This is a genomic window from Microbacterium sp., assembly GCF_031178445.1.
Classification (GTDB): domain Bacteria; phylum Actinomycetota; class Actinomycetes; order Actinomycetales; family Microbacteriaceae; genus Microbacterium.
In genome coordinates, this window is record NZ_JAPSIY010000005.1 from 167,927 (window position 1) to 282,128 (window position 114,202).

The following is a 114,202-nucleotide window of genomic DNA, read 5'->3' on the forward strand; positions in this document are numbered from 1 at the left end:
CGGGGAAGCTGAACGCCGTGACATACACGCCCTGCGCCTGCATCTCCTCGGCGATGCGCGCGGTCAGTGCCGCATCGCCGAACATGACGGGGACGATAGGATGCTCCCCCGGCAGCAGGTCGAAGCCCTCCGCCGTCATCCGCTCGCGGAACAGTGCGGCGTTCTCGCGCAGTCGGGCACGCAGATCCGCGGACCCTTCGACGAGGTCGAGGGCGGTCAGCGTCCCTGCGACGATCGCGGGCGCCAGGGTGTTCGAGAAGAGGTACGGGCGCGACCGCTGGCGCAGCAGAGCCACGATCTCCCGGTGCGAGGCAACGTATCCGCCGGATGCCCCGCCGAGGGCCTTGCCGAACGTGCCGGTGTAGATGTCGACGCGGTCGGCGACCCCGCACAGCTCAGGTGTGCCGCGGCCGTTCTCGCCGACGAATCCGACAGCGTGGGAATCGTCGACGAAGACGAGGGCGTCATAGCGCTCTGCGAGGTCGCAGATCGCCTCGAGCGGCGCGATGTAGCCGTCCATCGAGAAGACGCCGTCGGTCACGATGACGCGGAATCGCGCCTGGGATGCTGCCTGCAGCTGCTCCTCGAGGTCGGCCATGTCACGGTTGCGGTAGCGCAGCCGGCGAGCCTTGGACAGCCGGATCCCGTCGATGATCGAGGCGTGGTTCAGCTCGTCGGAGATGATCGCGTCCTCGGCCGAGAACAGCGTCTCGAAGACGCCGCCGTTCGCGTCGAAGCACGACGAGTACAGGATCGCGTCGTCGGTGCCGAGGAAGTCGGACAGCCGTCGCTCGAGTTCGAGGTGCTGCTCCTGGGTGCCGCAGATGAAGCGCACGCTCGCGAGCCCGTAGCCCCATTCGTCCAGGGCGCTGCGGGCCGCGTCCAGGATGCGGGGATCGTCGGCGAGACCGAGGTAGTTGTTCGCGCAGAAGTTCAGCACCTCGGCACCGTCGGCGATGATCTCGGCGCTCTGCGGGCCGCGGATGCCACGCTCGTGCTTGGTGAGTCCTGCCTCCTCGATCCCGGCGAGTTCAGCGGCCACGTGCGTTTTGAAGTCTCTGTACATCACAGCTCCGTCCAGTCGAGGATGATCTTGCCCGTGCCTGCCGACTCCGCGGCAGCGAAGCCCTGCTCCCACTCGCGCGCGGGGATGCAGTCGGCGATGACGCGGCTGATCGACTCACGAAGCGTGGCGCTGGTCTGCAGCATCGCGCCCATCGCGTTCCAGGTCTCGAACATCTCGCGTCCGTAGATGCCCTTGATCGTCAGCATGTGCGTGACCAGCTTGCCCCAGTCGATGTCGAAGCCGCTGCTGGGCAGCCCGAGCATCGCGATGCGGCCGCCGTGGTTCATGTTGTCGATCATCGAAGGAAGCGCCGACGGCGCACCACTCATCTCGAAGCCGATGTCGAACCCTTCGCGCATGCCGAGCGCGACCTGTGCGTCATGGATGTCCTGCTGCGACACGTCCACCACGCGGTCGGCACCCATGGCCCGCGCCATCTCCAGGCGGGGCGCGCTGATGTCGGTGGCCGTGATGAAGCGCGCCCCGGCGTGGCGGGCCACGGCGATCGCCATCAGCCCGATCGGTCCGCATCCGGTGACCAGCACGTCCTCACCGACGAGCCGGTAGGTGAGGGCGGTGTGCACGGCGTTGCCGAGTGGATCGAAGATGGCCCCGAGTTCGGGAGTGACGTCCGCGTGGTGCACCCACACGTTCGTCGCGGGGAGCGACAGGTACTCGGCGAACGCGCCGTCGCGCTGCAGCCCGAGCCCGATGGTGCGGATGCACATCTGCCTGCGTCCTGCACGGCAGTTGCGGCAGGTGCCGCAGACGATGTGCCCTTCGCCCGAGACGCGATCGCCGACGGCGATGTCGCGCACGAGATCGCCGACCTCGACGACCTCGCCGTAGAACTCGTGGCCGGGGATCAGCGGTGCCGCAACGGCTGACGCCGCCCAGTCGTCCCAGCGACGGATGTGCAGGTCCGTTCCGCAGATGCCGGTGCGCAGCACGCGTATGAGCACCTCATCGGCGCCGGCCTCAGGATCGGGCCTGTCGACCAGCTCGAGACCCGCTCCGGGTGCGGGTTTGAATAGCGCCTTCATGCTTCGATCTGATCGCATTCGACGGTGTAGAGCAACCACATGTTCCTGCAACATCCGTTAAGGACGCCTAATAAGATCGTCTGGTGGAACTTCATCAGCTGCAGATCCTCCGCGAGCTGGGTGCGTTGGGGAGCGTCACCGCGGTCGCGGAGACACTGCGTGTCACTCCTTCCGCTGTCTCGCAGCAGCTCGCCGCACTGCAAAGAGGATTCCGCACTCCTCTGACGCAGAAGCAGGGACGCGCACTCACCCTCACCGCCGCCGGCAGGGTGCTCGCGGCCGCCGGAGCCGAGGCGATCGATGCGATGGCCGCGGCGCGCAGCGCTCTCGATGAGTTCGAGCACGACGTCACCGGCGTCGTCACCGTGAGCGGCTTCCACAGCGCAGGGCAGGCGCTGTTCGGTCCGCTGCTGCGTGAGCTGAGAGCGGCTGGAACGGCCCCGAGCGTCCGGCTGACCGATGAGGACGTCGCGCAGACCGAGTTCCCTGCGCTCACCGCGCGTTACGACCTCGTGCTCGCGCACCGCATGGAGCATTCGGCCCCCTGGCCGACGCAGGGCGTGCGCAGCCTGACATTGGTCCAGGAGCCGCTGGACGTCGCTGTCGCGGCCTCGCATCCGCTCGCCGCCCGCCGGTCGCTCACGCCCGCGGATGTTGCGAGCGAGCGCTGGGTCACGAGTCGGATCGGCTACTCCCCCGACGACGTGCTCAGGGCTGTGGCGGCGATCGCGAACCGCTCCGTGCAGGTTCAGCATCGCATCAACGACTACGGGGCGGTGGCGGCCGTCGTCGCCGCCGGAGACGCGATCGGGATGCTGCCGCGGTACACCTCGCGCAGCGTGGACTACGACCGCGACATCGTGCGACTGCCACTCGAAGGCGTGAACACCCTGCGTTCGATCGATCTGCTCGGCAGGCCTGAGAATCTGCGCCGAAGCTCGGTCCGAATGGTCGTCGAGGCGCTGCAGCGGGTGATGGCGCGCCTGAGCGGATGACCGATCCGTCGGGTCATAGGCTCGAGGGATGACCGAGGCCTCGAATCCGCTGCTCCAGCCGTCCACGCTCCCCTATGGGCTGCCCGACTTCAACGCGATACGGCCCGAGCACTACCTGCCGGCGTTCCGCCAGGCCTTCGACGAGCACCGCCGGGAGGTGTCCGCGATCACTGCCGTGCGTTCACTGCCCACCTTCGAGAACACGATCGAGGCGCTGGAGCGCAGCGGTGAACTGCTCGACCGTGTCGCGCACGCCTTCTACACCGTGAGCTCGGCTGATGCGACGCCTGAGATCCAGGCCATCGACGAGGAGCTCGCACCGCTCATGGCGGCGCACCAGGACGCGATCCGCCTCGACGCACAGCTGTACTGGAGGGTCTCCCAGGTGCACGGGCAGCTGGACGACCTCGATCTCGACGACGAGCAGCGCTATCTCGTCGAGCGCCACTTGCGCGAGATGAGCCATGCAGGCGCGGGCCTGGATGACGACGCGAAGGCTCGCCTCACCGGTCTCAACCAGCGTCTGTCGTCGCTGAGTACGACCTTCGAGAAGAACCTGCTGAACGACACGAACGAGCTCGCCGTGCTCTTCGACGATGTCGCCGAACTGGACGGGCTGAGTGCGGGAGAGCTCAGCGCGGCTTCCCGAGCCGCGGCTGATCGCGGCGAGGAGGGCAAGCATCTGGTCACGCTGCCGTTGTTCAGCGGGCACCCGTATCTCTCGGCCCTGACCGTGCGGGAGAGCCGCCGGCGGATCATGGCAGCTTCCCTCACTCGCGCATCACGCGGAAACGGGAACGACAATCGCGCGGTGCTCACCGAGATCGTGCGTCTGCGCGCAGAGCGCGCAGCGCTGCTGGGCTACGCCTCGCACGCCGCCTACATCACGGCCGACGAGACGGCCGGCTCCCCCGAGGCTGTCGAACGGATGCTCCGTCGCCTCGCGGTGCCGGCCGCGCGGAACGCGGAGCGGGAGCGGGTCGCTCTGCAGGAGATCATCGACCAGAGCGCGCCCGAGCCGTTCGAGCTGGAGGCGCACGACTGGGCGTTCTACACCGAGAAGGTCCGCCAGGCCCGCTACGACATCGATACCGCGGCGCTGCGCCCGTGGTTCGAGGCCGAGCGCGTCCTGCGCGACGGTGTCTTCTTCGCGGCGACGAAGCTGTACGGCGTGAGCTTCACCGAGCGGGAGGATCTGGACGCGTATCACCCCGGCGCCCGGGTCTTCGAGGTGCACGACACCGACGGCGCCGCGGTCGGACTGTATGTGCTCGATCTTTACACGCGCGACTCCAAGCGCGGAGGCGCCTGGATGAATCCGATTGTGAGCCAGTCGGCCCTGCGCGGAACTCTGCCGGTGGTGGCGAACAACCTCAACGTCTCGCAGCCCGGCGAGGGTCAGCCGACCCTGCTCACCCTCGACGAGGTGACGACCCTGTTCCATGAGTTCGGGCACGCCCTGCACGGTCTGTTCGCACGCGTGACGTATCCGCACTTCTCCGGCACCAACGTGTTCCGCGATTTCGTCGAGTTCCCCAGCCAGGTGAATGAGATGTGGATCCTCTGGAGCGAAGTGCTCGACAACTACGCCCGCCACTACGAGACCGGTGAGGCTCTGGATCCGGGCATCGTCGAGCGCCTGCGCGCGACGGAGACGTTCGACCAGGGTCACGCGACCAGCGAGTACCTCGCCGCGGCCTGGCTGGATCAGGCTTGGCACCGGGTGCAGGACGGGCCGGAGATCGGCGATGTCGCGGCGTTCGAAGCGGCCGCGCTCGAGGACGTCGGGTTGCGCAACGCGGTGGTTCCGACCCGCTATTCCTCCACGTACTTCGCTCACGTCTTCTCGGGCGGCTACAGCGCCGGGTACTACTCCTACATCTGGAGCGAGGTGCTCGATGCCGACACCGTCGAGTGGTTCCGCGAGAACGGCGGACTGACGCGGGAGAACGGCGACCGGTTCCGGCAGCGGCTGCTCGGCGTGGGCGGTTCGAAGGACCCGCTGGAGGCGTACCGCGACTTCCGGGGCCGGGATGCCGAGATCGGTCCGCTGCTGACGCGCCGCGGGCTGGCGGACTGACGCCTGATCATGCCGATGCGCGGCTGAGCCACTCCCGCGCCTTGTACCAGGTCAGCTGATGGTAGCTCTGCTCGAGCTCTGAGCCGAGGGTGTCGAACGGCCGCTTCCGTACGGCGATCGCCTCCCCCTCGTCGAGTTCCTGCTCGGCGAGGTGCACGCAGTGCAGCGCGAGGAAATGGTGCACGCGGTTGGTGTGGTTGCCGAAGTTCGCCCAGGTCGCACCGAGGTCGACGATCTCCGCGGCTGCGTGGCCGGTCTCCTCCAGAAGCTCGCGACGAGCGGCGTCCAGAGGCTGCTCGCTCGCCTCCACCGCACCGCCGACCGTACCCAGGGCTACGGCGCCGGCGCCGTGCCGGTACTCCTCGACCACGACGGCCTCCCCGTCGGGAGTGAGCGCGAGCAGCGAGATCCACTCCGCTGGTTCGAGTACGTAGTACGGCGCGATCACGCGCCCTGCGGCATCCTCGCACTCGTCGGCGCGCAGACGTATCCAGCGGTCGGCGACGATCGTCTCGCTGCTCCGCACCCGCCATGGCAGGGGTGCGGCTGTCATGACTCGGGACCCCTGGCCGGAGTCAGGTGCTCCTGTGCTTGCCTGCGAGCACGGCGGTGGATGGTGCTCCAGCGTCGACGGTGGCCGTCGTGACGGTGATCCTGGTGACGCACCGACCTCACCCTTCCTGTCAGCCGAGCACCCGTACCGGGAGCTCCGTCTCCACGCCCGCACCGCCGTTGCGAGACACGGCGGCAACAGATCTGTCTCCGCGCTCGCTGACCGCTTCCACGATCTCGCCGTCGCGCCAGACGATCGCGGTGTAGTCGTCGGCTGCGTGGCCCTCGGGGACCGCCCCGGAGCCGACCCAGTCCAGGTACAGCTCCCGGCGACCGGGTTCGCCGAGGTAGTGGGGGCAAGCGCTCCCCGGCAGGAAGCCGAGCCCGTCAGACAGCGGGGCGAGGGGGCCGAAGGAGTCCGTCGACGAAGCTTCGAACCAGCAGTTCATCCCCGCGCTGAGACCTGCCAGGATCGTTCCGGCCGCAGCGGCCTCTCGCAACACCTCGGGAACGCCGTGCAAGCGCCAGATCGCAAGCAAGTTCGCCGTGGAACCACCGCCGACGTATATCAGGTCCTGCTCCAGCAGCACCTCCGGGTCGCTGTAGTCGTATGCCGAGTTGCCGAACAGCGACAGCACCGAGGCCTGCGCCCGCCCTGCGAACGCGGCCTCGAATCGTCTGCCGTAGTCGACGGAATCGCCGCTCGCCGTCGGCACGAAGCACACTCTCGGCCGCCCACGCCCCGTGAGTTCGAGCAACAGGTCATCGATCGCCGAACCGCCGTCGTCGGACATCGAGAAGCCGCCGCCACCGAGCGTGACGATCGTGCCAGGAACCGCCACGGCTCACGCGCTCTTGCGCTTGCGTGCCAGCACAACGGTGGGCGGTGCCCCCTCGTCGACGGCGTCCTTGGTGACGATGACTTTGGTGACGTCCTCGGTCGAAGGGATCTCGAACATGATCGGGCCCAGCACGTCCTCCAGGATCGCCCGCAGCCCACGGGCACCCGTCTTGCGCTCGACGGCCAGGTCGGCGATGGAGCGCAGCGCGTCCTCTTCGAACTCGAGCTGCACGCCGTCGAGTTCGAACATCCGCTGGTACTGCTTGACCAGCGCGTTGCGAGGGCCGGTGAGGATGTCGATCAGCGCTTCCTGATCGAGCGGCGACACGGAGGTCACCACGGGGAGGCGGCCGATGAACTCGGGAATCAGGCCGAACTTGTGCAGGTCCTCCGGCAGCACTTCGCTGAACAGATCGAGGTCTTTGCCCTTGTCGTGCAGCGGTGCACCGAACCCGACGCCGTGCTTGCCGACGCGCGCCGAGATGATGTCCTCGAGACCGGCGAAGGCGCCGGCAACGATGAACAGCACGTTCGTGGTGTCGATCTGGAGGAACTCTTGGTGCGGATGCTTGCGTCCGCCCTGCGGCGGCACCGAGGCCACCGTCCCCTCGAGGATCTTCAGCAGGGCCTGCTGCACGCCCTCGCCCGACACATCACGGGTGATCGAGGGGTTCTCCGCCTTCCGCGCGATCTTGTCGATCTCGTCGATGTAGATGATGCCGGTCTCGGCGCGCTTGGTGTCATAGTCTGCTGCCTGCAGCAGCTTCAGCAGGATGTTCTCGACGTCCTCGCCGACATACCCCGCTTCGGTCAGCGCTGTGGCGTCGGCGACGGCGAACGGCACGTTCAGCCGCTTCGCGAGCGTCTGCGCGAGATAGGTCTTGCCGCAGCCGGTCGGACCGAGCATGAGGATGTTGCTCTTGGCGACCTCGATCTCGTCGGCCTTCTGCTCGGCGGGCTGCAGCGTGCCGCGGGCGCGGACGCGCTTGTAGTGGTTGTACACCGCCACCGCGAGCGACCGCTTCGCGGCATCCTGACCGACGACGTATTCCTCGAGGAAGGAGAAGATCTCACGCGGCTTGGGCAGCTCGAAGTCGGCGACGGGACCGCTGCCGGACTCGGCCATCCGCTCTTCGATGATCTCGTTGCACAGCTCGACGCACTCGTCGCAGATGTACACGCCGGGGCCGGCGATCAGCTGCTGCACCTGCTTCTGGCTCTTCCCGCAGAAAGAGCATTTGAACAGGTCAGCGCTTTCGCCGATGCGTGCCATGCGCGTCCTCCTCGAAGCCTGCCTTCAGGCGGGGTCCTGAGGGCACAGATCGAGCCTAACCGCTGGGTCGGACACCGGGGCGTATTGGCGCGCGAGGCGAAGGCCGGATCTGCTGGCAGCAGATCCGGCCTTCGCCGCCTCAGATCGTCACACCATGCTCTTGGTGTGCCACACCGTCTTGGTCTCCGTGAATGCGGTGATGCGGTCCAGGCTCTGCTCCACGGACCCCGGTCGCAGCACCCGCTTGAGCGTGTCGGCCGCTGCGATCTCCATGTCGATCCAGTCGAGACCGCCCGCGCCGGCGAGATCGATGGCGTTGACGTCGGCGTGCGCGGCGAGCCACGGCGCGATCTCAGCCGGAGAGCCGGTCAGCACATTGACCACTCCACCCGGAACGTCGCTGGTCGCGAGCACCTCCGCGAGGCTGATCGCAGAGAGCGGGAAGCGCTCGCTCGCAATCGCGACCACGGCGTTGCCCGTCACCAGCGCCGGCGCGACGACGGACACCAGACCGAGCAGCGCGGAGTCCTGCGGTGCGACGATCGCGACCACTCCAGTCGGCTCCGGCACCGAGATGTTGAAGTACGGACCGGCGACGGGGTTCGCGTTCCCGCCGACCTGCGCGTACTTGTCACACCAGCCGGCGTACCAGACCCACATGTCGATGGCAGCATCCACCTGCGCAGCCGCGGCCGTCGCGCTGACGCCCTCCTGGTCGACGATCTCGTCGACGAACTGGGCTCGGCGCCCTTCGAGGATCTCAGCGACGCGATAGAGTACCTGACCTCGGTTGTAGGCGGTCGCTCCCGACCAGCCCTTCACCGCCGCTCGGGCCGCGACGACGGCGTCCCTGGCGTCCTTGCGCGAAGCCTTCGCTGCGTTGGCCAGGAAGCGGCCCTTGGCCGAGACCACCTCGTACGTGCGCCCCGACTCGCTGCGCGGGAAGGCACCGCCGATGGCGAGCTTGTAGGTCTTCGGAACGGTCAGCCTCTTGCTCACGCGGATGCTCCCTTCAGGTACGCGGTCAGGCCATGCCGTCCGCCCTCTCGGCCGTAGCCGGACTCCTTGTAGCCGCCGAACGGGCTCGACGGGTCGAAACGGTTGAAGGTGTTCGCCCACACCACTCCCGCACGGAGCCTGTCGGCCACGGCGAGGATGCGTGAGCCCTTGTCGCTCCAGATGCCGGCCGACAGCCCGTACGGGGTGTTGTTCGCCTTGGCGATGGCCTCGGCGGGGGTGCGGAACGTGAGCACCGACAGCACCGGACCGAACACCTCGTCGCGGGCGATGCGATGCGATGCCTCGACGCCGGTGAAGATCGTCGGCGCGAACCAGAAGCCCTTGTCGGGGATGACGCAGTCGGCGGTCCACCGCTCCGCCCCCTCGGACTCGCCGATGTCGCTCAGTTCCCGTATCCTCGCCAGCTGCGCCGCCGAGTTGATCGCGCCGATGTCGGTGTTCTTGTCCAGAGGGTCGCCGAGCCGCAGCGTCGAGAGGCGATCCTTGAGCCTGTCGATGACCTCGTCATGGATCGACTCCTGCACCAGCAGACGGCTGCCGGCGCAGCACACGTGCCCCTGGTTGAAGAAGATGCCGTTCACGATTCCCTCTACGGCCTGGTCGATGGGGGCGTCGTCGAACACGATGTTCGCGGCCTTGCCGCCGAGCTCGAGGGTGACGCGCTTGTCGGTGCCCGCGATCGCCCGTGCGATGTCACGGCCGACCCCCGTCGACCCGGTGAAGGCGACCTTGTCGACATCAGGGTGCCGTACCAGCGTCGCACCGGTCGCACCGGCGCCGGTGACGATGTTCACCACGCCGGCGGGCAGGTCGGCCTGCTGCAGGATCTCGGCGAAGATGAGCGCCGTCAGCGGCGTCGTCTCCGCCGGCTTCAGCACCACGGTGTTGCCCGCCGCGAGGGCGGGGGCGATCTTCCACGCCAGCATGAGCAGCGGGAAGTTCCACGGGATGATCTGACCGGCGACCCCGAGGGAGCGCGGGTCGGCGCCGAGGCCGGCGTGGTCGAGTTTGTCGGCCCACCCGGCGTAGTAGAAGAACCAGGCCGCGACGAGCGGCACGTCGACGTCTCGGCTCTCCTTGATCGGCTTGCCGTTGTCGAGGCTCTCGGCCACCGCGAGCTCTCGCGCGCGCTCCTGCACGAGGCGGGCGATGCGGAACAGGTACTTGCCGCGATCGCGGCCGCTCATCCTGGACCACACCTTGTCATAGGCGCGGCGCGCGGCGGCGACGGCGCGATCGATGTCGTCATCGGATGCCGAGGCGACCTCGGCGATGCGGCTCTCGTCGGCGGGAGAGATCGTGTGGAAGCTCGATCCGCCGCCGTCGACGAACTCGCCGTCGATGAACAGGCCGTAGGCGTCCTTCAGCTTCAGGATCGCCTTGGACTCCGGGGCGGGAGCGTATTCCAGGAATGACATATGAGGCTCCTCAGTCGATCGTGACGTAGTCGGGGCCGGAGTAGTGTCCGGAGATGAGCTTCTGGCGCTGCAGCAGCACGTCGTTGAGCAGGCTCGATGCGCCGAAGCGGAACAGGTGCGGCTGCAGCCATTCCTCGCCGGCGGTCTCGGCGACCGTCACGAGGTACTTGATCGCATCCTTGGAGGAACGGATGCCGCCGGCCGGCTTGACGCCGATCTTCTCACCCGTGGCACGGTGCCAGTCGCGCACCGTCTCCAGCATGAGCAGCGTCGTCGGGAGCGTGGCGGCCGGCTGAACCTTGCCCGTGGAGGTCTTGATGAAGTCCCCGCCCGCGAGAATCGAGAGCCACGACGCGCGCTTGATGTTGTCGTACGTGTTCAACTCGCCCGTCTCCATGATGACCTTGAGCGATGCATACGTGCCGTCCTCGCGGCGGCACGCCTCCTTCACACGGGCGATCTGGTCGAACACCAGCCCGTAGCGTCCTTCGAGGAAGGCGCCACGGTCGATCACCATGTCGATCTCGTCCGCACCGGCAGCGACCGCTTCAGCGGTGTCTGCCAGCTTGACCTCGATCGACGCGCGGCCGGACGGGAATGCGGTCGCGACGGCGGCGACGGCGATACGACCGTCGTCAGGGTCGCCGTGCACGTCGCCGAGCGCCGCCACCGCGTGCCCGACCATGTCGCCGTATACGCAGACTGCCGCCACGAGAGGCGTGCCGGGGTCGGCGGCGTCCGGATTCTTCGCCTTGGCGACGAGCGATCGCACCTTGCCTGCCGTATCGGCGCCCTCGAGAGTCGTGAGGTCGATCAGCGAGATGATCTTGTCGAGAGCCCACGCCTTGGATGTCGTCTTGATCGAGCGGGTGCCGAGGCCGGCAGCCCGCTGCTCGAGACCCACCGCGTCCACGCCGGGCAGGCCGTGCAGGAACCGGCGCAGAGTCGCGTCGTCGGGTTCACCGCCCAGCACATCGACGGCATTGCGCCGGACGATTTCTGTGGTCGTCACATGTCCTCCAAGAGTGCTTGTGCTGTGGATTCGTCCGTCACCACGACGCTGCACAGCCCGTTGCTCACGACTGTACGCGCGATGTCGTGCTTGAGGGCGCCGGCGGTGACGAAGATGGATCTGGGCGCTGAGCGCAGCTGTTCGAGCGCCACGCCGACGGTGCGCGCGTCGAGCTCGGGATCGACGATGTTGCCGTCGGCGTCGATGTACCGGCCGAGCACATCGCCGACGGCACCGCGGCGGGCGAGCTCGGCGATGTCGTCGACGGTCAGGTAGCCGTTCTCGACATGCGCGGAGGCAGGATCGCACGGTCCTGCGGTGAACAGGAAGGTGCTGGCGTGCGCCGCCTGATCGAGGATACCCGCGACGGTGCGATCGGACTCGATCGCCTGCTTGGTCTCCACGCGCTCGAGAATCGCGGGGCTGGGCAGCAGCACCGCCTGACCTGCGCCGCGATGGGCGATCGTCGCCGCGACGGATGCCGCGCCGCCGGAGCGGCGGTTCAGGCTCACTCCTCCGTTGGCCTGCACGACGGTGACGCCGCGCGCCCAGCCGTCGGGCAGCGCGTCGGCGATGGCGGTCAGGGTGCGGCCCCAACTGACCGCGAGCACCCGGGGAACGGGCCGCAGTGTGGTGAGCAGATCGGCCGCGGCACGCGCGACGCGATCGAGCACGGCATCCTGCTCATCGGGCGCGGGCACCACGATGGCGTCTTTGAGGGCGAAACGCTCCACGAGCGAGCGCTCGAGGCCGAGCCGGCGGGCGCGGGGATGCACGATCTCGATCCGCACGATCCCACGCTCGCGCGCCTGCACGAGCAGCCGGCCGACCTTCCACCGGGAGATGCCGAGGATCGCTCCGATCTCGTCCTGCGTCCTGTTCTCGTCGTACGAGAGTTCAGCGACCCTGACCATCAGCAATTCGTCGTCCACGGCATCCTCCTTCCTCCGCATCCAGCCTACGAGTCGGCCGACGCACGCGCACCTGTCTGCTCAGATGAGCAGCGCGCCCTGCCTGCATGCGCATCTGCAGGCCGCATCCGGCCCCCTCGCACCGCTCGCGCCGTTCGGCTCGCGCGGAGCTGGACGGTTGCCGCGGAGGACGCGACGAGAACGTCTGCCCCACGTGCAGGAGAGTCGACGTGTCCCGCCGACACGACAAGAGCGGCCCGAGTGTCCCGGGCCGCTCTTCGTCTCTGATCGATTCAGACGCGCTTGCGAGAGGTGAGCACCTGGTCGACGATGCCGTACTCCTTGGCTTCGTCGGCCGAGAGGATCTTGTCGCGGTCGATGTCCTTGTTGATCTGCTCGACGGGCTTGCCCGTGTGACGAGCCATGGTCTCCTCGAGCCAGGTGCGCATGCGCAGGATCTCCGCCGCCTGGATCTCGATGTCGGAGGCCTGACCGTGACCGGCCTCACCCATCGCCGGCTGGTGCATGAGCACGCGGGCGTTGGGCAGTGCGAGGCGCTTGCCCGGCGCGCCGGCGGCGAGCAGGACGGATGCCGCCGAGGCGGCCTGACCGAGCACGACGGTCTGGATCTGCGGCGCCACGTACTGCATGGTGTCGTAGATCGCGGTCATCGCGGTGAACGAGCCACCGGGCGAGTTGATGTACATGGTGATGTCGCGCTCGGAGTCCTGGCTCTCGAGCACGAGCAGCTGCGCCATGACGTCGTCTGCCGAGGCGTCGTCGACCTGCACGCCGAGGAAGATCACGCGGTCTTCGAACAGCTTGTTGTACGGGTCCTGGCGCTTGAAGCCGTAAGCGGTGCGCTCCTCGAACTGCGGGAGGATGTAGCGGCTCGAGGGCAGATCGCCGGCGGAGCGGAACGTGGGTGTGTACATGTGGTTCTGTCCTGCCTTACTTGTCCGCACCGGTGCCACCGCCGCCGTGCACGTCGCTGGCGTGCTCGCGGATGTGGTCGACGAATCCGTACTCGAGCGCCTCGTCGGCGGTGAACCAGCGGTCGCGGTCACCGTCGGCGTTGATCTGCTCGACGCTCTTGCCGGTCTGCGCCGCCGTGATCTCGGCGAGACGCTTCTTCATCGACAGGATCAGCTGGGCCTGCGTCTGGATGTCGCTGGCCGTGCCGCCGAATCCGCCGTGCGGCTGGTGCAGCAGAACCCGGGCGTTCGGCGTGATGTAGCGCTTGCCCTTGGTGCCGCTGGTCAGCAGCAGCTGACCCATCGACGCGGCCATGCCGATGCCGACCGTGACGATGTCGTTCGGGACGAACTGCATGGTGTCGTATATGGCCATGCCTGCGGTGATCGATCCGCCGGGTGAGTTGATGTAGAGGTAGATGTCCTTCTCGGGATCCTCGGCGGCGAGAAGGAGGATCTTCGCGCAGATCTCATTCGCGTTCTCATCGCGCACCTCAGAGCCCAGCCAGATGATGCGATCCTTCAGCAGTCTGTCGAAGACGCTCGTCGCGACCAGGGGTTCAGCCATGTCAGCTCCTGTTTCCGTGTTTCGGTGATTCGAATCTACCGGCGGGCGACAGCGCCATCTCCCGTGTTCGCCGTCGGCATATCAGCCCGCCGGCCCAGCTCTCCCGCATATGCGCCCACGGACCTGCCGTAGCGCGGCAGATGAGGCGCGAGCGCCTCCAGCGCGACGGCCGTCGCCGCGATCGGATCGCCTGCGGACGCGAGCGACAGCGCGTAGAAGGCGGATGCTGCGTCGCGCAGCGGTCCCCCGCGCTCACGTTCGATCCGCAGCAGTTCGAGGCTCTCGACGACACGACCCAGATTGCGCAGCGTGCTCGCCAGCTGGATCGTCGCCTGCGCGCGCAGATCATCGGGAAGACCGAGCTCGAGCGCACGCCGGTACAGCGGCTCGGCCTCTGCCTCGAGGCCCGCGGCGTCGCGTGCCCCCGCCTGCTCGAAGGCGGCGCGCGCCGCGTCGCCGCACGTCTGGGCGATCGCGTCGATGCGCGAGATCCGCTCCTCATCCCCCAGGGATGCGTCATCCCAGACCGCCCCGAAGCGATCGTTCCCGTCCATGCGTCTCCTCAGCAGACGAAGAAGGGCGGATGCTGCGTCAGCATCCGCCCTTCTCAGCGATCGTGGATCACTCGGCCTTCTCGGCGTCGTCCTTCTTCGCGGCGGCCTTCTTCGCCGGAGCCTTCTTCGCGGCCGGCTTCTTCTCGGTCTCCGCGTCGCCCTCGGCGTCGGCGTCCTTCTTGGCCGGAGCCTTCTTCGCGGCGGCCTTCTTGGCAGCCGGCTTCTTGGCGGGCTTGTCCTCGGCGCCGGCCTCGGTCTCCTCACCCTCGTCAACGTCGCCGATGAACTCCGACAGGTCGACGTCCTTGCCGTTGCTGTCGACGACCTTGACCTTGCCGAGCACCGACGCGAGCGCCTTGTTGCGGGCGACCTCACCGACCAGTGCCTGCAGCTGGCCCGCACCCTGCAGAGCCTCGACGAACTCCTGCGGAGCCATGCCGTACTGCGCGGCGGACTGGATCAGGTACTGGCTGAGCTCCTCCTGCGAAACCTGCACGTTCGCGCCCTCGGCGATCGTGTCGAGCAGCACCTGCGTGCGGAACTGCTTCTCACTCGCCTCGGCGACCTCGGCACGGTGCTCGTCATCCTCGAGGCGGTTCTCGGACTCGAGGTGGTTGTGCACCTCGTCCTCGATGAGCTGAGCCGGAACCGGGATCTCGACCTTCTCGAGCAGCGTCTCGATGAGCTGGTCGCGGGCCGAAGCGCCCTGGGTGAACACGCCCTGCTGGCCCACGCGCTCGGCGAGGCTCGCCCGCAGCTCGGCCACGGTGTCGAACTCGGAGGCCATCTGCGCGAAGTCGTCGTCGGCTTCGGGGAGCTCGCGCTCCTTGACAGCCTTGACGGTGACCGAGACCTCGGCCTCCTCGCCTGCGTGGTCGCCGCCCACGAGCGTGGAACGGAAGGTGGTCTCCTCACCTGCGGTGAGCGAGTCGATGGCCTCGTCGATGCCCTCGAGGAGCTCACCCGAGCCGACCTCGTAAGACACGCCTTCGGCGCGGTCGATCTCGTTGCCCTCGATGGTGGCGACGAGGTCGAGCTCGACGAAGTCGCCCTTGGCAGCCGGGCGGTCGACCGGGATGAGGGTGCCGAAGCGCGCACGGAGGTTGTCGAGCTCGGCGTCGATGGCGGCATCATCGGCCTCGACGGCGTCCACCGTGATCGTGATGTCGTCGAAGGAGGGCAGCTCGATCTCAGGGCGCACGTCGACCTCGATGTCGACGAGCAGATCACCCGAGAAGTCCTTCTCGTTCGGCCACTGCGTGATGTCCGCTGCGGGGCGCCCGACCATGCGGATGCCGTGCTCTGCAGCAGCCTCACGGAAGAAGCCGTCGAGTCCCTCGTTCACGGCGTGCTCGATGACTGCACCGCGGCCGATGCGCTGATCGATGATCGGCGCGGGGACCTTGCCCTTGCGGAAGCCGGGGATCTGCACGTCCTGAGCGATGTGCTCGTACGCGTGCTTGATGCTGGGCTTGAGGTCCTCGGGGGTGACCGTGATGCTGAGCCTCACCCGGGTCGGGGACAGCTTCTCGACGGTGCTGTTGGCCATACTGGTGTGTTCTCCTTGTGGTTCCCGCGTGTACGACGCGGTCGTGAAGTCTTGTGACCGTGGTCGGGGCGACAGGATTTGAACCTGCGACCTCCCGCTCCCAAAGCGGGCGCTCTACCAAGCTGAGCTACGCCCCGGCTTGAACCCGCGCGCACGGGAACGGCCTCAACGAGTCTAACGGACGGGAGCACCTCCGCCGTCCGCTATGCTTTACAGGGCGCTCCGATGATCTCGGTGCCATCACGGGGATGTAGCTCAATGGTAGAGCCTCAGTCTTCCAAACTGATTACGCGGGTTCGATTCCCGTCATCCCCTCTGATGAGAAGGCCCCCGCCGTCCGGCGGGGGCCTTCATTCATTCCGGCAGGCGCGACAGCGTCCGCAACGCGCGTCGCGGCGCCGCCCGCCGGGGTCGGACGCGAAGAGGCCGCCGTGTCATCGACACGGCGGCCTCTCGTCTTCGGGCTCGTCCTCAGCTCTGGCCGCGACGCTCCCGCAGCTGCGTGAGCGCGTCCTCGAGGAGCTGTTCGGCCTCCTGGTCGGTGCGGCGCTCCTTCACATACGCCAGGTGAGTCTTGTAGGGCTCGGCCTTGGCCAGCTCCGGCGGGTTCTGCCTGTCACGTCCAGCCGGAAGCCCGCTGTGCGGGTGATCGATGATCTCGGGGATCTCCTCGTCGGGCAGCCCGGCGGCGAAGTACCGAACGGTTTCGTTGCCCAGCCCGTCCCAGTAGGAGACGGCGATGCGGTCGGCGTGATAGCCGTGGTCCTGCTCGCCCATGGGGCCCGATCCGACACGAGTGCCTCGGATCGCGTTTCCACCGGTTGCCATCAGATCACCTGAACCTTCGTGATGAGACCGAGCGCGACGATCGACACGAACCACACCAGTGCGAGCACCACGGTGAACCTGTTGAGGTTGCGCTCAGCGAGCCCGGAGGACCCCACGGCCGCGGACATGCCGCCGCCGAACATGTCGGAAAGGCCGCCACCGCGGCCCTTATGGAGAAGGATGAGGAGCGTCAGCAGCACGCTGCTGATACCCAGCAGCACCTGCAGCACGAACTCGAGAACCTGCACGAGAAGAAGCCTTTCGCCAGGGCCGCGAACGACCCGCCTAGCTGTCGATTATAGGACGAGGCGCATGCGCGCCCCGTCCGACTCACACGCCGACGTGCTTCTCGAAGCGAACGATCGCCGCGAACTCGTCGACGACGAGGCTCGCGCCGCCCACGAGGGCGCCGTCCACATCAGGCTCGCGCATGAAGCTCGCGATGTTGCCCGACTTCACTGAACCGCCGTACAGCACGCGGGTGCGCGCCGCCGCATCGTCGTCCAGAGCCGATGCGATGACCTTGCGCAACGCGGCGCAGACGTCCTGCGCCTGTGCCGGCGTGGCAGCCTGGCCGGAGCCGATCGCCCAGACCGGCTCGTAGGCCACGACGATGTCGGCAGAGGCCGGAACACCGTCGAGCGCCTTCTCGAGCTGGCCTGCAGGGACGGCACTGGCACCGAACCTCTCGAGATCCTCCGCCGTCTCGCCGACGCAGATCACCGGCACGAGCCCGTGCTTGAGCGCAGCCTTCACCTTGGCGTTGACCAGATCGTCGCCCTCCTGATGGTACTCGCGGCGCTCTGAGTGGCCGATGATGACGTAGCCGACGCCCAGCTTCGACAGGAACGCGCCCGAGACCTCACCCGTGTACGCACCGGAATCATGCGGCGAGAGGTCCTGCGCGCCGAGGGCGAACGGGATCTTGTCGGCATCGATCAACGTCTGCACCGAGCGGATGTCGGTGAACGGCGGGAAGACCGCCACCTCGACGGAGTCACCCTCGTGACCGGCGTCCTTCAGAGTCCAGTGCAGCTTCTGCACGGTCGCGACCGCCTGCAGGTGATCGAGGTTCATCTTCCAGTTGCCGGCGATCAGCGGGGTGCGCCGGTTCGGGGTCGCAGTGTTCACTGCCATCCGAGGACCTCCAGTCCAGGTAGCTTCTTGCCCTCGAGGAACTTGAGGCTCGCGCCCCCGCCCGTCGAGATGTGTCCGAACTCATCGTCGCCGAAGCCGAGCTGACGCACTGCGGCAGCGGAATCGCCGCCACCGACGACTCCCAGGCCGTCGACCTCCGTCAGCGCGCCGGCGACGGCCTTGGTGCCGGCCGCGAAGGCCGGGAACTCGAACACGCCCATCGGACCGTTCCAGAAGACGGTCTTCGAACCGCGGATCGCGTCGGCGAAGCGCGCGGCGGTCTCCGGTCCGATGTCGAGGCCGATTCCGGATGCGCCGAACGAGGTCTGCTCGATCGCCTCGGCGGAGACCACCTCGTGCTCGGCATCCGCGGCGAAGGCGGATGCGACCACGATGTCGGTCGGGAGCACCAGCTCCACGCCGCGCTCCTTCGCCTCTGCGATGTAGCCCCGTACGGTGTCGAGCTGATCCTTCTCGAGCAGGCTGGATGCGACCGCGTGTCCCTCAGCAGCGAGGAATGTGAAGAGCATCCCCCCGCCCACGAGCAGACGATCGACGCGCGGCAGCAGATGCGAGATGACGCCGAGCTTGTCGCTCACCTTCGATCCGCCGAGCACCACCGTGTACGGGCGCTCGGGATTCTCGGTGAGGCGGTCGAGGACGTCGAGCTCTGCGGCGATCAGCAGGCCGGCCGCCGACGGGAGGATCTCGGCCAGCTCGTAGACGCTGGCCTGCTTGCGATGCACGACGCCGAAGCCGTCCGAGACGAACGCATCGCCGTGCGCCGCCAGCTCGCCCGCGAACGCACGACGGGTCTGGTCGTCCTTGGCGGTCTCCCCGGCGTTGAAGCGGAGGTTCTCCAGGACGACCACATCGCCGTCCTCCAGAGCCGCGACCGCTTCGCGCGCCGACTCGCCGACGGTGTCGCGTGCGAAGGCGACGGGCTTGCCGAGCAGCTCTGACAGGCGCTGGGCCACCGGCTCCAGGCTGTATTGGGGGTCGGGCGCACCGTCGGGCCGCCCCAGGTGCGAGCAGACGACCACGCGAGCGCCGGCGTTGATGAGTGCGTTCAGAGTCGGAAGCGAGGCTCGAACACGACCATCGTCCGTTATGACCCCGTCCCGCAGGGGGACGTTGAGGTCACAACGGACGATGACGCGCTTGCCCTCGAGTGAACCCAGAGAGTCCAGGGTGCGCAGAGTCATGTGTATGAGCTTAGAGACGCTCGGCGACGTACTCGGTCAGGTCGACGAGGCGGTTGGAGTAACCCCACTCGTTGTCGTACCAGCTGGAGACCTTGACGAGGTTGCCGCTGACGTTGGTCAGGCCGGCGTCGAAGATCGACGAGTACGGGTTCTGCTGGATGTCGCTCGAGACGATCGGGTCCTCGTTGTACTGCAGGATGCCCTGGAGACGACCGTCCGCGGCGGCGGCGCGGTACGCGGCGTTGATGTCGTCGACCGTGAGGTCCTCGCGACCGGTCACAAGGGTGAGGTCGACGATCGAGCCGGTGGGCACCGGCACACGGTACGAGGAGCCGCTGAGCTTGCCGTTGAGCTCGGGCAGCACCAGGCCGATGGCCTTGGCGGCACCTGTCGACGCCGGGACGATGTTGATCGCCGCCGCGCGGGCGCGGTGCAGATCGCTGTGCGGGCCGTCCTGCAGGTTCTGGTCGGCGGTGTAGGCGTGCGCGGTCATCATGAAGCCGCGCTCGATGCCGAACTCGTCGTTGAACACCTTGGCCAGCGGCGCGAGGCAGTTGGTGGTGCACGAGGCGTTCGAGATGACGTTCATGGTGGCCGAGTCGTAGCTGTCCTCGTTCACGCCCATGACGAAGGTGCCGTCGACATCGGTGCCCGGCGCCGAGATGATGACCTTCTTGGCGCCGCCTGCGATGTGCTTGGAGGCGTCTGCGGCCTTGGTGAAGCGGCCGGTCGACTCGATGACGATGTCGACGCCCAGCTCGCCCCACGGCAGGGCCGCCGGGTCGCGCTCCTCGAACACCTTGATGGCGCGGCCGCCGACGTTGATGACGTCACCCTCGTAGGAGACCTCGTCGGCGAGGCGTCCGCCGACCGAGTCGTACTTCAGAAGGTGCGCGAGCGCCTTGTTGTCGGTGAGGTCGTTGACTGCGACGATCTCGAGGTCCGCGTTCTGCGCGAGCGCCGCGCGGAGGAAATTTCGTCCAATACGACCGAAGCCGTTGATACCGATCTTGACAGACACGAAAGTCTCCTGGTTCTTAAGGTGTTTTCCGGCGGGTTTCGCGGACAACGGCGTCCTGATGGGCGTTTCACCCATCAGGACGCCCATCTTTTACGACAGTACCAGCAGGCCGGCCGTCTTCTCACGGGCCGTTACGAAGCGCTGGGACACGTTCTCCCAGTTGGCGATGTTCCACGCGGCCTTCACGTAGTCCGCCTTCACGTTCAGGTAGTCGAGGTAGAACGCGTGCTCCCACATGTCGAGCTGGAACAGCGGCACCGTGCCCTGTGCGGTGTTGGAGTGCTGGTCGAACAGCTGCTGGATGATCAGGCGGGCGCCGATCGGGTCCCAGCTCAGCACGGCCCAGCCGGATCCCTGGATGCCGGTCGCGGCGGCGGTGAAGTGGGCCTGGAACTTCTCGAAGGAGCCGAAGAACTCGTCGATGGCCGCCTTCAGCTCACCCTCGGGCTGTCCCCCGCCGTTCGGCGACAGGTTGGTCCAGAAGATGGAGTGGTTCACGTGGCCGCCGAGGTTGAACGCGAGGTCCTTCTCGAGCTTGTTCACGTTCGCCAGGTTGCCGCTCTCACGGGCCTCGGCGAGCTGCTCGAGCGCGGTGTTCGCACCGGCGACGTAGGCGGCATGGTGCTTGTCGTGGTGCAGCTCCATGATCTTCGCGCTGATGTGAGGCTCGAGCGCCGCGTAGTCGTACGGGAGGTCAGGAAGCGTGTAGGTCGCCATGTCTCTTTCATCCAATCCGCGCCGCGCCGCGGCGCTTGCCGGTCCCCCGCGCGCCGAAGTGCGCAGCGAGGCAGACGTTTCACATCCTACTGACGGCAACGTGACACGTCAGGGGATCCTTCCCGGGATGACGAGATCGAGCCTGCGTCGCAGGCCGCCAAGGGGTCGGCGACGCCGCGCGGGCGCTGTCGAGGCGCCCGGCTGAGCCGCCCTGCGGACGGGTTAGTCCTCCAGGCCGGCCGGGACGGCGTCCTCGGTGCCGGGAATCCCCTCCTGCTGCGCGCGCTTGTCGGCCATGGCGAGAAGACGGCGGATGCGGCCCGCGACGGCGTCCTTCGTCAGGGGCGGGTCGGCGTGGTGCCCGAGCTCGTCGAGACTCGCGTCGCGGTGCGCCAGACGCAGATTGCCGGCCGTGCGAAGGTGATCGGGCACGTCATCGCCGAGGATCTCGAGCGCGCGCTCGACACGGGCGCAAGCGGCCACCGCCGCCTGCGCGGAGCGGCGCAGATTCGCGTCATCGAAGTTCACGAGGCGGTTGACACCCGCTCGCACCTCGCGCCGCTGACGCATCTCCTCCCAGGCGGCCGCAGTGCGACCTGCGCCCATGATGCTGAGGATCGACCTGATCGCCTCGCCCTCGCGGACGACGACACGGGGAAGACCGCGCACCTCACGCGCCTTGGCGGTGACGCCGAGGCGGTGTGCCGCGCCGACCAGAGCCATCGCGGCCTCGCCAGACGGGCAGGCGACCTCGAGCATCGCCGAACGGCCGGGCTCGCTGAGCGATCCGGCGGCGAGGAACGCTCCACGCCAGAGGCCGGCGAGCTCTTCGGGCGAGCCGGTCGTCAGGCGGTTCGGAAGGCCGCGCACGGGACGACGGCGTGCGTCCAGAAGCCCGGTCTGACGGGCGAGGGTCTCACCCGCCGCGATCACGCGCACCGCCCAGCGGGCGCCGTCACCCGCGGACTGCGCGCTGCTCGACTTAACCTGTGCGATCTCAGGACGAACACCGTAGATCTCAGCCAGGTCACGAGCGACGCGACGAGCCAGGAGCTCGGCGTCGACCTCGGCCTCGACGGCCACGCGACCAGCGATGGAGTGCAGTCCACCGGCGAAACGGAGAATGGTCGTCACCTCCGCGACGCGCACCGTCGGGGGCGCATTGCGAATGCTGACGAGCTCTGCCTTGACGTCGGTGGTTAGTGCCACGAGACTCCTTCACGATCCGCGCGCCGGATCGCGACGCAAGGGAACAGCCTACAAGGCCCGGGTCGATCCCACCGACTCGAGCGCCCCGCGATCATTCCCGTCCGAGGTCCCTGTGGCGCACGTTGACCGAGACGCCGGGCGCGTCGGCCAGGCGTTTCGCGAGCTCCTCGGCGGTGGCCACGGATCGGTGCTTCCCGCCAGTGCATCCGATGGCGACGGTGGAGTGACTCTTGTTCTCCCGCTGGTAGCCCTCGAGCACAGGACGCAGGGCCGCAGCGTAGGCGTCGAGGAACTCTTCGGCGCCGGGCCGCGACAGCACGTAGTCGCGTACGTCCTCGTCCTGCCCGGTGTGGTCGCGCAGCTCGTCCTTCCAGAACGGGTTGGGCAGGAAGCGCATGTCGGCTACGAGGTCCACATCGGTGGGCAGCCCGTATTTGAAGCCGAAGCTGATGATGGTGAGGCGGTGACGCGCGGCGCCCTCTTCGGAGAAGAGTTCTGAGACCTGCATGGCCAGCTGATGGACGTTCAGCATCGAGGTCTCCACCAGGAGGTCGGCCGCCTCGCGGATCGGCGCCAGCCGCTGACGCTCTGCCCTGATGCCGTCGAGCAGCGTCCCCTCGCCCTGCAGCGGGTGCGGTCGTCGCACCGACTCGTACCGGCGCACGAGCACGTCGTCCGACGCGTCGAGGAACAGCACCTTGACCCCGCCGCGGGCGCGCAGTGCCCGCGCCACGCCCGGGAAGTCGTCGAAGAGGCTGCGTCCGCGCACGTCGACCACAGCGGCGATCTTGGGCAGGTTGCCCGCTCCCATGTCGGTGAGTTCGAGCAGGGGCCGCAGCATCTGCGGTGGCAGATTGTCGACGACGTACCACCCGAGATCCTCGAGGGCGTTGGCGGCTGTCGTGCGTCCTGCGCCCGACATACCGGTGACGATCAGGAATTCGCCCTTTTCAGCGGCGGCCATCGACGACTCCTCTCCCGGGTCAAGCCTATCCAGTCGCGGGCATCCCTCCACCATCGGGCACCGGAGTTGATGCGAGAGTCGCGGGCTCCGGCGATGCGGATTCGCGTCTCGGCGCGCTCGCCCCGGCGAGGTGCATGCAGATCGACGCGGCGAGAGCCGGGCCGATGCCGTTCACCTCCGAGACCTGGGCAGCGGTGGCGGCGCGCAGTGCAGCCACCGATCCGAAGTGCTTCAGCAGCGCCTTGATGCGCGCCTCACCGAGGCCGGGGATCTCGCTGAGCACCGTGGAGATGTCGCGGCGTCGGCGCCGTCGCTGATGCGTGATGGCGAAACGGTGCGCCTCATCACGCAGACGTTGCACGAGATACAGCGCCTCGCTCGTGCGCGGGAGGATCACCGGGAAGTCGTCGCCGGGCAGCCAGATCTCCTCGAGCCGCTTGGCGATGCCGCACAGGGCGATCTCGGTGTGACCGCTGTCCTCCAATGCACGAGCCGCTGCCTGCACCTGTGGCCGCCCTCCGTCGACGATCAACAGCTGCGGACGATAAGCGAACCTCGGCTTGCGCCGGCCCTCCTGCTCCTCGGCCTCGCCCTCGTCGGAAGGCGCATCGACCCTGGCGAGGCGGCGCATGAGCACCTGGTACATGGAGTCGGTGTCGTCGGTGGTCTCGGCGATGTTGAAGGAGCGGTACTGATCCTTGCGCGGCAGACCGTCCTCGAACACGACCATCGACGCGACGACGTTCGTGCCGCCGAGGTGCGAGATGTCGAAGCATTCGATGCGCAGTGGCGCCTCTTCCATGCCCAGCGCCTCCTGCAGGTCGGTGAGCGCCTGGGTGCGGGCCACGTAATCGCTGGTGCGCCGGGTCTTGTGACGCAGCAGCGCCTGCTGTGCGTTCAGTGTGGCCGTGCGCATGAGCTCGGCACGCTGGCCTCGCTGGGCGACGGCGATCTCGACCTTGCGCCCGCGTCGTCCCCGCAGCCACTGCTCGAGCTCGGGGGCGTCGGGCGGAAGCGTGGGGACCAGCACCCGACGCGGCACATCGGACGCGTCGCCGTAGGCGCGCTGCAGCACCTGCTCGACCAGCTCTCCGCCGGAGATGTCGAGCTCCTTGTCCAGCGTGACCGCGCGAACCGCGCGCACACGCCCACCGCGGATCACGAAGTGCTGCACAGCTGCCGCCAGCTCGTCCTCGGCGATGCCGAACAGGTCTGCATCCTCGTCGGACGGCAGCACCAGCGCGCTCTTGCCGAGCACCGCCTCGATGGCGAGCAGTTTGTCGCGATGCTTCGCGGCGGCCTCATAGTCCATTGCGGCGGATGCGGCATGCATCCGCTTGGTCAGCTCGCGGGTGAAACGCTCGTCGCCTCCTGCCATGAAGGCGACGAAGTCGTCGACCATGGCGCGGTGCTCCTCGATGGTCACCTTCATGGAGCATGGACCACCGCATTTGCCGATCTGCCCGGGGAAGCACGGCCGACCGGTCTGCATCGCCCTCTTGTAGCTGGCATCGCTGCAGGTGCGGATCGGGAAGGCCTTGACCATCAGATCGATCGTCTCGTGCACGGCCCATACCTTCGGGTACGGGCCGAAATAGCGCGCACCCGGGATCCTGCGGTTGCGGGTGACCATCACGCGCGGTGCTTCGTCGCCGAGCGTGATCGCCATGAACGGATACGACTTGTCGTCGCGGTAGCGCACGTTGAACGGCGGATCGAACTCCTTGATCCACATGTATTCGAGCTGAAGCGAGTCGACGTCCGTGGCGACGACGGTCCACTCCACCGAGGCGGCGGTCGTCACCATCCGCCGCGTGCGCTCATGCAGCGTGCGCAGCGGTGCGAAGTAGTTCGACAGCCGCTGGCGGAGGTTCTTCGCCTTGCCGACGTAGAGCACCCGGCCGTCCTTGTCGCGGAAGCGGTAGACCCCGGGGTCTGTGGGGATCTCACCCACCCGCGGCTTGTAGGGCAGGACGTCCGCCATCAGCCCGCCTTGCGTGCCGCGCGGCCCTCGCCCAGGATCTCGGCGAGGAACTGACCGGTGTGGCTCTCCTCCACGCGGGCGATCTGCTCTGGGGTGCCCGTGGCGAGGATCTCGCCGCCACCCGATCCGCCCTCCGGTCCGAGGTCGATGACCCAGTCGGCGGACTTGATCACGTCGAGGTTGTGCTCGATGACGATGACGGTGTTGCCCTTGTCGACGAGTCCGCCCAGCACTTCGAGCAGTTTCCGGACGTCTTCGAAGTGCAGACCGGTGGTGGGCTCGTCGAGCACGTAGATGCTGCGGCCGTTGCTGCGGCGCTGCAGCTCGGTGGCGAGCTTCACGCGTTGCGCTTCACCACCGGAGAGCGTGGTGGCAGCCTGACCGAGGCGCACGTAGCCGAGGCCGACGTCGACGAGGGTCTTCATGTACCGGTGGATGGCCTGGATCGGCTCGAAAAAGTCCGCAGCCTCCTCGATCGGCATCTCGAGCACCTCGGCGATGTTCTTGCCCTTGTAGTGCACGGCGAGCGTGTCGCGGTTGTACCTCTTGCCATGGCACACCTCGCAGTCGACGTACACGTCGGGCAGGAAGTTCATCTCGATCTTGATCGTGCCGTCGCCCGAGCACGCCTCGCAGCGTCCTCCCTTGACGTTGAAGCTGAACCGGCCCGGCTGGTAGCCGCGCACCTTCGCCTCAGGGGTCTCGGCGAACAGTGCACGGATGCGGTCGAACACGCCGGTGTACGTCGCGGGGTTCGATCGCGGCGTCCGGCCGATGGGCGCCTGATCGACGTGCACGACCTTGTCGAGGTTGTCGAGCCCTGTCACCCTGGTGTGCTTGCCCGGGACCGTCCTCGCACCGTTGAGCCGTGAGGCGAGCACCTGGTAGAGGATGTCGTTCACCAGGGAGGACTTGCCCGATCCGCTCACGCCGGTGACGGCTGTGAGCACACCGAGCGGGAAGTCTGCCGTGACGTTCTTCAGGTTGTTCTCCCGCGCACCGACGACACTCAGCATCCGCTTGCGATCGATCTTGCGCCGCTTCGCCGGGGTGGCGATCTCGCGACGTCCGGAGAGGTAGTCGCCGGTCATCGACTCGGTGTCGGCCAGCAGGGCGCTGTACGGCCCCGAGTGCACGACCTCTCCCCCGCCGACACCGGCGCCCGGCCCGATGTCGACCACCCAGTCGGCTGCCTCGATCGTCTCCTCGTCGTGCTCGACGACGATGAGCGTGTTGCCGAGGTCGCGGAGCTTCTCGAGCGTCTGGATCAGACGGCGGTTGTCGCGCTGATGCAACCCGATCGACGGCTCGTCGAGCACGTACAGCACCCCGGTGAGACCTGACCCGATCTGGGTGGCCAGCCGGATGCGCTGGGCCTCTCCGCCGGAGAGCGAGCCGGCCGAGCGACTCAGGTTGAGGTAGGCGAGGCCCACCTGAAGCAGGAAGTCCAGACGCAGCCGGATCTCGCGCAGCACCTGCGCGGCGATCTTCGCCTCGCGATCGGTGAGCACGAGCTTCTCCATGAATCCGCGGGCCTCGGCCAGGCTGAGGTGCGAGACCTCGGCGATGGAGTGGCCGTGCACGAGCACCGACAGCACTTCGGGCTTGAGCCGGTCGCCGTTGCACACCGGGCAGGGCACCTCACGAAGGTACTCACCCCAGCGGTTGCGCTGAGTGTCGCTCTCCGCCTGCAGGTACTGGCGCTCGATATAGGGCACCACTCCTTCGAACCCCGAGCTGTAGCGCATCTCTCGGCCGTAGCGGTTCTTCCACTTCACGGTGACCTTGTAGTTGTCGCCCCGCAGCACGGCCTCGCGCACGTCGGAGTGCAGCTTCTTCCACGGGGTGTCGAGCGAGAAGTCGAGATCGCGGGCGAGGCCCTCGAGCAGGCGTTCGTAGTACTGGAACAGGCCCTTGCCCTGGGTCGTCCACGGCAGGATCACGCCCTCCCGGATGGAGAGCTCCTCATCACCGAGCATGAGGTCGACATCGACCGACATCCGCGTTCCGAGACCCGAGCACGCCGGGCACGCCCCGAACGGCGCGTTGAACGAGAACGTGCGCGGCTCGATCTCGGTGAGCGTGATGGCGTGGCCGTTCGGGCAGGCGAGCTTCTCGGAGAACGACTGCCAGGCGGCATCCCCCTCTTCGTCGACGAAGTTCACCTGCATCACACCGCCGGCGAGGCTGAGCGCGGTCTCGACCGAGTCTGTGACCCTGCCGAGGATGTCGGGCGATGCGACCAGGCGGTCGACGACCACCGCGATGTCGTGCTTGTAGCTCTTCTTGAGCGTCGGCGGTTCGGCGAGCTGAATGAGGTCGCCGTCGACGATGGCCCTCGAATAGCCCTTGGCGCCGAGCTCGCGGAAGAGGTCGACGAACTCGCCCTTCTTCTGCGAGACCACCGGCGCCACGATCTGGTAGCGGGTGCGCTCTGGCAGCTCCATCAGCTGATCGGCGATCTGCTGCACCGTCTGCCGCTGGATTCGCTCACCGCACTGGGGGCAGTGCGGCACGCCGATGCGCGCCCAGAGCAGGCGCATGTAGTCGTAGATCTCGGTGATCGTGCCCACCGTCGAACGGGGGTTGCGGTTGGTCGACTTCTGATCGATCGACACCGCGGGGCTCAGGCCCTCGATGAAATCGACGTCGGGTCGGTCCACCTGCCCCAGGAACTGACGCGCGTAGGCGCTCAGCGACTCGACGTAGCGGCGCTGCCCCTCGGCGAAGATGGTGTCGAACGCGAGGCTCGACTTGCCGGACCCCGACAGACCCGTGAACACGACGAGGGAGTCGCGCGGGATGTCGATGTCGACGTTCTTGAGATTGTGCACGCGGGCACCGCGAACACTGAGTTTTCCGGAGGAGGCGACGGGAACGATGGGCACCCGTCAAGTCTAAGAGGGGCCACCGACACCGGCTCCGCCGGCGGCGCTGTCTCAGCGCTCTGACAGGTCGCGCTGCGCGGGGCGGGCTGCCGAGAAGGCACGAGTGCGCTGTGCGCGCAGCATCCTTCCGGCCACCGCCGCCAGCAGCAGCGCCGCACCCGCACCGGCGAGCACGGCGATCGGTGCGGCCGGTGACTGCGGCATGAGGCCGACCGCGAGGGCGATGACCTGGCCGATCGCCTGCACCCATGCGAAGCGGATGCAGGTCGGGGCGAGCGCTCGCAGAGCAACGGTCGCCCGCATCGGGATCACCGCTGCGAGTGCGGCCAGCACGTGGAGCACGTGCACGACCGCGAGGGCGACCGCCGTCCGGCCGGGGTGCGGGTCGTGCAGCAGCAGGACGATCACGAGCGCCGCGCCCGCCAGCCAGACGCCCCCGGTCTGCGCCCAGAGGGCCCCCGTCGCGCAGACCACCGCGATGACGACGACCCAGCCTAGGGGCGCCCCCAGAAGCAGCGCTCCGACCACCGCGGCGGCGAACGCGGCGGCCCGCAGGCTGTAGCCGGGCAGAGCCGCCCCCACGGAGACAGTGTCGTTGCGTCTCATCGCGCCACCATCGCCGCACGTCGCTGGACCGGGCCCGTGTTCGCGGCCGACGCTCGTGACAGTGCGCCCAGCTCTGCCGCCGGATCCCGGGCCCAGGAGATCGTCGCCACGCCGGACGTCCGCAGACCGTGAAGCATGTCGTGCCGCTCCGCGAGCAGCACCTCGAGGGCCAGCTCGCGCTCTGCGGAGAGTCTGCTCGCGTCGAGTGCGGGAAGGGTGTCGACAGCGACCACACGGTGCCCCGAGTTGCGCCATCTGAGTGCGATCTCGGCCGCTGCGCCGTCGAAGAAGGTGGAGAGGACGTAGATGATCGACCCCTGCGGAACCGGCGGGGTGCGCCGGAAGCGGGAGTCGTCTCCCCCGCGGCCGCTCGCCGAGATCTCGGCGGTGACTCGGGCCAGGTGTCGGGGACCGCTGCCGCTGCGCACGGATCGCCCGCCGTGGGCGAGAGTGTGGAACGCGACCCGGTCGCCGCGCTCGATGGTGGCCGCCGCGATGGACCGTGCCGCGCTGCGCGCGTGGTCGAGCGAGGTGATGCCGCTGCGCTCGAGGTCGGGTGTTCCCCACATCGCGACGACGGCGCCGAGCTCATCGGCGGTGTCCATCGCGATGACGACCGAGGCATCGCTCAGGGTGTTCGTACGCCGGACGAGCAGGTCGCCGGGACGGCGCGCCATCCGCGCGGTGGCCTTCCAGTCCACACGGCGCAGTTCGTCACCCGGCGCGAACGGATGGATGTCTCGGAAGTCACCGCCCTGACCCGGCCTGGACCCTTCGTGCGCCCCGTGAAGTCCCGTGAGCCGGGGAGCCACCGGGAGGTGTCCCAGCCGGTGCAGCGGAGGCTGGACCGAACGGTCAGATCGCATGGGGTCGCCGGGCGCGGCGATCATCCCGCCATCCGCATCGAGACCGCGAGCCACCGCCTCGACGGTGCGCACCGGCCCGGAGTGCATCACCCGGCTGCGGGTACGGATGCGTGACGTCCCCGCGACGAATGCGCGCTTCCGCGCGCGTTCGCTCTGCACCAGCGACACCTCGACCATCTCGGTCGTGGAGCGGACCTGAATCTCGTCATGAAGCCAGCCATGCTCGTCCGACTCCGACGTGCGCACGTCTATCTCGCATCCGCCGTCGGTGCGCCTGCCGCCCATGACCGCGGCCGCCCAGAGCGCCAGGGGCATGGCGACGGCGATCGCATCCGGTCGTGAAAGGACCACCCCACCCGCCAGCAGAGCGAGTGAGCCGAGTCCGGCGAACACCACGGAAGGGGCGGGGCGCCACCCTTCCCGCGTGCCGCCGCTCTCCAGGCGAGTCATCGGTTGCCGGCCGCGATACTCGGCGGCACGGGCACCGTCGGCACGAGGCCGCCCACGATTTGCTCCGGATCGACGCCCTGCGCCCAGGCCTGCGGTGTCAGCGTGAGCCGGTGTGCGAGCACGGGCACGGCGACGCGCTTGATGTCGTCGGGGCGCACGTAGTCGCGTCCGTCGAGCGCGGCGAGCGCGCGGCCGAGCAGCATGAGCGACTGTGAGCCACGCGGGGATGCACCGACCGCGACGTGCTGCGCGCTGCGCGTGGCCGAGGCGAGGTCGACGCAGTAGCGCGCCACGTCCGGATCGACGTGGATCCGCTCGACCGCGCGCTGCAGGGCGGCGAGATCGCCCGGCGCGAGCACGGGGTCCACATTCGTGGACTCCTGTCGACGGCGAACGCGGCCCAGAAGGATCTCGGCCTCACCCTGCGCATCCGGGTAACCCACCGACAGCCGAACCATGAACCGATCGAGTTGAGCCTCGGGAAGCGAGTAGGTGCCCTCGTACTCGATCGGATTCGACGTCGCGATGACATGGGACGGGTCCGGCAAGGGGAAGCTGTCTCCCTCGACCGTCACCTGCCGCTCCGCCATCGCCTCGAGCATCGCGGACTGCGTCTTGGGCGTGGTGCGGTTGATCTCATCCGCCAACAGCAGCCCCGTGAAGATGGGGCCGCGGCGGAACACGAACTCGCCGCTGTCGGGGGCGTACACGTATGACCCGGTGACGTCTCCGGGCAGCATATCGGGGGTGCACTGGAGCCGGCGGAACGACAGACCCAATGCCGACGCCAGACTGCGCGCAGCCACGGTCTTCCCCAGCCCTGGGACGTCTTCGAAGAGCACATGCCCGCCTGCGAGGATGGCTGCGAGCGCGATCTCGAGCGGGTCGTCCATGCCCACCACCACGGTGGCGACCGCGGCCCGGATCCGACTGCCGGCCTCGGCGATGTCCTCGAAGTCCATGGTTCCCTCTTTCTCGGCTTTCTCAGCCAGGCGGTCGTCGTTCCACGCTGCCGTGTCCGTCATGGTCTCTCCTCGGGTGTCAGCCGCTCGGCCGCGGCCAGTGCGTCGCGGATGTCCTGTATGCGCGCGCCTCTGCCGGTCAGCCTCCGCCACAGGCCCGCACCCAGCGCTTGCTCCACGGCGGCGGTGTGCGAAGGGTCATCCGGATCGAGATCCACGAGGGCGAGGCGACGGCGCAGGGTGGCCCGCACACGCCTGGTGACCGCCTCACCCACGTCGCCGTTGCGCGGATTGATCGCCCACGCGAGCCGCGACACCTCGGAACCACGCGACGAGTCGCCGGACTCCTGCCCCGGGGCATCCGCCCGCGGGTCGTCGGGAAGCGTCACACCGAGCAGCGCGATCACCCCCGCCACGAGGCCTCCCCATGCCCAGGCGAAGGGAGTGTGCACACCGATCCCCGAGAAGGCGACCGCGGCGAGGACGCCGGCGACGACCGCCAACGGGATCCTGACTCGAGTCCTCATCGCCATCCTCTCTCGATCTCGATCAGCGCCTCGCGGGCCGCCTCCCTGTCCTGTTCGGACGCGCTGCGCCCGGCGAAGCGCACTCCTTCGTAGAGCCGGAGCAGGCGCCTCGTCGGAGCGTCGATCCCGGTGCGGCGGAGCAGGATCCTGAGCGTGAACTCCGCGGGCGTCTCGCTCCTCCCGCGTGCAGTGCCGGAATCGGCGGCGGTCTCCTCCAGCCCGACCCAGGCTGCGACGATCGCATCGCCGGGCTCGGCGTAGGTGGTGATGTCGGCGCGTGCCGCAGCGAGGCCGCGACGAATGACCGCAGCGTCCGGCGCCGGTGCCCCGGACTCCGCGCCGAGCGCCTCGGCATCCGTCGGTGCGGGGTCCTGCGCAGGTGGGCGCACTGCGCGTGAGCCCGCCCAGCGGAGCAGTGCGCGCACGAGCACGTACGCGACGGCCAGCACCACGGCGATCACGAGCAGCAGCAGCACGATGCTCATGACCATGCCGAAGATTCCCGTCTCCTCCGGCTGTGCCGGAGGAGACGCCGTCGGGGTCACCTGCTCCTGCGGGACGACGATCGGGGCAGGACGTTCGGTGTCGGGCAGCGAGATGAGCGGCGGCCCGGCGATGGATGCAGCGAGCATCGCGACCAGGAAGAGCACGAGCGTGACGATGACGGGCAACCGCAGCGGCCATCGCGGATCATCGGCCGGCCGCGTCCGCTCGTCAGCCGCACCGATCTCCATGCAACCACCCTAGGCGTGTGCCGCGGAGTGGAGGTCAGGGCTGTGGATAACCCGGTCGGCGCTCGCGCGGCATGCGGCCCGCGAAAGGGCGCAGCGCCTCTCGGAGTGCGGCCACCGACTCGAGGTCGAGGCCGGCCCTGGCCATGACCTGCCGCGGAACGTCGACCGCGCGATCGCGCAGAGCGCGGCCAGCGTCGGTCAGCCCGATCTCGAGGCGTCGTTCATCTCGCGCACTCCGAACCCGCTCGACGATCCCGTCGTGCTCGAGGCGCTTGACGAGTGGCGATGCCGTGGCCGGTTCCAGTGCCAGTTCTTCGGCGAGCTCGCCGAGAGAGCGCGGCGAACGCTCCCACAGTGCCAGCATCACCAGATACTGCGGATGGGTGAGACCCAGAGGTTCGAGGATGGGGCGGTAGATCGAGACGACGTTGCGGGCAGCGGTCACCATCGCGAAGCACAGCTGGTTCTCCAGCAGAAGCAGCTCGTCATCGGTCGTCACCCATGCATCCTATCCACACGAACAGTTAGTACACTAATGATCATGTCCGAGCACCCACCCCGCGTGCCGTTGCGCACCCGCATCCGCGAGGCCGGCGGCGTGTACGCCTGGCTCAACTCCCGGCTGATCCGCTATGCGGGCCCCGCTTCCGTCGGCCCCTACGAGAGCACCCCTCCCCCGACGGCCGCGGAACGCGCCGAACGGGCGTGCCCGCTGTGCGGGGCTGCGATGAACCGGCATCAGATCGACCGCAGCGGCCCGAAGCCGCTCGTGCACTGTCCCTGAAGGCCGTCGCGTCGATCGCGGGAGACGGTTCGATGCCGAGCCGACGTCGCCAGGCACACCGGGGCCTCACCGTCCCCGCGCCACATCGAGCCAGAACTCCAGTGCATCGTCATCCAGCACGCAGAGCTCGACGATCCGCTTCTTCTCCAGCGCGGGCTCGCCGGACAGCAGTGCGCGCACCCGATCGGTGAGCCGGTCTTCAGCAGCGTCCGCCCCGGTCTCCAGCCGTCATGCGTGGCCCGCCCGTTCCATCGCGCGCAGCTCCTTCTTGAGGTCCTGCACCTCGTCACGCAGACGCGCGGCGAGTTCGAACTTCAGCTCCGCGGCGGCGGCCAGCATCTGATCCGACAGATCGGCGATGGTCTCCTCGAGCTGCAGGGCACCTTCGGCCGCGATCCCCTCGCGTCGGAGGTTGGGTGTCGGAGACTTGCCCCGCCCCGCCTTGCCCCGGCTCGCGCGCATGTCCGCTGTATCAGCCGCCTCGCGCGCGAGCACCTCAGTGATGTCGGCGATCCGCTTGCGCAGCGGCTGCGGATCGATGCCGTTCGCCTTGTTGTAGGCGATCTGCTTCTCGCGCCGCCGCTCAGTCTCCTCGATGGCGTTGCGCATCGAATCCGTCATGTTGTCGGCGTACATGTGCACCTGGCCAGAGACGTTTCGCGCCGCGCGGCCGATGGTCTGGATCAGTGAGGTGCCCGAGCGGAGGAATCCCTCCTTGTCGGCATCCAGGATCGCGACCAGTGAGACCTCGGGAAGGTCGAGACCTTCCCGCAGCAGGTTGATGCCCACGAGCACGTCGTACACGCCGGCACGAAGCTCGGTGAGCAGTTCGACTCGGCGCAGGGTGTCGACATCCGAGTGCAGATAGCGCACCCGCACCCCGTGCTCGCCGAGGAAGTCGGTGAGCTCCTCCGCCATCTTCTTCGTGAGCGTGGTGACGAGCACGCGCTCATCACGCTCGACGCGCAGCCGGATCTCCTCGAGCAGGTCGTCGATCTGCCCCTTGGACGGCTTGACGATGATCTCCGGGTCGATGAGACCGGTCGGGCGGATGATCTGCTCGACCACCCCGTCGGCGATCCCCATCTCATACTTGCCCGGCGTCGCCGACAGGTACACGGTCTGGCCGATTCGGTTCTTGAACTCGTCCCACCGCAGTGGCCTGTTGTCCATGGCGCTCGGCAGACGGAAGCCGTGCTCGACGAGGGTCCGCTTGCGCGACGCGTCGCCCTCGTACATCGCGCCGATCTGAGGCACGGTGACGTGCGACTCGTCGATGACGAGCAGGAAGTCGTCGGGGAAGAAGTCCAGCAGCGTGTGCGGCGGTTCCCCAGCCTGGCGGCCGTCCATGTGCCGGGAGTAGTTCTCGATGCCGGAGCAGAAGCCCAGCTGCTGCAGCATCTCCAGGTCGAAGGTCGTGCGCATGCGAAGCCGCTGCGCCTCGAGCAGCTTGCCCTGGCGTTCCAGTTCGGCGAGCCGCTCGGCGAGTTCGGCCTCGATGGTGCCGATCGCGCGCTGCACGACATCCGTTCCGGCCACGTAGTGCGACGCGGGGAAGATCGGCACCGAATCGAGCTTGGCGATGACCTCGCCGGTCAGCGGGTGCAGCGAGTAGAGCGCCTCGATCTCGTCGCCGAACAGCTCGATGCGGATCGCATGCTCCTCGTACACGGGGATGATCTCGATCGTGTCGCCGCGGACGCGGAAGTTGCCCCGCGAGAAGTCGACGTCGTTGCGGTTGTACTGCATCGCGATGAACTGCCGGATGAGTGCGTCGCGGTCGTACCGCTCCCCCACCTGCAGCGCGACCATCGCACGAAGGTACTCCTCCGGTGCGCCCAGGCCGTAGATGCATGACACGGTGGAGACCACGACGACGTCCCGCCGGCTCAGCAGCGAGTTCGTCGTGGAATGCCTCAGCCTCTCGACCTCGGCGTTGATCGACGAGTCCTTCTCGATGAAGGTGTCGGTCTGCGGCACGTAGGCCTCTGGCTGGTAGTAGTCGTAGTACGAGACGAAGTACTCCACTGCGTTGTGGGGCATCAGCTCGCGGAACTCGTTCGCCAGCTGCGCCGCCAGCGTCTTGTTGTGCGCCAGCACCAGCGTGGGACGCTGCACCTGCTCCACCAGCCACGCGGTCGTCGCCGATTTGCCCGTTCCCGTCGCACCGAGCAGCACCACGTCCGTCTCGCCCGCGTTGATGCGCGCGGCGAGTTCGGCGATCGCCTGAGGCTGGTCACCCGCCGGGACGTACTCGCTGACGACCTCGAAGGGGCGGACGCTGCGCGTGGGTTGCATGCTTACCAGCGTAGAGCGGCCCACCGACACCGGCGCTCCCTTGGCCGAAGCGACCAGCGGCCGGCCGAAGGACGAGACCCTAGAGTGGAGCGGTGATCGAGTTCGTCATCGGCTCCAGCCTCGCCGCATCCGCAGGTCTGAACGCCTGGATGCCGCTGTTCCTGCTCGGGCTCGCCGACCGCCTGATCCCCGCGATCCAGCTGCCTTCGGGCTGGTCGTGGCTCTCCGGCGACATCGCACTGTGGGTCCTCGGCGTGCTGCTCGTGCTCGAGATCGTCGCCGACAAGGTCCCCGCTCTCGACTCGGTCAACGACATCGTGCAGAGCATCCTCCGTCCCGCCGCCGGCGGCATCGCTTTCGGTGCGGGCTCCAGCGCTCAGACGATCGCCGTCACCGATCCGGCGGCGTTCTTCACCGACAACGCCTGGGTTCCGATCGTGGCTGGCATCGCGATCGCGCTCGTCGTGCATGTCGTGAAGGCGACGGGCAGAGTGGCGGCCAACGCGATGACGGGCGGAATGGCCGCTCCTGCTCTCAGCGCTGCGGAGGACGGCGCATCGTTCGCGCTGGCGGCTGCGGCCATCGTCGTCCCCCTGCTCGCACTGGCGATGCTTGTGGGCCTCGCAGCCGGTGCCGTCGTGCTCGCGCGTCGGATACGGGCGCGACGCCGGCAGCCGGAGGCGGGTACTGGGTCTGCGGGCGGCTGAGCCTCCCCGGCGCATCCGGTCCGATCACGCCGGCCGGATCCGTGCCCACAGTGCGTCGACCTGCGACAACGTGTGCTCGAGAGTTCCGGAGGTGTCGACGAGCACGTCGGCGATGGCACGCCGCTGATCGTCGTCGATCTGGGCGGCGACCCGCGCTCTCGCGCTTTCGGCATCCAGCCCCCGCATCTCCACCAGCCGGCGGATCCGCTGCTCTGCCGGGGCGTCGGCCACCACGACCAGATCCCACGGATCATCCCGGCGAGCCTCCGCGAGCAGCGGCACGTCGTAGACCACCACAGCATCCGGGTCAGCGGCGAACGCCTCGCGGAAGCGTCGTTCCGACTCGATTCGGACGGCAGGATGCACGATCGCGTTCAGCCGGGCGAGCCTGGCTGGATCCCCGAAGACCTCGGCGCCCAGCGCCGCACGATCGAGGTCGCCGTCAGGCCGGATCACCTTCCTCCCGAACTCCGAGGCGATCTGCGCCAGCACGGGCGATCCCGGCCTCTGCACATCGCGCACGATCCGATCCGCGTCCACGACGACGGCGCCGTGCTCGGCGAGGCGTGCTGCGATGGTCGACTTGCCCGAGGCGATGCCCCCGGTGAGCGCGATGAGCGGCATGCCTCAATCCTGGCACGGCGCGCCGACGGCTCCCGCTTACGCGAAGCGGGCCGCCACGCCCACCCGAGGGTGAGGTGACGGCCCGCTTCTGAAGGGTGTGCTTTACGCGTTGCCGCCCGAGAGCTTCTCGCGCAGAGCGGCGAGAGCCTCGTCGTCGGCCAGGGTGCCGGCACCGGCGGAGTCGCTCGAGAACGACGGAGCGACGAACTCGTCGCCCGCGGCGGCCTCGGCCTCTGCTGCCTTGAGCACCTGAGCCTTGTGCGCCTCCCAGCGAGCCTGGGCTGCGGCGTACTCCTGCTCCCATGCCTCGCGCTGAGCGTCGAAGCCTTCCTTCCAGGCGCCGGTCTCCGGGTCGAAGCCCTCCGGGTACTTGTACTCGCCGTTCTCGTCGTACTCGGCGAGCATGCCGTACAGAGCCGGGTCGAACTCGGTGCCGTAGGGGTCGACAGACTCGTTGGCCTGCTTCAGCGACAGCGAGATGCGACGACGCTCGAGGTCGATGTCGATGACCTTGACGAAGACCTCCTCGCCCACCGACACGACCTGCTCGGCCAGCTCGACGTGCTTGCTCGAGAGCTCCGAGATGTGCACGAGGCCCTCGATGCCGTCAGCGACACGCACGAACGCGCCGAACGGAACCAGCTTCGTGACCTTGCCCGGGGTGACCTGGCCGATGGCGTGGGTACGGGCGAAGACCTGCCACGGGTCCTCCTGGGTCGCCTTCAGCGACAGCGAGACGCGCTCGCGGTCCAGGTCGACCTCGAGGATCTCGACGGTGACCTCCTGGCCGACCTCGACGACCTCGGAAGCGTGCTCGATGTGCTTCCACGACAGCTCGGAGACGTGCACGAGGCCGTCCACGCCACCCAGGTCGACGAACGCACCGAAGTTGACGATCGACGAGACGACGCCCTTGCGGACCTGGCCCTTGTGAAGGTTGTTCAGGAACGTGGTGCGCGACTCCGACTGCGTCTGCTCGAGCAGCGCACGGCGGCTGAGCACGACGTTGTTGCGGTTCTTGTCCAGCTCGAGGATCTTCGCCTCGAGCTCCTGACCCAGGTAAGGGGTGAGGTCGCGGACGCGACGCAGCTCGATCAGCGATGCCGGCAGGAAGCCGCGCAGGCCGATGTCGACGATGAGGCCGCCCTTGACGACCTCGATGACGGTGCCGGTGACGACCCCGTCGTTCTCCTTGATCTTCTCGACGTCACCCCAGGCGCGCTCGTACTGCGCGCGCTTCTTGGAGAGGATCAGACGGCCTTCCTTGTCCTCCTTCTGGAGGACGAGGGCCTCGACCTGGTCGCCGACGGCGACGACCTCGTTGGGGTCGACGTCATGCTTGATGGAGAGCTCGCGGGAGGGGATGACGCCCTCGGTCTTGTAGCCGACGTCGAGCAGAACCTCATCGCGGTCGATCTTGACGATCGTGCCCTCGATGATGTCGCCGTCGTTGAAGAACTTCAGGGTCTTCTCGACCGCGGCCAGGAAGTCCTCAGCAGAGCCGATGTCATTGATCGCGACCTGCTTGGTGGCCGGGGCGGTCGTTGCGCTAGTCATGTAGTGGGTTGTCCTTGTGAATGGAAACTCGGGCCTCGGACTCTGGCGTGCCAGGATGATGCCGAGGCGGATGGATTTGGATTGCTTGTCACGAAGGCATGCGGATGCTCGCCACGAATGACACTTCAGATTATCAGATCCGCCCGCCTTCCCGCACGCCTGTTCCACCTGCCAGCCCTCGTATGCTGATGCCGTGACCGGACGCCTGATGCTGCTCGACACCGCAAGCCTGTACTTCCGCGCCTTCTACGGGGTGCCGGACAAGGTGAAGGCTCCGGACGGGTCGTCCGTGAACGCCGCCAGAGGGTTGCTCGACATCATCGCGAAGCTGGTCACCACCTACCGTCCGTCCGAGCTCATCGCGTGCTGGGACGACGACTGGCGCCCGCAGTGGCGCGTCGACCTGATCCCCAGCTACAAGGCGCATCGGGTCGTGGAAGTGGTGCCGAGCGGTCCGGACGTCGAGGAGGTGCCCGACCCGCTGGAGCAGCAGATCCCGCTGATCAGGGAGGCGCTCGACGTGCTCGGCATCCCGATCATCGGCGCGGCCGAGCACGAGGCCGATGACGTGATCGGCACACTCGCCACCCATGCGACGCTGCCCGTGGACATCGTCACCGGCGACCGCGATCTGTTCCAGCTCGTCGACGACGCACGCGACGTGCGGGTGATCTACACGGCACGCGGCATGAGCAACCTCGAGATCGTGACCGACCGCACCGTCGTCGCGAAGTACGGCGTGCTCCCCGTTCAGTACGCGGACTTCGCCACCATGCGGGGCGATGCCTCCGACGGGCTCCCCGGCGTCAAGGGCGTCGGCGAGAAGAGCGCCGCCACGCTGCTGCAGGCGCACGGCGATCTCGACGGCATCCGCGCCGCGGCGAAGGCGGGAGCGCTGAGCGCATCGGCATCCGCCCGCTTCGAGGCGGCCGCCTCCTACCTCGATGTCGCCCCGACCGTCGTGCGGGTGGCGACCGATCTCGACATCGCCGCCCCCGGCACCCGCCTGGGTGCGCTCACGGAGGATGAGAGGGCGTCCGCCGAGGCGCTCGCCGAGCAGTGGAACCTCGGCACGTCGATGACGCGGGCGATCACTGCGCTCACGCTCTGAGCGCGGGTCTCGGGCGGATGTCCGCCCTCACTGCGACCGCGCCCACGCGCGCAGTCGCTCCAGGCCCCAGGTCGTGACGATCCGCTCCGCGGGGACCCCCGCGGCCTCCGCACGCTGTGCGCCGTGATCCAGCAGCGACAGCTGGCCCGGCGCATGCGCATCCGAGTCGATCGAGAACAGGCATCCTTCCGCGAGAGCCACCGCGATCAGGTCGTCCGGCGGATCCTGCCGCTCGGGCCGTGAATTGATCTCAACCGCGACACCGTTCTCGGCGCACGCCGCGAACACCGTCCGGGCGTCGAACTCGGATCGGGGCCGCGTTCCCCGCTCGCCCTGCACGAGACGTCCTGTGCAGTGCCCGAGCACGTTCACGTGCGGGTTCGACACCGCCGCCAGCATGCGCCGTGTCATGGGGGCGGCATCCATGCGCAGCTTGGAATGCACGGATGCGACCACGATGTCGAGCTCGGCGAGCAGCTCCGGATCCTGATCCAGTGCGCCGTCCTCGAGGATGTCGACCTCGATCCCGGCGAGGACTGCGAGCCCCTCGCCGGATTGTGCGCGCACGAGCGGCATCTGCTCCCGCAGACGCTCCGCGGACAGTCCGCGCGCGACGCGCAGCCGCGGCGAGTGGTCGGTGATCGCGAGGTACTCGTGGCCGAGGGCGCGCGCCGCTTCGACCATGTCCCCGATGGGCGTGGTCCCGTCCGACCAGTCCGTGTGAGCGTGCAGATCGCCACGAAGGCGGTCCCGCAGCGCCGTGCGTATCTCCGGCTCGACCTCGCCGCGCAGCTCGACCAGATAGGCGGGCACGCTCCCCTGCTGGGCCTGGCGGATCACCTCGAACGTCGACGAGCCGATCCCCTTGACCGCGCGCAGCCGTTCGGGGTCACCCAGCACGTCGGCAGGCAGATCCGCGATCACGGATGCCGCCTGGCGGAACGCCCTCGCGCGATAGCGGGACGCCCGCTCGCGCTCAAGCAGCGAGGCGATCTCGAGCAGTGCGGCGACGGCGTCCATCTCGGCCCTGAGGTCGCGGTCAGACGGTCTCGCGGGTGGCCTGCACCCACTGATCGAGTTTGGCGGCGGCGCGACCGTCGTCGATCGCGGCCTGGGCGACACCGTAGGCCTCGCGCAGGCGGTCGACGATGGACACCTGCGTGAGCGAGGCGTCGCGCGACAACTGGAACGCGACGATCCCCGCCGCGGCGTTCAGCAGCACGATCTCACGCACAGGGCCAGCCTGCCCGTCGAGCGTGCGGCGCAGCACGTCCGCGTTGTGCTCGGGCGAGCCGCCCAGCAGGTCGGAGAGGTCAGCGAGCGGAATGCCGAGGTCGCGGGGATCGAGGTCGTGTTCGTGGATGTCGCCGCGCGCCACCTCCCAGATCCGGCTGTGTCCGGTGGTGGTCAGCTCGTCGAGCCCATCGTCGCCTCGGAACACGAGCGCGGTGGCGCCGCGGGTGCGGAAGACCCCGGTGATCAGCGGGACCCGATCGAGCTGAGCGACCCCGACGGCGTTCGCCTCGGCCCTCGCGGGGTTGCACAGCGGCCCGAGCATGTTAAACACCGTCGGGACGCCGAGCTCGGAGCGCACGGCGCCGGCGTGCTTGAACCCGGGATGGAATGCGGCAGCCCAGGCGAAGGTGATGCCGGTGCGGTCGAGGACGGCAGCCACCCGCGCCGGATCGAGGGAGATGTCGAGCCCGAGGGCGGTCAGCACGTCCGAGGAACCGGACGACGAGCTCGCCGCGCGATTGCCGTGCTTGACCACAGGAATCCCGGTGGCGCCGATGATGATCGCCGCCGTCGTCGACACGTTCACCGTGCCGACGCGGTCTCCACCGGTGCCGACGATGTCGAGCACGTCCGAGGAGACGGGCAGGGGCACGGCCGCCTCGAGGATCGCGTCACGGAAGCCGACGATCTCGTCGATCGTCTCGCCCTTCGCCCGCAGAGCGACGAGGAATCCGGCCAGCTGCGCCTCGGTCACCTTCCCCTGCATGACCTGTCGCATCGCCCAGGTCGACTCCCAGACGCTGAGATCCTGGCGCTGCAGCAGCGAGGAGAGCACATCGGGCCAGGTCAGGTAGTCCGCCATGGGGCGATCCTACCGGCGCGGAAATCGATGCCGAGACGAGATGACGCCCGCCGCTCGCAGTCGATTCGCCGTCGCGGCCTCTGATTCTCAGCGGATACCGGCGGATTCGCAGGAATCTCTTAGGCAAACCTAAGTCGCGAGACAGTCTGGCACGCCATGCCGGTGCAAGAATCGCGGCCGCGAATCGGCCATAATGGAACCGTGACCACTTCAGCGACGTATGCCCCGGCTGCGAGAACGATCAAGCGGCCCAACCCGGTAGCTGTCGGCACCATCGTGTGGCTCGGCAGCGAGGTGATGTTCTTCGCGGGACTGTTCGCGATCTACTTCACCCTCCGCAGCACCTCCCCGGAGCTGTGGGGCGACCGTACGGATCTGCTGAACGTGACCTTCGCGGCGGTGAACACCGCGATTCTCGTCGCGTCGTCGTTCACCTGCCAGATGGGCGTGTTCGCGGCCGAGGACCTCCAGCCGTACCGCATCGCACGCGGACAGCTCAACGCCATGGGGCGTCGCCGCCTGTTCGGCTGGGGCATGGTCGAGTGGTTCTGGCTCACGTTCGTCCTGGGTGCGATCTTCGTGTGCGGCCAGGTGTGGGAGTACGCGCAGCTGGTCATGGAGGGGATGCCGATTCAGGCGGACTCCTACGCATCGGCGTTCTACATCACCACCGGCTTCCACGCTCTGCACGTGACGGGCGGCCTCATCGCCTTCCTGCTGGTCATCGGCCGGGCGTACGCCGTCAAGAACTTCGGCCACAAAGAGGCCACGACCTCGATCGTCGTGTCCTACTACTGGCACTTCGTCGATGTCGTCTGGCTCGTCCTGTTCGGCGTCATCTACTTCCTGAAATAAGAGCGGAGCGATTTCCCGAAATGGCACGAGAGAAGAAGCGCCGCGCTCGCGGTCGTCGCAGTCCGTTCGCCGCAGCCGCACTGATCGGTGCGGGCCTGCTGCTCACCGGCGGTGTCTACGCCGGTGCATCCGCAGCCATGGCCTCGACCGACACGCAGACTGCTGCGAAGGCCGAGCTCACGGTCGAAGACGGCGAGAAGCTGTTCACCGCGAACTGCGCGACCTGCCACGGCGTGGACCTGCAGGGAACCTCCGAGGGCCCGAGCCTCGTCGGCGTCGGCGAGCTCGCGGTCGAGTTCCAGGTCGCGACCGGTCGCATGCCGCTGCAGATGCAGGGTCCGCAGGCACCGCAGAAGGCGCCGCAGTTCACGCAGGATCAGATCGAGGCGATGGCGGCGTATGTGCAGTCCGTCGCACCGGGTCCGACCTACCCCGAGGACTGGGTGCTCACCGGTGAGGCGAACCCCGAGAACAGTGCCGACGAGGCCGACATCTCGCACGGTGCCGAACTCTTCCGCATCAACTGCGCCATGTGCCACAACGTCGCAGCGGCTGGTGGAGCACTCACCGAGGGCAAGTACGCCCCCGCTCTGACGTCCACCAGCGCCCTGCACATCTACGCGGCCATGGTCACCGGCCCGCAGAACATGCCCGTGTTCGGAGACATGAACCTGAGCACCGAGGACAAGCGCGACATCATCGCCGCCCTGGTCTATCAGCAGGACGCCGTTCAGGTCGGCGGCTTCACGCTCGGATCGCTCGGCCCCGTCTCCGAGGGCCTGTTCGTCTGGATCTTCGGAATCGGCGCACTCGTCGCTCTCACCGTGTGGATCACGGCGAAGTCCAACTGACGCACTTTCATCGACGAGTTACGTACGAGGAGAACCATGGCACACGACGACGACACGCAGGCTCTGGACAGGGCCTACCAGCCCTCACCGGGGCTGGGCGTCGCAGTCAGCGATCCCGCGCAGAACCCGGGACTGCCCCCTCACCGCGAGCGGATGACCGACAAGGACCCGAAGGCCGAGAAGGCAGCGGTCCGCTCGGTCTACACCCTCTTCTACCTGTCGCTCGCAGGAAGCATCTGGGCGGTCGCCGCCTACATGCTGTTCCCGATCGAGTCGGGTGCGCTCATCGACGTCCGGAACAACAACCTGTTCATCGGACTCGGCATCGGCCTCGCACTTCTTGCCCTCGGGCTCGGTGCGATCCACTGGTCCAAGGCGCTGATGTCGGACAAGGAGTTCGTCGAGCACCGTCACCCGACGCGCGGCCGCGACAGCGTCCGCGAGGCGTCGATCAAGGCGTTCGCCGACGCGAACGAGGAGTCCGGATTCGGCCGGCGAACCGTGATCCGCAACTCGCTGATCGCCGCCGTCGTCGCCTCGATCGTGCCCGGTGTCACGCTGTTCCGCGGTCTGGCGCCGCATGCGACGGCCGAGGAGCCGAACGCCGGCGACCCGGTGGCGCTGCTCAAGCACACCATGTGGGACAAGGGCACGCGTCTGGTCCGCGACCCCGACGGCACTCCGATCCGTGCCGCTGACGTCACGCTCGGCTCCGCCGTGCACGTGATCCCTGAGGGGCTCAACGAGCTCGGCCACGACGGCGGACTGCTCGAGGAGAAGGCGAAGGCGATCGTCCTGCTCATGCGCCTGCGTCCCGAGCAGCTCATCGAGTCAGAGGATCGCAAGGACTGGTCGTACGACGGCATCGTCGCCTACTCCAAGGTCTGCACGCACGTCGGCTGCCCCGTCGCGCTGTACGAGCAGCAGACCCACCACCTGCTCTGCCCCTGCCACCAGTCGCAGTTCGATGTGACCGAGCACGCCAAGGTCATCTTCGGCCCGGCCGCGCGACCGCTGCCGCAGCTACCCATCGAGGTCGACGACGAGGGCTACCTCGTCGCGCAGAGCGACTTCAAGGAACCCGTCGGCCCGAGCTTCTGGGAGCGTCATTGAGCACCGCAACTCTTAACGAGACAAAGCCCGCCGAGACGCGGGACAAGCCGCTCGGCGGTCGCTTCATCGGCGCGACGGCGAACTACATCGACGAGCGCACCAGCCTCTCGGGCTTCGTCAAGGAGCTGGGCCGGAAGATCTTCCCCGATCACTGGTCGTTCATGCTCGGCGAGATCGCACTGTGGAGCTTCGTCGTCGTGTTCCTCTCGGGCACGTTCCTGACGTTCTTCTTCCAGGCCTCGATGGTGCCGACGCACTATACGGGCGCCTACGAGCCGATGCGCGGCATCGAGATGTCGGCGGCCCTCGAGTCGACCCTGCACATCTCGTTCGACCTGCGCGGCGGACTGCTCGTGCGCCAGATCCACCACTGGGCGGCACTGGTGTTCATCGCCGGCATCGGCATCCACATGCTCCGCATCTTCTTCACCGGGGCTTTCCGCAAGCCGCGCGAGCTCAACTGGGTGATCGGCTTCGTGCTGTTCATCCTGGCTCTAGCCGAGGGCTTCACCGGCTACTCGCTTCCCGACGACCTGCTCTCGGGCAACGGCCTGCGCATCATCGACGGCATGATCAAGGGCATCCCGCTGATCGGCACCTGGACCTCGTACCTGCTCTTCGGCGGCGAGTTCCCCGGCACCGACATCGTCGGACGCCTGTACACGCTGCACATCCTGCTGCTGCCCCTGCTGGTGATCGGCCTGATCGTCGTTCACCTGATGCTGATGGTCATCAACAAGCACACGCAGTTCGCAGGCCCCGGTCGTACCAACGACAACGTCGTGGGCTACCCGATGATGCCGGTCTACATGTCGAAGATGGGCGGATTCCTCTTCATCGTGTTCGGCACGATCGTGCTCATCGCGACGTTCTTCCAGATCAACCCGGTCTGGAACTACGGACCGTACGACCCGTCTCCCGTCTCGGCGGGCACCCAGCCGGACTGGTACATCGGTTTCGCCGACGGTGCGCTGCGCCTCGCTCCGTCGAACTGGGACATCGTGTTCCTCGACCGCACCTGGTCGTTCGGCATCCTGGTCCCGGTGGCGGTGCTCGGTCTGTTCATCGTCGTCGTGGCGCTCTACCCCTTCATCGAGGCGTGGATCACCGGTGACAAGCGCGAGCACCACATAGCCGAGCGTCCGCGCAATGCCGCGACCCGCACCGCGATCGGCGCCGCCGGCGTGATCTTCTACGCGGTGCTGTGGGCCGCCGCGTCGTCCGACCTCATCGCAACGCACTTCATGCTGACGATGGAGGGTGTGATCCACACGCTCCAGGCTCTGCTGATCATCGGCCCGGTGCTCGGTTACTTCATCACGAAGCGCATCTGCCTCGCGCTGCAGAAGAAGGATCGCGAGATCGTGCTGCACGGGTACGAGTCCGGTCGCATCGTCCGCCTCCCCGGCGGCGAGTTCATCGAGGTGCACCAGCCCGTCGACGTGTACGACCGCTGGAAGCTCGTCGAGTACTCGACCTACGAGCCGCTCGTCGTCCGCCCGAACGCGAAGGGCCGCATCCCGTGGCATGAGAACCTTCGCTCGGCCATCTCCCGCTGGTTCTTCGAGGACCGTCTGCAGCCGCTGACGCAGGCTGAGATCGACGCGGCTGACGCTCACCAGCGGCACGCGCTGGCGCATGACGCGCAGATCGAGGCCGAGGAGATCGCCGGTGCCCACCACCGCGCCGGCATCGACTCCGAGGATCAGATCGCTCCGGCGGACCCGCACGTGAGCGAGACGCCGAACACGCCGAGTTCGGTCATCGCCACGGAGCCCGCGAAGAAGCCGCGCAAGAAGAAGACCGAGGAGAACGGCGAGTAAGCCGCACTCCCCCGCACCGAGGGCCTCGTCCATCCTGGGCGAGGCCCTCGGTGCTTTCGGCCCCGGTCGTCATCCCGAGGCCCGAGGCACGCGCAGCGGTGAGCGCGCTCCAGCCCATGGCAGGATGACGGGATGACCTCCGTCGAACTGATCCGCGCGCCCGCCCTTTCACCGGCGCCCTACGCATACGCGGCAACCGCACCAGCCGGGTCGCGCCTGATCTTCCTCGCCTGTTCCTGTCCGCTGGCCCCGGACGGCACGACGGTCTCCCCTGGCGATCATGCGGCTCAGGCGCAGCGTTGCGTCGAGAATCTGCGCGCCGCGCTGGAGGCCACGGGTGCGACCCTCGAGGATGTGATCAGCACGCGCGTTCTGGTTGCCTCACACGCGCGGGAAGACCTCGTCACAGCCTGGGATGTGGTGGCGACCGCATTCGGCCCGCACGACGCGCCCAGCACCCTGATGGGGGTCACCGTGCTGGGTTACCCCGATCAGCTTGTCGAGATCGAGGCGGTCGCCGCCATCGCTCACAATGCTCTGGATGCTCCCGCGTAGTGTGGAATCCATGATCGATCGTCAGGAATATTTCGCGGCCAGGCTCGCTTACGAGACCGACGCCAGCGACCTCCACGCCGCGAGGAAGGCGGGCGCCGACATCGTCGTGATCGACGTTCGCTCCGACGAGGCCTGGGCGCAGGGTCGCATCCCCGGGGCCGTGCACATGCACTACGGCGAGATCGCGACGCGTGGTCCGCAGGAGATCCCCGCGGATGCGGACGTCGTGGTGTACTGCTGGAGTCCCGGCTGCAACGCCGGTGTCAAAGGTGCTCTCGAGTTCGCGAAGCTGGGCTATGACGTGCGGGAGCTCATCGGCGGATTCGAGTACTGGGTGCGAGAGGGCTACCCGATCGAGGACGCCGACGGCGTGCACCGTCGCCCCGTCGACCCGCTCACCGGCGTGCCTCGGGTGCGCACGCGCGTCTGAGCACTCATTGCTCGAGCCACGGCCAGCGATCACCGGATCGGCCGTCGCCGCCTCCCCTACGACGCAGAACGCCCCCGGATGATCTCCGGGGGCGTTCCTGTCCGGTCCGCGTCAGCGCGCGAAGTGACCGCGATAGTACTCGTACACCCATCCGACGATGGCGACGACGAAGAGCGCCAGGCCGATCGGCAGCAGGAAGTGTCCCACGGCCAGCCCGATCATGAAGACCGCCGCAGAGCCGGCGAGCACGATCGGCCACCACGACCACGGGCTGAACTCGCCCATCTCGGGGTCGCCGTCATCGATGTCACTCGTCAGCACGTCCTCGGGCAGCTCGCCGCCCTGAGCACGATAGGTCTTGTGAAGGTAGAACGCGATCATCGCTCCCATGAACGCGGTGAACAGCAGCGCCACGGTGCCGACCCACTCGACGTGAGCGGACGCGATGAGGTTCCAGCCGACGTACACGGCCGCCACGATCAGGAAGAAGACGGTGATGAGCCACCAGAGGACGATGTTGGAGCGCATGACTTACTTGGCCTCTCCTGCTGCGACGCCGACCGGGTGCTCCGCGGCCTCGGGGTGATTCAGATCGAACGCGGGGCGCTCGCTGCGGATCCGCGGGATCGAGGTGAAGTTGTGTCGCGGCGGCGGGCAAGAGGTCGCCCACTCGAGCGACGCGCCGTAGCCCCACGGGTCGTTCACGGTGACCTTCGGCGCCGTGCGCGCGGTGATCCACACGTTGAGGAAGAACGGCAGCATGGACGCACCCAGGATGATCGCGCCGATCGTGGATACCTGGTTGCCCCACTCCCAGTTGTCGTAGGCCGAGTAGTCGGCGTAACGACGCGGCATGCCGTCGACGCCCAGCCAGTGCTGGATGAGGAAGGTCATGTGGAAGCCGATGAACAGCATCCAGAAGTGGATGTAGCCGAGTCGTTCGTTCAGCATCCGGCCGGTCCACTTCGGCCACCAGAAGTAGAAGCCGGAGAACATCGCGAAGACGACGGTTCCGAACACCACGTAGTGGAAGTGCGCCACGACGAAGTAGGAGTCGCTGAGCTGGAAGTCCAGCGGAGGCGCGGCGAGGATGACGCCGGTCAGACCGCCGAAGACGAACGAGACGAGGAAGCCGAGGGCGAACACCATGGGCGTCTCGAACGTGATCGATCCTCGCCACATCGTGCCGATCCAGTTGAAGATCTTCACGCCCGTCGGCACGGCGATCAGCATGGTCATCAGCGCGAAGAACGGAAGCAGCACGCCACCGGTGACGTACATGTGGTGAGCCCACACCGCGACAGACAGAGCCGCGATCGCGATCGTCGCATAGACCAGCGTCTTGTACCCGAAGATCGGCTTGCGGCTGAACACCGGGAACACCTCGGACACGATGCCGAAGAACGGCAGCGCGATGATGTACACCTCGGGGTGACCGAAGAACCAGAACAGGTGCTGCCACAGCAGTACGCCACCGTTGGCGACGTCGTAGACGTGCGAGCCGAGCACGCGGTCGGATGCCGCCGCGAGGATCGCCGCCGCCAGAACGGGGAAGGCCATCAGGATGAGCAGGCTGGTGATCAGCGTGTTCCAGGAGAAGATCGGCATGCGCCACATGGTCATGCCGGGCGCGCGCATCGTGATGATCGTGGTGATGAAGTTCACCGCGCCCAGGATGGTGCCGAAGCCGGAGAGGCCGAGGCCGAGCATCCAGAGGTTTCCGCCGGCGCCGGGCGAGAACGATGCGTTCGCGAGCGGCTGGTAGGCGAACCATCCGAACGAGGCGGCGCCCTGCGGCGTGAGGAATCCGGCCACCGCGATGGTCGAGCCGAAGAGGAAGAGCCAGAAGGCGAAGGCGTTCAGACGGGGGAAAGCCACGTCCGGAGCGCCGATCTGCAGCGGCAGGATCGCGTTGGCGAAGCCTGCGAAGAGGGGCGTCGCGAACATGAGCAGCATGATCGTGCCGTGCATGGTGAACAGCTGGTTGTACTGCTCCTTGGTGGGCACGATCTGCATGCCGGGCGCGAACAGCTCCGCACGGATGACGAGCGCCATCACACCGCCGAGAAGGAAGAACAGCACCGACGCGATCAGGTACATGTACCCGATCGTCTTGTGGTCGGTGGACGTGATCCACTTCACGACGATGTTGCCCTTCTGCTCCACGCGAGTGGAGGAGAGCAGCGCCGCCTGACGCGGCGGGATGGTCGTAGGACGCGCGCCGGGCGTCGTGGTGGGTTCGGCTGTGGTGGTCATGGCTTACTCCTCCTCCTCAGCACCCGTGGTCGCCCCGGTGCCGGGCAGGTTGCTCAGGCGGTCGTACGCGTCGGTGATGTCGCCGGTGTTGCCCTCTTCGCGGAGCGACTCGAGGTAGGCGTCGTAGTCGGCCTGCGAGACGACCTTCACGTTGAACAGCATCATCGAGTGGTACTCGCCGCAGAGCTCGGCGCACTTACCGTCGTACTCGCCGATGCGCGTCGGGATGAACGACCAGCTGTTGTCCTTCCCGATGTACATGTCCTTCTTGTACAGGAAGTCGATGATCCAGAACGAGTGGATCACGTCGCGTGACTGCAGGTCGATGGTGACCTTCTTGTCGACGGGTAGCACCAGCGTCGGCAGCTGGTCGCGGTCGATATCGCCTGCCTCGTCGGGATCGGCCTGCACGCCCATGGTCCAGACCGCGTCGGAGTTGTCCTCCTCCTCGCCGTCGTACTGGAAGTCCCATGCCCACTGCTTGGCGATGGCGGTGATCTCGACGTCGGGGTCATCCCACTTGGTCTCGATCGCCGACTGGTCGCGTGCCGTGAAGAAGAACATCCCGAGCACCAGGATCAGCGGGATCACGGTGTAGAGGATCTCGATCGGCATGTTGTACCGCAGCTGCACAGGCAGACCGGTCTGCCCCTTACGACGGCGGTAGGCGACCAGCGCCCAGCCCATCAGCCCCCAGGTGATCAGACCGACGGCCAGCAGGACGACCCAGGAGGTGACCCACAGACCGGAGACGCGCTCCGTCTGGTTGGTGGCGGCGGGGCCGCCCTCGACGAAGCCCGGCAGGAAGCCGTTGAGCTCGGTCGCAGAGCAACCTGCGAGGACCAAGGCTGCCACGACTCCCATGGGGAGTGCGGCCCAACGAAGGCGGCGTTTCGAGGGCACGATGCACCTTTCAGATACGCGGACAGGGGCGAGTCAAGTCTAGGGCAACCTCACACCCGATTCATGCCAGCCACGCAGGTTGACCGGCGTCAGTGGAAGCTGTCGCCGCAGGCGCAGCTGCCCGCCGCGTTGGGGTTGTCGATCGTGAAACCCTGCTCGGAGATCGTGTCCTTGAAGTCGATCGACGCGCCGTCGAGGTACGGGACGCTCATGTTGTCGACGATGACCTCGACACCGTCGAAGTCGACCGTCTCGTCGCCTTCGAGGTAGCGCTCGTCGAAGTACAGCTGGTAGATCAGGCCGGAGCATCCGCCCGGCTGAACGGCCACGCGCAGACGCAGGTCGTCGCGGCCCTCCTGCTCGAGCAGGCTCTTCACCTTGCCCGCTGCGGCCTCGGTCAGCGACACCCCGTGGGCGCGCGTGGTCTCGGTGGTCAGTGCGGTGTCGCTCATGTCACTCCTCAGAACGTGCAGCATCCGCTGCGACTCTCTGCCGATTCTACCGCCGGGTGCGGGAACGGGGCCGGAGCGCGATCGGCGTCCGGCCCGGTCGTGTGCCTCAGGACGCGGTGCTCCGGGCGTTCATCCTGGCCAGCAGGAGCGCCTCGGTGCGTACGGCGTTGCGGAACGTCTCCAGGTGCAGCGACTCGTTCGGGCTGTGCGCCCGCGAGTGGGGGTCTTCCACCCCGGTCACGAGGATCTGCGCCGCGGGGAACTCGCGCACGAGATCGGCGATGAACGGGATCGATCCGCCGACGCCGAGGTCCACAGGAGCGACCCCGTACCCGTCCGCCATCGCCTTCCTGGTCATCTCGACGGCCCAGCCTGTGGTGTCGACGAGGAACCCGTCACCCAGATCGAGGTCGGAGAACGTCAGCCCGGCACCGAACGGTGCGTTGGCACGCAGGTGCGACTCGATCGCCCGGTACGCCTCCCGCGCGTCCTGTCCCGGTGCGACGCGTGCGCTGATGACGACCGACACCTCGGGGAGCAGAGTGTTCGATGCCGCCTCGACACTGGTCGCATCGATCCCGATGACGGTGATCGAGGGCTTGTTCCAGATGCGGGAGAGGATGCTGTCGCGGCCGATCGGCGCTGTACCGGGGAGCAGCCCCGTCTCATCGCGCAGCGTCTCCTCGTCGTACGGCGGGGTATCGGTCTCACGGGACGTCATGCCGTCGACGGCGACGGCCCCGTCCGCATCCCACAGGGTGGCGAGCAGGGTGATGGCCGCCATCATCGCGTCGGGCACCGCTCCCCCGAACATCCCCGAGTGCGAGGCGTGGTCGAGCGTGCGGATCGTCAGCGTGAACCGCGCGTTGCCGCGGAGTGAGACGGTGAGGCCGGGAGTGCGCGAGTCGAGGTTTCCGGAGTCGGCCACCACGATGGCGTCGGCGCGGAGCGCGTCCGCGTTGTCGCTGAGGAAGCGTGCGAAAGAGCGGGAACCGTACTCCTCCTCGCCCTCGACGAACATCGCCACACCCAGGTCGAGGTCGTCGCCCAGGACAGACGACACCGCGCGCAACGCGGCGATGTGCGCCATGATGCCGGCCTTGTCATCCGCCGCCCCACGCCCGTAGAGGCGACCGTCGCGCACGGTCGGTTCGAAGGGCGGGGTCTCCCACAGCTCGTCGTCGCCAGGGGGCTGAACGTCGTGGTGCGCATACAGAAGGATGGTGGGCCGGCCGTTACGGGCTGCCCTCGTGGCGAGCACGGCGGGCTGTCCGAGCTCTTCTGTGTCACCGACGTTCGCACGCAGCACCCGCACCTCGTCGAACACGCCGGTGTCGCGGGCGAGCTCCGCGACGGCGTCGGCGCTGCGCTCGAGCTGGCTCTGATCGAAGGCGGGCCATGCTATCCCTGGGATGCGCACGAGCCCACCCAGATCCGAGAGCGCTGCCGGTATGCCGAGGGCGACGGCTTCGGCGAGGGCGGATTCCTGTTCGGACGGGGCCGATGATGCGGACGGAGTCATGCGAGTAATCTTAAGGTGAACCCCGATTCCGAACTGAGGTCGCACGTGCCCACTTCCACACCTTCGAACGACGACGCCCGCGAGACGCCCGCCGCAGGCAAGGGGCGCGCCACACCGACCCGCGCCGAGCGCGAGGCTGCTCGTCGCCGGCCGCTGGTGGCCAACACCAAGGAGGCGAGGGCGGCGGCCAAGGCCGACCTGCAGGCACGCCGCGAGCGTGCTCGCATCGGCATGGAGAACGGCGAGGACAAGTACCTTCCCGCACGCGACAAGGGCCCGCAGCGGCGCTGGGTGCGCGACTACGTGGACGCCGGATGGCATCTGTCGGAGTGGATCATGGCGGCGATGCTGCTGGTGATCGTGCTCAACCTGGTCCCGCTGCCGGCAGTGCAGTTCTGGGCCATCGTCGGCCTGTGGGGATTCATGGTGCTCGCGATCGGCGACATGGTGCTGCTCAGCATGCGCGTGAAGCGCAAGGCGGCGGCGAAGTTCGGTGCCGAGCGGCGAGAGAAGGGCCTGGGCTGGTACGCCGCGATGCGCGGGCTGCAGATGCGCTTCATGCGTCTGCCGAAGCCGCAGGTGAAGCGCGGCCAGTACCCGGACTGATCGAAGACATGAAGAGAGAGCCCCGGCCGGTCGGCCGGGGCTCTCTCTTCGTGTCAGCTGCCGCGCAGTCCGCGGTTGATCTGACGGGCCCACAGCGGGCCACGGTAGAGGAATGCCGTGTAGCCCTGCACCAGAGTCGCCCCGGCGTCGAGGCGCTCCTGCACGTCGTGCGCGGTCTCGACGCCGCCGACCGCGATCACGCAGAAGTCCGCCGGTACCGCGGCTCTGACGACGGCGAGCACCTCGAGCGAGCGCTTCTTCAGCGGTGCGCCGGACAGTCCTCCGGCGCCGGCGGCCTCGACCACCGCGGCGTCGGTGCGCAGGCCGTCGCGCGAGATCGTGGTGTTGTGAGCGATGATCCCGTCCAAACCCTCGGCGACCGCGAGCTGCGCGATCGCGGTGATCTCCTCATCCGGGAGATCGGGGGCGATCTTCACCAGCAGGGGCGTGGCACCGGCGGCATCCTTCACCGCGCGTAGCAGCGGCGCGAGAGTCTCGACTGCCTGGAGCCCGCGCAGGCCGGGCGTGTTCGGCGATGAGACGTTGATCGCAAGATAGTCGGCGAGCGGAGCGAGCCGCGTCGCCGAGGCGACGTAGTCGTCGACGGCGTCGTCGACCTCGACGACCCGGCTCTTGCCGATGTTGACCCCGACGACGGCGCGCGGCGCCCGCCGGCGGAGGGCCTGCAGACGCTCGGCGGCAGCATCCGCTCCCCGGTTGTTGAAGCCCATGCGGTTGACGACGGCACGGTCAGGGACGAGCCGGAAAAGACGGGGCTTGGGGTTGCCGTCCTGCGGGATGGCCGTGATCGTGCCGACCTCGATGTGACCGAACCCGAGCGCGTCGAGGCCGCGCACGCCGACCGCGTTCTTGTCGAACCCGGCGGCCACACCGAACGGCGAAGGGAATGTCAGGCCCAGGGCGTGCACCTGCTGCGATCGGTCCGGCGCAGTGATCGCGCGGGTCGCCCACGAGAAGGGCGGCACACCGAGCACGCGGATGACCGCCATGGCGGCGTGGTGAGCGAACTCGGGATCGAAGCGCGACAAAACGTGGCGGAAGAGCAGCGGATACATCCCTGCCAGGCTACCGGTCGGAGGCGTCCCGCCGTGCGTGGTCGGCGCGCAGCTCACCGATGGCCGTCTCGAAGTCCTCGAGCGAATCGAACTCCTGGTAGACGCTCGCGAAGCGCAGAAATGCGACCTCGTCGAGATCGCGCAGCGGCCCGAGTATCGCCAGGCCGATCTCGTTGGTGTCGAGCTGCGACACTCCCGTCTGGCGCACCGCCTCTTCGACCTGCTGGGCGAGCACCGCCAGGTCCGCATCGGTGACCGGCCTGCCCTGACATGCCTTGCGCACGCCCGAGATCACCTTGTCGCGGCTGAACGGCTCGACCACGCCGGAGCGTTTGATGACCGAGAGACTGGCCGTCTCTGTCGTCGAGAATCGGCCTCCGCACTCAGGGCACTGGCGTCTGCGGCGGATCGACAGACCGTCGTCGCTGGTGCGGGAGTCGATGACGCGGGAGTCCGGATGCCGGCAGAAGGGGCAGTGCATGATCTCTCAGCGTACCCGGTCGGGTCAGAGCGACTCTGGCAGGCGCTCGAAACGGGCTTCGACGGCGTCTCCGTGCGCAGGAAGCACCTCGGCGTTCGCCAGTGCGACCACACCGGAGCGCACCAGGGCGAGGGCGTCGTGGTCGTAGCTGATCACCTGCTGCGGCCGAAGGAAGGTGTACGCGCCCAACCCCGCCGCGTAGCGCGCCTGTCCGCCGGTGGGCAGCACGTGGTTGCTGCCGGCCATGTAGTCGCCGAGGCTCACAGGCGTCTGGTCGCCGACGAAGATCGCTCCGGCGCTCGTGTACCGCTCGGCTGCCCGGTCTGCGTCGACGACGTGCAGTTCGAGGTGCTCGGGTGCGTAGGCGTTGCTGAACGCCTCCGCCATCGTCGCGTCGTCGACCAGCACGATCGCGGACTGCGGGCCGGCGAGAGCCGCCGCCACCCGCTCCCGATGCGTGGTCGCCGACGCGAGCGTCGACACGACGGTCGCGACCCGCTCCGCCAGCTCGGTGGAGTCCGTGACCAGCACCGCGGAAGCCTGCTCGTCGTGCTCCGCCTGGCTGATCAGATCGGCCGCGATCAGGCGCGCATCGGCGGTGTCGTCGGCGACGATGAGGATCTCGGTCGCTCCGGCCTCGGAGTCCGTGCCAACCACTCCTGCCACAGCCCGCTTGGCCGACGCGACGTAGTTGTTCCCCGGCCCGGAGACCACGTCGACCGGATCGAGGCCGAGGTCGGCCACACCATGGGCGAGGGCTCCGATCGCCCCTGCACCACCCATGGCGTACACCTCGTCGACACCGAGAAGGGCGGCGGCGGCGAGGATCGTCGGGTGCACGCGGCCGTCGTGTTCAGCCTGCGGCGGAGAGGCGAGCGCGATCGCCCGCACTCCAGCGACCTGTGCCGGAACGACGTTCATGATCACGCTGGACGGGTAGACGGCCTTTCCGCCGGGGATGTACACCCCGGCGCGGGAGACCGGCTGCCAGCGCTGCGCGATCCGGGCGCCGGGACCGATCTCGGTGACCTGCGGTGCCGGCACCTGCGCGGAAGACGCGCGCCGCACGCGGTCGATCGCCGCCTCCAGCGCGCCGCGAACGGCAGGGTCGACCGATGCGGCGGCTTCGGCGATGTGCTCCGCAGGGACACGGATGGCGTGACCGGTGACGCGATCGAACCGCTCCGCCTGCTCACGCAGCGCCTGCTCTCCCCGCTCGCGCACATCGTCCACGATGCGGGTGGCCGCTTCGAGCGCCTCGGCGCGGGCCTGGGTCGCCCGCGGCACGGCGGCGAGCATGTCAGCGGGCGCGAGGCTCCGCCCCCGGAGGTCGATGGTGCGCACGCTCAGCCCTTCGTGATGTTCGTGACGTCGTGGAGGTACCCGATGCGGCCGTCGTCGTGGCGCACAACATAGGCTCCACCACGGTCTTCGATGACGAGCGCCCATGCCTGCGGGCCGATGCGGAAAAGCGGGCGCCCGTGCTCGTCGTGCACGTCGCGCTCACTGCCGGCGAGGATCCAGAACGGACCGGGCTCGGGGGCGACGTCGCCACCGTCCTGCTCGGAGGTCTCGAAGCGACTTCGACGCGAGTACTCGGGCGCCGAGTCGACGGTGCGGGCGGTGCCGGTGTCGCCTCCGGACACGTGTTCACCTGCGGGCAGCCGCTCGGCGTCGCCCGGCGCGGGCTCAGCCTGCTCGAGCTCGCCGGTGTCGGCGCCGAAGGAGAAGATCTCACGCAGATCCTCTGTGGTCACGTGCCCGTCGCCGTCGGCGGTGGGCTCGGCATCCGAACGCTTGTCGTGCACGGCGGTCGGCGCGTCATCCTCACGTGGGACGTCGTCGTCGACCCGAGTGCTCGCGGCGTCGGGGTACGTCTCGAAGGCGGCATCCATCACCGCTGTCCGCTCTGCATCGGACGCGCCCGGCTGCGGCACCGCCTCGATCACCGACGTCGCGTCTGGGTCGACGGCCGCGCCAGCGGACGGGCTCGTGTCGGACTCCCGCTGCCCGATGGTCTCGTCAGCGGTGTCGTCGGATGCGGTGTCTCCGGATACCGCGCCTCCGGCGTCGCGGGTCGCGTCATCGTCCGAACTCGCCGGCGTCGCCGGCGCGTCCGCCGCGCTGCGCTCCGGGCGCGGCCGCGCGATCACGGGACGTACGGGGTTGGCGTTGCGATGCGCGAGGGTCTCCAGTCGACCCTGGAAGTCATCTCGCAGTCGCGGGATGAGCGGGGCGGCGACGGTGAGCGCGACGAGGCCGAAGAAGGCGACGGTCTCGAAGACGGTGACCCAGCCGACGAGGTACTCGCCGAATGCGACGGTCGCTGCGATGGCGTTCCACAACGTCTGCGCCCAGATCACCGCCGCGACGGAGAAGGCCACTGACGCGAACTGGTCGATTCCGAGCGATCCCACCCGGCGTATGCCGTCGGGAGAGAAGCGACGGAGCACGAGGAGGAACACGGCGACGGCAGGGACCCCTGCCGACAGGACCCAGGCGAGCCCCTGCGCCCACACGGGGCCTGCTCCCGCGCCGAGCGGGAAGAACGAAGCGGCGAAGGCCAGCGCCCACACGCTCACGATCAGCAGCTCACGCAGGGTGAAGCCCAGGATGCCGTACTCCGGCTGCACCTGCTCTTCGTAGAGCACGCCGTCCTCGATGGTCTCGCCCTCGCCGGGAACCGGATCGGTACTCGCCTGATCGGTGCTCATGGCAGCAGTCCTTTCATCGCTGTCGCATCGCCGTGCGAGTGACGATCCTATCGGCGTGGCCAGGGAAGGCATCGCAGTTTTTCCGCTTCGCCCGCCGGAGAAGCGGGCACGCCGCAGCCTCAACCAAGGCAGGCGGGGCCCAGCAGGGATTTCAGATCGCCGAACAGGTCGGCGGACACTTTCACGGGCATGGGAACCTCGAACACCTTCGCCGATCCCCCACGGTGCACTCGAAGCAGCACCTCCGTGTCACCGGCGTGACGGCGAAGCACCTCGGCCAGGTCGGTCATCACGCGCTCGGTGGCGCGCTGCTCGGCCACGAGGAGTGACAGCGGACCTGCCGCGTCGAAGGAGCCGACATCGGGAGAGAATGCCGACTGCGCATGCAGGTTCAGGCCGTCGTCGCGGCGGGAGACCCTGCCTCGAACAGCCAGGATCGCATCCTGCTGGAGCGTGTGCTGGAACTCGGTGTACGTCTTGCCCATGAACATGACGGTCACCTCGCCGTTGAAATCCTCGACGGTGATCATGCCGTACGGGTTGCCGCTGGCCTTGGCGACGCGATGTTGCACGCTGGTGACGAGGCCGGCGACCGTGACCTGGTCTCCGTCCTGAAGCTCTTCCGAGGTCAGCAGGTCGTTGATCGAGATCGATGCGTGCTTCGCGAGCGGCACCTCGAGACCGGCCAGCGGATGATCGGAGACGTAGAGACCGAGCATCTCGCGCTCGAAGGTGAGCTTGTCCTTCTTGACCCACTCGGGCCGGTCCGGCACCTTCGCCGGCGGTGCTTCCTCCATGTCGTCGTACAGACTGTCGAAGTCGAACCCTATCGCTCCCTGCGCCTCGTTCCGCTTGCGGTCGACCGCAGCCTCGACGGCATCCTCGTGCACCTCCATCAGGGCGCGGCGGGTGTCGCCCATCGAGTCGAACGCGCCCGCCTTGATGAGGGACTCTACGGTGCGCTTGTTCGCGACATGCAGCGGCACCTTGTTCAGGAAATCGTGGAACGAGGCGAACTTCTCGTCCTTGCGCGCCTGGATGATCCCGTCGACGACGTTGCTGCCGACGTTGCGCACCGCGCCGAGGCCGAAGCGGATGTCCTCCCCGACGGCGGCGAAGAAGTTGATGGACTCCGACACGTCCGGCGGAAGCACTTTGATGCCCATGCGACGGCACTCGTTGAGATACAGCGCCATCTTGTCCTTGGAGTCGCCGACGCTGGTCAGCAGCGCCGCCATGTACTCGGCGGGGTAGTGCGCCTTGAGGTACGCGGTCCAGTACGACACCAGCCCGTACGCGGCGGAGTGCGCTTTGTTGAAGGCGTAGTCCGAGAAGGGCAGCAGGATGTCCCACAGCGCCTTGATCGCACCCTCGCCGAAGCCGCGCTCCTTCATGCCGCCTGAGAAGCCCTCGTACTGCTTGTCGAGCTCGGACTTCTTCTTCTTGCCCATCGCGCGTCGCAGGATGTCCGCCTGTCCGAGGCTGAATCCTGCGACCTTCTGCGCGATCGCCATCACCTGCTCCTGATAGATGATCAGGCCGTACGACTCCTGCAGGATGTCGGCGAGCGGCTCCTCGAGCTCGGCGTGGATCGGCGTGATCTCCTGTAGCCCGTTTTTGCGCAGCGCGTAGTTCGTGTGGGAGTTCGCGCCCATCGGGCCCGGCCGGTACAGGGCGATGAGCGCCGAGATGTCGCCGAAGTTGTCGGGCTTCATCAGACGCATGAGCGATCGCAGCGGCGGGCTGTCGAGCTGGAACACCCCGAGCGTGTCGCCTCGGGCGAGCAGGTCGTAGACGGCGCGGTCGTCGAGCCCGAGGTGTTCGAGATCGAGTTCCTCTCCCCTGTTCATGCGGATGTTGTCGAGTGCGTCGGAGATGATCGTGAGGTTGCGCAGCCCCAGGAAGTCCATCTTGATCAGGCCGAGGGACTCGCAGGACGGATAGTCGAACTGCGTGACGATCTGGCCGTCCTGCTCGCGCTTCATGATGGGGATGATGTCGAGCAGCGGGTGCGACGACATGATCACACCAGCGGCGTGCACGCCCCACTGGCGCTTCAGACCCTCGAGTCCGAGCGCTCGGTCGAACACCGTCTTCGCCTCGGGGTCGGTGTCTATCAACGCCCGGAACTCGCTGGCCTCCTTGTAGCGCGGATGGGCCGAGTCGTACATACCGCTCAGCGGCATGTCCTTGCCCATCACCGCCGGAGGCATCGCCTTCGTGAGGCGATCGCCCATGCTGAACGGGAAGCCGAGCACTCGCCCGGCGTCCTTCAGCGCCTGCTTGGACTTGATGGTGCCGTACGTGACGATCTGGGCGACACGTTCGGAGCCGTACTTCTCGGTGACGTATTCGATCACCTCGCCACGGCGGCGGTCGTCGAAATCGACGTCGAAGTCGGGCATCGAGACGCGGTCCGGGTTCAGGAAGCGCTCGAAGATGAGCCCGTGCTCGAGCGGGTCGAGGTCGGTGATCCTCATGGCGTAGGCGACCATCGAGCCGGCGCCGGAGCCGCGGCCGGGCCCGACGCGGATGCCGTTGTCCTTGGCCCAGTTGATGAAGTCGGCGACGACCAGGAAGTAGCCGGGGAAGCCCATCTGCAGGATGATGCCGACCTCGTACTCGGCCTGCTTGCGCACCCTGTCGGGGATGCCGTTCGGGTAGCGGTAGTGCAGGCCTTTCTCGACCTCCTTGACCAGCCAACTGTCCTCGGTCTCCCCGTCGGGCACGGGGAAGCGCGGCATGTAGTTGGCCTTGGTGTCGAACTCGACCTCGCAGCGCTCCGCGATCAGCAGCGTGTTGTCGCAGGCCTCGGGGTGATCGCGGAAGAGCTGACGCATCTCCTGTGCGGTCTTGATGTAGTACCCGTCGCCGTCGAACTTGAAGCGGTTCGGGTCGTCCATCGTCGAGCCGGATTGCACGCACAGCAGCGCCTCGTGGGCGTCCGCCTCGTGCTGGTGCGTGTAATGGGAGTCGTTCGTCGCGACCAGCGGGATGTTCAGGTCCTTGGCGAGCCGCAGCAGATCGGTCATCACCCGGCGTTCGATGGAAAGCCCGTGATCCATGATCTCGGCGAAGTAGTTCTCCTTGCCGAAGATGTCCTGGAACTCGGCGGCCGCCGCTCTCGCAGCGTCGTACTGGCCCAGTCGCAGGCGCGTCTGCACCTCGCCGGACGGGCAGCCGGTGGTCGCGATCAGTCCCTTGCCGTAGGTCTGCAACAGCTCGCGGTCCATGCGCGGCTTGAAGTAGTAGCCCTCGATGCTGGAGAGGGAGCTCAACCGGAACAGGTTGTGCATGCCCTCTGTGCTCTGACTCCACATCGTCATGTGGGTGTACGCACCGGAGCCCGAGACGTCGTCGCTCTTCTGGTCCGGCGATCCCCATGCAACCCGCGACTTGTCGCTGCGGTGCGTTCCGGGCGTCACGTAGGCCTCGAGGCCGATGATCGGCTTCACACCGGCGGCGTTGGCCGCGTTGTAGAACTCGAAGGCCGCGAACGTGTTGCCGTGATCGGTCACAGCGATGGCCGGCATGCCGTAATCGGCCGCCGCCTGAGTCATCGCCGCGATCTTCGCCGCACCGTCCAGCATGGAGTACTCGCTGTGGACGTGGAGGTGCACGAAGGAGTCGGAGGCCATGCTTCGAGTCTACGTTCGGGCTCAGACAGTACCGGCCCCGACTCCGATGCCGGGGCCGGTACTGCGGACGGGGTCAGGGGGCCGACTGCACCACTGAGACCTGGTGACTCGTACGGGTCTGCCAGTTCGGGAGACCGTCGATGGTGGACTGATCCTCGGTGACCGCGCCGGAGTCGGTCACTCCCACGATGAGCCCGCGCTCCGTGTCGACTTCGATGTCCCTCCATGCCGTCCACCATTCGGTCGACCATTCGAATCTGATCGTCGTCACGTCGCCGTCGACCGCCAGGACCCTGGAGCCGTCGAGCAGCGCCAGCGTCCGTAGCACCGCCGCTCGCACGTCAGGCGGCGCCAGCGGGAGGGACGGGTCGTCGACCAGGGTCTCCACGATCGAGCTGTCCGAGGCGATGCTTCCCCTAGGCTCCCCCACTCGGTCGCGCATCCAGTCGAGCAGTTCGCGCGGGTCGGTGGAGGGCATTTCATCCCAGAAACGCCGGCCGTCGAGATAGTCGGTCACGGTGCCCTCACCGTCCTGTCCGTCCGCATGCTCGTACGTGCCCGCGGCGACTCGCAGCGTTTCCGGGGCGTCGGATTCAGGTTGATCGAGGTGGACCTCGGCGTCCGCCATCGCCTCCTCGGCACGATCGCCGAGGGCCTTGACCGTCTCGGACGGCTCGTTCACCTTCACCCACTCGCCCGTGCGGTCCGCTGGAACGTACAGCGATGCGACCGTTCGGGTCAGCAGCGCGGCCTCCGCATCAGCGCGGCTCCCGTTGTTGAACCGGACCCATTCCTCGCCGTCGGCCGCCGGCATGTCGACGTCCCAATATCGGACGCTCTCCGAGACGGACCGGATCAGAAGGTATTCGCCGGCCGGCACGGCGAGGTCACCGGCTCGGATTGTCACCTCCGCGGCGTTCTCCAGCACTTCTGCAGCCGATGCACTCGGAGCCTCGCTCGGCGCGAGCACAGTTCCCACCACGATCGCCGTCACTGCGGTACCGGCGACCAGACCGCCGATGCCGATCCCTGCCCATCGCACCGTCGAGCGACGCTTTCGCAGGGGCTTGCTCCGCGCGATCTCACGCATCAACTCGCCCCTTGCAGCTGCCACTGTGCGCTCTTCGACATGCTCGCCCTCAGCGCCGATCTCACGCACGCGTTCCATAAGCGACATCGCTGTTCTCCTTCGCCATCCAGGTCAGCCGGGCTGCGGAACGCGAACCCGGGGGCGCGAGCTTCCGGCGTACACGATTCAGCCGGGACCTCACGGTCCCCACAGGCACGCCCAGAGCGAGAGCGATCTGCTCATAGGTCAGGTCGCCCCACGCATACAGCAGCAGGGTGTCGCGATCTCGCGGCGACAGCGCGGCGATGCGGGGCGCCAGAGCTCGGATGGCGTTATCCGCGTCCATTCGTTCATCCACCGCGCCGTGGCCGTTCTCCCCCACCTGCGCTGCAGCCGAAACCGCCTCGAACGACCGCCACTGCCTCGCTTCATCCGCACGGTGGCGCTTGACCACCCGTGTCGCGATGCCGAGCAGCCACGGCAGCGCCGAGACGACGCTGCCGTCGAACGACGCACGTCGCCGGAACGCCACGAGGAACGTCTCACTCAGCGCGTCGTCGACGGCATCCGCGCCCACCCGTCGGCGGATGTAGCCGCCGACGGGACGGACGTGTCGCTCGAAGATGCCGGAGAACGCCTCAGGCTCATCGATCGACCGCTGGATGATCTCGCTGTCTGTGCTCACACTGGGTATTGCCTCCGACGGCGCTTCCGGTTCACGTGTTCTTCCTATCAGCCGCCGATACGCTGAGGAGCATGGCCACTCCTGAGTTCGTACTCGCCCTCCGCGAGCGTGTCGGACACGACCCGCTCTCCCTCATAGGCGCGACGGCCGTCGTGTTCCGGGATGAGAAGGTGCTTCTCGGCAAGCGCGCCGACAACGGTATGTGGCAGACGATCGCCGGGATCGTCGAACCCGGCGAAGAGCCTGCGGATGCAGCGGCACGTGAGTGCCTCGAGGAGGCCGGCGTCGTCGTGTCGGTTGACCGGCTCGCCCTGGTGCAGCAGCTCCCCCGCGTCACTTACCCTAACGGCGACCATGTCGACTACCTCGACATCGTCTTCCGCTGCACATGGGTATCGGGAGAGCCCCACCCCGCGGACGGAGAGCTCACTGAGGTCGGCTTCTACGATCTTGCCGCCATGGGCGACGTCGACGACGCCCATGTGCGCAAGATCGCCCTGGCCATGGCCGAGGACGACCCCGCGCACTTCCGTGGCGGCCGGGTCAAGCGCTGATCCTCAGGTCCAGTCGCATCAGCAACCGGGGGTGCCCGTCGAGCACCGATCCGGTGTCAGCCGCCTTGTGGAATCCCGCGCTCTCGAAGAGCGCGCGGGTACCGACGTACGCCATCGTCTGATTGACCTTCTCGCCGCGGTTGTCGACGGGATAGCCCTCGATCGCCGGCGCCCCGCGTTCGCGCGCGTAGTCGACCGCGCCCGCGATGAGCGCGTGCATCACGCCCTGCTTCCGGTACCCGGGCCGCACGCGGAAGCACCACAGCGCCCAGACGTCGAGGTCGTCGACGTGCGGGATCAGGCGGTTGCGGGCGAAGCTCGTGTCGCGGCGGGGATGCAGGGCCGCCCAGCCGACGGGCTCGTCATCGAGATAGGCGATGACGCCGGGCGGCGGATCGTGATCGCACAGCTCACGCACCCGCGCGGCCCGCGCCTCGCCGCGCAGCGCGACGTTCTCCTTGCTTCCGATCCGGTAGCTCAGGCAGAAGCACACGTTGGACGCCGGCTTCTTCGGCCCGACCAGCGTCGCGACATCGTCGAACTCCGTCGCTGCTCGCACCACGATGCTCATGGTGCGAGTCTGCCATCGGCATCCGACATCCGCGGCGCGGGCCCCGCCCGCGCGGGATTCAGCGTCCGGGGTCGAGCACCGCGAGGGCGTGCTGGAAGTCGTCGGGGTACGGCGAGGCGAACTGCACCCATTCGCCCGTCGCAGGGTGCGCGAACGCGAGCCGGTGCGCGTGCAGCCACTGCCGTGTCAGCCCCAGCCTCGCCGACAGGGTCGGGTCGGCGCCGTACAGCGGATCACCGACACAAGGATGCCGGTGTGCGGCCATGTGCACGCGGATCTGATGCGTGCGACCGGTCTCCAGATGGATCTCGAGGAGCGAGGCCCCCGGGAACGCCTCGAGCGTCTCGTAGTGGGTCACGGAAGGCTTGCCGTCCGGGATGACGGCGAACTTCCACTGGTGGTGCGGATGCCGTCCGATCGGTGCGTCGATCGTGCCCGCGAGTGGATCAGGGTGGCCCTGCACGACGGCGTGGTAGACCTTCTCGACCGTGCGCTCCTTGAACGCCCGCTTGAGCGCGGTGTACGCCGTTTCGGTCTTGGCCACCACCATCAGGCCGCTGGTGCCGACGTCGAGCCGGTGCACGACGCCCTGTCTCTCGGGTGCTCCGCTGGTCGCGACCCGGAATCCGGCTGCCGCGAGGGCGCCGACGACCGTCGGACCCTCCCAGCCGAGCGACGGATGCGCCGCGACGCCGGTCGGCTTGTCCACCACGACGATGTCATCGTCATCGTGCACGATCCCGAGTTCGGGCACCGCGATCGGCACGATCCGCGGTTCGTCCCTGGGCTGCCAGCTCACATCGAGCCAGCCGCCGGCGCGCAGCCGGTCGGACTTGCCGATCGTCACGCCGTCCAGACTCACGCCGCCGGCTTCGGCGACCTCGGCGGCGAAGGTGCGCGAGAAGCCGAGCATCTTGGCCAGCGCCGCGTCCACCCTGGTGCCGTCCAGCCCGTCGGGGACGGGCAGGCTGCGCGACTCCACGCTCAGCTCTCGCTCGCCGCCGCGGGCGACTCGACGGCATCCGCCGGCTCGGCCTTCACGGCGTCGCGTTCGCGCGTGCCGTCCAGGCGCAGCCCCATGACGACGAGCAGGGCCACGGCGATCATCCCGGTGACGATGAAGATGTCGGCCACGTTGAAGATCGCCGGCATCATCCACGGCATGGAGATCATGTCGACCACGTGCCCGACCGCGAAACCGGGTTCGCGGAGGAGCCGGTCGGTGAGGTTGCCCAGAACTCCGCCGAGCAGGCAGCCGAGTACGACGCTCCACAGACGAGACCGCACCTCGAACGTCTTCCAGATGATGACGCCCGTCACGACCGCGAGGGCGATCGTGAAGATCCAGGTCATGCTGGACCCGATCGAGAACGCCGCGCCGGAATTGCGCACGTAGTACAGCTGAAGGAACTCCCCCAGCACCGGAACCGACTCATGCAGCGGAAGGTTCTCGATGGTGAGGTGCTTCACAAACTGATCGGCGGCCAGGACGATCACCGCGAGAGACGCGACGATCGCTCCGGCCGCCGACCGACGAAGGGGACGACGCCCTGCCATTCAGACCTACAGGCCGATGGCGGAGACCGGCGTCGACTCCGACGACGACGCCTTCTGGTCGAGATCGCGCAGCTGGCCCTCGATGAGGGCGCGCAGCTTGCCGCGGTAGTCACGCTCGAACTCGCGCAGCTCGGTGATGCGACCCTCGAGGGTGTTGCGCTCGCGCTCGAGGCGTGCGGACTCCTCGCGCTGCTTCGCCTCGGCCTCGGTGCGGATCCGGGCGACCTCGGCCTCAGCGTCCTCGATGAGCTGCTTGCGCTTCGCCTCGCCCTCGGCGACGTGCTCGTCGTGCAGGCGCTGCGCCAGCTCGATGATGCCCGCGGAAGTGCTGGTGGCTGCGGTGCCCTCGGCCTGCGGGGCGGATGCCGGAGCGGCGGCGACCGGGGCGGCGGCGATCGGAGCGGCGGCCGGGGCGTTCTCGCCCGACTCGAAAGCCGCGAGCTTCGCCTTCAGCTCGTTGTTCTCCTCGATGGTCTTGCGCCACTCGACGACGATCTCGTCGAGGTAGTCATCGACCTCCTCCGGGTCGAAGCCGTCCTTGAATCGGACGTGCTGAAACTCCTTGTGGACGACGTCATCCGGGGTAAGTGCCATGGGTGGCTCCTCTTTCGATGAGTTCGGTGGCCAGTCGTAGAGATGGCGCGGTATTTCGTTCGACGCGTACCCGGGGCGCGCGCCTGGGAGCCAAGCATAGTCCCCAAGGCTGTGCGGCGCGATGAGGCTATGGGCCGGGAAGCTGTCAGGTGAGCACCCTCACGACCGACATCAGTATGAGCACCACGAGCATCGTCAGGGCGAACCCGAAGTCGAGCGAGAATGTGCCGATGCGCAGCGGAGGGATGATCCTGCGGAAGAACCGGATCGGAGGATCGGTGATGGTGTAGACGATCTCGGCCGCGACCAGGCCGGCACCCTTGGGACGCCACTGCCGGTTGAACAGCGGGATGTAATCGAGCACCAGGCGCGCGATCAGCACCAGCACGTAAAGCGTCAGCAGCAGCTCGATGATGCCGCCGATGACGCTGAGCACGACTCCCAAGGTCAGGAGTCGAACGTGGCGGATTCCGCCTGTGCGATGCCGCCCTGGCCGGATACGGCGATGTTCTCGGGCGACAGCAGGAAGACCTTGCTCGTCACGCGCTCGATGCGTCCGTACAGGCCGAGCGAGAGACCGCTCGCGAAGTCGATCAGGCGGCGCGCGTCGGCATCGCTCATCTGCGACAGGTTGATGATGACCGGAACACCCTCGCGGAAGTTCTCTGCGATCACCTGCGCGTCGCGGTACTGCTTCGGGTGCACGGTGAGGATCTCGTTGACCGCGCCTGCGGACGGCTGGCGGACGGCAGTGGGGCGGCGCAGCGGGGTGACGGGCGCGGGAGCCTGCTCGTCGTGGTCACGGTCGCGCTCGCGGACGGGGCGAGCGGGCGACTGGGCTGCGGCCTGCTCCTCGTAGACCTCTTCCTCGTCGGCGAGGCCGAGATACACCATGGTCTTCTTCAGCGGGTTACCCATCGTGTCCTCCGGTTCGAACGTTTCGGGCTGGTCTGGAGTTCAGGTTAACCCCGGTCGGGCCGGGGTCCTGTGATTGCGGATCCGATCCGCAGGTGTGTCGCGCCCGCTTGGATGGCCTCTTCGAAATCACCGGTCATGCCGGCGGAGATCCAGCGCGCCTCGGGTGCGAGCTGGCGGATGCGGTCAGCGACCGCATGCAGGCGCGCGAAGGCTGCTGCCGGCTCCTCGTCGAGCGGTGCCACCGCCATGACTCCGCGCAGGCGCAGCGAGTCGAGGCCCAGCACGTGCTCGGCGAGAGCCTCGGCGTCTGCTGTCGTGCTTCCGCCGCGTCCGGGGTCTTCGGTGAGGTTCACCTGGACGAGGACGTCCAGCACGCCGTCGTGGGAAGCTGCACGGTGAAGCGCGTCTGCCAGTCGGACGCGATCGACCGAATGGACCGCGTCGGACGCCCGGCGGATCGCCGCCGCCTTGTTCGTCTGCGCCTGACCGATGAAGTGCCAGTGCAGCGGAACGTCCTGCAGCTCGCCGCGCTTCGCGGTGAGCTCCTGCTGCCTGTTCTCACCGACGTCGGTCACCCCGAGCGCGTGCAGGTCGCGCACGAGCTGCGCGGGGTGGAACTTCGTCACGACGATCCGGGTGATCTCCCCGGGGTCGCGTCCGGCCAGGCGCGCGGCGTCGGCGATCCTCTGGTCGATCGCCGACAGCCGCGCCGCGAGGGTCACTTCAGGAACTCGGGGATGTCGATGTCGTCGTCGGCGAAGGCCGGCTCGATGCTCGTCGCCACCGGAGCAGAGGAGACGGGCTTGGGCGCCTCGACCTCGGGCTCCTCGACAGCCTCGTCCAGGCGCACCTCGGGGAGCGCAGACGCGGCGGCCGGGCGCTCGACGACCATCGGCTCCAGCCGCGTCGACGGTGCGCCGCCGTCGAAGCCGGCGGCGATCACCGTCACGCGCACCTCGTCGCCGAGGGTGTCGTCGATGACCGTACCGAAGATGATGTTCGCCTCGGGGTGCGCGGCCTCCTTGACCAGGTCGGCCGCGTCGTGGATCTCGAAGATGCCGAGGTTCGATCCGCCCTGGATCGACAGCAGCACGCCGTGCGCACCCTCGATCGATGCCTCCAGCAGAGGCGACTCGACTGCGAGCTCGGCTGCTTTGATGGCGCGGTCGGCGCCGCGCGCCGACCCGATCCCCATCAGGGCGGAGCCGGCTCCCTGCATGACCGATTTGACGTCGGCGAAGTCGAGGTTGATCAGACCGGGGGTGGTGATGAGATCGGTGATGCCCTGGACACCGGCGAGGAGCACCTGGTCGGCCGTCGCGAACGCCTCGATCATCGAGATGCCGCGGTCGCTGATCTCGAGCAAGCGGTCGTTCGGCACGACGATGAGGGTGTCGACCTCTTCCTTGAGCTTCGCGACGCCGGCCTCCGCCTGGCTCTGCCGGCGACGGCCTTCGAAGGAGAACGGCTTCGTGACGACGCCGATGGTTAGCGCGCCGATGGACTTCGCGATCCGTGCGACGACGGGTGCGCCACCGGTGCCGGTGCCGCCGCCCTCACCGGCGGTGACGAAGACCATGTCGGCGCCGGTGAGCGCCTGTTCGATCTCCTCGGCGTGGTCTTCGGCCGCGCGGCGCCCGACCTCGGGGTCGGCTCCGGCGCCGAGTCCGCGGGTGAGTTCGCGGCCCACGTCGAGCTTGACGTCGGCGTCGCTCATCAGCAGCGCCTGGGCGTCGGTGTTCACGGCGATGAACTCCACTCCGCGGAGCCCGAGTTCGATCATGCGGTTGACGGCGTTGACGCCGCCACCGCCGACGCCGACGACCTTGATCACGGCGAGGTAGTTCTGGTTCTGGCTCATGGCCGGCCTCCGTTATTCGAGCCTGACGTGGGATAAACCTTAAACCTCTACGAGAGGGTTAAACTGTTTCCCGGTATTGCGTTCTCCAGTTCGACGGTAGGCGCAGACCTCGCCCCTGCCCGCAGCGACACGGCGTGTCGTGTCGATCTCCGGCCCGGGTTTCTCAGCCGACGACGGGAACGCTCGGGGAGGACACGTCGAAGGTGCGGGCGTCGGGTGCCGCGGCGATGAGCTCCACCAGCACGAGCGCCTTCTCGACGGAGTTCCGCTCGCTCCCCCACATCACGGTCTTGCCGTCACTCGTCTTGAAGGACACGTCGTCCGCCGAGCCGGCGCTGACCTCGGTGACGGTCGCCCGCAGCTCTGCAGGCAGCGACCGGATCACGAGACCCGCGCTGTGGAACGCGGGCGATTCCACGCCGGTGTCGATCTTGAGCACCGGCTGCCCTTCGGGTCGCTCCGGCGTCGTGGAAAGCACCACCCCGGCAGCATCCACCAGCGTGTAGCCGGCGTCCGACTCGATCACGCCGACCGGGGTCCGTTCCACGATGCGCACCAGCAGCTCGTGCGGCGGCCGCGCCTCCAGAGCGTACGACTCGATCATCGGGAATTCCGTGAGGGCGGCTTTCACCGCGCTGGCATCGACCAGCGCGAGCGGCGCGCCGACCTGACCCGCGAGCGCCTGCTGCACCGATGCGGCATCGAGCGTCTTCACGCCCGCCACAGTGATCTTCTGCACCGCGAACAGCGGGCTGTAGGCGGCGACCACACTGCCGAGCACCAGCACCACGACTGCCCCGATCCACCCCCACAGCACCATCCGGCGCCGGCGTGAGCGCTGAGTGAACCGGCGGATCTCGGCGCGCAGGGCCTTGCGGCGCGCGCGAGCGGCCCGCCACACGTCGGCGCTGCGCAGGCTCTGACCGGCGGGGGCCGCGCTGTCCGATGCCTCGTCGACGTGCTCCGCTGGGCCACTCGACGAGCCCGGCTGCACGTCGATCCCGGCGGCGGCTGCGGAGCGCAGCCCGTCGAGCGGCTGAGTCTCGGCGTCCGTCAGCGCCGCGTCGGGCACGGCATCCGATGCGGCGTCCCGCCCGCGTGTCGGGACGCGACGCCCGCGTAGACGCTCGCGTCCGCCGACGTCCTCGGGCTCTTCCGCGGATGCGGGAAGCGGTGGCGGGCGCCGCACGTCAGACCTCGTCAGTGCGCCGGAGGGACTCGAGCACCTGCGGGATGAGCTGATAGACGTTCCCGCAGCCGAGGGTGATCACGAAGTCGCCTTCGCGCGCAACCTGAGCGGTGTAGTCCGCGGCCTGCTGCCAGTCGGGCACATAGTGCACCCTCGAGGCGTCGGTGAAGGCGCCGCTGACCAGCTCGCCGGTCACGCCGGGCACGGGATCCTCCCGTGCCCCGTAGACGTCGAGCATGACGGTGTGGTCGGCATAGCGCTCCAGCACCTCGGCGAACTCGCGATACATGTGCTGAGTGCGCGAGTAGGTGTGCGGCTGCTGGATCGCGATGATGCGCCCACCGCCCGCGACGCTCCGCATGGCCTCGAGTGCCGCCTGCACTTCGGTGGGGTGGTGCGAGTAGTCGTCGTACACCTGCACTCCGCGCTCGGCGCCGTGCAGTTCCAGGCGACGCACCGTTCCGGCGAAGCCCTCCACGGCGCGAACCGATTCGGCCAGCCCGCGGCCGAGCGTGATCAGCACGGCAACGGCTCCCGCGGCGTTGACGGCGTTGTGCGCCCCGGGGACGGCGAGCTGCATGCGCACCGACTCGCCGGCGTGGCTGAGAGTGGCAGCGACGGGACCGTCAGTGACGATGTCGTCGATGCGGAGGTCCGCCCCGGCCGCACGGCCGAAGGTCACGACGTTCGGATGCGTGAGACCGGGGTGGACGCGCTGGGCGCCAGGATCGTCGCTGGAGATGACGACGGCCTCGCGCGCCTCGTTCCCGAACCGCACGAAGGCGTCGTAGAAGGCGTCCTCCGAGGCGAAGAAGTCCAGATGGTCGGGATCGACATTGGTGATCAGCGCGACCGAGGTCTCGTACAGCAGGAAGGTGCCGTCGGACTCGTCGGCCTCGATCACGAACAGCTCGTCGGCACCCGACGAGCTCGATACGCCGAGCTGCTCGATCACTCCCCCGTTGACGAAGTTCGGGTCCTCCCCGAGCGCCTGCAGCGCGGTGACGAGCATTCCCGTGGACGTCGTCTTGCCGTGCGCGCCGGCTATCGAGACCAGGCGTCGGCCTCCGATCAGCCAGAACAGGGCCTGCGAACGGTGGATGACGTGCAGACCCCGCTGCTTCGCGGTGACGAACTCGGGGTTCTCGGGCCAGATCGCCCCGGTGTGGATGACGGTGTCGGCATCGCCGAGGTGGGCCGCGTCGTGGCCCACGTGCACCGTCGCTCCCGCCGCCTCGAGGGCACGCAGATTGTCGCTGTCGGCACGGTCCGAACCGGACACGCGGATGCCGGCGTCCAAGAACATTCGAGCCAGTCCGCTCATGCCGGAGCCGCCGATGCCGATGAAGTGCGCGGAGGTGATCGTCTCGGGGATCGGGAGGGTGAGGTCGGGTCTGATCATGTCCTGCTCAGTCTAGATGGGGCGTCCGGCGGGAAGGCGGCTCAGCGGGCCGTGCCGGCGAGTGCGCGGTCGACCAGGGCGACGAGGTTTTCGGTGCCGGTGCGGGTGCCGACCCGGCGCGCGGCGCCGGCCATTCGCGCGATGCGGTCCCGGTCTTCAAGCAGCGGCACCACGCTCGTACGCACGGCGTCGCCGTCGAAGGACGCATCATCCAGCAGCACGGCGGCCCCCGCTGAGACGGCGGATGCGGCGTTCAGGCGCTGCTCGCCGTTGCCGACCGCGTACGGGACGTACACGGCAGGGATCCCCAGGGCGCTGATCTCGCTCACCGTCGCCGAGCCCGCCCTGGAGACGATCAGATCGGCCAGCGCGAAGGCGAGGTCCATCCGGTCGATGTACCGCAGCATCGTGTACCCGGCGGCGCCCGGATCGGCCAGATCGCTGCGCTCCCCTGTCGCGTGCAGCAGCTGCCATCCCGCATCCAGAACATCGCGCCACGAGTCGCGCAGCGCCTCGTTCAGTCGCTGTGCCCCCAGCGACCCGCCGAACACCAGCAGCACCGGCTTGGCAGGGTCGAGGCCGAACGCCGCTGCCGCCTGCGCCCTCATGGCCGCCCTGTCGAGTTCTACGACCTCGCGGCGCAGAGGCATTCCCACCACTTCGCCTCGCTTCAGCGGCGTCCCGTCGAAGGCCACGCCGACGGCCGCGGCACGACGAGCGCCGAGGACGTTCGCGAGCCCCGGCTTCGCATTCGCCTCATGCACGACGAAGGGGATCCGCTCGCGGCTCGCTGCGACGTAGGCCGGCGCCGCGGCGTAGCCGCCGAAGCCGACCACCACGTCCACGTCGTGGTCGCGGATGTACGCGCGCACCTGCGAGACCGCCCTGCCGAATCGAGCGGGGAATGCCATCGCCGCGCCGTTCGGCCGGCGGGGGAACGGAACCTTGTCGACCACGAGCAGGTCGTACCCGCGTTCCGGCACGAGCCGGGCCTCGAGGCCCTCCTTCGTCCCGAGGACGAGCACCGAGTCGCCCTCGCGCTCGCGGAGCAGATCCGCGACCGCGAGCAGCGGATTGACATGACCGGCGGTGCCTCCGCCGGCGAGAAGGTAGGTGGTCACCCGGCGACCTTACCCTGCGATGCGGTCCGCACCGCCTTCGGCTGGGGTGCGGGCAGCGTGCGGGCGAAGGCGAGCAGCACGCCGCAGCCCAGCAGCACCGACAGCAGGGCCGTTCCGCCCTGCGACATGAAGGGCAGCGGCACGCCCATGACGGGGAACACGCGCAGCACGACCCCGATGTTGAACAGCGCCTGACCGACGATCCAGACCGTGATGCCGCCGGTGGCGACGCGCACGAAGGGGTCATCGGTCTTGCGGATGATGTGGAAGGCCCCGACCGCGAAGCATCCGAACAGCACGAGCACCAGCAGGCAGCCGATCAACCCGAGTTCTTCGCCGACGATCGCGAAGATGTAGTCGTTGGCCGCCGCAGGCAGCCAGCCGTACTTCTCCTGCGAATTGCCGAGGCCGACGCCGAAGATGCCGCCGTTCGCCATGCCCCAGATGCCATGCGTGGACTGGAAGCACTCGCGGTAGTAGTCGCAGTCGTCGGGGTTGAACGCGGCGACGATGCGTCGCATGCGGTTCTCACTGGAGAGCGCATACGCGAGCACGCCTGCGATGCCGCCGATCAGCGGCAGGATGAACAGCCGCAGCTTCACGCCGGAGAAGAACAGGCAGCCGAGCGCGACGAGCACGAGCACCATGGCCGTGCCGAGGTCACCGCCGGCGATCACGGTGCCGATCGCGAGAACGGCCACGGGCACGATCGGGATGAACACGTGATGCCAGATACCGAGCCGGGTCTGCTTGCGCATGAGCACGAAGGCGATCCAGATCGCGAGGGCGAGCTTGAGGAACTCAGAGGGCTGCAGCTGGAACCCGGCGATGTTCACCCAGTTCTGGTTGCCGTAGGACGAGACGCCGAGTCCCGGCACGAAGACGAGCAGCTGGAACGCCACGGCGAGGATCAACGCGGGCCAGGCGATGCGGCGCAGGAAGCGAATGGGAAGGCGGCTCATCAGCAGCATCATCGGGATGCCGATCACAGCGAACATGCCCTGTCGCAGGGCACCCTCGAAAGGACCGGCGGGGTCTGCGCTGGTCGCCGACAGCACCATCACGATGCCGAAAAGCGTGAGCACGACCGCGGTCGAGGCGATCAGCACGAACTCGGTGGACGGCACCGCGAACAGTCGCCCCAGTGAGACGCGCGCGGCGAGGCCGCTGCCCTCGGGGCGGGAGGAGCGGTCAGCACGCGGCGGGTGAGCCGTCTGAGTCATCGGCCCCTCCCCACGTTACGATCCGGCCCGCTCGATCCAGTCGCGCACCGCCTGGGCGAAGCGCTCGCCCCGGTCCGCGTAGCTGGTGAACTGGTCGAAGGATGCGGCGGCGGGGGCCAGCAGCACCGTCCCCGTACCGTCGACGATCCCCGTCGCGAGTTCCACGACACGGTCCATGACCCCTCCAGTGTCGCCAGGGACGGCCTCGAAGACGGGCACCTGCGGCGCGTGTCGCCGGAATGCCGAGAGCACGGGTTCGCGTTCCACGCCGATCACGATCGCTGCGGATGCCGTGCCGCCGGCGCCGGCGACCAGCTCGCCGAGGTCGACGCCCTTGAGATCACCGCCGACTACCCAGACCGCCCCGGGATGGGCCTGCAGCGATGAGGCGGCGGCGTGCGGGTTGGTCGCCTTGGAATCGTCGACCCACAGGATGCCGGCGTGCTCGGCGACGACCTGGATGCGGTGGGCGTCGAGCCGGAAATCCTGCAGCGCATCGTGGATGGCGGCCGGCTCGACGCCGAGCGAGCGCGCGAGTGCGGATGCGGCCAGGATGTTCTGCACGATGTGGGGGGCGGCGAGCCCTGCGGACCGCAGCTCGTCGATCGTGGTCAGCTCGAGCGCGCTGTTGCGGCGCTCGGCGTGGAAGGCGCGATCGACGAGGATGCCGTCGACGATCCCGAGGTCGCTGGGCCCCGGTGTGCCGAGGTCGAAGCCGATGGCGCGTGCGCCCTCTGTGACGTCGGCCTCTTCGACCATGCGCAGTGTCGCCTCGTCGGACTTGTTGTAGACGCACGCGATCTTGGTGTTCCGGTACACCAGCGCCTTCGCGTCACGATAGGCCTGGGCGCTTCCGTGCCACACCAGGTGGTCGTCGGCGAGGTTGAGGCAGGTGGCCGCGTACGGCACGAGCTCACCGGCGGCATCCGAGCGGCCGATGTACCAGAGCTGGTGGCTCGAGAGCTCGACGACGAGCACGTCGAACCCGGCGGGGTCGCGCACCGCGTCGAGCACCGGCACGCCGATGTTGCCGCAGGGCGCTGCGCGCAGTCCACCCGCGGCGAGCAGCGTGGCGGTGAGCTGGGTCGTCGTCGTCTTGCCGTTGGTCCCGGTGATCAGCACCCACTCGGCGGGGGTGCCGTCGGCGCGCAGCACCTTGTCGCGCACGCGCCAGGCGAGCTCCACATCGCCCCACAGCGGGATCCCGCTCTCATCCGCCCAGCGGATCACGGGATGCGAGGGCGAGAAGCCGGGGGAAGCGACGATGACCTCGGGCGCGAACTCGCTCAAGGACGACGGCACCCGGTCGAGCGGGCCGAGCTCGAGTCGCGCTCCGATGACCGGTACCAGACGAGAATGCTCTTCGCTCGCCCCCTCGGACAGCACCAGGACCTCGGCTCCGAGTTCGGTGAGCGTGTCGGCGACCGAGAAGCCGGTGACCGAGAGTCCGAGGACGGCGACGCGCAGGCCGCTCCAGTCCGAGTGCCAGCTCGTGAGGCCGTCGATACGTGCAGAAGTCATGGCGTCATCCCAGGGAGGCCTGGGCGAACCAGTCCACGTAGAACAGTCCGACGGCGGATGCGGCGAGCAGACCCGCGATGATCCACAGGCGCACCACTATCGTGACCTCCTGCCACCCGCGCATCTCGAGATGATGGTGGAAGGGGCTCATCAGGAACAGGCGCTTGCCGCGGGTGATCTTGAAGTACAGCCGCTGCAGGATCACAGAGCCGGAGGAGATCACGAAGATTCCGGCGATGACCAGCAGCAGCAGCTCGGTGCGGGTCAGGATCGCCATCGCGGTGATGACCCCACCGATGGCCATCGAGCCCACATCGCCCATGAACACCTTGGCCTTGGGCGCGTTCCACCACAGGAACCCGATCAGTCCTCCCGCGAACGCTGCGGCGACCGTGGCGAGGTTCAGTGGCTCGCGCACCTCGTAGCATCCTGCGAGACCCATGCCCTCGCCGACGCACGACTGCTTGAACTGCCAGAAGGCGATCAGCCCGTACGAGCCCACCACGAACACTCCTGCGCCGGCCGCGAGACCGTCGAGGCCGTCCGTGAGGTTGACGCTGTTCGACGTGGCGACGCCGATGATCGAGATCCAGATCAGGTACAGGATCCACCCGAGCACGGCGCCGAAGGCGAACAGGTTGAGCCAGGAGATGTCGCGGAAGAGGGACACGTGCCCACTCGCGGGGTACTGGCCGAGCGAGTTCGGGAAGTTCAGCGCCACGACGCCGAACGGGATGAGCACGAGCAGCTGGCCGACGATCTTGCGCCAGCCCGAGAGGCCAAGGCTGCGCTGGCTGCGTACCTTCATGTAGTCGTCGATGAATCCGACGACGCCGAACCCGACCATCAGCCACAGCACCAGGATCGCCGACAGCGCCGGCGTGCTGCCGCCGAACAGGACCCCCGCGAAATAGCCGACCACCGTGCCGACGATGAAGATCAGGCCGCCCATCGTGGGGGTGCCGCGCTTGGCCCCGTGACTGGGGTTCGCGATGTCTTCGGGGGTGCGGATGACCTGCCCCCAGCCGATCCTGCGGAAGACCTTCAGGAACACCGGGGTCAGGAAGAGGGAGAAGGCGAGCGAAATCGCCGTCGCCATAAGCAGAGACCTCACGAGAACGATTCTCCCAGACGATCGCCGAGATGCCGGAGCCCAACGGAGTTGGATGACTTCACGAGCACGCGATCACCGTCGCGCAGCTCGCCGCGCAGATACTCGAAGGCGGCGTCCTGGTCGGGCAGGTGCACGGCCTCACCGTCCCAGGAGCCCTCGCCGACGACGGCGAGATAGAGCCGGCGCGCCTCGGGCCCGACCACGACGATGCGCTGGATGTTCAACCGCACCGCCAGCAGTCCGATCCGGTCGTGCTCCTCGCCTGCGGCATCCCCGAGCTCGCTCATCGCGCCGAGCACGGCGACGGTGCGCTCCCCCGGCCCTGTGATCTGTGCGAGCGTGCGCAACGCCGCGGCCATCGAGTCGGGGCTGGCGTTGTAGGCGTCGTTGATGATGCGCACGCGATCGCCGCCGAGGGGCTGCATCCGCCACCGCTCGGCGATCTCGACGGTCTCGAGCCGTGCGACGGCGGCTTCCGCCGGCACGCCGAGCACGCCTGCGGACGCGATGGCGGCCAGCGCGTTGCCGACGTGATGCGCCCCGAGCACCTTCAGGTGCAACGGGGTGCGCCGGCCGCCCGCGACGACGGTGCAGGACGTTCCGGATGCCGTGACCTCGATCTGCTCTGCGCGGATGTCCGCCGCAGTCCCCTGCCCGAACGTCACGACGTCCATGCGGCGCTCGGCTGCGATCTCCCGCATCGCCCAGACCCGCGGGTCGTCGGCGTTCAGCACGGCCGTTCCGCCGAGCCGTGCTGACTGCACGAGCTCCGACTTGGCCTTCGCCGTCTGCTCGATGCCGCCGAATCCGCCGGCGTGCGCCATGCCGACCATCAGCACCACGGCGACGTCGGGCTCCACGAGACCGGCGAGGGCGGCGATGCTGCCAGGGCCTGCCGCGCCGAACTCGCAGACGAGGTACCGGGTGTCGGCCGTGACGCGCACCATCGTGAGCGGAGCGCCGACTTCGTTGTTGTACGACCTGATGGGGGCGACCGTCTCGCCCTCCTCGGAGAGGATGCGGGCGAGGAAGTTCTTCGTCGTGGTCTTGCCGTTGGAACCCGTGATGCCGACGATCCGCAGAGCGCCGGCCGCGCGAACCCGGGCCACCACGGCGCGAGCGAGGTCGGCCAGAGCCTGCACCGCAGAGGCGACCACGACCTGAGAGACCTCGGCGACGACCGGCCGCTCCACGATCGCGAGCACCGCGCCGGCGTCGACTGCTGCGGAGACGTACCGGTGACCGTCGGTGCTCTCCCCCGGCTTGGCGACGAAGATCGCGCCCGGTTCCATGACACGCGAGTCGGTGTCGACCACGCCGTCCACGACGGTCTGCGGGGTGTCGGCGCCGGCGAGGCGCAGCTCACCGCCGAGGATGTCGGCGATCTCTGCGAGGGACAGGGCGATCATGTGGCATCTCCATGCGCGGCGGATGGCCGGCGCTAGTCGAATTTGGGAAGCAGCGTGTCCATGGGCTGCGAGGAGGGCGCGACGCTGTAGGTCTTCATCACCTGGGTCATCGCCTTCTGGAAGGCGCTGGCTGTCGCGGCTGAAGATCTGATTCTAGTCGGCTCGTCCAGGGTGACCACGACGACGTACTTCGGGTCTTCGATGGGCGCGATGCCGACCATGTTCGTGAAGTACACGCCCTGCTTGTACCCGCCCTTGCCGTTCTCCTTCTGTGCGGTACCGGTCTTCGCGCCGATGCGGTAACCGGGCACCTCGATCGACTTCGCGTTCCCGCCCTGCACGGCGACGTTCTCGAGCATGCGGCGCACATCGGCGGCGGTCTTCTCGGAGATGATCTGCTCGGTGGCCGGCTTCTCGGCGTCGACGACGGTGCCGTCGGCCGAGGTGCACGACTCGACGAGCGACAGCTCGACCTTCTTCCCGCCGTTCGCGATGGCCTGGTACGCCCCGGCGATCTGCGCCGGTGTCACAGTGAAGTGCTGACCGAACGTCGTCGTGTACAGCGACTGGCTGTCCCACTCCGAGGCGGGATGCAGGATGCCGCGCGCTTCGCCGTTCAGCCCCACCGGGGTGCGCTGACCGACGCCGAACTTCTGCAGGTACTCGTATCGGCTCTGCGCAGTGACCAGCGAGCCGAACTTGGACATCGACACGTTGGACGAGTCGATCAGCGCACCGGTGAGCGTGTACTCGTAGATCGGGTGACGGAAGGGGTCGTTGATCACCGCGCCGTTCGGGAAGTTCTCTCTGGAGGGGGCCGTGACATGCGACAGCGGGGTCGCCTTGCCCTGATCGATGACCGACGCCGCGGTGATGGGCTTGAACGTGGAACCGGGCTCATAGGCGTCCGAGAAGATCCTGGAAGTCCAGTACTTCGGTGCCACCGCGTTGATGTCGTTCGGGTCCAGCGCGGGGTACTCCGCTGCTGCGCGGATCTTCCCGGTCTCGACTTCGACGACCGTGATCGAGCCGCCCAGCGCGCCCTGCTTCTTCGCCTCCTCGGCGATCACCTGCTGCAGGTACCAGTTCAGGTCGCTGTCGATCGTGAGCTGCACGCTGCCGCCGTCGACGGCTGGCGTCACCCGCTCGCTGCCGGGGATCTTGTTGCCCGTCTTGCCGATGAGGAAGGTCTCCTCGCCGTTCTGCGGTGCCAGGCACTGCTTCTCGGTCTCCTCGACACCGTACTGGGCCTTGCCCTCGCCGTTGAGGAAGCCGAGCATGTTGCCGGCGACCGCGCCGTTGGGGTACACGCGCACGGAACGCGCATACATGGCCAGATACGATCCGAGCCCCAGGTCGCGCAGTTCGAGATACTGCTCTGTGGAGAGGCCCTTCGCGAGCTCCAGGTACTGCGAGTTCGGGTCCTCGGCCAGCCTCTCGGCGACCATCCCGCGCACCTCGTCGCCGCTCCTGCCGATGATCTCGGCGATCCGCTCGCTCGCCTCGGCCCACGGCAGCTTCGGCGGTTTCTTGCCGTTCTCGAGCTCAGTGATGACGGCCGGCGAGAGCTGCGCGTCGTAGACGAACGTGCTGGATGCGAGCACTGTGCCGTCGGTGTCGACGATCTCGCCGCGCGCACCGGCGATCGTGCGGGTCGTGCCGAGGTTTCCGACCTTCAGGGAATCTGCGACGTGCTCGTCGGCGCGCACCACCTGGATGTCGACCAGGCGGACGATGAACGCCGACAGCACCGCGAGGATGACGGCCAGTGCGACGACCGTGCGCCGCCGCGGCCCGCGTGTTGCTCGTGTGGTCATCGGCGGTCTCCGTTCCGGTGTCAGTGCGTCGTGGGCGAGGGCAGTCCGTCGGTGACGGCGGGCGGCAGTGCGGGGGACGGATTGTCCTGAGCGGTGGAGTCCCTGGCCTCGTCGTCCGTGGCGGACGACGGCGGGACGAGCAGGGCGTTGCCGACGGAGGCGGCACCGTTCGGGTTCACCGTCGATGTCCAGTCGGCGCCCCGGCCGGCGCCGAGCACCGAGCCGTCGCTGAGACGCAGGTACGAGGCGGGACCGGCCACCACGAGCCCGAGGCCGTCGGCCTTCACAGCCAGCGACTGCGGCGAGCTGAGGGCGACCAGCTCGTCGTTCAGCGCCTGCTTCTGCAGCGTGAGCTCGCGGTGCTGGGCGGTGAGATCTCGCAGCACGAAGGAGTCCTGCGTGGACGCGAGTGAGACCGCCATCTGAGCGGCGCCGATCGCCAGCGCGCCGCCCACCGCGAGTGCGGCGTAGGCCAGTTTGGGCCGGCGTCTGGTCGCCGGTGCGGCGACAGGGCGCAGCCGCGGCGCGGTCGCCCTGCGAGGCTCAGAACGAGGGTGGACGCGGGCAGCATCGGCGCTCATGTCGTCTCCCTCAGCTTCTCGGCGGCGCGGAGCCGCACCGGGATCGCCCGGGGGTTGCGCGCCTTCTCCTCATCGCTCGCCAGTTCGGCGCCCTTGGTGAGCACCTTGAACCGTGGAGCGTGCTCGGGCAGCTCGACCGGAAGTCCCGCCGGAGCGGTCGAGGCGGAGGCGGCTGCGAAGGCCTGCTTGATCAACCGGTCCTCGAGCGACTGATACGACATCACGGCGATGCGGCCGCCGACGGCCAAGGCGTCCATCGCGGACGGGATCGCGTCGGCGAGCACGTTGAGCTCGGAGTTGACCTCGATGCGCAGGGCCTGGAACACCCTCTTGGCCGGGTGCCCTGCTCGCTGGACGGCCGCCGGGGTGGCCGCGACGAGCAGATCCACCAGTTCGCCGGAGCGCACCAGGGGGCTCTTCGCGCGCGCTTCGACGATGAACCGCGCGTATCGTCCCGCCAGCTTCTCCTCGCCGTAGCGCTCGAAGATGCGGCGCAGCTGTCCTTCGCTGTACTCGGCCAGGATCTGCGCAGCCGTCGTGCCCTTGGTCTGGTCCATCCGCATGTCCAGCGGAGCGTCCTTGGAGTACGCGAAACCGCGGTCGGCCTCATCGAGCTGCAGCGACGAGACGCCGAGATCGAACAGGATCGCCGAGGCGCCCTGAGCATGCAGTCCGATCTCGTCGTAGACGGTGTGCACCAGGGTGACCCGGTCACCGAAGGGTGCCAGCCTCTCCCCCGCGATGCGCAGCGCATCGGTGTCGCGATCGAGTCCGATGAGCCGGATCGCCGGGAAACGCTCGAGGAAGGCTTCGGAGTGCCCGCCCATACCGAGCGTGGCGTCGACGAGCACGGCGCCGTCGTGCTCGAGCGCAGGCGCCAGCAGCTCGATACAGCGATCGAGCAGGACGGGGGTGTGGATGTCGCGGAGGTTCATGATCTTCTTCCCGTGACCGCCGGCTCTGATTCCTCTCCGCTCGACCCGGCACCGGGGAAGTGTGTCGGGGCGGAGCGGCGAGGCATCACAGCCGTGGTCAGAACAATCCGGGAATCACCTCCTGCTCCAGATCTGCGTACGTGGACTCATTGCTCTCCAGATATGCGTTCCATGCGGACGCATCCCAGATCTCGGCGTGGGCGCCGACTCCTGTGACGACCAGCTCCTTCTCGAGACCGGCGTACTGACGCAGGTGCCCGGGAATCGTGATCCGGTTCTGGCTGTCGGGCATCTCGGCGCTGGCGCCGGAGAGGAACAGCCGCAGGAAGTCACGGGCCTGCTTGTTGCTCAGGGGCGCCTGGCGGATGCGGTCGTGCATCGCCTCGAACTCAGCCGTGCTGAACACGTAGAGACAGCGCTCCTGGCCGCGAGTGACCACGATGCCGCCGGCGAGATCCTCGCGGAACTTCGCGGGGAGGATGACCCTCCCCTTGTCGTCCAGCTTCGGAGTATGCGTCCCCAGCAACATCGGCCATCACCCCCATTCGTTCCGGCCAACTCGAGGTGCGCACCACTTTACTCCACTTCCCTCCACTTTCCTACGCTCATTTGTGCGTCTCCGAGCCGATCGTCAGCTTCGGAAGACGCAGAACCCCCGTGATCTCGCGGAATCACGGGGGTGGAGGGCAGGTGGAGGCTGGTGGAGGAGAAGTGGAGGATACAGCCGGCGAAGGGGGTTAACGAAAAAGCGAACCCGGATGCTGTGCATCCGGGTTCGAGAGTTCAGCCGACGGCTGTGTCAGCGCTCTTCCTGGCGCCGGTCCCATCGGTCGTTCATGCGATCCATGAAAGAGGCGTCTCGTGAGCGCGGAGTGCGATTCGCGGATCTGGGGGCTGCCCCCGGGTCGCGGCGCACCGGAGTGAAGGCGAGCATCGCGCCACCCAGCATGGCGAGGAAGGCGACGACGCCGATCACGATGCTCCAGACGGGGCCGATCTGACCCCCGGACGCGACGGCGGCGATGAGCCCGCCGATGCCGACCAGCAGCAGGAGGGCTCCGTACACGAGATTCCGGTAGCTCAGCGCGCGGTCACCTGACGGTGCCGTCACCACGTCGGCATCATTCTTGAGGAGATGGCGTTCCATCTCGTCGAGCAGTCGCTGCTCCTGTTCGGAAAGAGGCATTTCCATCCCCCTATGGTCGGTCAATCCAGTCTACTCTCGCGGGAGGGCGGGCGGCTAGCCGATCACCCTCAGGTTCCTGCATCTAGGCTGAGAATCGTGCCCTCTTCACACGTGGCAGACGCCGTCGCCGCCCGCCTCGACGTCTTCATCGCCCGAATCCTCGACGGCAGCACGGAGTACGGCCCAGACGCCACCCTGTTCCTCGACGCGGCGGCAGCCACTCTGCACGGAGGCAAGCGTCTGCGGGCACGGTTCTGCCACGCCGGCTGGCTCGCCGCCGGAGGACCGGAGCACGGCACCGACGCCCTCTGGGGACTCGGCGCGGCTCTCGAGGTCTTCCAGTCCGCCGCGCTCGTGCACGACGACCTGATCGACAATTCGGACACCCGCCGAGGACGCCCCGCCGCGCACAGGGCGCTGGAGTCGCTTCACCGCGATGCCGGGTGGCAGGGGGATGCGGAGTCGTTCGGCCGATCCTCGGCGGTGCTGCTCGGCGACCTGCTGGTGGCCTGGAGCGACGACATGCTCGAGGCGGCGCTCGCGGAGCATCCCCACGCCGCCATGACACGTGAGGAATACGCCCGGATGCGGCGCGACGTGACCGTGGGGCAGATGCTCGACATCACCGAGGAGTCCGCGTGGAGCACGGCCCCGGCGGACACGCTGCTCGACCGCGCGCTGCGGGTCGCCTCTTTCAAGTCCGCCAGATACAGCGTCGAGCAGCCGCTGGTGCTCGGCGCGTCGCTCGCCGGCGCCGACCCGGCGACTCTGGCTGCACTGCGCGGGTTCGGGCACCCGGTCGGCATGGCTTTTCAGCTGCGCGACGATGTCCTCGGAGTCTTCGGCGACCCCGCGGTGACAGGCAAGCCGGCCGGCGACGATCTGCGCGAGGGTAAGCGCACTGCGCTCATCGCGATCGCGCGCGGTCGCCTCTCCGACGCTGATCGAGCGACTCTGGACGCCGCGATCGGCGACGCAGGGCTCTCCCCCACCGAGGTCACCGCGCTGCAACAGCTCGTGCGCGACACCGGCGCCCTCGAGCGCGTGGAGGAGATGATCGACGACTACAGCGCCCAGGCCGAGACGGCGCTCACCGGATCGGCACTGAGCGGGACGGCGATCGATCAGCTGCGCGAGCTCGCATCGGCGGCCGTGGCCCGCCGAGCCTGACGCGGCACCGGAGGGCGGTCGGCCACCGTCAGACGCAGCTCATGCGAGCGTGCGCGCGACGCGACGGACCTCGCTCTTGTGACCGTCCAGCAGTGCGGCGATGGGAGTGCGCCCGAGCGACTCCTCCTCGGCGAGCATCCAGTCGATCACTTCGTCGTCGGTGAACCCGGCATCCTGCAGCGCGATGACGGTGCCGCGCAGCGATGACAGCGGCCGTCCGTCCACGATGAAGATCGCCGGCACCGCCAGGGCACCGCTGCGACGCGAACCGACCAGGTGCCGATCATCGAGCAGGCGGCGCACGCGCCCCGGCGTCTCGCCGAGGACCTCGACCAGATCGGGGATCGTCAGCCAAGCAGTGGGTTCAGGGGCGTTCTCAGACACATCTCAACTATGACACCTGCCCGCCCGCGCCGTTTCATTCCCATCTGTCACACCAGCCACTTCTGTTGACAACTCTTTACTTCCGTGTCAGCGTGTCTTGAGTCGGAAAAGGGGGAGCGATTGATATGAGCACTCGGACCAGGCGCGCTCGCGCAGTGCAGCTGACCATGCCCGCCGCCGTGCTAGGAACGCTCGCCGCGGCCTTCACCGCCAGCCCCGCAGAGGCTCAGGAGCAACGGCCGACCGGCCTGGTGCCGGCCTCGACGCCACGTCCGGCCGTCGCTCCCCTGCACGTCGCCAGTGCGGCGACTGTGCGACCGACGGCAGCGCGACCCACGTCGTACACGGTCAAGCCGGGCGACACGGTCAGCAGCATCGCGTCGCGGCACGGGCTGCGCACCGTCGATGTGCTGAGCTGGAACGGGCTCGGCTGGCGATCCGTGATCTACCCGGGTCAGAAGCTTCGACTCGCTGCTTCCGCCACTACCCCTACCCCCGCTCCGAAGCCGGCGTCTTCGACCAGTCCGGCCGCACAGACGCACACCGTCGTCCGCGGCGACACCGTCTACGCGATCGCGCGGAAATACAAGACGACGGTGGCCGCCATCGTCGCCGCCAACCGACTCGGGGCCGCCGCGGTCATCCACCCTGGACAGAAGCTCAAGGTGGGCGCCGCGCCGGCGATGCAGCCCGTCCCGGCCTCGACCTCCTCCCCCACCAAGGCGAAATCGCACACGGTGGTGGCCGGCGACACCCTGTTCGCCATCGCGAAGAAGTACGGCACCACGGTGGCGAACCTGCTCGCAGCCAACGGGCTCGGCAACGGCAGCATCATCTATCCCGGTCAGACGCTCAAGCTGGCCGCGCCGAACGGGCAGCGATTCGCCGCGCTCGACTCCACCCAGAGGGCGCACGCCGCCCACATCATCCGGGTCGGACGCGAGCTCGGCGTCCCCGACCGCGGCATCGCCATCGCTCTCGCCACAGCCATGGTCGAATCGTCCATGCGCAATCTGAATCACGGCGACCGCGATTCGCTCGGCCTGTTCCAGCAGCGGCCCAGTCAGGGCTGGGGCACCCGCGCACAGATCACCGACGCCGACCGCAGCATCCGTGTGTTCTACGGTGGCCCGAAGGATCCGAACGGCGCGAACACCCGCGGCCTGCTCGACATCCCCGGCTGGCAGAAAAAGCGTTTCACCGACGCTGCACAGGCCGTGCAGATCTCGGCCTTCCCCGAGCGCTACGGTCAGTGGGAGCAGCAAGCACACCAGTGGCTCGCCACGCTGCGTTGACACGCCTGACGCGCGGATCCGTCACCGGATCGCAACTTTGCGGGGTGAGCCGTTGCCCGGCCTCACAGCCTGACCTTCATAGACTTTGTCTGTGACGACCAACCAGCAGGCCGACCCCCTCATCGGGCGGCTTGTCGACGGTCGGTACCGGGTACGCGCCCGCATCGCCCGCGGCGGGATGGCGACGGTGTACGTCGCCACCGACATGCGGCTGGAGCGTCGTATCGCGCTCAAGGTGATGCACGCGCACCTCAGCGATGACTCCGCGTTCCAGAGCCGCTTCATCCAGGAGGCGCGCGCAGCGGCGAGGCTCGCCGACCCGCACGTCGTCAACGTGTTCGACCAGGGCCAGGACGGCGAACTCGCCTACCTGGTGATGGAGTACCTGCCTGGAATCACACTGCGCGAGCTGCTGCGCGAGCAGAAGCGGCTCACGGTGGCGCAGACCATCACGATCATGGACGCGATCCTCTCAGGGCTCGCCGCTGCGCACCGCGCCGCGATCGTTCATCGTGACGTGAAGCCCGAGAACGTGCTGCTCGCCGAGGACGGCCGCATCAAGATCGGCGACTTCGGCCTGGCCCGCGCGACCACTGCGAACACCGCGACCGGCGCTCAGCTGCTCGGCACCATCGCCTACCTCGCCCCCGAGCTCGTCACCCGCGGGACGGCGGACGCACGAAGCGACATCTACGCCCTGGGAATCATGCTCTACGAGATGCTGGTCGGCGAGCAGCCGTACAAGGGCGAGCAACCGATGCAGATCGCGTTCCAGCACGCCACCGAGCAGGTGCCCCGACCGAGCGTGCGCAATCCCGGAGTGCCCGAGCAGCTCGATGAGCTGGTGCTGTGGGCGACCGAGAAGTCCCCCGAAGAGCGCCCGACGGATGCTCAGGTGATGCTCGACAGGCTGCGCGAGATCGAACGGGAACTGGGCGTGACCCCGGTGACCACCGCCGCGACCGCGCAGATCCAGGAGCACGATTCCGGCGCGGTGACGAAGATCCTCCCCGGCGCCCCTGTGGCCACGCTGGGCACCGACGAGATCACCGCGCCCACCCCCGACAACGCAACCCTCCTTCGGCGCCGCACATCACGACGGCGCGCACGCGGGAGCTTCCTGCTCTCTCTCGTCCTGCTTCTCGCCGTCGTCGCCGGCGGGGTGGGGTGGTGGTTCGGCTCCGGACCCGGCTCGCTGATCCCCGTGCCCGCGGTGGTGGGCCAGACCTTCGAAGACGCGTCTGCGGCGCTCAGCGCGGAGGGATTCACGCCCGAGCGGGCCGCGCAGTCGTCGACGGTCATCGACGCCGGCCGCGTGATCAGCGTCGAACCGGGCGAGGGCGAGCGGATCGAACCCGAGAGCACGGTCACCCTGGTGGTGTCGACAGGGCCGGCCGAGCACACGCTCGAGAAGCTCAGCGGGCAGAGCGTCGACGCGGTGCGCAGCATCCTCGCCGCGAACAATCTCCGGGTCGACGAGGATGCCGAGGAGTACTTCTCCGACCTCGACGACGGTCTGGTGATCAACGTGCGGATCACGCCGCGCGCCGGTGGCGATGCGTACGGCTGCGCGGACGGCTGCGACGTCTTCGAGGACGACGCGGCGACGATCCAGCGATCGCTCGGGCCTGTTCCGGGCGTGGCGGGGAAGTCCGTCGACGAGGCGGTGCGGATCCTCGAGGACGCACGTCTGAAGGTCGCCGACGAACGCCCCGAGGAGTGGAGCGACAGCGTCGCCAAGGGCCTCGTGATCTGGCAGACCTCCGAGCGGCAGGGCGGTGGCCTGTGGCGACCGGGCGACACGATCACGATCGCCGTGTCGAAGGGCCCGCAGCCGCTGCCCATACCGGACGTCAAGGGCATGAGCATCCGCGAGGCAGTCGATGAGCTCACCGAGGCGGGTTTCAAGGTGAACGCCAACATCGAGGATGCCGAGCTGCCGCTCGGCGGCAAGTACTGGGACATCTATCGGGTGCGCAGCTATTCGCCTGAAGGCACCGCTCCCCGCGGCGCCACCATCACCCTGACGCCGACCCTGTTCTGATCGGCGGCGCCTCGTTCGACGGCTCGTCCAGACCGAACGCCCGCTGCGCCTCCGGTCGAGGCGCCGGCAGACGGCAGCGGCCGCCCGTCACTGACGAGCGGCCGCTGCGGAACAGACTGACGTTCAGCGCTTCTCGAGCTCTTCTGCCACGAGGAACGCGAGCTCCAGGCTCTGCATGTGGTTCAGTCGCGGGTCGCACAGGCTTTCGTAGCGCGTCGCGAGGCCGGCCTCGTCGATCTGCTCCGACCCGCCGAGGCACTCGGTGACGTCGTCGCCGGTGAGTTCGACGTGGATGCCCCCCGGGAACGTGCCGACGGCGCGGTGCGCCTCGAAGAACCCGCGCACCTCGTCGACCACGTCGTCGAAGCGTCGGGTCTTGTACCCGGTCGGGGTGGTGATGCCGTTGCCGTGCATCGGATCGGTGACCCACAGCGGCGTCGCGCCGGAGTCCTTGACCGCCTCCAGCAGCGGCGGCAGGGCGTCGCGGATCTTGCCTGCACCCATCCTGGTGATGAACGTCAACCTGCCGGGTTCGCGCTCGGGGTCGAGCTTGTCGATCAGAGCGAGAGCGGTCTCCGGCGTCATCGACGGTCCGAGCTTCACTCCGATGGGATTGCGGATCTTCGAGAAGTAGTCGACATGCGCGCCGTCGAGCTCTCGGGTGCGCTCACCGATCCAGAGGAAGTGCGCCGACGTGTTGTAGGGCGTCCCCGTGCGCGAGTCGATGCGCGTCATCGGGCGCTCGTAGTCCATCAGCAGGCCCTCGTGGCCGGTGTAGAACTCGACGCGCTTGAGCTCGTCGAAGTCTGCCCCTGCGGCCTCCATGAACTTGATGGCCCGGTCGATCTCGGCCGCCATCCGTTCGTAGCGCTGGTTGGCCGGGTTCTGCGCGAACCCCCTGTTCCAGGAGTGCACCTCGCGCAGGTCCGCGAATCCGCCCTGGGTGAAGGCGCGGATCAGGTTCAGCGTCGAGGACGCCATGTGGTAGCCCTGCAGCAGCCTGCCCGGGTCCGCCTGTCGTGACTGTTCCGTGAAGTCGTAGCCGTTCACGATGTCGCCCCGGTAGGCGGGCAGCGTGACGTCGCCCCGCGTCTCGGTGTCGCTGGAGCGCGGCTTGGCGAACTGGCCGGCCATCCGGCCCATCTTCACCACGGGCATCGAGGCCCCATAGGTGAGCACCACGGCCATCTGCAGCACCGTCTTGATCCGGTTGCGGATCTGATCGGCGGTCGCGCCGGCGAAGGTCTCGGCGCAGTCCCCACCCTGCAGCAGGAAGGCGTTACCGGATGCGGCACGCGCCAAGCGCTCGCGCAGGTTGTCCACCTCACCGGCGAACACCAGAGGCGGAAGGGTCGAGATCTGCACAGCCACCTCGGCCACGCGATCGGCGTCCGGCCACGTCGGCTGCTGCTTGATGGGAAGGGATCGCCACGCGTCGAGGTCGGGGTGCGAGGGAAGCATCCCCTCAGCTTAGTGGTCGAGCCGGAGCCCCGACCGCGGTGTGACGTCCGCCCCGCAAGCGCGTGGGACGGGCTCAGCTGCGCGCGGCGGGCTTCGCGGGGAGACGGTTCTTCACGCTCGACGCGTACACGTCGTCATAGCGCTGCCCACCCAGCCTCTGCAGCGCGATCATGATCTCGTCGGTGACGCTGCGGAGGATGTAGCGGTCGTTCTCCATGCCGGCATACCGGGAGAAGTCGAGCGGCTCACCGATGACGACGCCCACGCGCATCACGTTCGGGATACGCCGGCCGATGGGCATCGCCGTGTCGGTGTCGACCATGATCACCGGGATCACCGGGACCTTGGCCTCCAGCGCCATCCGCGCGATGCCGGTGCGTCCGCGGTACAGCCTGCCGTCGGGGCTGCGGGTCCCCTCGGGATAGATGCCGAGCAGATCACCTCGGCCGAGCACCTGCAGCCCGGTGTTGAGGGACGCCTCCGACGCCTTTCCCCCCGAGCGATCGATAGGCAGCTGACCTGTGGCCTTCATGAAGAACTTCGTCGCCCAGCCCTTGATCCCACGGCCGGTGAAGTAATCGCTCTTGGCGAGGAAGGACATGGGGCGATCGATCATCAGCGGCAGGAAGATCGAGTCCGCGAAGGAGAGATGATTGCTCGCAAGAATGGCCGCGCCGCTGGCCGGGACGTTGTCTCGTCCCACAACCCAGGGTCGGAAGATCGCCTTGATCAGGGGCCCGATCACGACGTACTTCATCAGCCAGTAGAACATCGCCTCGCAGTCTAGCGCCGACCCCGGATCCGCGACCGAGTTTCATGTTATGTGCGACTGAATCCCATGGCCTAGACTCAGGTGAAAACCCGCCCGTCCGGTACCGAAGGAGCTGCCGTGGTCCAGTTCGAAGTCCCCGCGATCGTCCCCGCCGACCCCGAGGCGAACATCACCGATCTGCTCGAGCAGCGCGTGGATGCCACCCCCGATCGCGCCCTCTTCTCCGTGCCAGACGGCGAGGGCTGGCGCGACATCACCGCACGCGACTTCCGTACGGCAGTGGTGGCTCTGGCCAAGGGATTCGTCTCCGCCGGCGTCCAGCCCGGCGAGAAGATCGGGTTCATCGCGCGCACCACCTATGACTGGACGCTCGTCGACTTCGCCCTGTTCTACGCCGGGGCGGTCATGGTGCCGATCTACGAGACCAGCTCGCCTTCTCAGATCCAGTGGATCATGGAGGACTCCGGAGCGAGCGCGCTCATCGTCGAGTCCCCCGACCACTTCGCGCGCGTCGATGAGGTGCGCGGCGACCTTCCCCTGGTGCGCGAGGTGTGGCAGCTTCACCTGGGTGCCATCGACACGCTCACCGCTCAGGGCGCCGACATCGAGGACGCCGAGATCGAGCGCCGCCGCAATCTGGCGGTGGGGTCGGACATCGCGACCCTCATCTACACGTCCGGATCGACCGGACGGCCCAAGGGGTGCGTCATCACCCACAGCAACTTCGTCGAGCTGTCGCGCAACTCCGCGAAGGCGCTGAACGCCGTCGTCACGACGCCCGGAGCATCCACCCTGCTGTTCATCACGACGGCGCACGTCTTCGCCCGGTTCATCTCGATCCTGAACGTGCACGCCGGCGTCCGCACGGGTCACCAGCCCGACACCAAGCAGCTGCTCCCTGCACTCGGATCCTTCAAGCCGACCTTCCTGCTCGCCGTGCCCCGCGTGTTCGAGAAGGTCTACAACTCCGCCGAGCAGAAGGCAGAGGCCGGGGGCAAGGGCAAGATCTTCCGCGCGGCCGCGGCCGCCGCCGTCGAGCACTCGAAGCTGCTCGAGGAGGGCAAGAAGGTTCCGCTCGGCCTCAAGCTGAAGTTCGCCCTGTTCGACAAGCTCGTCTACAGCAAGCTGCGCACCGCCATGGGCGGGAACGTCGTGTACGCCATCTCAGGGTCTGCGCCTCTCGGCGCTCGTCTCGGGCACTTCTTCCACAGCCTGGGCGTGGTGATCCTCGAGGGCTACGGTCTCACCGAGACCACCGCTCCCGCGACGGTCAACCTCGCCGACAAATCGAAGATCGGCACTGTCGGTCCAGCGCTGCCGGGCGTGGGCGTGCGTCTCGCCGACGACGGCGAGATCGAGGTCAAGGGCATCAACGTCTTCAAGGAGTACTGGAACAACCCGGAGGCGACCGCAGCGGCGTTCGACGACGGCTGGTTCAAGACCGGAGACATCGGCACCTTCGATGCGGAGGGCTTCCTGACGATCACTGGGCGCAAGAAGGAGATCATCGTCACCGCCGGTGGCAAGAACGTGGCACCGGCCGCCCTGGAGGATCCGATCCGCTCCAACCCGATCGTCGGTCAGGTCGTCGTTGTGGGCGATCAGAAGCCCTTCATCTCGGCACTGATCACCCTCGACCCCGAGATGCTGCCCACCTGGCTGGGCAACAACGGGCTTCCGGCGGAGATGACGCTCGCTGAAGCGGCGAAGAGCCCGGCCGTGCGGGACGAGATCCAGCGGGCGGTGGATCGGGCGAACAAGACCGTCTCGCGCGCCGAGTCGATCCGCAAGTTCAGCATCCTGCCCAGCGAATGGACCGAGGCGAGCGGGCACCTCACGCCGAAGCTGTCGATCAAGCGCAACGTCATCCTCGAGGACTTCGCCGACGAGATCGCCGCGATCTACGACGAGCCGGTGCAGACCACGAACGTACCGCTCGGGTAGGGGCGGCGAGGGGCCCCCACGCCCCTACGGCTCGTGGCAGCGCGAGGCGATGCCATGCTCTCCGGCCGAAGGCCCGGTGAGTTCCTCCCGAGAGGGCGTGGGGATCAGAACCAGTCGCTTTCGCGCACCTGGCGCATCGCCAGCTTGCGCGTGTCAGCCTCGAGTCTGCTGAGGTAGACGATGCCGTCGAGGTGGTCGGTCTCGTGCTGCAGCGCCTGCGCGAGCAGCCCCTCCCCCTCGACGACGACGGGGTTGCCGTCGACGTCGATGCCCTCGACGCGCGCCCACGGGTGACGGGGGGTGTCGTGCCACAGTCCCGGCACGGAGAGGCATCCCTCGCCCGTCGGCACCGGTTCGCCTCGCACCTCGGTGAGCACCGGGTTGATGACGTAGCCGATGTCGCCGTCGATGTTGTAGCTGAAGGCGCGCAGCCCGACGCCGATCTGGTTCGCGGCGACTCCCGCACGCCCTGGCAGCTCGACGGTGTCGACCAGGTCGCGGATCAGCGCGCGGACACCTTCGTCGATGTTCTCGATGGGCGCGCACGCGGAGCGCAGCACGGGGTCTCCATAGAGACGGATCTCGCGAACCGCCATCAGGCCGCCCTCGCCCTCAGGCCCTCGACGAGCGCCGCCGCCAGTTCGCGCGCCGCCTGCCGGGTCTCCGGCTGCAGGCTGGCGAAGTCGATGGCTCCGCCGCCGGCGATCTGCGGATCGTACGGAACCCGCAGCACGTGCCTGGCACGGGTCGAGAAGTGCGCTTCGAGCTCGCTCAGCCGCACCATCGGTGCGCCGGAGGTCGACTGGTTCAGCACCACGATCGCGTCGCGCGCGAGCGCCGCGTGGCCGTTCGTCTCGAGCCAGGTGAGGGTCTCGGAGGCCAGCCTGGCCTCGTCCACGCTGAGTCCCGAGACGATCACGAGCTGGTCTGCGAGGTCGAGCGTGGCCGACATCACCGAGTGCACGATGCCTGTTCCCGAGTCGGTCAGCACCAGCGAGTAGTACTGCGCGGCGACGGCCGCCACATCACGGTAGCCGCTGTCGTCGAACGCTTCCGCGACGCGCGGATCGGCATCGGATGCGAGCACGTCCAGCCGCGTCTCGTCGCGGGCGACGAGGGCCGAGATGTCATGGAAGCCACGGATGCCGTGCTGCGCACGGACGAGGTCGCGCACTGACTTGGCGGGCACACCGACCACCCTTTCGGCGAGTGTGCCGCGATCGGGGTTGGCGTCGACGGCGATCACACGATCGTCGCGTGCGTCGGCCAGTGCCATCCCGAGCAGGGCGGTCACCGTGGTCTTGCCTACTCCGCCCTTGCGTGAGAGCACGGGAACGAACCGCGCGCTGCCCGCGAGAGGCGCGGCGATGCGGGCCGTGAGCTGCTTGCGCTCGCGCGCCTTGCGGCTGTCTCCGATGTTGATGCGTCCCCCGGAGAGCGTGTACAGCAGGTGGCTCCAGGTGCCCTCGGGCTCGGGCTTCGACACTCTCGAGGGGTCGAGCAGCCGGTCGGCGGTGAGCAGGTCGGCGCTCTCGCGAGACGCATCGCCGAGGTCGTCGAGCCGCTTCGCGGTGAGTTCCACGTCGATGCCTGGGCGCGCGACCCCGGATGCCGGGCCGCTCTGGTCGTCGTGATGCGCGGTGTCGTTCACTGGACGGTTCTCCTCTGCGCGCGCCGCGGGCTGCGGCGCGACGTCGGCGGGTGCGGGCACGGTCGTCGCCGCGCGCGCGGCTACGGGCGATTCCTTCGTCAGGGCCGTATCGGACCCGGCCCGTTCGGGCGTGGTCGCGGCCGTTCTCGTGGTTTCGACCTTGGTCGGCTCGGGCCGGACGCTCTCAGCCTTCCTGCCCACGACTTCGGCGGGCTCCGCCTTCGCAGGCTCGGCCTTCGGGGGTTCGGGCTTCGCAGGCTCGGCCTTCGCAGGTGCGGCGGCGGACCGGCCGGACCCGGCCGTCGCCTTGGCTGCGTCGGCGGGAGCGCCGCGCTTCGCAGAGCCGGAAGGTGCGATCGCCGCACTCTCGCCAGCCGATTCGGATGCCGTCGCCTGCGCGGCGTCCGACGCAGCGGGCTTCGAGCTTGCCGTGGCGACATCCGCCTCCTGCGTCGTGTTCCGTCGGGCCGCCGCCGAGGTGGGCGTCTCCGGCTTCGCGTCTGCCGCCTCGGGCGCGGCCTTCTGCGTGCCGTCGGTGCTCTTCGCCGCCGTCCTCTTCGCCGTGTTCTTCGCTGTCGCCTTCGGTGCGGGCTTCTTCGCAGTAGAGGGCGACATCGCCTCGCGGAGCTGGGCCTTCGCCGCGGCCACTGCGGACTCGATGTTCTCCAGCTGAGGAGTATCCTCTGCGGTGACAGCGCCTGCCGGCGCGTCGGTCGAATCGGGCTCGGCCTCGACGGGCTCGGCGTCGATCACGATCTCCTCGCCGGCGTCCGCATGGGCGTCCAAGGGCTCATCGACCTCAGGCTCGGCGTCCACCATCTGCGGCTCGGGGAGCTCGCCGGCGGGCAGCTCTATGACGATGTCGGGGGTGTCCCTGCTCATCCGGGCCACGGTGACCTCGTCCGCGACCGCGGAGGTGTCGATGATCAGGTCCGAGACGATCTCGCCGTCGACCACTTCCTCGTCGGCGAGATCGTCATCGTCGTCCTTGGGCAGCGACACGCTCACCTGAGCGGTGCCGCCGAGCAGGCCGATGCCGGTCGTGTCCGACGACGGGGTGTCGTCGAGCACGCCCAGCGAATCATCCCCTTCGGGATCGGGGGTGTTCTTCGGGGTCACGGTTCAACTCCAAGCTCGGGCGCACTTCACGCCCGGACAAGGTTAGTGCGCCGTGCGGATGACGACCAAAAGGTCACCCGCGTCGACCTGCTGGGTGCCGGCGATCGCGAGCCGTTCGACGACGCCGTCCACGGGCGTGGTGATGGCCGCCTCCATCTTCATCGCCTCGATCGACGCGACGGGATCTCCGGCCCTGACCTGCGCGCCCTCCTCGACCTTCAGCGTCACCGCGCCAGAGAACGGCGCCGCGATCTGGCCGGGCTTGGACGTGTCGGCCTTCTCGACCTCGTGCGCGTCGACCGTGACCGAGCGGTCGCGCACCGACACCGGCCGCAGCTGCCCGTTCAGCGTCGTCATGACGGTGCGCATGCCCTTGGGGTCGGCCTCGCCGATCGCCTCCAGGCCGACGTACAACCGCACGCCGCGCTCGATCTCCACCTCGTGCTCCACACCGGGTACCAGCCCGTACAGGTAGTCGGCCGTGTCGAGCGCCGACAGGTCGCCGTACTCCTCGCAGTTCTGCTGGTAGATCTTCGTGGGTGCGGGGAACAGCAGCTCGTTGAGCATCCGACGGCGCTCGTCCGAGCCGCCGGAGAGGGCTGTCTGCTGCTGATCGGTGAGCGGCGTTATACCCGCCTTCGCCGTCCGTCCGGCGAGCACCTTGCTGCGGAACGGCTCCGGCCACCCGCCCGGCAGGTCGCCCAGCTCGCCCGACATGAAGCCGACGACGGAATCCGGGATGTCGAAGCGCTCGGGGTTGCGCTCGAACTCGTCGGGATCGGCCTTGACGGCGGCCAGGTGCAGGGCCAGGTCGCCGACGACTTTCGACGACGGCGTCACCTTCGGCACCCGCCCGAGGATGCGATCGGCGGCGGCGTACATGTTCTCGATGAGTTCGAAGTCGTCGGCGAGGCCGAGCGCGATCGCCTGCTGCCGCAGGTTGGACAGCTGCCCGCCGGGGATCTCGTGGTGGTAGACGCGCCCCGTGGGGCTGGCCAGACCGGACTCGAAGGGGCGGTACAGCTGTCGCATCGACTCCCAGTACGGCTCGAGATCGGATGCCGCCTGCAGGTCGATGCCGGTGTCCCTCTCGGTGTGCGCCAGCGCTGCCACGAGTGCCGAGAGCGACGGCTGGCTGGTGGTGCCCGACATCGGCGCGGCCGCCGCGTCGACGGCATCCGCGCCCGCATCGGCAGCGGCCAGCAGGGTCGCGAGCTGCCCGCCCGCGGTGTCGTGCGTGTGCACGTGCACGGGCTGGTCGAACCGTTCCCTGAGTGCGGAGACGAGCTTCGCCGCCGCAGCGGGGCGCAGCAGGCCGGCCATGTCCTTGATGCCGATGATGTGCGCGCCGGCCTCGACGATCTGCTCCGCAAGGTGCAGGTAGTAGTCGAGCGTGTACAGCTTCTCGCCGGGGTTGAGCAGGTCACCGGTGTAGCACAGTGCGGCCTCTGCCACCGCGGTCCCGGTGCCGAGCACCGCATCGATCGCGGGTCGCATCTGCGACACGTCGTTGAGGGCATCGAAGATGCGGAAGATGTCCACGCCGGTCGACGCGGCCTCCTGCACGAACGCGTCGGTGACCTCGGTCGGGTACGGCGTGTATCCGACCGTGTTGCGACCGCGCAGCAGCATCTGGATGTTGATGTTCGGCAGCGCGGTCCGCAGGGCGGCCAGGCGCTCCCACGGGTCCTCCGCGAGGAAGCGCAGCGCGACGTCGTAGGTCGCGCCGCCCCAGGCCTCCACCGACAGCAGCTGCGGCGTCATCCGCGCCGTGTACGGGGCGACGGCGACGAGATCCCTGGTCCGAACCCGGGTCGCCAGCAACGACTGGTGGGCGTCGCGGTACGTGGTCTCGGTCACGGCGAGCGGCGTCTGCGCGCGCAGCGCAGCCGCGAACCCTGCCGGCCCCAGCTGCTGAAGCTTCTGGCGCGAGCCGTCCGGGGCCGGTGCGTTCAGGTCGATGCCGGGCAGCTTGTGCGCCGGCCGCAGGGAGAGCGGGTTCTCGCCGTGCGGTCGGTTCACGGTCGTCTCGACCAGCCAGCGCAGGATCTTCGTCCCGCGGTCCTTCGACACGCGGCCGCGCAGCAGCTCGGGGCGCTCGTCGATGAACGAGGTCGACAGATCGCCCTCGGCGAAGGCCGGGTCGTCGAGCACGGCCTGCAGGAACGGGATGTTCGTGGAGACCCCGCGGATGCGGAACTCCGCGAGAGCCCTGCGGGCACGCGACACGGCGCTGGTGAACGAGCGACCGCGGCAGGTGAGCTTCGACAGCATCGAGTCGAAGTAGGGGCTGATCTGCGCACCGGCCGCCGTGGTGCCGCCGTCCAGGCGGATGCCCGCTCCACCGGGCGAGCGGTAGGTCGTGATCTTGCCGGTGTCGGGGCGGAACCCCTGCGTCGGGTCCTCTGTGGTGATGCGGCACTGCAGGGCCGCGCCGCGCAGCTGGATGTCGTCCTGCTCGAGGTCGAGATCGGCGAGGGTCGCGCCGTTCGCGATCTGCATCTGAGCGCGCACCAGGTCGACGTCGGTGACCTCCTCGGTGACCGTGTGCTCGACCTGGATGCGCGGGTTCATCTCGATGAACACCACCTCTCCCACACGGGGCCCTGCGGTCTCGAGCAGGAACTCGACGGTGCCGGCGTTCTGGTAGCCGATCGACCTGGCGAAGGCGACGGCATGACGGTGCAGCGCATCGCGGATGCTGTCGTCGAGGTTGGGCGCGGGCGCGATCTCGATGACCTTCTGGTGACGCCGCTGCACCGAGCAGTCCCGCTCGAACAGGTGCACGATGCCACCCTGTCCGTCGGCGAGGATCTGCACCTCGATGTGCCGCGGGCGCAGCACCGCCTGCTCGAGGAACATCCGCGAATCGCCGAAGGCCGCACCGGCCTCTCGCATCGCCTCGGCGAGAGCCGGGGCGAGCTCCTCGCGGGTCTCGACCCGCCGCATCCCGCGTCCTCCGCCGCCCGCGACGGCCTTCGCGAAGAGCGGGAAGCCGATCTCGTCGGACTGCGCGACGAGCGCCTCCACGTCATCGGAGGCCTCGGTCGAGCGCAGCACCGGCACTCCGGCTCCGACCGCATGCCGCTTGGCCTCGACCTTGTTGCCTGCCATCTCGAGCACCTTGGCGGGCGGCCCGATGAAGGTGATGCCGGCGGATGCCGCCTTCTCGGCCAGATCCGGGTTCTCGGACAGGAATCCGTAGCCGGGGTAGATCGCGTCGGCGCCGGCGTCGAGGGCGACCTTGATGATCTCGTCTACGTCGAGGTAGGCCTGCACGGGGTGCCCGCGCTCGCCGATCTCATACGCCTCGTCGGCCTTCAGCCGGTGCAGCGAGCCGCGGTCTTCGTAGGGGAACACAGCGACTGTGCGCGCCCCCACTTCGTATGCCGCACGGAATGCTCGGATCGCGATCTCACCGCGATTGGCCACCAGGATCTTCTGGAACATGCACACCTCTTGAGAGGTCGATGCGCGCGGTATCCACGCGCAGGGCGGGGGCTGAGTGTCTGTCCAGACTAGGGCACGGTAACGTGGAGGTCGTGCACGTACTCAGCGTCAGCTCCCTCAAGGGAGGCGTAGGAAAGACGACCGTGACCCTCGGTCTCGCCTCCGCCGCCTTCGCCCGCGGCATCCGGACCCTGGTGGTCGACCTCGACCCCCAGTCCGACGTGTCCACCGGCATGGACATCCAGATCGCCGGGCGGCTCAATGTCGCCGACGTGCTCGCCAATCCGAAGGAGAAGGTCGTCCGCCAGGCGATCACCACCAGCGGATGGGCGAAGGTGCATCCAGGCACCATCGACGTGCTGATCGGCAGCCCGTCCGCCATCAACTTCGACGGTCCGCATCCGAGCGTGCGCGACGTCTGGAAACTCGAGGAGGCGCTCGCCGCCGTCGAGAGCGAGTACGACCTCGTGCTCATCGACTGCGCACCGTCACTGAACGCCCTCACCCGCACCGCCTGGGCGGCGAGCGACCGGGTGATGGTCGTCACAGAGCCTGGCCTGTTCTCGGTGGCAGCCGCCGACCGCGCGCTGCGCGCGATCGAGGAGATCCGCCGCGGCCTCTCCCCCCGTCTTCAGCCGCTCGGCATCGTCGTGAACAGGGTGCGCCCGCAGTCGATCGAGCACCAGTTCCGCATCAAAGAGCTGCGCGACATGTTCGGTCCCCTGGTGCTGGCGCCGCAGCTGCCGGAGCGCACCTCGCTGCAGCAGGCGCAGGGCGCAGCGAAGCCGCTGCACATCTGGCCGGGTGACTCCGCTCAGGAGCTCGCGGCCGACTTCGACTCCCTGCTCGACCGCATCATCCGCACCGGCCGTGTACCGGTGCCGGAGACCGGCGCGCAGGCCTGACGCCGCAACGCAGGAAGCCCGCTCACGAGCGGGCTTCTTCTGTATGACCGCGATGGCGCGAGCGATCGGGCCAAAGAGTCGAGACGTCCGGGTCTGCGCGCAACGATGCTGCGCGAACCGGTTATGCCGTGCGCTTGGTGCGACGCGCGGCGAGCTCGTCGACGGGGTCGGGCGCCGTCGGATCGAATTCGACGAGAGTCGATTCCACTTCGCGCAGGACCTTGCCGACCGCGATGCCGAACACGCCCTGGCCGCGGCTGACCAGGTCGATGACCTCGTCGTTCGAGGTGCACAGGTAGACGGATGCCCCGTCGCTCATCAGCGTGGTGCCGGCGAGATCGCGGATGCCGGACGCGCGCAGCTGCTCGACGGCGGTGCGGATCTGCTGCAGCGAGATGCCTGTGTCGAGCAGTCGCTTGACGAGCTTGAGCACCAGGATGTCGCGGAAGCCGTAAAGACGCTGTGATCCGGAGCCACTGGCCCCGCGCACGGTCGGCACGACGAGCTCGGTGCGCGCCCAGTAGTCCAGCTGACGGTAGGTGATGCCGGCAGCGCGGGCGGCGACGGCTCCGCGGTAGCCGACCTCGTCGTCCATGGCCGGCAGGCCGTCGGTGAACAGGAGTTCGGTCACGAACCGCGGGTCGCCTGTGAGCTCATCCGCATTCATACTCAGTCCTCCCGTGAACGCCCAGACCGACCTGAGCGACTACCTCCACGCTAGAGCAGCCCACCTGCCCCGGCAATGACATCCGACGCACGGCGAAGGTGTGTCGCAATCGGTTCGTTACGAAAGCGCCCGATCCAGCGCCTGCTTCACCAGCATGCCGCGGACCTCGCCGATCCGGCCGGCCAGCTCGGGCGCCAATTCGCTCGCACGACCGCGCGAGGCGGCGTCCGTCCTGCGCAGCAGGGTGGCCAGCGCCGATTCGATGAGCGCGGCCTCGCGCTCGGCGTTCTGGCGCAGGCTGCGCAGGTGGCGCGGCTCGATGCCGTGCCGTGCCAGCGCCACGAGACCGGCCAGCAGCGTCGCCACCTGCTCGGTGTACGTCTCGGAGGCGGTGATGAGGCCGGCGCTGATCGCGTCGTTCAGCAGCTGCGGGGTCGCGCCGGTCGTCGACAGCAGCTCCTCGCGGCGGTGCCGGCGTGCGGCCGGCGCGATCGAAGGCGGGGCGACGACGCCGCGGCCCTCGCCCTTCGCCTCCGCCTCGTCGAGCTGCTCGCGGATCACGCTGAGCGGCAGATAGTGGTCCCTCTGCAGGGTGAGTGCGGCGCGCAGCCGCTCCACGTCCGAGGGCGAGAACTTGCGGTAGCCCGATTCCGTGCGCGAAGGGGTGACGATGCCCTGCACCTCGAGGAAGCGGAGCTTGCTCGAGGTGAGCTGGGGGAACTCCGGTGTGAGGCGAGCCAGGACCTGGCCGATGCTGAGGAGGCCCGTGGGCGCGGAGCGCTCTCGGGCGGCGCCGGCCGCCGCCATCAGCCGTTCGCCGTCGCGAGGTCGATCGGGGAGGCGAAGAAGTTCATGCGGAACTTGCCGATGCGCAGCTCATAGCCGTTGGCCAGCTCGCTGCGGTCGACGCGCTCACCGTTCACATAGGTGCCGTTGAGCGAACGCTGGTCGATGATCTCGAAGACCGAACCCGCTCGCGTGATCTCGGCGTGACGCCGCGACACCGTCACATCGTCGAAGAAGATGTCGGCCTCCGGGTGCCGACCGACCGTGGTGACATCGGAGTCGAGCAGGTAGCGGGCGCCTGCGAGGGCGCCGGCGCGCACGAGCAGCAGCGCCGAACCGGAAGGCAGAGCGGCGATGGCCGACTGCTCGGCCTCGGTGAGCTCGACCCCGAACGGCACGAACGAGAGATCCGAGTCGTGGCCGAACGTCTGCGTCACGTCGTGCCGCTGCTCGCCGCTGCGGCGGATCGCGCCGTTGGTGCTGTCGCTGTCTGTCACGGGTATCCCTCCTCCGGGCCCCCAGCCTAACGGATGCGGAGGGGTGATCGGGAGGCCCGATGTCGGTGACGAGCCGTCTCCGGGTGACCCGCAGACGATAGGCTGGAGGCATGCCACACTACGATGTCGTCATCCTCGGCGCGGGCCCTGGCGGATACGTCGCCGCCGTCCGCAGCGCTCAGCTCGGACTGTCCACTGCGATCATCGAGGAGAAGTACTGGGGTGGTGTCTGCCTGAACGTGGGCTGCATCCCCTCCAAGTCCCTCCTCAAGAACGCGGAGGTCGCGCACACGTTCAACCACAAGGCGGAGTTCTTCGGCATCTCGGGTGACGTGCACTTCGACTTCGGCGCGGCGTTCGACCGCAGCCGCAAGGTGGCGGAGACCCACGTCAAGGGCATCCACTTCCTGATGAAGAAGAACAAGGTCACCGAGTACGACGGCCGAGGCACCTTCACCGGACCGAAGGCGATCTCGGTCGCGAAGTCGGACGGCAGCACCGAAGAGGTCACCTTCGACAACGCGATCATCGCGACCGGCTCGACCGTGCGACTGCTCCCAGGGGTGCAGCTCAGCGAGAACGTGGTGACCTATGAGGAGCAGATCCTCAGCCGCGAGCTGCCCGACTCGATCGTCATCGTCGGCGCCGGCGCGATCGGCATGGAGTTCGCCTACGTGCTGTCGAACTACGGCGTGAAGGTGACCATCATCGAGTTCCTCGACCGCGCGCTCCCCAATGAGGACGCCGACGTGTCGAAGGAGATCGCGAAGCAGTACAAGAAGTACGGCATCGAGATCCTCACCTCGACGAAGGTCGAGACGATCACCGACAACGGCTCGTCCGTCACGGTGACCTACACCGGCAAGGACGGCAACCAGGCCTCCATCGACGCCGGCAAGGTGCTCATGTCGGTCGGCTTCGCACCCAACGTCGAGGGCTTCGGGCTCGACGCCACCGGCGTGAAGCTCACCGAGCGCGGCGCGATCGACATCGACGACCACATGCGCACCAACGTCGAGGGCATCTACGCCATCGGCGACGTCACCGCCAAGCTGCAGCTCGCCCATGTGGCCGAGGCGCAGGCCGTCGTCGCCGCCGAGACCATCGCCGGCGCCGAGACCCAGACGCTGGGCGACTACCGGATGATGCCGCGTGCGACCTTCTGCTCGCCGCAGGTGGCCAGCTTCGGCCTCACCGAGGAGCAGGCCAAGGCCGAGGGTCGGGAGATCAAGGTCGCGAAGTTCCCGTTCAGCGCGAACGGCAAGGCGAACGGCCTCGGCGAGCCCATCGGCTTCGTGAAGCTGATCGCCGACGCAGAGCACCTCGAGCTCATCGGCGGCCATCTGATCGGTCCCGACGTCTCCGAGCTGCTGCCCGAGCTGACCCTGGCCCAGAAGTGGGACCTGACCGCTCTCGAGGCCGCTCGCAACGTGCACACCCACCCGACACTGTCGGAGGCGCTGCAGGAGGGCTTCCACGGCCTCGCCGGGCACATGATCAACCTCTGAGCCACTGTCGCTCTCGACGAGGGCCCGGTCCGCGAGGACCGGGTCCTCGTCATGTCTACAGGCCGTTCATCGTGACCAGGCGGGCCGCGCGCTCGCGCAGCCGCTCGGATCCGAGCATCCGGATCACCGCCTCGCGGCCTCTCTGCTCCAGCGGCGTCGCCGCGGCGCCCATGGCCATGAAGAACGCCGCCCTGCGCTGCGCGTCGACGGTGCTGCGGGCGGTTCGGCGGTCGTAGCCGGACAGGTCGGATGCTCCGCCGTGCAGCGCGGCGAGCAGAGCAGGCGCCAGCCTGCGCGCATCGGCCCAGCCGAGGTTCATGCCCTGTCCTCCGATGGGGCTGATCTCGTGCGCGGCGTCGCCGAGCAGCACGATGCGCCCGTGCACGGTGCGCTGCACGCGATGCTGGGCGGCGACGAACTCCGCGGGGCGGATGCCGTCGGGGATCTCGATCCGCATTCCGGTGCGGTGCAGCACCGCTTCGGCGAACCATTCCCCGTCGAGCGGCTCGACCAGTTCGCGTACCACCCAGCGGCTCCGGCCGCCTGGGAGCGGGAACGACTCCACCAGGCCTGCCGGCTCGCAGTGCAGACGGGCGATCGCGTCCGGCGCGGGGTCGGTGATGTCGACCATGGCGTAGCGGGCGCTGCGGCCGCGGGCGCGCCAGCCGACGCCCAGCATGCGCCGCAGCGTGCTGCGCACCCCGTCGGCAGCCACCAGGAAGGAGCCCGTGAGCTCTCGGCGTCCGTCCGCGTCCGCGACCCGCACGCGCACCTGATCGCCGTCCTGCCTGGCGGCGAGCACACGGCTCCCCGCCACGACAGGTCTGCCCAGTCGTGCCAGGCGCTCGCGCAGCAGCGCGTGAGTGCGGGGTTGGGCGAGGGTGAGCACGGGCCGATCGTCGCCGAAGCGCACAGCGGCCAGCACGCGGCCTCCAGCGAGTACCTCACCGCCCTGCAGCCGGAGGGCCTCGGCGCGCACGGCATCGCCTATGCCCGCCTCGTCGAGCGCGGCGAGTCCAGGCGGGTGCACACCGATGGCGCGGGTGCGGTCGTCGTCGGCATCCCGACGCTCGCAGACCAGCACGTCCGCGCCTGATGCCGCCAGCAGGCAGCCCAGCAGCATTCCCACCGGCCCGGCGCCGGCGATGATCACGTCATGATCTGTCATCGCCGGCCTCCGCACGCAGCAGCAGCCGCGCCGGCAACCGCTGCTCGACACGCCATCCCTCTCCCGCGGCCGCCCGCAGCTCACCGGCCGTGTACGAACGGCGGATGCTGGTGAGCCCGTCATCGCGGATGAACGATCCGGCGAGCAGGGTTCCCGCCAGCGGCAGCGTGGCGGCCGAGAACAGCGCGTAGGCGGCGCGGCTGCGGGCGATGTCACTGTGGATGACGATGCCGCCCGGCGCGGTCAGCCTCAGCGAGTCGTGCAGCACGCCCGCCAGCTCGTCGGCCGTCAGATGATGCAGCAGATGATTGGACAGCACGACGTCGAACGACTCGCCGTCGCGCACGAGATCGGCCGTCGACGCGCACAGCCAGCGCACGTCCGCCGAGCCCTTCCGCCCGGCGGCCCAGCGGATCGCCCGCGCATCGGTGTCGAGGCCGGTGATCCGCGCGAAGCATCCGTCTGCGCGCAGCCGGCGCTGCAGGGCGCGGGCCAGGTCTCCTCCACCGGCCCCGACGTCCAGCACCCTCAGCACACCCTTCCTGCGTGCCAGCGGGCGGATGTCGCGTCGGTACACGCCCCGCCAGCCTGCGACGACGGCGTTGACCTGGGTGAAGCGCGCGTAGGTGCGCTCGAGCATCCGGACGTCGGCGTGCGGGTCGTCCATCAGCTCGCGCGCGTCGACCGCCCGCGAAGCGAGATCGGGCATCATGCGCGGGGTAGCACCGTGAGCAGCGCGCTCTCGGCGGTGAGCCCAGGCCCGAACGCCATCGCCGCCACTCTCTCGCCCGCCCGCGTGCCTTCGTTCTCGAGGATGCTGCGCAGCACGAAGAGCACCGTGGCGCTGGACATGTTGCCGCACGCCCGCAGGATCTCGCGCGCCGGCTGCAGTTGCGCGTCGCTCAGCGCGAGCCGGTCCTGCACCCGGTCCAGGATGCTGCGACCGCCCGGGTGAATCGCCCAGTGCGCGACGGGATCACCGATCCGGCCCTGCTCGAACGCTGCCGAGAGCTCGGGCTCGTGACCCCACAGCGGCCGCAGCGCCGTGTGGATGCTCTCGCCGATGATCTGCGGCACGGCGGTGGACAGCACCATCTCGAACCCGCTGTCACCGATGGTCCACGCCATGTCCTTCTCGCCCTGCGGCGCGATCGCGGTGTGGAAGCGGTCGAGGCCGAACGCCGGCACTGCGGAGTCGAACGTGCGCGCGGTGACCAGCCCGGCCGCCGCGCCGTCAGAGAACAGCGACGAGGCGATGATCGTGTCGGGGTCGTCCGACGAGCGCAGATGCAGCGTGCACAGTTCGACGCTGGCCACCAGCACAACCGCCTCCGGATCGGCGAGGCAGAACTGCCGCGCCGCGCGCAGCGCCGGCATCGCCGCATAGCAGCCCATGAAGCCGAGGTGGTAGCGCTCGACCGAATCGGACATGCCCAGCCCTCGCACGATCTCGTAGTCCGGCCCCGGGGCGTGAAAGCCCGTGCACGAGACCGTGACGACGTGCGTGACATCGGCCGCGGTCAGATCCGGGTCGGCCTCCAGCGCTCGACGGGCCACCTCGACGAAGAGCCGATCCGCTTCGCGGATGTACACCTCGTTGCGCGCCTTGGTGCCGGGGGCGAGCAGCCGGCCGCTCTCGCGGTCGTAGAACAGCGCTGTCGCGGCCTCGGAGCTCAGATCGAGCTCGTCGAGCACGGTGTGGCGCATCTCCACGCCGGAGCCGTTGAACGACGCCGACACGAGCCTCTGAGCGAGTCTGCCCAGGTCCGGCTGCGCGGCGAACACATCGCGTACCGTGCTCTGCTCGAGCGGCACTTCGGGGACGAGGGTCTGCAGGGAGCGGAGCTGTACGGTGCGGCTCATGCGCTCACTCAAGCACCCCGCGTCCTCCGGCGGAAGGGGGGTTGTGCTTCGAGGCGTTCATCCGGAAGCGGCCCGCAATGTCGCGCGGACGGGTCGCCTCGGCTCACTCGCGTCGGCTCAGAGGCCGAGCGCGCGGGCGAGTTTCGAACCCGACGACGGAGGGCGGCCTCCGGCGGAGAGGACGGCGCGCTCGACGGCCGCGAAAAACGCCGCGCGGTCCTCGTCGCCTTCGGGGGCCGCCGGCCCCAACTCCATCTCCCACTCCCGCCATTCGCGCCGCGTGCCGGAGCGGAGGTCGGTGGCCCGCACCCTGTCGTCGACGAACTCGGCGAGGATCCCGCCTTCCGAGCGCAGCAGATACGCCGTGCGGGAGTTCTCGATACGGGCGATCGGATGCAGTTCGCCCGTCGTCCACTGCGCGATCACGGCGGCGACGGCATCCGGCATCCGGTCGTCGTCGTCCAGCGGCCAGCCGAGTTCGAGACGACCGTCGCCCTGTCTCGGGCCCTTGATGTGCCATCCGGCGTCCGGTCCGCCGGTGCGCCTGCGCAGTGCGACGCCGTTGCGGGCGAGCGCGGCGTCCGCGGTGTCGAGGTAGCGGGCGTCGAGTTCGCGCAGCTCACCAGGGCTCACTTCGATCACGCCGGGAACGGCCGACCAGTCCGGCAGCGCGGTACCGGCGTCGGCGTCGTACTTGCGCTCGATCTCGAAGGTGCGGTGCGGAGCAGGTCCGTCAGTCGACATCGGGAACGATGTCGTCGCCGGACTCGGCGAACCAGAACGCGATCTCGGTCGGACCGTCGTGGTCGCCCGTCTTCGCGGGCTCACCCTCGCGTCGATAGGTCAGCTGCGTCTCGCTGTAGGGCAGGATCAGCGAGTCCTGGTCGGCGCCGTCGAGCGGGATGATCTGCCCGTCGAGCGGGCCGCCGTGAAGTCGTGCGAGTGCCATGCGTTCACCATAGTCCTCATCGCCGACGACGGCGGGAGCCCGGCGTCATGTGATCAGGATCGCGAGCACGGCTCCGAGGATCATCCACGGGCCGAACGCGATGCGGGTCCTTCTGGTGGCGCGGCGCATCAGCATGAGAGCCATGGCGAACAGCGCGCCGAGCAGGAACGCCGCCGCGGCCCCCACCAGCAGCGTCTCCCATCCGTGCCTGGCGAGCACGACGCCGATCACCGCGGCGAGCTTCACATCGCCGCCGCCCATCCCCTGTTTCGACGCCAGGTGCATGACGGCGTAGAAGGCGCCGAGCGCGAGGCCGCCGAGCAGAGCGCGCAGCATCCGCCCTCCGTCGCCGGTCGCGAGTGCCTCGATCACGACCAGCGCGACCACGGCGGCGAGCGCGGGCAGCACGATGCGATTGGGCAGCCGGTGCGTGCGCGCGTCGATCACGATCAGCCACAGCCCGATGCCGGCCAGCGCGATGTGCGCGATCAGCACGGCGATGTCGTGAAGGGGCATGCTCGCAGGCTAGGCGATCGCGTCGGATCGTCGCGGAGGGCTGTGGACAACCCGCTCAGACGTCGAGGATCTCAAGGTCCACGGTGACGATGTCGCCCTCCTCGATCCCCTGCTCCATGCGCACCTGCTTCTTCAGCGGCAGAACGAAGGCCGAGCCGCTGAAGAAGATCGAGGTGCTCCACTGCGTGTGGCCGATGCGCGCCCGCACGCGCAGCGAGCCGAATCCTCGCGGCGGGGCCGGCAGCTCGCGGATGTCGAGCGAGAGCTCCTCGGGAAGGGTCGCGAAGAACCAGGAGTCGACGCGCGCATTCCAGCGTGTCACGGTGCTGTCGAACTCGATCCGCATGCGCTCAGACTAACCCGATCGGAGAGGCCCGGTGATGTCGGATGTGCGAACTAGCCTCCGAAGTGGACTTGAGTTGTTCGAATCTTTCTTCGAGGATGGATGCATGGGGATCGGAACGATCGCGGCGCTCTCCCCCGCCGATGAACGGGCGGGGGAGATCCTCCGGCTGCGCCGTGAGATCGGCAGGATGCAGCGTCGTCGCAGTGACGATGCCGTGCTGCCGGTGGATGCCGCGCTGCAGTCGCTGCTGCCGGAGCAGGGCCTGCAGACCGGCACGGTCTATTCGGTCTCGCCCTCACCGAGCCTGATCTTCGCGCTGATGAGCGCAGTCTCGCGCCGCGGCAGCTGGTGCGCCGCGGTGGGCATGCCGACGCTGGGGCTCGAGGCAGCGGCCTCGAGCGGCATCGACCTGTCCCGCATGATCCTCGTGCCCTCGCCGGGCGAGAGGTGGATGGCCGTGCTCTCGGCGCTGGCCGAGGTAGTGCCGCTGATCGCGGTGAACCCCGGCACGAAGGTACACGATGCGGATGCGGCCAGGCTGGCCGCCCGGCTGCGTGACCGCGGCTGCACGGTGCTTGCCACCTCGCCGTGGCCGCAGAGCGAGGGACTGATCAGTCTGCACGACCCGCACTGGGAAGGTCTCGGCGACGGATGGGGGCTGCTCTCGGACCGCACCGTCACGGTGACGGCGCAGACCAGGTCGACGCCGCGACCGCAAAGTCTGAGGGTGCGCCTGCCCGGCAGCCTGGGCGGCGTCGAGTCCGTACCGGTGCAGACACAGGCGCTGCCCACCCATCCCAGCTGGGCGGCCGCGTCATGAGCGCGCAGGAATCAACCCGCATGCACGTGCTGTGGTTCCCCGACTGGCCGCTGCGGGCGGCGCTGGGCTCGGCACCTCCGCATCCGCCCACTGCGCTCGTGCATGCGAACACGGTGGTCGCGTGCACCGCCTCTGCTCGGGCGCACGGCGTGCGCATCGGTCAGCGGCGGCGGCTCGCGCAGGGACGCCTGCCCTCGCTGCGGATGCTGCCGCACGACCCGGCCAAGGATGAGCGCGCCTTTCTGCCGGTGCTGCGCCTGATCGAGGAGCACGCCCCCGGAGTGCATCTGCTGCGGCCGGGTCTCGCCGCACTGCGTTCGCGGGGCATCTCCCGCTATCACGGCGGCGAGGGCCAGGCTGCCGCCGCCCTGCTCGGCGTGCTCGCCGAACAGGGGTACCCAGAGGTGCGGATCGGCGTGGCCGACGGCGCCTTCACCGCCGAGCTGGCGGCACGCGCCGCGGTATCCGCCGACCGGCACCCGGCGTGGACGATCGTGCCCTCGGGCGGATCGCAGCGTTTCCTGGCGCCGCTGCCGGTGCAGGTGCAGGGCGATGAGGAGCTGACCGGCCTGCTGGTGCGGCTGGGCGTCACCACGCTGGGCGGCTTCGCCGCTCTCGACGCCATGGCCGTGCGCGATCGCTTCGGCGAGCGCGGAGCACGGCTGCACGCCCTGGCCCGCGGCGCCGACTCCCGGCCGCTCGCTCCCCGGCCTCCCGATCCGGAGCTGGTGCGGGAGATCGACTTCGAGACGCCGCTCGGGCAGACCGACCAGATCGCTTTCGCCGTGCGGCAGACGGCGGATGCCGTGCTGCTGGCACTGGCCGACGCCTCGCTGGTGTGCACCGAGGTGCGCATAGATCTGACGGACGATGACGGCGGCGTGTCATCTCGCACCTGGCTGCATCCGACCTGCTTCGACGCCGGCGACCTGGTCGACCGCGTGCGCTGGCAGCTCGAAGCGCTCGTGGAGAGCCTTCCGGCCGGCTCGGGGCAGGACGCCGATGCCGCTCACGCCTTCCGTGGCATCGTGGGCGTGCGGATCGCGCCCGTGGCCGTCGACGACGCCGCCCATCATCAGCCAGGGCTGTTCGGCTCCGGCACCGATGAACGATTGCACCATGCCGTCTCGCGCGTGCAGACCCTGCTGGGACATCGTGGTGTAGTCACCGCTGCGGTGTCGGGCGGGCGGATGCTCGCCGATCGTCAGGTGCTGACCCCCTGGGGCGAGCGGTCCGTCGTGGAGCGCGATCCTTCCAGGCCGTGGCCTGGTAGCCTGCCCGGCCCTTTGCCTGCAGAGGTGTTCGACCCGCCACGGCCGATCCGGGTGTCCGGCGCGGAAGGGCGGGAGGTGCGCGTCGACGGACGGGGCGAGCTGTCCCGTCCGCCCGCGCTCATAGACGACGAGGAGGTGGCCGCCTGGGCGGGGCCGTGGCCGATGCGCGAGCACCGGTGGGATGCCGAGCGGGCCGTGTCTGGGCACCGGTTCCAGCTGCTCGACGCACGGCACCGCGCCTGGCTGGTGTTCCACTCCGATGGCCGCTGGTGGGCCGAGGGCAGGTACCGCTGATGGGCTGGCACAACCCGAAGCTGACCTGGTCGGACCTGGAGCGCACGCTCAGCGCCCCGACCGAGGCCCCCGCATCCGCCGAGCCCCCACCGACCCGCGTCGATCCCGGCCCGCTGAGCAGGCACCGTCCGCCCGCCGAGCCGCCGCCGATCGTGCGCCCAACGGACGCCGTGCCGTACGCCGAGCTGCATGCGCACAGTTCGTACTCCTTCCTCGACGGCGCCTCCTCCCCCGAGGAGCTGCTCGCCGAGGCCGAGGCATTGGGTCTCACCGCCCTGGCCATCACCGATCACGACGGCTTCTACGGCGCGGCGCGCTTCGCCGAGGCCGCAGAGCTCACCGGGGTGCAGACCGTCTTCGGCGCCGAGCTGTCACTGGGCGCATCCGACGGTTCGGCGACACCCGAGCGCCGCGGCGAGCCCGACCCCGTCGGCGATCATCTGCTCGTCCTGGCGCGCGGGGTGGAGGGCTATCACCGGCTGTCGGGTGCGATCACCCGCGCTCAGCTCCGGGGCGGTGAGAAGGGGCGCCCGCTGTACGACCTCGACGATCTGTCCGAGAGCGCAGGCGGGCACTGGACGATCCTGACCGGATGCCGCAAGGGCGGCGTGCGCCGGGGACTCGCGCGCGGCGACGCCGAGACCCCGCTGCGCCGGCTGGTCGACCTGTTCGGCCAGGATCAGGTCGCCGTCGAGCTCATCGATCACGGCGATCCGCTCGACACCAGACGCAACGACGCCCTCGCCGAGCTCGCGAAGAGCCTGGGGCTGCCGGTACTGGCCACGAACAACGTGCACTACGCGGCTCCCGAGCGTGCGGGTCTCGCGGAGGCCGTCGCCGCGGTGAGGGCCACTCGCAGCATGGACGAGCTGGACGGCTGGCTGCCGGTGCACGGCAGCGCGCACCTGCGCAGCGGAGCGGAGATGACCCGCCGCTTCCGCCGCTACCCTGGTGCCGTCGAGAACGGGCTGCGCGTCGCTGCGGACTGCGCCTTCCCGCTGCGCAGGGCGAAACCCGCCCTCCCGCGGCAGAAGGTGCCCCCTGGCGAGACGCCGATGAGCCACCTGCGCAACCTCGTGTGGGCTGCTGTCCCCCGGCTCTACCCGCGTCTGGACTCCGACGGTCGCGCGCGCATCGAACGCGAGCTGAACGTCATCGAGGAGAAGGACTTCCCCGGCTATTTCCTCATCGTGCACGGAATCGTCGAGGAGGCGCGACGTCGCGGCATCCTGTGCCAGGGGCGGGGTTCGGCGGCGGCGAGCGCGGTCTGCTATCTGCTGGGCATCACCGCGGTCGACCCCATCCTGTACGGGCTGCCCTTCGAGCGCTTCCTCGCGACGACGAGGAACGAGGAGCCCGACATCGACGTGGACTTCGACTCCAGTCGCCGTGAGGAGATCATCCAGTGGGTGTACCGCGAGTACGGCCGGGAGCGGGCGGCCCAGGTGGCGAACGTCATCCAGTACCGGCCCAAGAACGCCGTACGCGACATGGCAAGGGCGCTCGGCCACTCCCCGGGTCAGCAGGACGCCTGGTCGAAGCAGGTGGACGGCTGGGGCGCCGGCCTCGAGCCGGCCGAGGGCAACGACATCCCCGGCGATGTGCTCTCGTACGCCGGTGAGCTGCTCAAGGCCCCCCGGCATCTGGGCATCCACTCCGGAGGCATGGTGCTCACCGCGCGACCGGTGGGCGAGGTGGTGCCGGTGGAGCACGCCCGGATGGCGGACCGCACGGTGATCCAGTGGGACAAGGACGATGCCGCCTGGATGGGACTGGTGAAGTTCGATCTGCTCGGGCTCGGGATGCTGGCCGCACTGCGGCACTGCTTCGACCTGATCGAGCAGTCCACTGGCGAGACCTGGACGCTGCAGTCGCTGCCCAAGGAGGAGCCTGCGGTGTACGACATGCTGTGCCGGGCGGACTCGATCGGGGTGTTCCAGGTCGAGTCGAGGGCTCAGATGGGACTGCTGCCTCGGCTGCAGCCGAGGGCGTTCTATGAGCTGGCGATCCAGATCGCCCTGATCCGTCCCGGTCCGATCCAGGGCGGTGCCGTGCACCCGTTCGTCAGGCGCAAGCTCGGCCAGGACGCTGTGACCTACGCCCATCCCGTGCTCGAGCCGGTGCTGGAGCGCACTCTGGGCATCCCCGTGTTCCAGGAGCAGCTGATCCAGATGGCCACGGTGCTCGGCAACTGCACGGCCGATGAGGCGGATCTGCTGCGCAGGGCGATGGGGTCCAAGCGCGGGCTGGAGAAGATCGACCGTATCCGCGATTCGCTGTACGCCGGCATGGCGGAGAAGGGCCTGAGCGCGGAGGCCGCCGACCGCATCTACGCGCAGATCCAGGCGTTCTCGAACTTCGGGTTCGCCGAGTCGCACTCGCTGTCGTTCGCACTGCTCGTCTACGCCAGCTCATGGGTAAAGCTGCACTACCCGGCGGCTTTCCTGGCCGGTCTGCTGCGATCGCAGCCGATGGGGTTCTACTCGGCGTCCTCGCTCACCGCCGACGCCCGTCATCACGGCGTGCGGGTACTGCGGCCCGACCTGCATGCCTCCGGTGCACTGGACGGACTGGAGCGCATCGAGGACGGACCGGCTCCCACCGGCCTCGACTCCTGCCTCGTCACCCCGCAACCGCCGCCTGGCGCCTTCGATCGTCAGGCTCCCGACGAGTCCGCGGCACACCGCCGCGACGGCCGGTTCGCGGTGCGGCTCGGGCTGAGCGGCATCCGCGGCATCGGCGAGGCGCTCGCGGAGCGCATCGTGGCCTCACGTGAGCAGCACGGCCCGTTCCGCGACCTGCACGACCTGGTTCGCCGCGCTGACGCCACCGCGGCTCAGCTGGAGGCCATGGCGACGGCGGGGGCGTTCGAGTGCCTGGGCCTCAGCAGGCGCGAGGCGATCTGGCTGGCAGGAGCCGCGGCCGACGACAGGGCGCGCTTCCTGCCCGGCACGGCCGTCTCCGTGCAGCCGCCGCTGTTCGCCGACCAGACCGGCTACGAGCGGCTCGCCGCCGACCTGTGGGCTACCGGGGTCTCGACGGACGACCACCCGATGACGCACTTCCGCTCCGAGCTGCAGCAGCGCGGAGTGCTCTCCTCCGAGCGGTTGCACGCGCACGAGGTGGGTCGCAGGATCGAGGTCGCCGGCATCGTCACGCACCGGCAGCGACCGGCGACGGCCTCAGGGGTGACTTTCCTCAACCTCGAGGATGAGCACGGCCTGGTCAACGTGGTCTGCTCGACCGGGGTGTGGAACCGCTACCGCCGGGTGGCGCGCGACTCCCCCGCCTTGATCGTGCGCGGCATCCTGGAGCGCTCCCCCGAGGGCGTGGTCAACGTGCTCGCCGACGCCTTCGAGGATCTGCGCACCGGCCTGGCGCACCGATCGAGAGACTTCCGGTGACGGCTTCGATCAGCCGCCGTCGCGCCCTGAGGCGTCCGCCGACCAGATCGCCTCCGTCTCGACGAAGCCCTCCCTGGTGTACAGGCGCCGCGCCGCATCATTGCTGCCGAACACGTTCAGCGCGAGCAGCGGCAGGCCTGCATCGCGTGTGTGCGCCGCGGCCGCTCGCAGAGTCTGAGTCCCGTATCCGAGTCCGCGCACCGACTCGCGCATCTCGATGTCGTAGATGAATGCGAGCTCGGTTTGGAAATGCACCCACAGCAGGCCGACGGGCCGAGCATCCCGATCCTGCACGATCCAGAGCTTCTCTCCGGGAGTGTCGAGTCCTTCGGGCAGCATCCGCGCCATGCTGGCCTCAGCCTCCGCCATCGCCGCCTCGGCGTCGACGACGGCGCCGTTGGCAAGCAGCTCGTCAGCGTAGCTTCGCGCACCTTCGGCCAGGTAGTCGTCGAACTCGGCGGTCGTCATCGGCCGCGTCGTGATCCCCTCCGGCGGCGCCATGCCGCTCACCTCGCGCTGCATCTTGGTCGCTATCCGACGCACCGGGGCCGCATCAGCCAGCGCTGCCGCGAAACCGTCACCGCGGAACGCGCTGAATGCCACGGTGTCCGTCATCCCTGGCTGCGAGGCGAGTTCCCGGATAGCGTCCCATGCGGCGTGCGCATCGCCGTCGCGGGCTTCGATGTCGCCGAGCACGGTCGGCGGACCACCGGGCAGAACCCACACCCCGTGGGTCTGCCGGCCGTCCGCCGTCTCGCGCACCCAGAAATCGCCGTCGCTGGTCTTGAGGGTGCGCGCCTCGACGCCCTCCGCGGCCGAGCGGCGCCGCAGCACCCGTTCGATCGAGGCGTCGATGCGGTGACGCCGCTCCTGCTCTTCGGTGATCCGCCGCCAACCGCTCACCAGAATCGCTCCGGAGCCTCCGCGGGCCTGCTGTCCGCTCCGCCCCACCGATCCGACTCCGCCTTCGCAGCTGCGGCGGCCGCATCGGCATCCATGAGCGCCTGCTCGGCATCGCCGGCAGGATCGGCGCTCAGCACGACAAGCGTCGTCTCCGGCCCGCGTACGGTGTCCGCCACTGTGCAGTCGCGCACCTGCGCGCGCCAGACCACGACCCTCTCACGCGGCACCTCGCGCAGTCGGTACCGGATGCCGCGATCGAGGTCGTGCACGGCGACCACCTCGCCGGCGTCCGTCTCGTCTCGACGCACCTGCACGATCTCCACCCGATTGCCGCGCGGCACTGGAGCGGATGCCGCGATGACCAGCGTTGTCTCCATGACCACACTCTAAGCGCGTCAGGTGGGTACGGGGCGGCAGTGCGAGGTCGCGAGGTCAAGCGCAAAGTTCTGGCCCTGTAGCGTTGAATCCACACGCGGAAGGGATGGGCATGACGACGAGGGCCGAACTCAGAGCGTCGACCCGCAGACCTCGCCGGCTCCTTCGCGGCGTGCTGTCGGCGCTGGTGATTCTGCTGTGGCTCGCCGGCGCCTCCTTCGGCGGACCGCTGTTCGGCAAGATCGACGAGGTCTCCTCGAATGATCGCGCCGCCTATCTGCCCGAGTCCGCTCCTGCCACCACCGTGCAGAACGCCCTCGACGACTTCCTTGGCTCGGATTCGATCCCCGCAGTCGTGGTCTTCGAGTCGGACGCCGAGATCGACGACGCGCTGCTTGACCGCCTGAGCACAGCTCTGGAGGATGCGATGGCGGCGGAAGGCGTGAGGGACGAGGCATCGCCCGTCCTCGTCTCCGAAGACGGGCTGGCCGCGCAGGCCTTCGTGCCGATCGATTCCGGCGCCGATGTCGGCGACGTCTCTGCGGCGCTGTCGTCGGGTCTGCGCGAGGCGGTGCCAGACGGCGTCACCGTGCACATCACCGGTCCCGCCGGTTTCACCGCCGACCTGATCGCCGGCTTCGCGGGTATCGACGGCATCCTGCTGCTCGTCGCGCTCCTCGCGGTGCTCCTGATCCTCGTCATCGTCTACCGTTCGCTGCTGCTGCCGGTGATCGTGCTCAGCACGAGCCTCTTCGCCCTGTGCGTGGCGCTGCTCGTCGTGTGGTGGGCGGCGAAGTTCGAGTTCCTGCTGCTCAGCGGCCAGACGCAGGGCATCCTCTTCATCCTCGTCATCGGAGCCGCCACCGACTACTCCCTGCTGCTGGTTGCGCGATTCCGCGAGGAGCTGCGCAGCACACAGGAT

106 protein-coding genes, 2 tRNA genes and 1 pseudogene (2 of these 109 cut by a window edge) are annotated in these 114,202 nt (G+C 68.5%); 24 read left to right on the forward strand and 85 right to left on the reverse strand.

Features of this window, described 5'->3' with window-relative positions; all coding sequences use genetic code 11:
* Both RIN43_RS09100 and tdh read right to left on the reverse strand, forming a co-directional pair.
* On the reverse strand, positions 1-1,066 hold the 5' portion of the coding sequence (locus RIN43_RS09100) for a glycine C-acetyltransferase (RefSeq protein WP_309128588.1). It extends 113 nt beyond the left edge of the window; only the first 1,066 of its 1,179 coding nucleotides appear in the window; its start codon is at positions 1,064-1,066; its stop codon lies off the left edge, out of view.
* A complete protein-coding gene (tdh, locus tag RIN43_RS09105) occupies positions 1,066-2,109 on the reverse strand; it encodes an L-threonine 3-dehydrogenase (RefSeq protein ID WP_309128589.1) in 1,044 nt (347 codons plus the stop codon). Before tdh ends, RIN43_RS09100 begins: the two co-directional genes overlap by 1 nt.
* Positions 2,110-2,192: 83 nt before the next feature.
* On the opposite strand from tdh, the gene RIN43_RS09110 reads away from it, so the two are divergent.
* Together RIN43_RS09110 and RIN43_RS09115 are read left to right on the forward strand one after the other, a co-directional pair.
* Entirely contained in the window at positions 2,193-3,104 is a 912-nt protein-coding gene (locus RIN43_RS09110) for a LysR family transcriptional regulator (protein WP_309128590.1), read from the forward strand.
* Between the two features lie 28 nt (positions 3,105-3,132).
* Positions 3,133-5,184 (forward strand): M3 family metallopeptidase, encoded by a 2,052-nt coding sequence (locus RIN43_RS09115; RefSeq protein WP_309128591.1) that lies wholly within the window; start codon positions 3,133-3,135, stop codon positions 5,182-5,184.
* Between the two features lie 7 nt (positions 5,185-5,191).
* On the opposite strand, the gene RIN43_RS09120 is transcribed toward RIN43_RS09115, so the two are convergent.
* From RIN43_RS09120 to RIN43_RS09175, 12 genes and pseudogenes are all read right to left on the reverse strand, one after another.
* Positions 5,192-5,737, reverse strand: coding sequence for an NUDIX hydrolase (locus RIN43_RS09120; protein ID WP_309128592.1), 546 nt, complete (start codon positions 5,735-5,737; stop codon positions 5,192-5,194).
* Positions 5,738-5,867: 130 nt separating this feature from the next.
* Positions 5,868-6,578 (reverse strand): peptidase E, encoded by a 711-nt coding sequence (locus tag RIN43_RS09125; RefSeq protein ID WP_309128593.1) that lies wholly within the window; start codon positions 6,576-6,578, stop codon positions 5,868-5,870.
* 3 nt (positions 6,579-6,581) lie between these two features.
* Entirely contained in the window at positions 6,582-7,850 is a 1,269-nt protein-coding gene (gene clpX, locus RIN43_RS09130; protein WP_309128594.1) for an ATP-dependent Clp protease ATP-binding subunit ClpX, read from the reverse strand.
* A 147-nt stretch (positions 7,851-7,997) separates the two neighbouring features.
* Positions 7,998-8,849 (reverse strand): aldehyde dehydrogenase family protein, encoded by an 852-nt coding sequence (locus RIN43_RS09135; RefSeq protein ID WP_309128595.1) that lies wholly within the window; start codon positions 8,847-8,849, stop codon positions 7,998-8,000.
* Positions 8,846-10,288 carry an aldehyde dehydrogenase family protein gene (locus tag RIN43_RS09140; RefSeq protein WP_309128596.1) on the reverse strand — a complete coding sequence of 481 codons (1,443 nt, stop codon included), beginning with the start codon at positions 10,286-10,288 and terminating at the stop codon, positions 8,846-8,848. The genes RIN43_RS09135 and RIN43_RS09140 overlap by 4 nt, the downstream gene beginning before the upstream one ends.
* Positions 10,289-10,298: 10 nt before the next feature.
* Positions 10,299-11,300 carry a deoxyribose-phosphate aldolase gene (deoC, locus tag RIN43_RS09145; protein WP_309128597.1) on the reverse strand — a complete coding sequence of 334 codons (1,002 nt, stop codon included), beginning with the start codon at positions 11,298-11,300 and terminating at the stop codon, positions 10,299-10,301.
* Positions 11,297-12,232 carry a sugar-binding transcriptional regulator gene (locus tag RIN43_RS09150; RefSeq protein ID WP_309128598.1) on the reverse strand — a complete coding sequence of 312 codons (936 nt, stop codon included), beginning with the start codon at positions 12,230-12,232 and terminating at the stop codon, positions 11,297-11,299. The genes deoC and RIN43_RS09150 overlap by 4 nt, the downstream gene beginning before the upstream one ends.
* A 272-nt stretch (positions 12,233-12,504) precedes the next feature.
* Complete coding sequence (locus RIN43_RS09155; protein ID WP_309128599.1) at positions 12,505-13,146, reverse strand: ATP-dependent Clp protease proteolytic subunit; 642 nt, start codon at positions 13,144-13,146, stop codon at positions 12,505-12,507.
* Between the two features lie 16 nt (positions 13,147-13,162).
* Positions 13,163-13,765: pseudogene (locus RIN43_RS09160) on the reverse strand (ATP-dependent Clp protease proteolytic subunit); the annotation flags it as partial.
* 23 nt (positions 13,766-13,788) lie between these two features.
* Entirely contained in the window at positions 13,789-14,307 is a 519-nt protein-coding gene (locus tag RIN43_RS09165) for a tetratricopeptide repeat protein (RefSeq protein WP_309128600.1), read from the reverse strand.
* Positions 14,308-14,374: 67 nt separating this feature from the next.
* The gene (gene tig / locus RIN43_RS09170; RefSeq protein WP_309128601.1) at positions 14,375-15,856 is read right to left on the reverse strand and encodes a trigger factor; all 1,482 of its coding nucleotides are present in this window, start codon (positions 15,854-15,856) and stop codon (positions 14,375-14,377) included.
* A 60-nt stretch (positions 15,857-15,916) separates the two neighbouring features.
* Positions 15,917-15,993: transfer RNA gene (locus tag RIN43_RS09175), tRNA-Pro, on the reverse strand.
* Positions 15,994-16,100: 107 nt separating this feature from the next.
* Here RIN43_RS09175 and RIN43_RS09180 point away from each other — a divergent pair.
* A tRNA-Gly gene (locus tag RIN43_RS09180) sits at positions 16,101-16,171 on the forward strand.
* 156 nt (positions 16,172-16,327) lie between these two features.
* On the opposite strand, the gene RIN43_RS09185 is transcribed toward RIN43_RS09180, so the two are convergent.
* From RIN43_RS09185 to RIN43_RS09260, 16 genes are all read right to left on the reverse strand, one after another.
* The gene (locus RIN43_RS09185) at positions 16,328-16,684 is read right to left on the reverse strand and encodes an RNA polymerase-binding protein RbpA (protein ID WP_309128602.1); all 357 of its coding nucleotides are present in this window, start codon (positions 16,682-16,684) and stop codon (positions 16,328-16,330) included.
* Positions 16,684-16,932, reverse strand: coding sequence for a preprotein translocase subunit SecG (gene secG / locus RIN43_RS09190; RefSeq protein WP_309128603.1), 249 nt, complete (start codon positions 16,930-16,932; stop codon positions 16,684-16,686). The genes RIN43_RS09185 and secG overlap by 1 nt, the downstream gene beginning before the upstream one ends.
* A gap of 82 nt (positions 16,933-17,014) precedes the next feature.
* A complete protein-coding gene (gene tpiA, locus RIN43_RS09195; protein WP_309128604.1) occupies positions 17,015-17,821 on the reverse strand; it encodes a triose-phosphate isomerase in 807 nt (268 codons plus the stop codon).
* The gene (locus tag RIN43_RS09200) at positions 17,812-19,026 is read right to left on the reverse strand and encodes a phosphoglycerate kinase (RefSeq protein WP_309128605.1); all 1,215 of its coding nucleotides are present in this window, start codon (positions 19,024-19,026) and stop codon (positions 17,812-17,814) included. The genes tpiA and RIN43_RS09200 overlap by 10 nt, the downstream gene beginning before the upstream one ends.
* Before the next feature lie 10 nt (positions 19,027-19,036).
* On the reverse strand, positions 19,037-20,047 hold the full coding sequence (gene gap / locus RIN43_RS09205) for a type I glyceraldehyde-3-phosphate dehydrogenase (protein WP_309128606.1): 1,011 nt from the start codon (positions 20,045-20,047) through the stop codon (positions 19,037-19,039).
* 90 nt (positions 20,048-20,137) lie between these two features.
* Positions 20,138-20,764, reverse strand: a complete 627-nt coding sequence (locus RIN43_RS09210; RefSeq protein ID WP_309128607.1) for a superoxide dismutase — start codon at positions 20,762-20,764, stop codon at positions 20,138-20,140.
* A 222-nt stretch (positions 20,765-20,986) separates the two neighbouring features.
* Positions 20,987-21,973, reverse strand: coding sequence for a DNA-binding protein WhiA (whiA, locus tag RIN43_RS09215; protein ID WP_309128608.1), 987 nt, complete (start codon positions 21,971-21,973; stop codon positions 20,987-20,989).
* Positions 21,974-22,064: 91 nt separating this feature from the next.
* Complete coding sequence (gene rapZ / locus RIN43_RS09220; protein ID WP_309128609.1) at positions 22,065-22,937, reverse strand: RNase adapter RapZ; 873 nt, start codon at positions 22,935-22,937, stop codon at positions 22,065-22,067.
* Positions 22,938-22,962: 25 nt separating this feature from the next.
* Positions 22,963-24,921: an excinuclease ABC subunit UvrC gene (gene uvrC / locus RIN43_RS09225; RefSeq protein WP_309128610.1), complete on the reverse strand. Its 1,959-nt coding sequence runs from the start codon at positions 24,919-24,921 to the stop codon at positions 22,963-22,965.
* Positions 24,921-27,809, reverse strand: coding sequence for an excinuclease ABC subunit UvrA (gene uvrA / locus RIN43_RS09230; protein ID WP_309128611.1), 2,889 nt, complete (start codon positions 27,807-27,809; stop codon positions 24,921-24,923). Before uvrA ends, uvrC begins: the two co-directional genes overlap by 1 nt.
* Positions 27,810-27,860: 51 nt before the next feature.
* The gene (locus tag RIN43_RS09235; protein WP_309128612.1) at positions 27,861-28,415 is read right to left on the reverse strand and encodes a hypothetical protein; all 555 of its coding nucleotides are present in this window, start codon (positions 28,413-28,415) and stop codon (positions 27,861-27,863) included.
* Positions 28,412-29,731 carry a DUF58 domain-containing protein gene (locus RIN43_RS09240; protein WP_309128613.1) on the reverse strand — a complete coding sequence of 440 codons (1,320 nt, stop codon included), beginning with the start codon at positions 29,729-29,731 and terminating at the stop codon, positions 28,412-28,414. The genes RIN43_RS09235 and RIN43_RS09240 overlap by 4 nt, the downstream gene beginning before the upstream one ends.
* The gene (locus RIN43_RS09245; RefSeq protein ID WP_309128739.1) at positions 29,728-30,693 is read right to left on the reverse strand and encodes a MoxR family ATPase; all 966 of its coding nucleotides are present in this window, start codon (positions 30,691-30,693) and stop codon (positions 29,728-29,730) included. Before RIN43_RS09245 ends, RIN43_RS09240 begins: the two co-directional genes overlap by 4 nt.
* Before the next feature lie 59 nt (positions 30,694-30,752).
* A complete protein-coding gene (locus RIN43_RS09250; protein WP_309128614.1) occupies positions 30,753-31,220 on the reverse strand; it encodes a hypothetical protein in 468 nt (155 codons plus the stop codon).
* Positions 31,217-31,954 (reverse strand): DUF4129 domain-containing protein, encoded by a 738-nt coding sequence (locus RIN43_RS09255; RefSeq protein ID WP_309128615.1) that lies wholly within the window; start codon positions 31,952-31,954, stop codon positions 31,217-31,219. Before RIN43_RS09255 ends, RIN43_RS09250 begins: the two co-directional genes overlap by 4 nt.
* Positions 31,955-31,988: 34 nt before the next feature.
* Entirely contained in the window at positions 31,989-32,402 is a 414-nt protein-coding gene (locus RIN43_RS09260; protein ID WP_375163731.1) for a MarR family winged helix-turn-helix transcriptional regulator, read from the reverse strand.
* Positions 32,403-32,495: 93 nt separating this feature from the next.
* Here RIN43_RS09260 and RIN43_RS09265 point away from each other — a divergent pair, with 93 nt between their 5' ends.
* On the forward strand, positions 32,496-32,738 hold the full coding sequence (locus RIN43_RS09265; RefSeq protein ID WP_309128617.1) for a hypothetical protein: 243 nt from the start codon (positions 32,496-32,498) through the stop codon (positions 32,736-32,738).
* Between the two features lie 228 nt (positions 32,739-32,966).
* Here RIN43_RS09265 and uvrB read toward each other — a convergent pair whose 3' ends face one another.
* Positions 32,967-35,036, reverse strand: a complete 2,070-nt coding sequence (gene uvrB, locus RIN43_RS09270; protein ID WP_309128618.1) for an excinuclease ABC subunit UvrB — start codon at positions 35,034-35,036, stop codon at positions 32,967-32,969.
* A 92-nt stretch (positions 35,037-35,128) separates the two neighbouring features.
* Between uvrB and RIN43_RS09275 the strand changes: the two genes are divergently transcribed.
* Complete coding sequence (locus RIN43_RS09275) at positions 35,129-35,743, forward strand: DUF4126 domain-containing protein (protein ID WP_309128619.1); 615 nt, start codon at positions 35,129-35,131, stop codon at positions 35,741-35,743.
* A 24-nt stretch (positions 35,744-35,767) separates the two neighbouring features.
* On the opposite strand, the gene coaE is transcribed toward RIN43_RS09275, so the two are convergent.
* Together coaE and rpsA are read right to left on the reverse strand one after the other, a co-directional pair.
* Positions 35,768-36,367, reverse strand: coding sequence for a dephospho-CoA kinase (gene coaE, locus RIN43_RS09280; RefSeq protein ID WP_309128620.1), 600 nt, complete (start codon positions 36,365-36,367; stop codon positions 35,768-35,770).
* Between the two features lie 102 nt (positions 36,368-36,469).
* Positions 36,470-37,924: a 30S ribosomal protein S1 gene (gene rpsA, locus RIN43_RS09285; protein WP_309128621.1), complete on the reverse strand. Its 1,455-nt coding sequence runs from the start codon at positions 37,922-37,924 to the stop codon at positions 36,470-36,472.
* Between the two features lie 193 nt (positions 37,925-38,117).
* On the opposite strand from rpsA, the gene RIN43_RS09290 reads away from it, so the two are divergent.
* Positions 38,118-39,035, forward strand: a complete 918-nt coding sequence (locus RIN43_RS09290; protein WP_309128622.1) for a 5'-3' exonuclease — start codon at positions 38,118-38,120, stop codon at positions 39,033-39,035.
* A gap of 27 nt (positions 39,036-39,062) precedes the next feature.
* Here the strand turns inward: RIN43_RS09290 and RIN43_RS09295 are convergent, their stop codons facing one another.
* Positions 39,063-40,055, reverse strand: coding sequence for a PHP domain-containing protein (locus RIN43_RS09295; protein WP_309128623.1), 993 nt, complete (start codon positions 40,053-40,055; stop codon positions 39,063-39,065).
* Positions 40,056-40,074: 19 nt separating this feature from the next.
* On the reverse strand, positions 40,075-41,133 hold the full coding sequence (gene trpD / locus RIN43_RS09300; RefSeq protein WP_309128624.1) for an anthranilate phosphoribosyltransferase: 1,059 nt from the start codon (positions 41,131-41,133) through the stop codon (positions 40,075-40,077).
* Between the two features lie 156 nt (positions 41,134-41,289).
* On the opposite strand from trpD, the gene RIN43_RS09305 reads away from it, so the two are divergent.
* The 6 genes from RIN43_RS09305 to RIN43_RS09330 all read left to right on the forward strand — a co-directional run bounded on the left by RIN43_RS09305 (position 41,290) and on the right by RIN43_RS09330 (position 46,760).
* The gene (locus RIN43_RS09305; protein WP_309128625.1) at positions 41,290-41,988 is read left to right on the forward strand and encodes a heme-copper oxidase subunit III; all 699 of its coding nucleotides are present in this window, start codon (positions 41,290-41,292) and stop codon (positions 41,986-41,988) included.
* Positions 41,989-42,008: 20 nt separating this feature from the next.
* A complete protein-coding gene (locus RIN43_RS09310; protein WP_309128626.1) occupies positions 42,009-42,839 on the forward strand; it encodes a cytochrome c in 831 nt (276 codons plus the stop codon).
* A 36-nt stretch (positions 42,840-42,875) separates the two neighbouring features.
* Positions 42,876-43,952: a Rieske (2Fe-2S) protein gene (locus RIN43_RS09315; protein WP_309128627.1), complete on the forward strand. Its 1,077-nt coding sequence runs from the start codon at positions 42,876-42,878 to the stop codon at positions 43,950-43,952.
* Complete coding sequence (locus RIN43_RS09320; RefSeq protein WP_309128628.1) at positions 43,949-45,775, forward strand: cytochrome bc complex cytochrome b subunit; 1,827 nt, start codon at positions 43,949-43,951, stop codon at positions 45,773-45,775. Before RIN43_RS09315 ends, RIN43_RS09320 begins: the two co-directional genes overlap by 4 nt.
* A 132-nt stretch (positions 45,776-45,907) precedes the next feature.
* Positions 45,908-46,330 (forward strand): RidA family protein, encoded by a 423-nt coding sequence (locus tag RIN43_RS09325; protein ID WP_309128629.1) that lies wholly within the window; start codon positions 45,908-45,910, stop codon positions 46,328-46,330.
* Positions 46,331-46,340: 10 nt separating this feature from the next.
* Positions 46,341-46,760, forward strand: coding sequence for a rhodanese-like domain-containing protein (locus RIN43_RS09330; RefSeq protein WP_309128630.1), 420 nt, complete (start codon positions 46,341-46,343; stop codon positions 46,758-46,760).
* A 111-nt stretch (positions 46,761-46,871) separates the two neighbouring features.
* Here RIN43_RS09330 and RIN43_RS09335 read toward each other — a convergent pair whose 3' ends face one another.
* The 5 genes from RIN43_RS09335 to RIN43_RS09355 form a co-directional block, all read right to left on the reverse strand.
* Positions 46,872-47,288, reverse strand: a complete 417-nt coding sequence (locus RIN43_RS09335; protein WP_309128631.1) for a cytochrome c oxidase subunit 4 — start codon at positions 47,286-47,288, stop codon at positions 46,872-46,874.
* A 3-nt stretch (positions 47,289-47,291) separates the two neighbouring features.
* Complete coding sequence (gene ctaD / locus RIN43_RS09340; RefSeq protein ID WP_309128632.1) at positions 47,292-49,016, reverse strand: cytochrome c oxidase subunit I; 1,725 nt, start codon at positions 49,014-49,016, stop codon at positions 47,292-47,294.
* Between the two features lie 3 nt (positions 49,017-49,019).
* A complete protein-coding gene (gene coxB / locus RIN43_RS09345; RefSeq protein WP_309128633.1) occupies positions 49,020-49,919 on the reverse strand; it encodes a cytochrome c oxidase subunit II in 900 nt (299 codons plus the stop codon).
* Positions 49,920-50,008: 89 nt separating this feature from the next.
* Positions 50,009-50,371 carry an iron-sulfur cluster insertion protein ErpA gene (gene erpA, locus RIN43_RS09350; protein WP_309128634.1) on the reverse strand — a complete coding sequence of 121 codons (363 nt, stop codon included), beginning with the start codon at positions 50,369-50,371 and terminating at the stop codon, positions 50,009-50,011.
* A 106-nt stretch (positions 50,372-50,477) separates the two neighbouring features.
* Positions 50,478-51,893: a dipeptidase gene (locus RIN43_RS09355; protein WP_309128635.1), complete on the reverse strand. Its 1,416-nt coding sequence runs from the start codon at positions 51,891-51,893 to the stop codon at positions 50,478-50,480.
* 45 nt (positions 51,894-51,938) lie between these two features.
* On the opposite strand from RIN43_RS09355, the gene RIN43_RS09360 reads away from it, so the two are divergent.
* Positions 51,939-52,499 carry a DUF3043 domain-containing protein gene (locus RIN43_RS09360; RefSeq protein ID WP_309128636.1) on the forward strand — a complete coding sequence of 187 codons (561 nt, stop codon included), beginning with the start codon at positions 51,939-51,941 and terminating at the stop codon, positions 52,497-52,499.
* Between the two features lie 53 nt (positions 52,500-52,552).
* On the opposite strand, the gene RIN43_RS09365 is transcribed toward RIN43_RS09360, so the two are convergent.
* From RIN43_RS09365 to RIN43_RS09395, 7 genes are all read right to left on the reverse strand, one after another.
* A complete protein-coding gene (locus tag RIN43_RS09365; RefSeq protein WP_309128637.1) occupies positions 52,553-53,575 on the reverse strand; it encodes a quinone-dependent dihydroorotate dehydrogenase in 1,023 nt (340 codons plus the stop codon).
* Between the two features lie 10 nt (positions 53,576-53,585).
* The gene (gene nrdR, locus RIN43_RS09370; RefSeq protein WP_309128638.1) at positions 53,586-54,056 is read right to left on the reverse strand and encodes a transcriptional regulator NrdR; all 471 of its coding nucleotides are present in this window, start codon (positions 54,054-54,056) and stop codon (positions 53,586-53,588) included.
* Between the two features lie 24 nt (positions 54,057-54,080).
* On the reverse strand, positions 54,081-55,400 hold the full coding sequence (hisD, locus tag RIN43_RS09375; RefSeq protein ID WP_309128639.1) for a histidinol dehydrogenase: 1,320 nt from the start codon (positions 55,398-55,400) through the stop codon (positions 54,081-54,083).
* A 2-nt stretch (positions 55,401-55,402) separates the two neighbouring features.
* Complete coding sequence (locus RIN43_RS09380) at positions 55,403-56,770, reverse strand: hypothetical protein (RefSeq protein WP_309128640.1); 1,368 nt, start codon at positions 56,768-56,770, stop codon at positions 55,403-55,405.
* Positions 56,771-56,889: 119 nt separating this feature from the next.
* The gene (gene dnaE, locus RIN43_RS09385) at positions 56,890-60,408 is read right to left on the reverse strand and encodes a DNA polymerase III subunit alpha (protein WP_309128641.1); all 3,519 of its coding nucleotides are present in this window, start codon (positions 60,406-60,408) and stop codon (positions 56,890-56,892) included.
* 73 nt (positions 60,409-60,481) lie between these two features.
* Positions 60,482-61,585, reverse strand: coding sequence for a hypothetical protein (locus tag RIN43_RS09390; RefSeq protein ID WP_309128642.1), 1,104 nt, complete (start codon positions 61,583-61,585; stop codon positions 60,482-60,484).
* Entirely contained in the window at positions 61,560-62,162 is a 603-nt protein-coding gene (locus tag RIN43_RS09395; protein ID WP_309128643.1) for a sigma-70 family RNA polymerase sigma factor, read from the reverse strand. Before RIN43_RS09395 ends, RIN43_RS09390 begins: the two co-directional genes overlap by 26 nt.
* Positions 62,163-62,233: 71 nt before the next feature.
* Here RIN43_RS09395 and RIN43_RS09400 point away from each other — a divergent pair, with 71 nt between their 5' ends.
* Entirely contained in the window at positions 62,234-62,716 is a 483-nt protein-coding gene (locus RIN43_RS09400; RefSeq protein WP_309128644.1) for an NUDIX domain-containing protein, read from the forward strand.
* Here RIN43_RS09400 and RIN43_RS09405 read toward each other — a convergent pair.
* The 20 genes from RIN43_RS09405 to RIN43_RS09500 form a co-directional block, all read right to left on the reverse strand.
* Entirely contained in the window at positions 62,706-63,287 is a 582-nt protein-coding gene (locus RIN43_RS09405; RefSeq protein WP_309128645.1) for a GNAT family N-acetyltransferase, read from the reverse strand. The two genes, RIN43_RS09400 and RIN43_RS09405, sit on opposite strands and share 11 nt — an antisense overlap.
* A gap of 58 nt (positions 63,288-63,345) precedes the next feature.
* The gene (locus RIN43_RS09410; protein WP_309128646.1) at positions 63,346-64,269 is read right to left on the reverse strand and encodes an RluA family pseudouridine synthase; all 924 of its coding nucleotides are present in this window, start codon (positions 64,267-64,269) and stop codon (positions 63,346-63,348) included.
* Positions 64,270-64,271: 2 nt separating this feature from the next.
* Complete coding sequence (lspA, locus tag RIN43_RS09415; protein ID WP_375163729.1) at positions 64,272-64,784, reverse strand: signal peptidase II; 513 nt, start codon at positions 64,782-64,784, stop codon at positions 64,272-64,274.
* Positions 64,785-64,850: 66 nt separating this feature from the next.
* Positions 64,851-65,438 (reverse strand): DivIVA domain-containing protein, encoded by a 588-nt coding sequence (locus RIN43_RS09420; protein ID WP_309128648.1) that lies wholly within the window; start codon positions 65,436-65,438, stop codon positions 64,851-64,853.
* A gap of 145 nt (positions 65,439-65,583) precedes the next feature.
* Positions 65,584-65,883, reverse strand: coding sequence for a YggT family protein (locus tag RIN43_RS09425; RefSeq protein WP_309128649.1), 300 nt, complete (start codon positions 65,881-65,883; stop codon positions 65,584-65,586).
* Between the two features lie 2 nt (positions 65,884-65,885).
* Positions 65,886-66,356, reverse strand: coding sequence for a cell division protein SepF (locus RIN43_RS09430; RefSeq protein ID WP_309128650.1), 471 nt, complete (start codon positions 66,354-66,356; stop codon positions 65,886-65,888).
* 44 nt (positions 66,357-66,400) lie between these two features.
* Positions 66,401-67,078: a YggS family pyridoxal phosphate-dependent enzyme gene (locus RIN43_RS09435; protein WP_309128651.1), complete on the reverse strand. Its 678-nt coding sequence runs from the start codon at positions 67,076-67,078 to the stop codon at positions 66,401-66,403.
* Positions 67,075-68,217 carry a cell division protein FtsZ gene (gene ftsZ / locus RIN43_RS09440; protein ID WP_309128652.1) on the reverse strand — a complete coding sequence of 381 codons (1,143 nt, stop codon included), beginning with the start codon at positions 68,215-68,217 and terminating at the stop codon, positions 67,075-67,077. The genes RIN43_RS09435 and ftsZ overlap by 4 nt, the downstream gene beginning before the upstream one ends.
* A gap of 163 nt (positions 68,218-68,380) precedes the next feature.
* Positions 68,381-69,406, reverse strand: coding sequence for an FtsQ-type POTRA domain-containing protein (locus RIN43_RS09445; RefSeq protein WP_309128653.1), 1,026 nt, complete (start codon positions 69,404-69,406; stop codon positions 68,381-68,383).
* Between the two features lies 1 nt (position 69,407).
* Entirely contained in the window at positions 69,408-70,808 is a 1,401-nt protein-coding gene (gene murC / locus RIN43_RS09450) for a UDP-N-acetylmuramate--L-alanine ligase (RefSeq protein ID WP_309128654.1), read from the reverse strand.
* 41 nt (positions 70,809-70,849) lie between these two features.
* On the reverse strand, positions 70,850-71,929 hold the full coding sequence (locus RIN43_RS09455; protein WP_309128655.1) for a UDP-N-acetylglucosamine--N-acetylmuramyl-(pentapeptide) pyrophosphoryl-undecaprenol N-acetylglucosamine transferase: 1,080 nt from the start codon (positions 71,927-71,929) through the stop codon (positions 70,850-70,852).
* Positions 71,926-73,152 (reverse strand): putative peptidoglycan glycosyltransferase FtsW, encoded by a 1,227-nt coding sequence (locus tag RIN43_RS09460; protein ID WP_309128656.1) that lies wholly within the window; start codon positions 73,150-73,152, stop codon positions 71,926-71,928. Before RIN43_RS09460 ends, RIN43_RS09455 begins: the two co-directional genes overlap by 4 nt.
* Positions 73,153-73,167: 15 nt before the next feature.
* Positions 73,168-74,673 carry a UDP-N-acetylmuramoyl-L-alanine--D-glutamate ligase gene (murD, locus tag RIN43_RS09465; protein ID WP_309128657.1) on the reverse strand — a complete coding sequence of 502 codons (1,506 nt, stop codon included), beginning with the start codon at positions 74,671-74,673 and terminating at the stop codon, positions 73,168-73,170.
* Positions 74,674-74,677: 4 nt separating this feature from the next.
* Positions 74,678-75,787 carry a phospho-N-acetylmuramoyl-pentapeptide-transferase gene (gene mraY, locus RIN43_RS09470; RefSeq protein WP_309128658.1) on the reverse strand — a complete coding sequence of 370 codons (1,110 nt, stop codon included), beginning with the start codon at positions 75,785-75,787 and terminating at the stop codon, positions 74,678-74,680.
* Positions 75,784-77,196: a UDP-N-acetylmuramoyl-tripeptide--D-alanyl-D-alanine ligase gene (gene murF, locus RIN43_RS09475; protein ID WP_309128659.1), complete on the reverse strand. Its 1,413-nt coding sequence runs from the start codon at positions 77,194-77,196 to the stop codon at positions 75,784-75,786. Before murF ends, mraY begins: the two co-directional genes overlap by 4 nt.
* 32 nt (positions 77,197-77,228) lie before the next feature.
* The gene (locus RIN43_RS09480) at positions 77,229-79,013 is read right to left on the reverse strand and encodes a penicillin-binding protein 2 (RefSeq protein WP_309128660.1); all 1,785 of its coding nucleotides are present in this window, start codon (positions 79,011-79,013) and stop codon (positions 77,229-77,231) included.
* A gap of 20 nt (positions 79,014-79,033) precedes the next feature.
* Entirely contained in the window at positions 79,034-79,594 is a 561-nt protein-coding gene (locus RIN43_RS09485) for a hypothetical protein (protein ID WP_309128661.1), read from the reverse strand.
* On the reverse strand, positions 79,591-80,529 hold the full coding sequence (gene rsmH / locus RIN43_RS09490) for a 16S rRNA (cytosine(1402)-N(4))-methyltransferase RsmH (protein ID WP_309128662.1): 939 nt from the start codon (positions 80,527-80,529) through the stop codon (positions 79,591-79,593). The genes RIN43_RS09485 and rsmH overlap by 4 nt, the downstream gene beginning before the upstream one ends.
* 97 nt (positions 80,530-80,626) lie before the next feature.
* Complete coding sequence (gene mraZ / locus RIN43_RS09495) at positions 80,627-81,058, reverse strand: division/cell wall cluster transcriptional repressor MraZ (protein ID WP_309128663.1); 432 nt, start codon at positions 81,056-81,058, stop codon at positions 80,627-80,629.
* A 270-nt stretch (positions 81,059-81,328) separates the two neighbouring features.
* Positions 81,329-81,715, reverse strand: coding sequence for a DUF3040 domain-containing protein (locus RIN43_RS09500; protein WP_309128664.1), 387 nt, complete (start codon positions 81,713-81,715; stop codon positions 81,329-81,331).
* A gap of 93 nt (positions 81,716-81,808) precedes the next feature.
* On the opposite strand from RIN43_RS09500, the gene RIN43_RS09505 reads away from it, so the two are divergent.
* Entirely contained in the window at positions 81,809-82,885 is a 1,077-nt protein-coding gene (locus RIN43_RS09505) for a polyprenyl synthetase family protein (protein ID WP_375163732.1), read from the forward strand.
* Between the two features lie 39 nt (positions 82,886-82,924).
* Here RIN43_RS09505 and RIN43_RS09510 read toward each other — a convergent pair whose 3' ends face one another.
* A complete protein-coding gene (locus tag RIN43_RS09510; protein WP_309128666.1) occupies positions 82,925-83,269 on the reverse strand; it encodes an Rv2175c family DNA-binding protein in 345 nt (114 codons plus the stop codon).
* Positions 83,270-83,394: 125 nt separating this feature from the next.
* On the opposite strand from RIN43_RS09510, the gene RIN43_RS09515 reads away from it, so the two are divergent.
* Together RIN43_RS09515 and pknB are read left to right on the forward strand one after the other, a co-directional pair.
* Positions 83,395-84,564 (forward strand): LysM peptidoglycan-binding domain-containing protein, encoded by a 1,170-nt coding sequence (locus RIN43_RS09515; protein WP_309128667.1) that lies wholly within the window; start codon positions 83,395-83,397, stop codon positions 84,562-84,564.
* Positions 84,565-84,655: 91 nt separating this feature from the next.
* On the forward strand, positions 84,656-86,608 hold the full coding sequence (gene pknB, locus RIN43_RS09520; protein ID WP_309128668.1) for a Stk1 family PASTA domain-containing Ser/Thr kinase: 1,953 nt from the start codon (positions 84,656-84,658) through the stop codon (positions 86,606-86,608).
* A gap of 123 nt (positions 86,609-86,731) precedes the next feature.
* On the opposite strand, the gene RIN43_RS09525 is transcribed toward pknB, so the two are convergent.
* Together RIN43_RS09525 and RIN43_RS09530 are read right to left on the reverse strand one after the other, a co-directional pair.
* Positions 86,732-88,069 (reverse strand): class II 3-deoxy-7-phosphoheptulonate synthase, encoded by a 1,338-nt coding sequence (locus RIN43_RS09525; RefSeq protein WP_309128669.1) that lies wholly within the window; start codon positions 88,067-88,069, stop codon positions 86,732-86,734.
* Positions 88,070-88,142: 73 nt separating this feature from the next.
* Positions 88,143-88,841 (reverse strand): lysophospholipid acyltransferase family protein, encoded by a 699-nt coding sequence (locus tag RIN43_RS09530; RefSeq protein WP_309128670.1) that lies wholly within the window; start codon positions 88,839-88,841, stop codon positions 88,143-88,145.
* Positions 88,842-88,958: 117 nt separating this feature from the next.
* Here RIN43_RS09530 and RIN43_RS09535 point away from each other — a divergent pair, with 117 nt between their 5' ends.
* On the forward strand, positions 88,959-90,785 hold the full coding sequence (locus RIN43_RS09535) for a long-chain fatty acid--CoA ligase (protein WP_309128671.1): 1,827 nt from the start codon (positions 88,959-88,961) through the stop codon (positions 90,783-90,785).
* A 104-nt stretch (positions 90,786-90,889) separates the two neighbouring features.
* Here RIN43_RS09535 and RIN43_RS09540 read toward each other — a convergent pair whose 3' ends face one another.
* The 3 genes from RIN43_RS09540 to RIN43_RS09550 are packed head-to-tail and all read right to left on the reverse strand — an operon-like array spanning position 90,890 to position 97,005.
* Positions 90,890-91,381, reverse strand: a complete 492-nt coding sequence (locus tag RIN43_RS09540; RefSeq protein ID WP_309128672.1) for a peptide deformylase — start codon at positions 91,379-91,381, stop codon at positions 90,890-90,892.
* The gene (locus RIN43_RS09545) at positions 91,381-93,555 is read right to left on the reverse strand and encodes a MinD/ParA family protein (protein WP_309128673.1); all 2,175 of its coding nucleotides are present in this window, start codon (positions 93,553-93,555) and stop codon (positions 91,381-91,383) included. Before RIN43_RS09545 ends, RIN43_RS09540 begins: the two co-directional genes overlap by 1 nt.
* Positions 93,556-93,597: 42 nt before the next feature.
* Positions 93,598-97,005, reverse strand: coding sequence for a pyruvate carboxylase (locus tag RIN43_RS09550; RefSeq protein ID WP_309128674.1), 3,408 nt, complete (start codon positions 97,003-97,005; stop codon positions 93,598-93,600).
* A gap of 92 nt (positions 97,006-97,097) precedes the next feature.
* Between RIN43_RS09550 and RIN43_RS09555 the strand changes: the two genes are divergently transcribed.
* Positions 97,098-97,910: a ParA family protein gene (locus RIN43_RS09555; RefSeq protein WP_309128675.1), complete on the forward strand. Its 813-nt coding sequence runs from the start codon at positions 97,098-97,100 to the stop codon at positions 97,908-97,910.
* 121 nt (positions 97,911-98,031) lie between these two features.
* Here the strand turns inward: RIN43_RS09555 and RIN43_RS09560 are convergent, their stop codons facing one another.
* The 3 genes from RIN43_RS09560 to RIN43_RS09570 all read right to left on the reverse strand — a co-directional run bounded on the left by RIN43_RS09560 (position 98,032) and on the right by RIN43_RS09570 (position 99,860).
* Positions 98,032-98,577, reverse strand: coding sequence for a MerR family transcriptional regulator (locus RIN43_RS09560; RefSeq protein ID WP_309128676.1), 546 nt, complete (start codon positions 98,575-98,577; stop codon positions 98,032-98,034).
* Between the two features lie 117 nt (positions 98,578-98,694).
* Positions 98,695-99,384 carry a MerR family transcriptional regulator gene (locus RIN43_RS09565; protein ID WP_309128677.1) on the reverse strand — a complete coding sequence of 230 codons (690 nt, stop codon included), beginning with the start codon at positions 99,382-99,384 and terminating at the stop codon, positions 98,695-98,697.
* Positions 99,384-99,860 carry an FHA domain-containing protein gene (locus RIN43_RS09570; protein WP_309128678.1) on the reverse strand — a complete coding sequence of 159 codons (477 nt, stop codon included), beginning with the start codon at positions 99,858-99,860 and terminating at the stop codon, positions 99,384-99,386. Before RIN43_RS09570 ends, RIN43_RS09565 begins: the two co-directional genes overlap by 1 nt.
* A gap of 110 nt (positions 99,861-99,970) precedes the next feature.
* Here RIN43_RS09570 and lpdA point away from each other — a divergent pair, with 110 nt between their 5' ends.
* Positions 99,971-101,368 (forward strand): dihydrolipoyl dehydrogenase, encoded by a 1,398-nt coding sequence (gene lpdA, locus RIN43_RS09575; RefSeq protein ID WP_309128679.1) that lies wholly within the window; start codon positions 99,971-99,973, stop codon positions 101,366-101,368.
* A 55-nt stretch (positions 101,369-101,423) separates the two neighbouring features.
* Here the strand turns inward: lpdA and RIN43_RS09580 are convergent, their stop codons facing one another.
* The 7 genes from RIN43_RS09580 to RIN43_RS09610 all read right to left on the reverse strand — a co-directional run bounded on the left by RIN43_RS09580 (position 101,424) and on the right by RIN43_RS09610 (position 106,210).
* Positions 101,424-102,536 (reverse strand): NAD(P)/FAD-dependent oxidoreductase, encoded by a 1,113-nt coding sequence (locus tag RIN43_RS09580; RefSeq protein WP_309128680.1) that lies wholly within the window; start codon positions 102,534-102,536, stop codon positions 101,424-101,426.
* The gene (locus tag RIN43_RS09585) at positions 102,523-103,245 is read right to left on the reverse strand and encodes a methyltransferase domain-containing protein (protein WP_309128681.1); all 723 of its coding nucleotides are present in this window, start codon (positions 103,243-103,245) and stop codon (positions 102,523-102,525) included. Before RIN43_RS09585 ends, RIN43_RS09580 begins: the two co-directional genes overlap by 14 nt.
* A complete protein-coding gene (locus tag RIN43_RS09590) occupies positions 103,245-104,399 on the reverse strand; it encodes a type III polyketide synthase (RefSeq protein ID WP_309128682.1) in 1,155 nt (384 codons plus the stop codon). The genes RIN43_RS09585 and RIN43_RS09590 overlap by 1 nt, the downstream gene beginning before the upstream one ends.
* A gap of 117 nt (positions 104,400-104,516) precedes the next feature.
* Positions 104,517-105,143, reverse strand: coding sequence for a CYTH domain-containing protein (locus tag RIN43_RS09595; RefSeq protein WP_309128683.1), 627 nt, complete (start codon positions 105,141-105,143; stop codon positions 104,517-104,519).
* Positions 105,133-105,348, reverse strand: a complete 216-nt coding sequence (locus tag RIN43_RS09600) for a response regulator (RefSeq protein WP_309128684.1) — start codon at positions 105,346-105,348, stop codon at positions 105,133-105,135. The genes RIN43_RS09595 and RIN43_RS09600 overlap by 11 nt, the downstream gene beginning before the upstream one ends.
* A gap of 45 nt (positions 105,349-105,393) precedes the next feature.
* Entirely contained in the window at positions 105,394-105,864 is a 471-nt protein-coding gene (locus RIN43_RS09605) for a prepilin peptidase (RefSeq protein ID WP_309128685.1), read from the reverse strand.
* A gap of 55 nt (positions 105,865-105,919) precedes the next feature.
* Positions 105,920-106,210 (reverse strand): DUF1905 domain-containing protein, encoded by a 291-nt coding sequence (locus RIN43_RS09610; RefSeq protein WP_309128686.1) that lies wholly within the window; start codon positions 106,208-106,210, stop codon positions 105,920-105,922.
* Between the two features lie 103 nt (positions 106,211-106,313).
* On the opposite strand from RIN43_RS09610, the gene RIN43_RS09615 reads away from it, so the two are divergent.
* The 3 genes from RIN43_RS09615 to RIN43_RS09625 are packed head-to-tail and all read left to right on the forward strand — an operon-like array spanning position 106,314 to position 112,002.
* Complete coding sequence (locus RIN43_RS09615) at positions 106,314-107,030, forward strand: hypothetical protein (protein ID WP_309128687.1); 717 nt, start codon at positions 106,314-106,316, stop codon at positions 107,028-107,030.
* A complete protein-coding gene (locus tag RIN43_RS09620) occupies positions 107,027-108,598 on the forward strand; it encodes a DNA polymerase Y family protein (protein WP_309128688.1) in 1,572 nt (523 codons plus the stop codon). Before RIN43_RS09615 ends, RIN43_RS09620 begins: the two co-directional genes overlap by 4 nt.
* Positions 108,598-112,002 carry an error-prone DNA polymerase gene (locus RIN43_RS09625; RefSeq protein WP_309128689.1) on the forward strand — a complete coding sequence of 1,135 codons (3,405 nt, stop codon included), beginning with the start codon at positions 108,598-108,600 and terminating at the stop codon, positions 112,000-112,002. Before RIN43_RS09620 ends, RIN43_RS09625 begins: the two co-directional genes overlap by 1 nt.
* 9 nt (positions 112,003-112,011) lie before the next feature.
* On the opposite strand, the gene RIN43_RS09630 is transcribed toward RIN43_RS09625, so the two are convergent.
* On the reverse strand, positions 112,012-112,905 hold the full coding sequence (locus RIN43_RS09630; protein ID WP_309128690.1) for a GNAT family N-acetyltransferase: 894 nt from the start codon (positions 112,903-112,905) through the stop codon (positions 112,012-112,014).
* Complete coding sequence (locus tag RIN43_RS09635; protein ID WP_309128691.1) at positions 112,902-113,282, reverse strand: hypothetical protein; 381 nt, start codon at positions 113,280-113,282, stop codon at positions 112,902-112,904. Before RIN43_RS09635 ends, RIN43_RS09630 begins: the two co-directional genes overlap by 4 nt.
* 110 nt (positions 113,283-113,392) lie before the next feature.
* Here RIN43_RS09635 and RIN43_RS09640 point away from each other — a divergent pair, with 110 nt between their 5' ends.
* Positions 113,393-114,202 carry the start of an efflux RND transporter permease subunit gene (locus tag RIN43_RS09640; RefSeq protein WP_309128692.1) on the forward strand. The gene runs 1,398 nt beyond the window's last position, so only the first 810 of its 2,208 coding nucleotides appear in the window; its start codon is at positions 113,393-113,395; its stop codon lies beyond the right edge, outside the window.

What these genes read in the sequence shown, in the direction of transcription:
- RIN43_RS09380 (WP_309128640.1), bottom strand. Translation starts at nt 56,770, where the DNA reads ATGAGCACCGATCAGGCGAGTACCGATCCGGTTCCCGGCGAGGGCGAG.
- murD (WP_309128657.1), bottom strand. Translation starts at nt 74,673, where the DNA reads ATGACTTCTGCACGTATCGACGGCCTCACGAGCTGGCACTCGGACTGG.
- RIN43_RS09405 (WP_309128645.1), bottom strand. Translation starts at nt 63,287, where the DNA reads ATGAGCATCGTGGTGCGAGCAGCGACGGAGTTCGACGATGTCGCGACG.
- RIN43_RS09620 (WP_309128688.1), top strand. Translation starts at nt 107,027, where the DNA reads ATGAGCGCGCAGGAATCAACCCGCATGCACGTGCTGTGGTTCCCCGAC.
- RIN43_RS09330 (WP_309128630.1), top strand. Translation starts at nt 46,341, where the DNA reads ATGATCGATCGTCAGGAATATTTCGCGGCCAGGCTCGCTTACGAGACC.
- RIN43_RS09615 (WP_309128687.1), top strand. Translation starts at nt 106,314, where the DNA reads ATGGGGATCGGAACGATCGCGGCGCTCTCCCCCGCCGATGAACGGGCG.
- rsmH (WP_309128662.1), bottom strand. Translation starts at nt 80,529, where the DNA reads ATGAACCTCCGCGACATCCACACCCCCGTCCTGCTCGATCGCTGTATC.
- erpA (WP_309128634.1), bottom strand. Translation starts at nt 50,371, where the DNA reads ATGAGCGACACCGCACTGACCACCGAGACCACGCGCGCCCACGGGGTG.
- RIN43_RS09460 (WP_309128656.1), bottom strand. Translation starts at nt 73,152, where the DNA reads ATGACTCAGACGGCTCACCCGCCGCGTGCTGACCGCTCCTCCCGCCCC.
- RIN43_RS09590 (WP_309128682.1), bottom strand. Translation starts at nt 104,399, where the DNA reads ATGAGCCGCACCGTACAGCTCCGCTCCCTGCAGACCCTCGTCCCCGAA.
- RIN43_RS09420 (WP_309128648.1), bottom strand. Translation starts at nt 65,438, where the DNA reads ATGGCACTTACCCCGGATGACGTCGTCCACAAGGAGTTTCAGCACGTC.
- RIN43_RS09480 (WP_309128660.1), bottom strand. Translation starts at nt 79,013, where the DNA reads ATGACCACACGAGCAACACGCGGGCCGCGGCGGCGCACGGTCGTCGCA.
- RIN43_RS09235 (WP_309128612.1), bottom strand. Translation starts at nt 28,415, where the DNA reads ATGAGACGCAACGACACTGTCTCCGTGGGGGCGGCTCTGCCCGGCTAC.
- RIN43_RS09625 (WP_309128689.1), top strand. Translation starts at nt 108,598, where the DNA reads ATGGGCTGGCACAACCCGAAGCTGACCTGGTCGGACCTGGAGCGCACG.
- RIN43_RS09245 (WP_309128739.1), bottom strand. Translation starts at nt 30,693, where the DNA reads ATGGACTTCGAGGACATCGCCGAGGCCGGCAGTCGGATCCGGGCCGCG.
- ctaD (WP_309128632.1), bottom strand. Translation starts at nt 49,016, where the DNA reads ATGACCACCACAGCCGAACCCACCACGACGCCCGGCGCGCGTCCTACG.
- murF (WP_309128659.1), bottom strand. Translation starts at nt 77,196, where the DNA reads ATGATCGCCCTGTCCCTCGCAGAGATCGCCGACATCCTCGGCGGTGAG.
- lpdA (WP_309128679.1), top strand. Translation starts at nt 99,971, where the DNA reads ATGCCACACTACGATGTCGTCATCCTCGGCGCGGGCCCTGGCGGATAC.
- RIN43_RS09585 (WP_309128681.1), bottom strand. Translation starts at nt 103,245, where the DNA reads ATGCCCGATCTCGCTTCGCGGGCGGTCGACGCGCGCGAGCTGATGGAC.
- RIN43_RS09500 (WP_309128664.1), bottom strand. Translation starts at nt 81,715, where the DNA reads ATGCCTCTTTCCGAACAGGAGCAGCGACTGCTCGACGAGATGGAACGC.
- RIN43_RS09305 (WP_309128625.1), top strand. Translation starts at nt 41,290, where the DNA reads ATGCCGGTGCAAGAATCGCGGCCGCGAATCGGCCATAATGGAACCGTG.
- dnaE (WP_309128641.1), bottom strand. Translation starts at nt 60,408, where the DNA reads ATGGCCTCCGACTCCTTCGTGCACCTCCACGTCCACAGCGAGTACTCC.
- RIN43_RS09550 (WP_309128674.1), bottom strand. Translation starts at nt 97,005, where the DNA reads ATGTTCCAGAAGATCCTGGTGGCCAATCGCGGTGAGATCGCGATCCGA.
- RIN43_RS09250 (WP_309128614.1), bottom strand. Translation starts at nt 31,220, where the DNA reads ATGAGGACTCGAGTCAGGATCCCGTTGGCGGTCGTCGCCGGCGTCCTC.
- RIN43_RS09155 (WP_309128599.1), bottom strand. Translation starts at nt 13,146, where the DNA reads ATGTACACACCCACGTTCCGCTCCGCCGGCGATCTGCCCTCGAGCCGC.
- uvrB (WP_309128618.1), bottom strand. Translation starts at nt 35,036, where the DNA reads ATGCAACCCACGCGCAGCGTCCGCCCCTTCGAGGTCGTCAGCGAGTAC.
- RIN43_RS09325 (WP_309128629.1), top strand. Translation starts at nt 45,908, where the DNA reads ATGACCTCCGTCGAACTGATCCGCGCGCCCGCCCTTTCACCGGCGCCC.
- coaE (WP_309128620.1), bottom strand. Translation starts at nt 36,367, where the DNA reads ATGCCGCTCATCGCGCTCACCGGGGGCATCGCCTCGGGCAAGTCGACC.
- RIN43_RS09240 (WP_309128613.1), bottom strand. Translation starts at nt 29,731, where the DNA reads ATGACTCGCCTGGAGAGCGGCGGCACGCGGGAAGGGTGGCGCCCCGCC.
- RIN43_RS09255 (WP_309128615.1), bottom strand. Translation starts at nt 31,954, where the DNA reads ATGGAGATCGGTGCGGCTGACGAGCGGACGCGGCCGGCCGATGATCCG.
- RIN43_RS09310 (WP_309128626.1), top strand. Translation starts at nt 42,009, where the DNA reads ATGGCACGAGAGAAGAAGCGCCGCGCTCGCGGTCGTCGCAGTCCGTTC.
- RIN43_RS09115 (WP_309128591.1), top strand. Translation starts at nt 3,133, where the DNA reads ATGACCGAGGCCTCGAATCCGCTGCTCCAGCCGTCCACGCTCCCCTAT.
- RIN43_RS09265 (WP_309128617.1), top strand. Translation starts at nt 32,496, where the DNA reads ATGTCCGAGCACCCACCCCGCGTGCCGTTGCGCACCCGCATCCGCGAG.
- trpD (WP_309128624.1), bottom strand. Translation starts at nt 41,133, where the DNA reads ATGGCGGACTACCTGACCTGGCCCGATGTGCTCTCCTCGCTGCTGCAG.
- RIN43_RS09390 (WP_309128642.1), bottom strand. Translation starts at nt 61,585, where the DNA reads ATGTCGCTTATGGAACGCGTGCGTGAGATCGGCGCTGAGGGCGAGCAT.
- tig (WP_309128601.1), bottom strand. Translation starts at nt 15,856, where the DNA reads ATGGCCAACAGCACCGTCGAGAAGCTGTCCCCGACCCGGGTGAGGCTC.
- RIN43_RS09260 (WP_375163731.1), bottom strand. Translation starts at nt 32,402, where the DNA reads ATGGTGACCGCTGCCCGCAACGTCGTCTCGATCTACCGCCCCATCCTC.
- nrdR (WP_309128638.1), bottom strand. Translation starts at nt 54,056, where the DNA reads ATGCACTGCCCCTTCTGCCGGCATCCGGACTCCCGCGTCATCGACTCC.
- RIN43_RS09315 (WP_309128627.1), top strand. Translation starts at nt 42,876, where the DNA reads ATGGCACACGACGACGACACGCAGGCTCTGGACAGGGCCTACCAGCCC.
- RIN43_RS09595 (WP_309128683.1), bottom strand. Translation starts at nt 105,143, where the DNA reads ATGTCGACTGACGGACCTGCTCCGCACCGCACCTTCGAGATCGAGCGC.
- RIN43_RS09365 (WP_309128637.1), bottom strand. Translation starts at nt 53,575, where the DNA reads ATGTATCCGCTGCTCTTCCGCCACGTTTTGTCGCGCTTCGATCCCGAG.
- RIN43_RS09210 (WP_309128607.1), bottom strand. Translation starts at nt 20,764, where the DNA reads ATGGCGACCTACACGCTTCCTGACCTCCCGTACGACTACGCGGCGCTC.
- RIN43_RS09140 (WP_309128596.1), bottom strand. Translation starts at nt 10,288, where the DNA reads ATGTCATTCCTGGAATACGCTCCCGCCCCGGAGTCCAAGGCGATCCTG.
- RIN43_RS09610 (WP_309128686.1), bottom strand. Translation starts at nt 106,210, where the DNA reads ATGCGGATCGAGTTCGACAGCACCGTGACACGCTGGAATGCGCGCGTC.
- RIN43_RS09335 (WP_309128631.1), bottom strand. Translation starts at nt 47,288, where the DNA reads ATGCGCTCCAACATCGTCCTCTGGTGGCTCATCACCGTCTTCTTCCTG.
- uvrC (WP_309128610.1), bottom strand. Translation starts at nt 24,921, where the DNA reads ATGGCGGACGTCCTGCCCTACAAGCCGCGGGTGGGTGAGATCCCCACA.
- clpX (WP_309128594.1), bottom strand. Translation starts at nt 7,850, where the DNA reads ATGGCACGCATCGGCGAAAGCGCTGACCTGTTCAAATGCTCTTTCTGC.
- RIN43_RS09540 (WP_309128672.1), bottom strand. Translation starts at nt 91,381, where the DNA reads ATGGCGGTTCGCGAGATCCGTCTCTATGGAGACCCCGTGCTGCGCTCC.
- RIN43_RS09430 (WP_309128650.1), bottom strand. Translation starts at nt 66,356, where the DNA reads ATGGGTAACCCGCTGAAGAAGACCATGGTGTATCTCGGCCTCGCCGAC.
- rpsA (WP_309128621.1), bottom strand. Translation starts at nt 37,924, where the DNA reads ATGACTAGCGCAACGACCGCCCCGGCCACCAAGCAGGTCGCGATCAAT.
- RIN43_RS09600 (WP_309128684.1), bottom strand. Translation starts at nt 105,348, where the DNA reads ATGGCACTCGCACGACTTCACGGCGGCCCGCTCGACGGGCAGATCATC.
- RIN43_RS09565 (WP_309128677.1), bottom strand. Translation starts at nt 99,384, where the DNA reads ATGGCGGCGGCCGGCGCCGCCCGAGAGCGCTCCGCGCCCACGGGCCTC.
- tdh (WP_309128589.1), bottom strand. Translation starts at nt 2,109, where the DNA reads ATGAAGGCGCTATTCAAACCCGCACCCGGAGCGGGTCTCGAGCTGGTC.
- RIN43_RS09355 (WP_309128635.1), bottom strand. Translation starts at nt 51,893, where the DNA reads ATGACTCCGTCCGCATCATCGGCCCCGTCCGAACAGGAATCCGCCCTC.
- RIN43_RS09515 (WP_309128667.1), top strand. Translation starts at nt 83,395, where the DNA reads ATGAGCACTCGGACCAGGCGCGCTCGCGCAGTGCAGCTGACCATGCCC.
- tpiA (WP_309128604.1), bottom strand. Translation starts at nt 17,821, where the DNA reads ATGGCAGTGAACACTGCGACCCCGAACCGGCGCACCCCGCTGATCGCC.
- RIN43_RS09635 (WP_309128691.1), bottom strand. Translation starts at nt 113,282, where the DNA reads ATGGAGACAACGCTGGTCATCGCGGCATCCGCTCCAGTGCCGCGCGGC.
- RIN43_RS09605 (WP_309128685.1), bottom strand. Translation starts at nt 105,864, where the DNA reads ATGCCCCTTCACGACATCGCCGTGCTGATCGCGCACATCGCGCTGGCC.
- RIN43_RS09120 (WP_309128592.1), bottom strand. Translation starts at nt 5,737, where the DNA reads ATGACAGCCGCACCCCTGCCATGGCGGGTGCGGAGCAGCGAGACGATC.
- rapZ (WP_309128609.1), bottom strand. Translation starts at nt 22,937, where the DNA reads ATGGCCGCCGCTGAAAAGGGCGAATTCCTGATCGTCACCGGTATGTCG.
- RIN43_RS09400 (WP_309128644.1), top strand. Translation starts at nt 62,234, where the DNA reads ATGGCCACTCCTGAGTTCGTACTCGCCCTCCGCGAGCGTGTCGGACAC.
- RIN43_RS09200 (WP_309128605.1), bottom strand. Translation starts at nt 19,026, where the DNA reads ATGACTCTGCGCACCCTGGACTCTCTGGGTTCACTCGAGGGCAAGCGC.
- RIN43_RS09295 (WP_309128623.1), bottom strand. Translation starts at nt 40,055, where the DNA reads ATGGACGCCGTCGCCGCACTGCTCGAGATCGCCTCGCTGCTTGAGCGC.
- RIN43_RS09185 (WP_309128602.1), bottom strand. Translation starts at nt 16,684, where the DNA reads ATGGCAACCGGTGGAAACGCGATCCGAGGCACTCGTGTCGGATCGGGC.
- RIN43_RS09530 (WP_309128670.1), bottom strand. Translation starts at nt 88,841, where the DNA reads ATGTTCTACTGGCTGATGAAGTACGTCGTGATCGGGCCCCTGATCAAG.
- RIN43_RS09165 (WP_309128600.1), bottom strand. Translation starts at nt 14,307, where the DNA reads ATGGACGGGAACGATCGCTTCGGGGCGGTCTGGGATGACGCATCCCTG.
- mraZ (WP_309128663.1), bottom strand. Translation starts at nt 81,058, where the DNA reads ATGTTGCTGGGGACGCATACTCCGAAGCTGGACGACAAGGGGAGGGTC.
- RIN43_RS09560 (WP_309128676.1), bottom strand. Translation starts at nt 98,577, where the DNA reads ATGAATGCGGATGAGCTCACAGGCGACCCGCGGTTCGTGACCGAACTC.
- RIN43_RS09580 (WP_309128680.1), bottom strand. Translation starts at nt 102,536, where the DNA reads ATGACAGATCATGACGTGATCATCGCCGGCGCCGGGCCGGTGGGAATG.
- RIN43_RS09525 (WP_309128669.1), bottom strand. Translation starts at nt 88,069, where the DNA reads ATGCTTCCCTCGCACCCCGACCTCGACGCGTGGCGATCCCTTCCCATC.
- ftsZ (WP_309128652.1), bottom strand. Translation starts at nt 68,217, where the DNA reads ATGAGCCAGAACCAGAACTACCTCGCCGTGATCAAGGTCGTCGGCGTC.
- murC (WP_309128654.1), bottom strand. Translation starts at nt 70,808, where the DNA reads ATGATCAGACCCGACCTCACCCTCCCGATCCCCGAGACGATCACCTCC.
- RIN43_RS09485 (WP_309128661.1), bottom strand. Translation starts at nt 79,594, where the DNA reads ATGAGCGCCGATGCTGCCCGCGTCCACCCTCGTTCTGAGCCTCGCAGG.